This is a genomic window from Rhizorhabdus sp. P4_G5 (genome assembly GCF_056401065.1).
Genome location: NZ_JBFUKB010000005.1, coordinates 113,873 through 224,946 on the forward strand (window position 1 = coordinate 113,873; position 111,074 = coordinate 224,946).

Consider the following 111,074-nt stretch of genomic DNA (forward strand, 5'->3'; position numbering starts at 1 on the left):
TCGCACATCGAGTGCGATCCCGACATCTTCGTGCCGTTCGAAACCTATATTCCGGTGCGGTGGGACCTTGCCGACCTCGATGAGAAGGTCCGCGAGGCGCTGCGCAGGCCTGAGTGGCTGGCGGAGATAGCTGCAGCCGCACGGCAGCGGGTGGTCGAGTATCTCGCCGGCCCCAGCCTCGAACGCTTCGTCGCGGGGCTGTGTGGACGCTAGGTCCAGCCAGCCGCCGCTGCTGCGGCACGAGGATCATGCCCGCACCGCCTATCTGGACGGGTGGCGCGGCGTCTCGATCCTGCTGGTGCTGATCGGCCACTTCACCGGCCTTCCGGCGATCCGCTGGGGCCAGCTCGGCGTCGAGCTGTTCTTCGCGCTGTCGGGACGGCTGATGGCGCAGATCCTGTTCGTCGACGGCTTCCCGCTGCGGCCGTTCTTCGCGCGTCGCTTCTCGCGTGTCTGGCCGGGGCTGCTCGTGCTGGTGCTCGTGCTGATGGCTCTCTCCAGCTACGGCTGGCCGCCGGGCGAGGCGCCGATCGATGGCGGCACCGCGCTGGCGACGCTTGGACTGGCTTGGGAACGACCTCTTGTTGGCTTGAAAACAGCCCGCGCTGCTCACACCGCAGCGTGTCATCCAGCGGGAGATGATAATTGCTAATGCGACGGAGGAGAGTACGCAAAAATCCAGTGCAATCGCATCCGTCGCCCGCGCCGCGAAATTTGGCCTCGTCATTGATTGCATTATGTTAGAAAATGATTTGTCATCCTTCGATGTGAACGAGTAATTATGCAAGAAACCGTCGGTTCTCGATTCGATTCTAAGTCGAACTCCGCTGGATTTGACTATTTACGTATCGGTTTGTCGGCTGCTATATGCATCTGGCATTCGTGGTGGATATTCACGGGAAGACTTGCGTGGGATCTGCCCCTTTGGCGCGGTTGGCTCGCATTCGTACCACAGAGCTTCATTCCGATGTTTTTCGCGCTTTCCGGGTTTCTTGTTGCAGGAAGCCTTGAACGCAATCGGCTCCATCATTTTCTCGCGCTTCGCGTCTTGCGGATTATTCCGGCACTTGCTTTTGAGATCATCATATCCGCTTGTGTGATCGGCGCCCTGTTCACCAGTCTACCGCTCGGACAGTATTTCACTTCCAGAGAGTTTTCGACCTACTTCCTGAATATTGTAGGTTTGGTTCATGTTACGCTGCCTGGGGTGTTCCCAAAAAACCCTTTGTCCAGCCTCTCGAATCCGCAGCTCTGGACCATTCCCTTCGAGCTTGAATGCTACGCCGTTCTGAGCCTACTGTCACTACTCGGCCTCATATGGAGACGCAGCTATCTACTAATATTAACGATTATTTTGATAATTGCACGGACAATCTATATTGCGTTTATCAAAAACGATGACTCCACGGGTTCGATGGTTGCCGGTCATTTTACTGGTCGAATTCTTATACTCATGTTTCTGGCGGGGGTGTTGGTCTATCGTTACCGGAGTCGGATTCCGTACTCCGATCTACTGGGATGGGCCTCACTGGCATTGATTTCTGTTCTACTCAGATATCCGGCTCTATGGTGGTTGGCTGCGATTCCAACAGGTTATTTCATCGCTTGGTTCGGTTTGAAGCAATTGCCGGCCCTACCGTTCGGTGATCTGTCTTACGGCGTATATTTGTTCCACTTCCCCGTCACGCAGATGCTAATGGCCTTGGTGGGTCGCTTCATGGGATGGTGGTGGCCCTTCGCTATCATCAGTCTCTTCGGAAGCGTAGCGTTCGCTGCAGTGTCCTGGAGGCTGGTCGAAAACCCACTGCTGGCTAGAAAACGCATCATTCTCGAAAGGCTAGATGCGATCTGGGAGCATGCGCGACCGACGTGACCTAAGCGTCAATCAGTCAATAGACTAGCTTCACCATCGGCTATCTGCGGGACCTCGTCGTCCCCGGCAGCGCCAGCTTCGACCATCTGGTCGCGCGCGATCGAGGAGCACAAGCTATTGGGTGACGGGCCTTCCAGTCGCTCTATTTGAATCTGTTCAACCGTCTGGCCCAGGGCTGCAACCTGCGCGGCGCCCAGTCGCGGATGAAATGGTCGACCGCCACTTTCGGGTCGCGCCGGTCGCCGCTGCCGGGGCGGCGGCGGAAGCTGGTGGTGCGGCTGCGCAGGCCGTCGGCCTGGGGCGCGGTGTAATAAAGGTGGCGCCCAAGCGCGCAATTCCGATCATCAGGCTTTTGCCCTTACCGCCGCGATTTTTTAACGGCTGGCCGTCACGGTTCAAGCCTGCTCCCTCACCTATTGAGGCAGCGGGATATTCCAGTGATGCTCCGCATCGAGGCCGTAGACATCCCGCAGCCGGACCAGCGATGGTGTCAGGCTCGTGATCAGCGCGGTTTCTTCGTCCGGCGTGAGCCGGAAACGCCCTGGAATTTTGATCGGCCGATGTCCCCTGGCGCGCACGGCAGGCGGCAGCAACGCGCCCAGTGCGCGGTAGATGGCCGGTGCACGCCGTAGCAGGCGCGTGATGCCTATTGGCTCCTTGCGCTCACCCGCCCGGTTTTGAAAGCGGGGCCGCCGCAGCGAGGCAAGTGGCGGCAGGCCGATAAAGTCTAGGGCCCGCTCCACCAGCGCTTCAGGATCGCGCTCAAGCTCTTCGGTCGTAAGCAGCAGCATGTCGCCGCTGTCATACCAGTAGCGAAAACGGTCGATCTGTGCCGCATAGTCGGACGCGGCTAGCGATACCGGGCTCACGCCATGATCGAGGCTATGGTCGGGTCGATCGGACCGAATCTGGTTGACCTCGTCGCGCATCAACTGGGCGTGCCGCGCATGAGATTCGATGCGGCGCAGCGGATGCCGCACCAGATAGATCAATTTATAAGCGCCACCCGAGGCCGCCATCCGCGCTGGCACATCGCCGCAATAGGGATATTTGCTGCAGTCCGTACTGCCGTCGAGAATCCACCGGCGGTCGCCTGCGGTTGGATAGAGACCCTCATACCAACCGAGTCCGCGCGCGAAGCGCTCGTCGGACGAGAAATACTTGGGTTCCTTTTCCGCCGAGGAGGCGATGTCGGGATGTTGCGCCAGATAATCATAAAGCGACGTGGTGCCGCACTTCATGGCGCCGACGATCAAGATACAGGGTTTGAAGGCCACGCGGGATTGATCGCGCCAATCGTGCCTGAAGGCAAGCGCCAGTCAGCGAAAGCGGTTGAAGCGCCGTGCGAAGGGTTGGAGACGTGGCGGAATCCAGTCGCGAACGAAATGATCGACCGCTACCCGCATGTCGCGGCGGTCCGAACTGCCCGGCCGGCGGCGGAAGGAGGTCGTGCGGCTGCGTAGGGCTTCGGTCTGCGGCGCGGTATAATAATAGGTCGCAATCGAGCGGCGGGCGCGTCCGGGCGGGCAGGTGAGCGGCTCGGGATGGCCATGATAGCTGTCGGCATCGGTGTTGAAGATCACCGCACGGCCGAGGATCGGCGCCACCTTTGCGACGCATGCTTTCATGTCTCGATCCCAGAGTTCGAGATCGCCGCCATAATCAGGAAGCCAATCTTCATTGAGGTATATGAGCAGGTTCAGCCGCCGCTCGACGAGCATCGGCTTGTGCAGGTTGAAATCGGCGTGGATTGAAAGATGCCCGCCCGGCCGCGTCTCATGCAGGCCGCCGCCGATATAATAGGGATCCGGGATGAGACCTGCGATCCCGGTGAGTGCTTCGAGGAAACCCAGGAAAGCGGGACCGTTGAGTTCGAGCAACAGATGGCGCAGGCGCGGATCGATGATCTCGTCGGGCGCGAACTGGAATTTGAGCCGCTCCTGATCGCGGTCGAAGAAACTCTTGCCCTCGGCCGACGGGAATTGGGCGGCCATGTCGCGCAGCAGCGCGGGATCAAGCAACTCATCGAGCACGATATGCGGAAAGGGCTGCGCGGCCGCATAGGCCGCTGCGTAGTCGGTGCCGATCTTCCGGCATTGGGCTGCGTCGAAGCCAAGCCAACCCCGGTGATTGGAGAAGGTGAGGATGCTCATGCGGCTTTGATCCACAATCTCACGATCGATGTCATGGGGCAGGCGCTGCGGCCGCGATCGCGACTGGCGGATGGCCGAGCCATGCTTGCGTCAGCCGGCGGCGAGCGGGAATCTCGATCAACCGGAAGGTGAAATGGGAGACCAGCAGCACGATGGCCGTATATCCGATCAGATAGGCCGTCCGCGCGATGGCCGGGTCGAGTGCGATATGGCGCGTCATATAGCTCCAGGGCACGATGAATATTGATCTTATGAACAGATGGTTGAGGTAGATCGAATAGGAACGATCCCCAAGCCATAGCAGCGGCGCGCAGCCGAGCGCGCAGCCGAGCGCGCGGCCGACGGGACCGCAATCGGTCCAGCAGCTTGCCACCAGCAGCGCAAAAGGCAGGATGATCAGCACATCGTTCGAGGAAACCGCGAGGAGCAGGATGCTCGCCACGCCGGCGACTATCTGCAGCGTGGCGAGCATAGTCGGCGGCAAGGCCGCGATGCGTTCGCGGCCATAGAATATCAGCATGCCAACGGAGAAGCCCGCGAGGCAGCGGAACGGTGCTATGCCGGCGATGATGTCGAGCGATCCCGAATCGACGGCGACCAGAGCATAGAAGAGAGTGGCGGCGAACAGCAGCAGGGCCCGGTTCAGCATCGGCATCCGGCAGTTCAGCGAGACGATCGGCGGAAACAGGAGATAAGTGAACATCTCGGCGCTGATCGACCAGCTTGGCGTGTTCCAGCCTCCACCAAAGGGCAGCCAGGCGTTGAGCAATAGCAGCTGTGCCACCAAGTTTAGGATGCTATGCCGGTCCCACGGCACCATCGCCGAACCTACATCCAGCATTTGCGCCATGATTCGGAATGCCAGCAGTGCGACGAGTGTGAACAGCAGCAGCGGATAGATCCGCGCCAGCCGGCGCAACAGGAAGTCGCGGGCTTCCTTCCGGTCATATGCCACGCCGCGATCGGCGCGATTGACATGGCTGATGATGAACCCGCTAAGGATGAAAAACAGGTCCACCATCAGATAGCCGCGCTGGAAAAGGGCGGTCGCTTGCTCGAATGGCAGATGATAATCGGCACCGTACTGAACGTGATAGAAGAGCACCATCAGCGCCGCTATGCCGCGCATTCCGCTATGCGATCTGATTTGTCCCGGCGCCCCCACCGTTCCTCGCTAACGACGCGGACAGGGCTCGGCAAGATTGTCAGGCGCGGCTTTCGGACTATATTTGTTCCATGACCATCCAGATCCGCACCAGCCTCGACGATGTCGATCTCGGCCAGACCTTCATACCCCATCGTCCCGAGCGCCCGGAAAAGACCGAGGGCGGCAAGGCGTTCAAGCTCGTGTCCGACTATGAGCCGTCGGGCGACCAGCCTGCCGCGATCGCCGAGCTGACTGCCCAGGCGGACGCAGGCGAGCGCGATCAGGTGCTGCTCGGCGTCACCGGATCGGGCAAGACCTTCACCATGGCCAAGGTGGTGGAGCAGCTGCAGCGTCCGGCGCTCGTGCTCGCACCGAACAAGATCCTGGCGGCGCAGCTTTACGGCGAATTCAAGCAGTTCTTCCCCGACAATGCGGTCGAGTTTTTCGTCAGCTATTATGATTATTATCAGCCCGAAGCCTATGTGCCCCGCTCGGACACCTACATCGAGAAGGAAAGCTCGGTGAACGAGGCGATCGACCGGATGCGCCATTCGGCGACCCGGTCGCTGCTCGAACGCGACGACGTGCTGATCGTGGCGTCGGTATCGTGCCTCTACGGCATCGGTTCGGTCGAGACCTATTCGGCGATGATCTTCGACCTCAGGAAGGGCGAGACGGTCGACCAGCGCGAGATCATCCGCAAGCTCGTCGCGCTCCAGTACAAGCGCAACGATGCTGCCTTCGCGCGCGGCAATTTCCGGGTGCGCGGCGACAGCCTGGAGATTTTTCCGTCGCATTATGAAGACAGCGCGTGGCGGGTCGCTTTCTTCGGCGACGAGATCGAGGAGATCGTCGAATTCGATCCGCTGACGGGCAAGAAGGCGGCGAACCTCGACTCGGTGCGCGTGTTCGCCAACTCGCACTATGTCACGCCCGGCCCGACGATGAAGCAGGCGATGGAGGCGATCCGTTTCGAACTTGCCGAACGGCTCAAGGAACTGGTCGGCGAAGGCAAGCTGCTCGAGGCGCAGCGTCTGGAGCAGCGCACCAATTTCGACCTGGAGATGATCGCGGCCACCGGCAGCTGCGCCGGCATCGAGAATTATTCGCGCTTCCTGACCGGCCGCATGCCGGGCGAGCCGCCGCCGACGCTGTTCGAATATCTGCCGGAAAACGCACTGCTGTTCGTCGACGAAAGCCATCAGACGATCGGCCAGATCAACGGCATGGCGCGGGGAGATCACCGGCGGAAGATCACGCTCGCGGAATATGGCTTCCGCCTGCCGTCCTGCATCGACAACCGGCCGCTGCGCTTTGCGGAGTGGGAGGTGATGCGGCCCCAGACAGTCTATGTCTCGGCGACGCCGGGTAATTGGGAGATGGACCAGACCGGCGGCGTCTTCACCGAGCAGGTGATCCGCCCGACCGGGCTGATCGATCCGCCCGTCGAGGTGCGCCCGATCGAGAGCCAGGTCGACGACCTCGTCCATGAGGTTCGCGAGACCGCCAAACGGGGCTATCGCTCGCTGGTCACCACGCTGACCAAGAGAATGGCGGAGGACCTGACCGAATATATGCATGAGGCCGGCATCAAGGTCCGCTACATGCATTCGGATGTCGAGACGCTCGAACGCATCGAGCTGATCCGCGACCTGCGGCTCGGCGTCTATGACGTGCTGGTCGGCATCAACCTGCTGCGCGAGGGGCTCGATATTCCCGAATGCGGGCTGGTCGCGATCCTCGATGCCGACAAGGAAGGCTTCCTGCGTTCCGAAACCTCGCTCATCCAGACGATTGGCCGCGCCGCGCGCAATGTCGATGGGCGGGTGATCCTCTATGCCGACAGCATAACCGGATCGATGGAACGTGCGATGGCCGAGACGGCGCGGCGGCGCGAGAAGCAGGCCGCCTATAATCAGGAGCACGGGATCACGCCGGAGACGATCCGGCGCAACATCACCGACATCGTCGGCCATCTCGCGTCGCGCGACCAGGTCACGGTCGACACCGGCATCGACGAGCGCTCGCACATGGTCGGCCATAATCTGCGCGGCTATATCGAGGACCTCGAAGCGCGCATGCGCGCGGCGGCGGCGGATCTCGAGTTCGAAGAGGCCGGACGGCTGCGCGACGAGATCCGCCGGCTGGAGCAGGAGGAGCTCGGCTTGCCGGTCCAGGAGCATCGAGCGCCGGTCAAGGCCCATGCCACCGGCGGCAAACCCGGAACGCGCACCACCAAATATAGCAAGATGCGGGCCGCCAAGCGGCGCTGAGACATTCCGCTACGGAATCTTAACTCGTTACGCGAATTTTCGTGCCGAACTGCGGATAAGTATTTATAGTGGAATCAGGGGAGTAACAGGAGGAAGCATCATGTACGAGACGAGTCGCACGTCCGGAACATCGCGTGCCCGTTCGACGCAGCCCACGTCCGAAGCTTGGCATGAACTCAGCCGCTATGTCCTCGCATCGCGAATAGCGCCCGCCAAGCGAAGTGCGCACCGTGGAGAGCCCGACGGCTCCGCTGACTGAGGCAGGGCGAACCACAACAGCAGCGGGAGGCGGTACGCGCCGCGACGGAAGTGACGATTGACCGGTTCGATCTGCAGCGGTTCGTCTCCGCGCAGGAAAGCATTTACCCCAGTGCATTGGCCGAGATCCGAAACGGGCAGAAGCGCGGTCATTGGATGTGGTTCATCTTCCCGCAGCTCGCCGGGCTCGGCCGCAGCGCGACGGCGCAACATTATGCGATCCGCTCCCTCGACGAAGCGCGCGCCTATCTCCAGCATCCGATCCTCGGCGAACGCCTGCGGGCATGCGTTACCGCGGTACAGGACCTCGACCAGCGTGACGCCGAAGCTGTGTTCGGGGCGGTGGACGCACGCAAGCTGCAATCTTCGTTGACCCTGTTTGGACGCGCGGATGGAGGCTCCCTGTTCGAGGCGGCGCTGAAGCGTTGGTTCGATGGCGAGGTCGATGAGGCCACCATGGCATTGCTCGCCAGCACGGGCTGTTGATCGGGCGCAGCCCGCCGGACTGGCCTTGCCTGACGCTTCACGACATGCTGTGCTCACGCCCCATGCAGATTGCTGTGCTCACCTTCGACGGCTTCAACGAGCTCGATTCCTTCGTCGCGGCGGGCATTCTCAATCGGATGCGCGCAAGGGGCTGGATGGCGCATATCGCCGCCCCCAGCGAGACGGTCGCGTCGATGAACGGCGTCGTCGTGCAGCGCCAGAAGCCGCTCGAGTTTGCTGCGGAGGCCGATGCGGTGGTGATCGGCAGCGGCGTCAGGACGCGTGAGATCGCAGCCGATCCGCGCATGCTGGCACGCATAGGGCTCGATCCGGCGCGCCAGCTGATCGCGGCGCAATGTTCGGGCACGCTGCTGCTCGCCAAGCTCGGGCTGATCGGTAGCCTGCCGGCCTGCACCGACCTGACCACCAAGCCCTGGGTCATGGAAGCCGGGATCGAAGTCATCGATGCGCCGTTCGTGGCGCATGGCAATGTCGCGACCGCGGGTGGATGCCTGGCGTCGACATATTTGACGGCCTGGCTGATCGCCCGGGGCAGTGGCATCGAGGCTGCCGCCGCGGCACTCCATTATGTCGCGCCGGTCGGCGAGAAGCAGGCTTGGGTCGACCGGGCGCTTGCCGTCGTCAGCCCGTTTCTGCCTGTTCCCGTTGCGGTCACCGTGTAGAGGCGCCCGGTGGTAACGGCGAGGCTTATGCTCAGTCGGTGAACGGATCACGGACCAGGATGGTGTCCTCGCGCTCCGGGCTGGTCGAGACGAGTGCGACCGGACACTGGATCAGTTCTTCGACGCGGCGGATATATTTGATCGCCTGGGCGGGAAGTTCGGCCCAGCTGCGCGCGCCGGCGGTGGACTCGCTCCAGCCTTCGATGGTCTCGTAAACCGGCTCGACCCGCGCCTGATCCTGCGGGTGGGGGGGCAGATAGTCATAGGTCTTGCCGTCGAGCGTATAGCCGGTGCAGATTCGGATCTCTTCGAAGCCATCGAGCACGTCGAGCTTGGTGAGGGCGACGCCGGTGATGCCCGATACGGCCGCCGATTGGCGCACCAGCACCGCATCGAACCAGCCGCAGCGGCGCTTGCGCCCGGTGACGGTGCCGAACTCGCGGCCGCGCTCGCCGAGGCGCTGGCCGGTCTCGTTCTCCAGCTCGGACGGGAACGGCCCCGAGCCGACGCGCGTGGTGTAGGCCTTGACGATACCCAGCACGAAGCCGGCGGCGGACGGGCCGAGTCCCGAACCACTGGAGGCGGTGCCGGCGATCGTGTTCGACGAAGTGACGAACGGATAGGTGCCGTGATCGACATCGAGCAGCACGCCCTGCGCCCCTTCGAACAGGATGCGGCGGCCTGCCTTGCGCGCCTCGTTGAGCGTCAGCCAGACCGGCTTGGCGAAGGGCAGGATGAAATCCGCGATCTCGGCCAGATCGGCCTTGAGCCGGTCGCGGTCCACCGGCTGCTCGCCGAAGCCGGCACGCAGCGCGTCGTGATGCGCGCAGATCCGGTCGAGCTGAAGCTCAAGGTCGTCGAGATGGGCGAGGTCGCACACCCGGATCGCGCGGCGGCCGACCTTGTCCTCATAGGCCGGGCCGATGCCGCGCCGCGTGGTGCCGATCTTGCCGGCCCCCGAGGCGTCTTCGCGCAGGCCGTCCAGGTCGCGGTGGATCGGCAGGATCAGTGGGCAGGTTTCGGCCAGCTGGAGGTTGGCCGGGGTGATCGTGACGCCCTGGCCCTGCAGCTTGGCGACCTCTTCGCGGAAATGCCATGGATCGAACACGACGCCATTGCCGATCACCGACAGCGTACCGCGCACGATGCCCGACGGCAGCAGGCTGAGCTTGTAGGTCTGGTTGCCGACGACGAGGGTATGGCCGGCATTGTGCCCGCCCTGGAAACGCACGACGACGTCGGCGCGCTCGGCGAGCCAATCGACGATCTTGCCCTTGCCCTCATCGCCCCACTGGGCGCCGATCACGGTGACGTTGGCCATCAGTCAGTCCTGTTCAACTTCCCGCATCACGGGATTCAAAGGGATTCGGGCACAGAGCCGCGAAGGATATGGGTGCAGCCGAGCGCTGCAGCCTCGTCGGTGTCGGTCAGCGCGGCGATGGTGATCCAGTCTTCGGCGCGCAACCGCGCCGCCAATGCCGGATCGGTGCCGAGCGGCAGGAAGACGCGGCGATGCTCGACGACGCCGAGGCCGACATCGACCAGCGGATCGATATAGAGCGAGAAGCCGATCGCCTTTTCCTCACGCCCGTCCGGGTGGACGATCGTATAGCTTCCACCGCGGCCGATCTCGCCCGACAGGCCCCGGCCGAACAGCGAGAAGCCTATCCAGCTCTGATATTCGAAGCCGTGGCGCTCGGTCGGGTCGAGCGTCAGCGTGACCTGGGCGCCGAGCGCGGCCTCGATCGCCTCGATCGCCTCGATCCGCTTGTCGAGCGCCTTGGCCCCGGCAATGGCGCGGAGCCGGGCGAGGGCCGGGGCAACCGGGCCGGCGGCCTCGATGAAGGGCAGATAGGCGTCGGCGCCAAGGCCCGCCAGCCCGCCGGCATCCTTGGCGTCGAGCATGTCGCGCACGGTGTCGATCTTCTCGGGCGGCAGCGGCATCGCCCCGGCGGCAAGCGTTTCGACGAGATCGGGCAAGGTGAGGTCGACGGTGATGCCGGTGACGCCGGCCACCTCGAGCGCCTCGACGGCGACGCGCAGCACCTCGATCACCGCGGCGAGACTGTCGCTACCGATCAGTTCCGCCCCGGCCTGGGTCAGCTCGCGCTCCGGGCGCAGCTGGGTCGCGCGCAGCTTGAGCACCGGGCCGCCATAAGCGAGCCGCAGCGGGCGCGGGCGGTGGCCCATGCGGGTGGCGGCGATGCGGCCGACCTGTGCGGTGATATCGGGCCGAAGCGCCAGTGTACGCTGCGACAGCGGATCGACGAAGCGCAGCAGATCCTGCGAGCGCGCCGATTTTAGCTGCGCGACCAGCCCTTCCTCGAACTCCGCGAGCGGCGGCGACACGCGCGCATAGCCGTGCCGACCGATCGCGACGATCACCCTGTGCAGCAGGCGCGACCCGGCTTCCGCCTGCGGCGGCAGGCGATCACGCAATCCTTCGGGCAGGAGGCCGGGGGTAATGGTCATCGGCTGAGGCTCATAGCGGCGATTGCACGCGGTTCAACTCGTACCTTCGTCATTCTGCGGACGTGGAAGGTCAATCTGATCGAGATTGCCAATCCCGGCCGGCGCGATCTTTATGACGAGATCATCGCCTAGCCGGGAGAGATATGAGCCCCAGCCTTCGCTGGGGCGACGTGTCACGGCCTAGAAGCTCAGCGTCTTGGCGGACTTCACGCCGGGCAGCTGGGCGATCTTTGCCTTCACCCTGTTATCCACCTTGGTGTCGACCGATAGCAGCAGCACCGCTTCGCCGCCCGCCGTGCGGCGGCCGAGATGGAAGGTGCCGATGTTGATCTCTGCTTCGCCCAGCGTCGAACCCAGCCGGCCGATGAAGCCCGGCGCGTCGACGTTGACGATGTATAGCATGTCGCCGCTGAGATCGGCCTCGACCTTCACCCCATAGATTTCGACAAGGCGCGGCTCGGCATTGGCGAACAGCGTGCCCGCGACCGACTTGGCGCCCTCCGACGTGGTGACGGTGACGCGTACCAGCGTCGAATAGTCGCCCTCGCGGTCGTGGCGGACTTCGCGCACGTCGAGGCCGCGCTCCTTCGCGAGGAAGGGCGCGTTGACCATGTTCACCGTGTCCGAATAGACGCGCATCAGCCCGGCGAGCACAGCGCCGGTGATCGGCTTCTGGTTGAGCTCGGCGGCAGCGCCCTCGACTTCGATCGCGACCGCCTTGATCGCGTCGCCCTCGAGCTGGCCGACCAGCGCGCCGAGATGCTCGGCCAGCGCCATGTAGGGGCGCAGCTTGGGGGCTTCCTCGGCCGACAGCGACGGCATGTTGAGCGCGTTGGTGACGCCGCCGGACAGCAGGAAGTCCGAGATCTGCTCTGCGACCTGGATCGCGACGTTGACCTGGGCTTCGTTGGTCGACGCGCCAAGATGCGGGGTGGCGATGAAGTTGGGCGTGCCGAACAGCGGCGATTCCTTGGCCGGTTCGGTAACGAACACGTCCATCGCCGCGCCGCCGACATGGCCGCTGTCGAGCGCTTCCTTGAGCGCCGCCTCGTCGACCAGGCCGCCGCGCGCGCAATTGACGATGCGCACGCCCTTCTTGGTCTTGGCGAGACTTTCCTTCGACAGGATGTTCCGGGTCGAATCGGTCAGCGGCGTGTGCAGGGTGATGAAGTCGGCGCGCGTAAGCAGTTCGTCGAGCGCAACCTTTTCGACGCCCATCTCGATCGCGCGCTCGGGCGTCAGGAAGGGATCATAGGCGACAACCTTCATCTTGAGGCCCAGAGCGCGATCGGCGACGATCGAGCCGATATTGCCGGCGCCGATCAGGCCGAGGGTCTTGTTGGTCACCTCGACGCCCATGAAGCGGTTCTTTTCCCACTTGCCGGCCTGGGTCGACTTGTCGGCTTCGGGCAGATCGCGGGCGAGCGCGAACATCAGCGCGATCGCGTGCTCGGCAGTGGTGATCGAATTGCCGAACGGCGTGTTCATCACGACCACGCCCTTGGCCGATGCGGTGGGAATGTCGACATTGTCGACGCCGATGCCGGCGCGGCCGACAACCTTCAGCTTGGTGGCGGCTTCGAGAACCTCCTTGGTGACCTTGGTGGCGGAGCGGATCGCCAGGCCGTCATATTGGCCGATGATCGCGATCAGCTCTTCCTTGGTCTTGCCGGTAATCTCGTCGACCTCGATGCCGCGGTTGCGAAAAATCTGCGCGGCGAGAGGGTCCATCTGGTCGGAAATCAGTACCTTGGGCATGGATTTTATCCTTTGATCTCAGGCCGTCATCCCAGCGGAAGCTGGGATCTCACTTCTCTTCGTGAGCGAAGGAAGACAAGGAGATTCCAGCTTTCGCTGGAATGACGTTGCATAGGTGGAGGCCTGTCAGGCCGGGATGCGGGCCTGGTTCCAGGCCCAGTCGAGCCAGGGTCCGAGTGCCTCGACGTCGGCCGTGTCGACCGTGCCGCCACACCAGATCCGCAGACCCGGAGGTGCGTCGCGATAGCCCGCCACATCATAGGCGGCCTCTTCGAGTTCCAGCGCACCGGCTATCTTCTTGACGAGGGCGAGCTGTGCATCCTCATCGAGCCCTTCGACCGCGTGCTCGGCGAATTTGAGGCATACCGAGGTGTTGGACCGCGTCGCCGCATCGGGGGCGAGGTGGTCGATCCAGTCGGTCTTCTGCACCCAGGCGTCAAGCGCCGCGGCATTGGCATCGGCGCGCGCGATCAACTCGGACAGGCCGCCGATCGACTTCGCCCATTCCAGGCTGTGGATATAATCCTCGATCGCCAGCATCGACGGCGTGTTGATCGTCTCGCCCTTGAAGATGCCCTCGATCAGCTTGCCGCCCTTGGTCATGCGGAAGATCTTCGGCAGGGGCCAGGCGGGGGTGTAGCTTTCGAGTCGTTCGACGGCACGCGGGCCAAGCACCAGGATGCCATGCGCGCCTTCGCCGCCGAGCACCTTCTGCCAGGAGAAGGTCACGACATCGAGCTTGTCCCACGGAATATCCTGCGCGAAGCAGGCCGAGGTGGCATCGGCGATGGTCAACCCTTCGCGATCGTCGCGGATCCAGTCGCCATTCGGTACGCGCACGCCCGAAGTGGTGCCGTTCCAGGTGAACACGATGTCGGTCGACTGGTCGAGCGCGGCGAGATCGGGCAGAGCGCCATAGGGTGCCTTGACCACGTCGGCCTCGATCTTGAGCTGCTTGACGACGTCGGTGACCCAACCCTCACCGAAGCTCTCCCAGGCAACCATCGTCGCCTTGCGGGCACCGAGCAGGCTCCACAGCGCCATCTCGACGGCGCCGGTGTCTGATCCGGGCACGATGCCGATGCGGTGCGTGGCGGGAATGCCGAGGATGTCACGGGTCAGATCGACCGCATAATTGATCCGCGCCTTGCCCAGCTTCGAACGATGCGAGCGGCCGAGCGATCCGGTGGCGAGCTTTTCGGGGGCCCAGCCCGGCGGCTTGGCGCAGGGACCGGAAGAGAAATGGGGACGTGCCGGCTTCGAGGCCGGATATTCAAAATCAGTCATTTAAGACTCTCCTCACAGAGAGCACGCGCTGCGTTGGGACAGCGTGGCCCGCCGGCGCTTCTAGAGATGCGTGACTGCAAGTCAATGCGGGATGGCGATCGGGTGACATTTGAATAGATGACGTCAACCCGGCGGATGCCGGGGTCTCGGCCGTCAAGGACGGGTTGAGGTCGCGAACCACTATCGAGATTCCGGCCTCCGCCTGAATGATGCCCAAGAGAAAGGCCCCGGAGCGTCGCTCCGAGGCCTCTTCAAATCGATCGCAGCAGGACTATTTCGCCGGTGCGGCCTCGTTGCCTTCGGCCGGAGCCGCAGCATTGTCGGCTGGGGCGCCGGCAGCCGGGGCCGCTTCGGCGGGAACCGCCGGCATCGGCTTAGGCGCATCGCTCTGCTGGTTGAGATAGGCGATGACGTTGGCGCGATCTTCGGGCTTGGACAGACCGGCGAAGGTCATCTTGGTGCCAGGAGCGAACGCCTTGGGGCTCTTCAGCCATGCGTTCAGGCCGTCCCAATCCCAGGTTCCGCCCTTTGCCTTGAGAGCATCCGAGAAGGCGAACCCATGCGCGCCGGCACCGATCGTCTCGCCCAGTACGCCCCACAGGTTCGGACCAAGCGCGTTCGGGCCGCCCTTTTCCGCATTATGGCAGGCGCCGCACTTCTTGAACACGTCGGCGCCCTTGGCGGGATCGGCGCTCGCCAGATAGAAAGCGATCGGCTTGTCGGCGACAGCGCCGCCGCCCGCGTCACCCTCTGCTTCGACGCCCTCGACGACATAGCCCATCTTCTCGGGCCGCTCAGCTTTGAAATATTCGCCGCTGAGGATCGAAAGGCCCAGTGCGGCAATGCCGCCAGCCAGCGCCCAGCCGGCAATCGTGTTAGCGCGATCGTCCATTTGCCCCACAAGCTCCCTGGTAACGTGGGAGATGGAACCCACGCGAAAATCGCGCTCCCTTTATAATCGGTTGGAGGGCTCCGCAAGCGTCCCGACACCCGAATATGCTGCGCTGCGACTTGCGATCGACCCGAGGTCCGCCTAATCGGCTGCGCAACATGCAGAACTATCCCGCTCCCGCTCAGGTGCTCGTCGCCGAAATGTCCGCTGCCTGTGCCGCCGACCCGGGCCGCGCCGTGGCGTTTCAGGGCGCTCCCGGGGCCAATTCGCATATCGCCGCGCTCGCGGCATTTCCGAACTGCCTGCCGCTGCCATGCTTCAGTTTCGAGGATGCGCTGGACGCCGTGAGCGACTTCCGCGCCGACTGTGCCGTCATTCCGATCGAGAATTCGCTGCACGGCCGTGTCGCCGACATCCACTTCCTGCTCCCCGAATCGGGACTGGTGATCACCGGCGAGCATTTCATGCGGATCAGCCATACGATGATGGCGCTGCCGAACCACGGCAAGATCACCGAGGTAATGAGCCACCCGCAGGCACTTGGGCAGTGCCGCCACTGGCTGCGCGCCAATGGCATCACGCCCATCTCCTATCCCGATACCGCCGGTGCAGCAGCCGCGGTGGCGGAAGCGGGCGACCTTCACGTCGGCGCGCTCGCGCCGGCGCTCGCCGCGCCGATCTACGGTCTGAAGGTGGTGAAGGACGATCTGCAGGACTCGGACGACAACACTACGCGCTTCGTCGTGCTGGCCCGCGCGGCACCGGACGTGCCGCTGGATAGCACGCCAGTGATGACCACCTTCATTTTCGAGGTGAAGAACATCCCGGCAGCGCTCTACAAGGCGATGGGTGGTTTCGCCACGAACGGCGTCAACATGACCAAGCTTGAAAGCTATCAGCGTGGCGCGACCTTCGCGGCAACCGAATTCTACGCCGATATCGAGGGCCATCCCGACCAGCCGCATGTCCGCCGCGCCCTGGAGGAGCTCGCTTTCCACACCAAGTGGGTACGTTTGCTCGGGACGTATCCGCAGGCCCGCGCGCGGGTGCTGGGCTAATCTGGATCGCCATGGCTGTGGGTCGGGCTACGCTCCATTCGACCAGGCGGTGAGCAGCGTATAGGCGATCGCCATCGGGAAGCTCATCTCGAACAGCGCGTCGGGATTGCCGGACAGCGCGGCGCGGACCTCCTCGCGATTCACCCATAGCGCATGGTCGATCTCCTTGGTGTCGAGCTGAAGCACGTCGCTCTCGACCTTGGCAATGCAGCCGATCATCAGCTGGGATTGCATCGGCCAAGGTTGGCTGGCGATGTAGCGGACCTCGGTGACGACGACGCCTGCCTCTTCATGAAGCTCGCGCGCAACGGCGTCCTCGATCGATTCGCCGACTTCGAGAAAGCCGGCGAGTGCCGAATAGAAGCGCGGCGGCATGCGGACATTGTGGCCGACCAGCACCCGATCCCCATATTCCGCGAGCATGATCACCACGGGATCGGTGCGCGGGAAATGCTCGGTGCCGCAGCCTCCATCCTCCTTGCGGCAGAAGCGTGCCCAGCCCGAGCGTCCTACCGTGGTGACATGGCCGCAATTGGCGCACCAGCCGTGGCGGCTGTGCCAGTCGACCAACGCCCGGGCGGCGGCATAGGTGCCGGCGTCGCCAGGTTCGGTCATCGATCCCACGGTCATGATACCGGCGCGCTGGTCGCTCGCCGGATCTATCCTCTTCAAGGAAACGAAGCGCGGCTTCCCGTCGATCAGGCCGAGTAAAGCCAGCGGCGCATCGGGATCCGCTTCGGCCAGCGAACCCCAGCTCAGCCGGCCGTCGGGATCGAGCACCGGACTGAGCCCCCCCAGTCGTAACAGCCGGGCCGAGAGGCTGGCGCGCTGCTCGTCGAAATAGGCCTGGTTATCGCGCTCTATATCGATGCGGACGAGCGGTGATCCAGTGAAGCCGGGGGCGGGAAAGTCGGCCATCATCTCTCCATGGGTCGGCGCGTGGCGATAGCGCAGGCAGCGGCGCGTGCGAAGAGGGTGGGGAGGCCGGCCTCCTCTATCCGCTCGATCGGCCACCATTCGCCGTCGCCGATCTCCTCCCGGCAACTGGCGGCCATCACCCGCAGGTCCAGCGCGAAATGGGTGAAGACGTGGGCAACGGTTCCCGCATCGCGCCATGCGCCGCCCATCGGTGCACCGGCAAGCCCGGGATCGATGTCGATCCAGGGACCGCTGGGCAGCGCGCGCATGCCGCCGAGCAGGCCCTTGGCCGGCCGCCGCACCAGCCAGACATGGTTGCCGCGTTCGATCCAGAATGCGGTGCCGCGGCGCTGCGGCTTGGTGCGCTTTGCGGCCTTGACCGGATAGGCCTCCGGATTGCCAGCCGACCGGGCAGCACAGCCCCCGCTCAACGGGCAAAGCAGGCATTGCGGCGCGCGGGCGGTGCAGATGCCCGACCCCAGATCCATCATCGCCTGCGCGAAATCGCCGGCCCGCGCGTCCGGTGTGATCCGGTCGACCGCGGTTCGCAGCGCGGCGCGCGCCTGCGGCAGGGGCTGGCCGAACGCGAAAAACCGGCTGCAGACACGCTCGACATTGGCGTCGATCACCACCGCGCGCTGTCCAAAGGCGATCGCCGCGATCGCGGCAGCGCTATAGTCGCCGATGCCCGGCAGGGTGCGCAGCCCGGCCTCGCTGTCGGGAAAACGGCCGCGATGGTCGCGTGCCACCGCACGGGCGCAGGCGATCAGGTTGCGGGCGCGGGCGTAATAGCCGAGGCCTGCCCAGGCGGTCATCACCTCGGACTCGTCGGCGGCGGCGAGATCGTTCACCGTCGGCCAGCGGGTGGTGAAGCGTTCGAAATAGGGCTTCACCGCTGCCACCGTGGTCTGCTGCAGCATCACTTCGGACAGCCACACCCGATAGGGATCGGGTGCTGCCGCTTCGGCTTCGGCACGCCACGGCAGCCGGCGACGATGGACGTCATACCAGGCCAGCAAATTTTCAGCTACGGCATCGACGCGCATGGGGCGCCTATGGCATGAAGCGGGTATGAGCGAAACCGGCAAGACAGTGAAAACGGCGCGGCCCAAGGCGGCGAAAGCAGCGAAGCCGATCGAGCCCCGACCGCGCGGCGGCCAGGCCCGTTCGGTCGCGGATATGCTGCCCGATGTCGGCCGCGCTGCCTTTCGCCGCTTCGGCTTCGTGCAGAGTTCGGTGGTCAGCCGCTGGGCGGAGATCGTCGGCGAGCGCTACGCCAGGGTCTCGGTTCCCGAATCGATTCGCTTCCCCCAGGGCCGTCGCTCGGAAGGCGTTCTGGCGCTGCTGGTCGACGGCGCGCATGGCACGATGCTCCAGCATGTCGCGCCCACGATCATCGAGCGGGTCAACCGCTTCTTCGGCTATCCCGCGGTGGCGCGCATCGCGATCAAGCAGGGTTCCTGTGCCGCGCCGCCCGCGCCGGCGCCGCGAGTCGCTCCGCCCTCGCTCAAGATGCTGCCGGTCGATCTCGGCGACAGTCTGCGGACAGTTGGCGATCCCGAACTTCGTGCCTGCCTGGAATCGCTGGCGGGGGCCCTTGCCGCCACGAGCGGGCCGCCGGTCATCACGCCCGGAGACGCCGACCAGTGAAGATACTACCGGTTGCAGCGGCTGCGCTGCTCGCCCTGTCGCTGTCATCCGGCGTGTACGCTGCAAAACCGTTGGCAAAGGCAGCTCCTGCCGCTCGGAACTGGCTGCTGACGACCAGCCGCACCGCCGAAGGCGCGATCGTCGTCGGCAACCCTGCGGCCAAGGTGAAGCTCGTCGAATATCTGTCGCTCACCTGCCCGCACTGCGCCGCATTGGCACGAGACGCGATGTCTCCGCTCAAGCGGGACTATCTCGCTAGGGGGATTGCGAGCCTCGAAGTGCGGCATGCCGTGCGCGACGGCTACGACTTCGTCGCATCTCTGCTGCTGCGCTGTGAACCGCGCGCGCTCTATCTCGATTCGATCGAAGCGCTGTTCGCCACCCAGCAGGACTGGATGACGAAGGGCGCGAGTGCTGCGAGTGCGCCAGACTTCGAAAGCAGGTCGGACGACGAAAAGATGGCGCTTGTCGCCAAGGCGGCCGGCTTCGATGCCTTCTTCATGAAGCGCGGCATGACACCGAAGGTCTATGCCAGCTGCATGGCCGATGCGGCCGGCAAGGACCAGCTCACGAAAATGGCCGGGAACAGCTGGCAACGCGACGCAATTCCCGGAACGCCGCTGATCCTGGTCAATGGGAAACGGCAGGAGAATGTCCACGAATGGGCGGATCTGGAACCCTTGATCAAGGCTGCCTTGCGCTAGAGTATGCTCGTTTGAGGTGGAAGCGCGTTGCGCTTCCGCCGAAAGCGTGAATCATGCTCTGTCAAAGGTTTAGACCCTGATTCACGGATCAGGCTGATTGTGCCTGATCCGATCAAGGTCTAGGCAAGCGGCCTTCCTTCCTGTCCCGCTAACCAATTCGCTTATCCTGATTTCAAGGCTGCTGCCTGCTTGTGTTGCCGTCCTCGCGTGCTGGATGGACGGATTGGCGCCTGATGTTCGACAAGCTTATCGATCTGATCCGCAATGAAGCGGGCAACGCCCTGTTCCTGGTCGCATTGTCGTTTCCCGTCCTGATCGGGACCGGCGGGCTTGCTACCGACACGGTCCAGTGGACGGTGTGGAAAAGAGAGATCCAGCGCCAGGCAGACTCGGCCGCGCTTGCCGGTGCATATGCCAAGGCTCAGGGGGGCGACCCGATGGCGAGCGCCACGACCGATATCAACCGGCACAGCTTCGTGGCATTGCTGGGATCGCCCACGATCGAAAGCGCGCCGACGGCCGGCAGCTTTGCCGGAAACGCCAATGCTGTGCGGGTGGTGCTCAAGATGCAGAAGGCGCTGCCCTTCTCGAGCCTGTTCCTGAGTTCGGCACCGGTGCTGACCGCCGATGCAACCGCCGCCGTCATCAGCAACGGCAATTACTGCGTGATCTCGCTGGAGCCGACGAGCGCCACCGGGGTGACGATGCAGGGCAATGCGAGCGTGACGATGGGTTGCGGCATCGCCACCAATTCGATCGCCAGCAATGCCGTGACCGCTGGCGGAAGCAGCAGCATCTTCGCGACGCCGGTTGCGGCGGTCGGAGGGCTGCAGGCGAGCGCGAATTATGCGGCGGGCACCACGCTGCAGCCCTATTCGATAGCCCAGCCAGACCCTTTCGCCGGGTTGCCGACGCCATCGGTAACGACGTGCAGTGGAAAGCTTTCGGTGGCGCCGAATGCAACCCAGCACGTGACCAATGCCTCGGGCGTGTCCTGCTACCGCGGCATGGACCTGAAGGGCACGGTTAGCTTCGATCCCGGCGTGTATCTGATCGACGGCAGCTCGTTCAGCGCGGGATCGCAGACGGTGATCACCGGTACCGGGGTGACCTTCATCCTCACCAGCAGCAACGCCACGTCCAATCCGAGCACGATCGCGACGGTGGACATCAACGGAGGCGCCAGCCTGCAGCTCACCGCGCCGACCAGCGGGACCTACAAGGGGGTGCTGTTCTACCAGGATCGCCGCGCCCAGGATTCGGGAAGCAACACGGTCAACGGCAATGCCGGTTCGAAGCTGCAGGGGGCAATCTACATGGCGTCGCAGGCCGTGAGCTTCTCGGGAGATTCGGGCATGACAACCGAATGCATCCAGATCGTGAGCCGGCGCGTCACCTTCACCGGCAACACCATGATCGCGAATAATTGCCCGAGCGGTTCGGGCGCGTCGTCCTTCACCGGCGCGCGCGTCCAGCTGGTGAGCTGACGATGGGCTTGCGACGGCTTCGGGACCTGCCATCCGACGATCGCGGCATCAGCGTGATCGAGACTGCGATCGTGATTCCGGCCCTGGCGATGCTGATTGCCGGGATGTCGGATCTCGCGATGGGTTTCGCCGCGAAGCTGAGGGTGCAGCAGGCGGCAGCGCGCAGCGTCGAGATGGCGACCGCGGGCGGCTTGAACAGTGCAGCCTTCCAGGCCTTGCAGGCCGAGGCCGCCGATGCGGCGTCGGTGCCCGCGGAGCAGGTCACGCTCGACAAATGGCTCGAATGTGCGGGCGTAAGGCAGGTCTCGTTCGACGGCAGCTGCTTTACCGGCCAGCAGGTCGGACGCTTCGTGTCGATCTCGATCAGCGCAAGCTATCGGCCCATGTTCCCGATGTTGCAGCTGTCCGCCAGCGGCGACATCCCGGTGGCGGGCTATGCCTCGGTGCGGGTGCAGTGAGCGCGCAGCGCGGCAATGTCGTTGACGATGAGCGCGGCGCGTCCGCGGTCGAGTTCGCGCTTGTGATACCGGTCTTGCTGACCATGATCATCGGCATCATGCAGATCGGGATCATGTTCTACGCGGATGCAGGACTGCAGCAGGCGGTCGAAACCGGCGCGCGCTACGCGACCATTTATCCGAACCCGTCCGACGCCCAGATCCTTGCAAAGGTGGGCAGCAGCAAGTTCGGGCTCGACAACAGCCGGATCACCGGCCCTTCGGTGAGCCATGGAACCGCGAAGGGCGTCAAATTCGTCGAAGTGACCATGGCCTACTCGGTTCCGATGAACTTCATCTTCTTCCAGGCGGATGCGGTCAGCCTGAGTCATACGAGGCGCGCCTACCAACCGTAGCGGCGATTGCGCTCTTGCCAGTTCTGCACCCCGAGCCTGTGCAGCCGAGCTGCTGTGGTTCCGCTCCACGCACTATCAACGCAGTTTAAGCTTGTCGGGCTGTGGTTTGACGACCGGAGCGATCGGCACCGCATCCTCTGGCGGCACCGGTCTTTTCGGGTTCAACCGTTCGGCGACGAACATGACGAGGATCGCGGCGCTGACCGCCACGATCGCGACGATCATCATGCGCCACACCGCTCTCCACATCGCGACCTCTGCGCGTCCACAGGTGGAGGATGCCGAGGGAGCGGGGCCCGCTCCCTCGACGTCGCCATCCGATCAGAACGAAGTGTCGCGATCGGTCCTGCCGCTGCCCGGCAGACCGTCGCGGTCGCGATCGCGGTCGCGGCCCCGGTCGCGGTCCCGGTCAACGCCATGGCTGACCATCCCGCGATCGCCCTCATCGACCTCGACTTCGGTTCGGCGCACGGTATCGTCGATGTCCTCGACCCGTTCCTCGGCGGTCTTGCGGACGACGATCTCCTCGCGGACGACGGCTTCCTTTGCCACCACGGCTTCTTCCGCCGTCTCGGTCATCTCGATATCGCGATCGCGCAGCAGGTCGGCGTCGCCGACATCTCCCGCGCGGGTGGTTTGCTCCGCCGGGCGCCGCTCGACGCTGACATGTTCCTCGCGCAGGGTAACCTGCTCATGGACCGGTTCCTCGACGATATAGGAACGGACGCGCGCACCGCCGCGCTCGATCTCGCGCTTGCCGACGCGAAGCTGCTCCTCGATCACCGGGATGCGCTCCTCGTCGACCACGGAACCCGATCGATCGGAGACGCCGGGCTCGCGCGCCCTGTCGCCCCGCAAGGTGTCGGTCGCGGACATGCCGGTGCTGCCACTGGCGACGCCCCCGGTCCAGCCGCTGCTGCGCCAATCCTGCGTGCGGCGGTCGAGATCCACGCTGCTCGCTTCCTCGAGTATGCGGATCGCTTCGTCGGCTTCGTCTTCGTCGACCTGCGCACTGACCACCACACCGCCGCGCCGAACGCCTTCTTCATAGGTGTAGCGATCCTCGTCGGGCAGGAACATCTCCTTGATCGAGGCCCAAATGCCGCGATCCTCGCGGTTCGAATAGCGATCGGCGCTGAAGCCCTGGCTGTGCTGGTCCATGATCCTGATCCGGTCGGCATCGATTCTCGACTGCCGCAGCCGGTCAGCCGCAGCCTCGGCTTCCTGGCGGTTGTCGAAAAGGGCGGTGACTGTTCGCGACATTATCCTACTCCTTGCTTGGTGGTGATGCGGCCCCGTCCGCGCGGTGCCGCTCGATGATGGCCTGCTGCGACTTGAGGGGGATCGACTTTTCAAAGCGTTCCACCGTCTGGCGTCGTCGAATGTGGATCTCTTCCTTCAGCACGAGCCGCTTTTCCACGACCAGAATTTCCTCGACGACGGGTATGATCAGCGCACCGTCTTCCTCTCGGATATCGGGCACGCTTTCGACTGGCCGGTCTATTGAAACATGTCGGATGTCTACTTCGTCTTGCTGGAGATCTTCGGTAACACGCGCCATTGTTTCAGTGGTGAAAGTCCTCACCCGAACCGTTCCGGTTTCGAAGCGTTCCTTGGAAGTAGAGATATGCTCTTCCACCAGCGGAATGACTTCTACTCGATCGTTATTTGTCATGTTGATATTTTCCAGAAGTGTTCCATGCCGTTCAGGCTGGAACTTTTGATAAACAAATAGATGGAAGACCTGTTCCTGTTGAGGGTCATGGATCTCAATAGTTTTGACAGGAGCATGCAAAAGCGCGGTGAGCTGGGCCGAGGTGCCTGGTCGTCGCGCCCGCTATTCGGACAAGCTTGATTTCGGAGGTGGTTCGCGGCGAATATCCAGCGGGGCAAATCGATCGGGGGATATCATGGCCGAACATCCGCGGGCGCGTCTGGCGAGGCTTTTCGACCTGAGGATCGCCTATGACCCACGTGGGTTGAACCGCGTGCAGTTCCTGGCGCCCGGCATGGAGCCGAAGATCGAAGGACCGTGGCGGATCTATGGTTTCAGGGGCAGTGCGAATGAGCCGCCGGAGACGTCCGGCGTGAAATAGCGCCGCCGGGACGGATGACGGGCTGGGATGCGAGGCCTCGGATGCTATGGCGCAAGCTTCTCTTGCGCCATCCGCCGTCGCGGCTATCACTGTGCACCACAGCCCCCATGCGCTGCTCGGAGACTATGAGAATATGACGAAGACGCTGGCCCTCGCGGCGATCGGTTTGGCGCTGGTGCTGACCGGCTGCGGCAAGAAGGATGCGAACGAAGGCGCTGCCGCCAATGTTGCGACCGCTGCGCCCCAGGCACCCTATACCGGACAGGACTGGACCGAGACGGTCGTCAAGACGCCCGAGGGCGGCTTCCGGATGGGCAATCCCGACGCGCCGGTGAAACTGGTTGAATATGCCTCGATCACCTGCCCGCATTGCCGCGACTTCACCAAGGCCGGTGCCGAGCCGCTTAAGAATGATTATGTCAGAACCGGCAAGGTGAGCTGGGAATATCGTAATTTCGTGCTCAATCCGCTCGACGTCGCGGCAACGCTGGTCGCGCGCTGCCAGGGGGCGGACACCTTCTTCCCGTTCGTCGAGCAGCTCTATGCAACGCAGGCCGATTGGGTCGGCAAGTTCAACTCGATCGACGAGAAGAGGCTCCAGTCGCTCGGCGCGCTGCCGCAGCAGGAGCAGTTCGCCCAGCTGGTGCAGCTGTCGGGGCTCGAAGATTTCTTCAAGGCTCATGGTGTGCCGGGCGATCGCATCCAGGCCTGCCTTTCCGACAAGGGCGCGCTGGCGGAACTGCTCAAGATCCGCGACCACGGCGCCAACGAGGACAAGGTCGACGGCACGCCCAACTTCTTCCTGAATGGCGAACGCCAGGAAGGCGTCTATGACTGGCCCGGCCTCGAAGCCAAGCTGCGCGAACGCGCCCGCTGAGATGAGCTTCAGGGGCGCATCGGCGGGGACCGGCTGAGCCGCCGATGCGCATCCGCAAGCTGCGCCTCTCCGGGTTCAAGAGCTTCGTCGAGCCGGCCGAGCTGATGATCGAGCGCGGCCTGACGGGGATTGTCGGTCCCAATGGCTGCGGCAAATCCAACCTGCTCGAAGCGATCCGCTGGGTGATGGGCGAATCCAGCGCCAAGTCGATGCGCGGCGGCGGCATGGAGGACGTCATCTTCGCGGGCACGACCACCCGGCCAGCCCGCGACTTCGCCGAGGTCACCCTGTTCACCGAACGGCCCGATGCGGAGGGCGATCAGGACCGGGAGGTCGAGGTCACCCGCCGGATCGAGCGGGGCGCCGGTTCCGCCTACCGGATGAACGGCCGCGACGTTCGCCAGAAGGACGTCGGCCTGATGTTCGCCGACGCCGCCACGGGCGCGCACTCGCCGGCGCTGGTCAGCCAAGGTCGTATTGCCGCCGTGATCGCCGCCAAGCCCGCCGAGCGGCGCCAGATGCTCGAAGAGGCAGCGGGAATCGCCGGCCTGCATGTCCGCCGCAAGGATGCCGAGCAGAAGCTGCGGGCAACCGAGACGAACCTCGCACGGCTCGACGACCTTATCGCCGACATGGAAGCGCGCACAGGATCGCTGCGGCGGCAGGCGCGCACCGCCGAACGCTACAAGGCGCTCAGCGAGCAGATCAGGATCGCGGAGGCGCGGCTGATCTTCTCGCGCTGGCGCGACGCGGCCAATGCTGCCGACGCGGCGCAGAAGGAAGCGGCCCTGGCCGACGCCACGGTCAACCAGGCCGCCGATATCCAGCGCGCCCTGGTGGCGCGGCAAGCGGAAATTACCCGCAAGGTTGGCGATGCACGCGCCACTGCACAGAGCTCGCGCGAGCGGTCGACCGGGCTGGCCCATCGCCTGGCGACTTTGAACGCCGACCTGGAAGGCGTCCGGCGCCGCCTCGCCGACATCGGGCAGGCGCGCGATACGCTGAGCCGCGACCGCGCGCGGGAGGATCGGCTGGCGATCGACGCGGCGGCAGCGCTAGCGGCGCTCGGCCAGGAGGAAAAGGAACTCGGCCGCCGGATCGACGAGGCGACGATACGACAGTCGGCGATCGACTCGCAGGTGCGGGACGCGGAGAATGAAGCGCGTGAGGCCGAACTGGCCGTGGCCAAGGCACAGGCGGCCTATGCCGCGGAGCAGGCCGACATGCGGGTCGCGCAAGCCAATGTCACGGCCGCGCGCCAACGGCTGGAGCGGGCGCAGGCCGAGGCTCAGCGGATCGCGCGCGAGCTGGCAGCACTTGGCGACGAGGCGCCGCTGGTCGCGCGCAGGACGGCGGCGATAGCCGCGCGCGAACTGGCCGAGCGCGGCATAGCGGACGCGATGGCGTCGATCGGCGCGGCCGAGGAGGCCCGCACGTCCGCCGCCGCGCGGCGCGAGGAGGCGGAGACCGCGAGCGGCGCGGCGCGCGCGGCACTGGCCGCGCTCGAGTCCGAAGCGCGCTCGCTGGCGAAGACGGCCGGCGCGGCAGGGCAGGGCAATCGCGCGATCGACCGGATCCAGGCGACGCCCGGCTATGAACGGGCGTTGGCGGCAGCCTTGGGCGACGACCTCGATGCCGCCGTCGGCGGTGACGGGCCGCTGCGCTGGTCGGGCGCGGACAAGGCCGACGACCCGCGGCTTCCCGCCGGAGTGGAGAATCTTGCCGATCATGTCGGCGCCCCTGCGGAACTGGCTCGGCGACTGGCCCAGGTCGGCGTTGTCGATGGCGATGACGGCTCGATCCCGCTGGGCGTCGGGCAGCGGCTCGTCACGCGTGATGGTCGGATGCGGCGCTGGGATGGTTTCGTCGCCGCCAATGTCGGTGCGGCCGCGGCGGAACGGCTGGTGCGCGCAAATCGCCTCGCGGAGCTCAACGCAGCTTTGCCGAAGGCACGCTCCGATGTGGATGCGGCCCAGTCTTCGCTGGCCGATGCCAATGGGGCCGTGCAGGCGGCCAAGGCAGCGATCGATGCGGCGCGCGGCGAACTCGGCCGGGCCGAGGTCGCGCAGCGGGGTGCGATCCGCGACGAGGATCAGGCCACCACCGCGATCGAGCGGTTGGCCGGCCAGCGCGGTGCGATGTCCGAGCGGCAGCAGCGCGCCGCCGGCGAAGCGGACGAGGCCGGTGAGGCGGTGCAAGCCCAACTGGCGGTGATGCTGGCCCTGCCCGACGGAGAGGCGACCCGCAGCGAAGTCGAGCGGCTGCGCAAGGCCAGCGAGATGGTGCGCGCGCGGCTGTTCGAGGCGCGGGGGCAAGCGATGACCCTTGCGCAGGCAGCTTCGGCTGACGCGCAGCGCCAGCAAGCGGCACGCGCCGAGGCGAAGAGCTGGCGAAGTCGGGCAGGCGATGCCGCAAGCCGCATTGCCGAGATGGATTCGCGCGCGCGCGCCATCGAAACCGAGACCAAGGCTCTCGAAGGCCGTCCCGAGGAATTGCAGGCGTTGATCGAAACAGTGGGCGCCGATGCGCGCGCGGCCGATCAGGCTGCCGATGCCGCGCGCGAAGCGGAGCGCCTGGCGGAGGCGGAGTTGCGTGCGATCGAGACCGATGTCGCGCAGGCCGGCGAGGCGTTAGCCGCTGCCCGCGAGGCGCGCGCAGGCGCGCAGGCACGGCATGAGAACCAGGAACAGCGCCGCGTCGAGATGAGCCGCCTGTCGGGCGAGCGTTTCGAATGCCCGGCGCCGGTGTTGCCCGAAAAGATCGGCTTCGCGAGCAGCGAAGTCGCCGACGGTGCGGCCGAGTCCGCCCGGCTCGAACGGCTGACCGTCGACCGCGAGCGGCTCGGGCCGGTCAATCTGGTCGCCGAGAGCGAACTGGCCGAGATCGAGAGCCAGCACGGCACCAGCATCGCCGAGCGGGACGAACTCTATCAGGCGATCAACCGGCTGCGCGGCTCGATCGGCAGCCTCAATCGCGAAGGGCGGGCGCGGCTGCTCGCGGCGTTCCAGGCGGTGGACGGGCATTTCCGACGGCTGTTCACGACGCTCTTTGCGGGCGGCGAGGCGCATCTCGCGCTGATCGACAGCGATGATCCGCTGGAGGCGGGGCTCGAGATCATGGCTCAGCCGCCGGGCAAGAACCTCAGCTCGCTCACCCTTTTGTCGGGCGGCGAGCAAGCGCTGACCGCGGTGGCGCTGATCTTCGCGCTGTTTCTCACCAACCCCGCGCCGATCTGCGTGTTGGACGAGGTAGATGCCCCGCTCGACGACGCCAATATCGAGCGCTTCTGCGACCTGCTCGTGGCGATGACCAACGAAACCGACACGCGCTACCTGATCGTCACGCACAATGCCGTCACGATGAGTCGCATGCACCGCCTGTTCGGCGTCACGATGATCGAGCGGGGCGTCAGCCGGCTCGTCTCGGTCGATCTGGGCGCGGCGGAGCAACTCCTCGCCGCGGAGTAACCGCAATCGGGAGTTAATCTGCTCCAATCTACCAACAGGTGCGACACGTCGGAGACCTCACGCCAGATGAATCGAATGCTCAATCGACTGCTCGCGCTGCTCCTCGCGCCTGTCATGCCTGCCATGCCCGCATGGGCCGCCGAGCTGGTCCCCGCCGCGGCCGGGGACCAGCTCGCGCCGGCGCCGGCTGCGAACGCATCGCTGCGCTTTGCGCCTGAGATCGCGGCATTTCAGCGCCACGACAAGGATCTCGGGATCGTCAATGGCGGCACGCTTTTCGTGGGCAGCTCCAGCATCAGGCGCTGGGACGTCGCGGCCGGCTTTCCCGCATTCGCTCCGGTCAACCACGGCTTCGGCGGCTCGGAAACGCCTGATGTGCTATATTATTATCCGCAGATATTGTCGGTCTATCGGCCCGCCGCCGTGGTCGTCTATATCGGGGAGAACGATATCGCGCATGGCGCGGCGCCTGAGCGCGTGATCGCCGACGTGCTGACCCTGCTCACTCGCCTGCGATCCGATCTGCCCCAGGCGCGCATCGTCTTCCTCTCGCTCAAGCCCGGCAACGCCCGGTGGGGATTATGGGCGAAGATGCAACAGGTGAACGCGGCGGTGAAGGCGCAGGCCGAGGCGGCAGGCGATTTCGATTATCTCGATGTCGGCACAGCTTTGCTGGCCGCGGACGGCCGGCCCGACGACCGCTATTTCCTGGAGGATCGGATCCACCTGAATGCGGACGGCTATGCGGTGTGGAACCTGCTCGTCGATGCCTATCTGGAGATGATGCCGCCGGTGCCGCCCCAGATTGCGGGCGGCGAGCGGGTGGCGCATTAGCGCCTGCTCAGAGTATCTCGCGCACCCTCTCCGGCGGCCGGCCCAATCTTGCGCCCTTGGCGGTTTCCACCAGCGGGCGTTCTATCAGGATGGGATCGGCAGCCATCGCATCAAGGATCGCGTCGTCACTGGCGCCCTTCAGCGCCTTGGCGCCGTCCTCGGCCTTGCGGAGGCCTTCCGACGGCGTCATGCCCGCCCTGGCGTAGATCGCGGCGATGGCCTCGCGGCTCGGCGGCTGCTTCAGATAGTCCAGGACCTCGATCTCGACGCCTGGAGCCGCCTGCAGGATAGCGAGCGCCTCGCGCGATTTGGAGCAGCGCGGATTGTGCCAGATCGTCGCCTTCATTCGGCGGGATCCTGCTGTGTCGCCAGCCACTCCTCGAGCCACTTGATTGTGTAATTGCCGCTCTGGAAATCCGGCTCGTCGAGCAAGGCGCGGTGCATCGGGATCGTCGTCTTGACGCCATCGACGACGAACTCCTCGAGCGCGCGGCGCAGCCGACGGATGCAGCCGGCACGATCGCGGCCGTAGACGATCAGCTTGGCGATCATCGAATCATAATAAGGCGGAATGCGATAGCCGGCATAAATGCCGCTATCGACGCGAACGTGCATGCCGCCCGGCGCATGGAAGGCCTTCACCGTGCCGGGGCTCGGCGCGAAGCTCTTCCAGTCTTCGGCGTTGATCCGGCATTCGATCGCATGGCCGCGGAACTCCAGGTCCTCCTGCGTCACCGACAGCGGCTTGCCCTCGGCGATGCGGATCTGCTCGCGGACCAGATCGAGGCCGGTGATCGCCTCGGTCACCGGATGCTCGACCTGCAGGCGGGTGTTCATCTCGATGAAGTAGAACTCGCCATTCTCGTAGAGGAACTCGATCGTGCCGGCGCCGCGATAGCCCATGTCCGCCATGGCGCGGGCGACGATCGCGCCCATCTCGTTGCGCTGGGCATGGGTGATGACCGGGGAGGGGGCCTCTTCGAGCACCTTCTGATGGCGGCGCTGGAGCGAACAGTCGCGCTCGCCGACATGGATCGCATTACCCTTGCCGTCGCCGAACACCTGGAACTCGATGTGGCGCGGATCGCCGAGATATTTCTCCATGTAGACGGTCGCATCGCCAAATGCCGACTTCGCCTCGGAACCGGCCTGCGCCATCAGGGTCTCGAGCTGGCTCTCTTCGGTGACGACCTTCATGCCGCGTCCGCCGCCGCCCGAAGCCGCCTTGATCAGCACCGGATAGCCGATCTTGGCCGCGATCTCCCGCGCCTCATGGATCGAGGTCAGCGGGCCGGGCGATCCGGGGACCAGCGGCAGGCCGAGCTTGGCGGCGGTGGTCTTGGCTTCGATCTTGTCGCCCATCGTCCGGATATGCTCGGGCTTGGGGCCGATCCAGATCAGGTTATGCGATTCGACGATCTCGGCGAACATCGCGTTCTCGGAGAGGAAGCCGTAGCCGGGATGGACCGCGTCGGCGCCCGAGATCTCTGCGGCGGCGATGATGCTCGGGATGTTAAGATAGCTTTCCGACGCCGGGGCCGGCCCGATGCAGACCGACTGGTCGGCAAGGCGGACGTGCATCGCGTCGGCGTCGGCGGTCGAGTGGACCGCCACCGTCTGAATGCCCATCTCGTGGCAGGCACGGTGGATGCGGAGCGCGATCTCGCCCCGGTTCGCGATCAGGACCTTGCTGATGGCCATCGTCGTTTACTCGACGACGATAAGAGGCTGGTCGTACTCCACGGGCTGGCCGTTCTCGACCAGCACCGCCTTGACCGTGCCGGCGCGCGGCGCGGCAATCGAGTTCATCACCTTCATCGCCTCGACAATGACGAGGGTCTGGCCCGCGCTCACCTTGTCGCCCACAGAGGCGAACTGCTTGGCGCCGGGTTCGGCGGCCAGATAGACCGTGCCGACCATCGGCGACTTCACAGTACCGGGATGATCCGCGGCAGCGGCCTCTGGAGCAGGCGCTGCGGCCGGTGCTGCGACTGGCGCCGCGGCCGGCGCCGCATAGGTCGGTGCTGCGCTCACTGTTATGTTGCGAGCGACCCTGATCCGCCGCTCCCCGTCCTGGATCTCGATCTCGGTCAGGTTGGTGTCGTCCAGGAGCACCGCGAGCTGGCGCACCAGTTCCGGGTCGACCTGCATTGCTTTCCCCTGAGATTGATCGGCCATCAGTTGCTCTTCGGTAGTTGATCCGTGGCGGACGCCATTGTCAGATGCGGGCGGCGGCGTCCAGCGCAAGCATGTAGGATTGCACGCCGAACCCCATGATCGAGCCTTTCGCCGCCTGGCCGACATAGCTGACATGGCGAAATGCCTCGCGGGCATGCGGGTTCGACAGATGCACCTCAATAACCGGAACGGAAACGCCCTTGATCGCGTCGTGCAGTGCGATCGACGTATGGGTATAGGCGCCCGGGTTGATCAGCACCGCCTTCGCGCCGCTGGCATTGGCTTCCTGTATCCAGTCGACCAGATGTCCTTCATGGTTCGACTGGCGCATGTCGATCGACAGGCCGAGTTCGAGCGCGCGATCCTCGAGCATCCCGGCGATGTCGTCGAGCGTATCCGATCCGTAGATTTCAGGCTCGCGCGTACCCAGCATGTTGAGATTGGGCCCGTTGAGGACGAAGATGACCGGGCGATCCGCCACGCGGCAAGCCTTTCCGTTGCGATGGTGCGACGCGCACCCCTATATGGCGCGCAGACGCAAAGCGAAAGCGCATTGGAGGCGACATGAATCCCGACGGCACCATTTCGGTCCGCATCAATGGCGAGCATCGCCGCATCCTCGCCGGCATGACCATCGCCGAACTGGCGAACGAACTCGGGCTTGAACCGGCCAAGGTCGCGGTCGAGCGCAACCTCGAGGTTGTGCCGCGCTCGACGCTGGGGCAAGTGCAGGTCGAGGATGGCGACGATCTCGAGATCGTTCATTTTGTTGGCGGCGGAGATCATGGCGTGACGGTGGACGACGACAGCTGGACGGTGGCGGGCCGGACTTTCCGCTCGCGGCTGATCGTGGGTACCGGCAAGTACAAGGATTTCGCGCAGAACGCCGCCGCGGTAGAGGCGTCGGGCGCCGAGATCGTCACGGTCGCCGTGCGCCGCGTCAACATCGCCGACCCCAAGGCGCCGATGCTGACCGACTTCATCGACCCGAAGAAGATCACCTACCTGCCCAACACGGCCGGCTGCTTCACCGGCGAGGACGCAATCCGCACATTGCGGCTGGCGCGCGAGGCGGGGGGATGGGATCTCGTCAAGCTCGAGGTGCTGGGCGAGGCCAAGACGCTCTATCCCGACATGGTCGAGACGCTGCGTGCAACCGAGATCCTGGCGAAGGAAGGCTTCAAGCCGATGGTCTATTGCGTCGACGATCCGATCGCGGCGAAGCGGCTGGAGGATGCGGGCGCGGTGGCGATCATGCCGCTGGGTGCGCCAATCGGATCCGGGCTCGGCATCCAGAACAAGGTGACGATCCGCCTGATCGTTGAGGGCACCAAGCTGCCGGTGCTGGTGGACGCCGGCGTCGGCACCGCGTCCGAAGCGGCGGCGGCGATGGAACTCGGCTGCGCGGGCGTGCTGATGAACACCGCGATCGCCGAGGCGAAGAATCCGGTGATGATGGCGACGGCGATGAAGCTGGGGGTGGAGTCGGGGCGGCTGGCCTATCGCGCCGGGCGGATGGGTCGGCGCATGTACGCCGACCCGTCGAGCCCGCTGGCGGGGCTGATCTAAGGCAGCTCCCGCCTGCTCCAGGCGCCAGTCTGCACCGTCAGGGTTGATCCAGCTCACCAATAGGCGTCGAACTTCCAATAGTCGTACATCGGCCGTTCGCTCTCGGTCGGCCGGTCGCTCTTGTCCAGTTCCAGGCTGGGCGCGTCTTCGAGCATCTCGCGCGTGACATCGACCACATAGCCGTGGCGCGCGGGGTCGTAGGTGAGCATCTGCCATGGAATCGGGTGGACATGAGAGCCGAGGCCGAAAAATCCGCCGAAGGCAAGCAGGGCGTAGGCGATCTGGCCGGTGGTCTTGTGGATCATCACCGAATGTACGGTGCCCAGCTTCTCGCCCTGCTTGTTGTAGATCGGGGTACCCTCGACCCGGGCGGACGAGATGAGTTGATGAGATCGGTCGGTGAGCTCATCGAGATTGGCTTCGACAAGCATGAAAGCCTCCTTTTCCGAGTCCCCCGTCATCTGGAAAATACTCTCCTGTAGGAGCAATTTCCAGGGATATTAGACTCTTGGCGCTGCAGAAGTGCCTGTCAGGGCGGCGGTGCCACTCGGTCTGTCGCCGCAGCAGGATGGCCGAAGCTGCCAGGCCGGCGAAGGTGAAGACGGCGAGAGGGTCGAAGATCAGGAAATGCGCCGGTTGGAAGAAGAACGGCACATGGCCGCGCCGAACCATCGCCACCGTCACCATGCATCCCAGCATTACCATCGGAGCGATCCAGACAGCGCCGATCCAGCCGAGCCGACGGTGGAGCGTCATGCTGCCGGTCGTCGCGAAGATGTTCTGCAGCAGGTAGAGGGCGACCCAGCCCATGAAGACCACCGCGTGAGCATGGACCAGTAGTGGCGAGGAAAAGCTGGATCGTCCCATCGCCAGCTGAACCGAGAATCCAGCGACGATGACGATCGCGATTGCGGCAGGCAGGAAGAAGCGGGCGGCTCGGGCGGGCTCCGTATGCGGAAGATCAGCGAAACTGGCCACGGGATTCCCGCTTGAGATACGGATGAAATTGTACCTCATAGGCGGTGCGCGAGCAACGACGCCGGGAACATCGCGAAGCCGTGCGTGGTTGAGCATGGGTGTCCACTATTCCCGATGCCACCCGCGCCGAGGAGGCGAAGGCCTGCTCCGTCTCACCGGGCTCCGTTACGCGACTGACCGACACTCTCGACGTGCTGGCATCGGGTTGTGCCGGGGAGCGTATTTCGCTCGACGACCTCAGCTCGACCCTTGGCGAGAAATGTTTTGCCGGCCTGATCTTCCTGCTGGCCGCGCCGAACATGCTGCCCTTGCCCCCGGGTTGCGATATCGCCTTGTCGGTGCCGCTGGCGATCCTGTCTGCGCAACTCGTCCTCGGCGTCCGCAGACCCTGGCTGCCAGCCTGGATCCGCAGCCGTGAGATAACGACCGAAAGATTCGCCAAGCTGGTCGAGCGGCTCAGCCCAATGACGCGACGAATGGAGATATTGCTGAGCCGCCGGCTCGACGCGCTCACCGGGCTGGCGGGCCGCCGGCTGCTCGGCCTGCTCTGTCTCGCGCTTGCGGTGCTGCTGGGATTGCCGGTTCCGCTCGGCAATGCGGTACCTGCCGCGGCGATCTCCCTGTTCGCGCTCGGGTTGCTGGCTCGCGACGGGATTGCCGTGCTGGCGGGTGTCGTGGCGACGATTGCGAGCGGCGCGATCGTGGGAGGATTGGGTTACGTCGCCGTGGAGGCTTGGGGCTGGTTCGTGGGGAAGGTGCTGGGCTAGGAAGATGATCTATTCGAAAAGGGAGCTGAGACTCTAACCCAGGACCATCGCCTCGACTATTTCATCGTTCTCGTTCCGCCCCTCGACGATAACGATCAAATGCTCCACCCGGGGCGGCTGGAGGAAGTAAGGACCGCATAGCCGCCGCCAGGCGGTGAACGCATCGGAGTTCCGGAATTCGATCATGTGATCCTCGATAGTCTCCCACTCGACGAACATCCTGTAGCGGCTGGGTTGCTCCATCGATCGATAGAGCCGGAAGGCAAGGCAGCCCTTGGATGCGAGGAACAGGTCCCTGGCGTGAGCTGCGGCGGCCTCGAAAGCGTCTTCATGGCCGGGCTTGATGTCGATTTCCGCCAGTTCCTTGATCATCGTCGCCTCCTGCACCTTTGTGATGATCAAACAGCCTGCCGCGGTCAACGCCTGACTGCGTGTTTGTGGCGCAGTTCCGCTGAAATATTGACGCGCAGAGCAGAATCTTTGTTGCGATGCGCCACGGCCTGGCTGAAACAGGCGATATTCCATATCGCCGCGTTGACCGTGCTTTCCCGCCGGGGCAGAGCAGCGGCGATGATCCGGAGACGTTCATGACCAAGATTTATGCATCTGCCGAAGCTGCGCTGGAAGGATTGTTGTTCGACGGGATGACGATCTGCGCAGGGGGGTTCGGTCTATGCGGCATTCCCGAACGATTGATCGATGCGATCGTCGCGTCGGGCGTGAAGGATCTGACCGTGGCAGGGAACAATGCCGGTATCGATGGCGAAGGTCTGGGCAAGCTGCTGCGCACCCGCCAGATCCGGAAAATGATCGCGTCCTATGTCGGCGAGAACAAGGAGTTCGAGCGGCAATTTCTGGCGGGTGAACTGGAGGTCGAGTTCTGCCCGCAAGGTACGCTGGCCGAACGGATGCGCGCTGGCGGTGCGGGTATTCCCGGCTTCTATACCAAGACAGGGGTGGGCACGCTTGTTGCCGAAGGCAAGGAAATCAAGGAGTTCGACGGCGACACCTATGTGCTCGAACGCGGCATCCGTGCCGATCTGTCGATCATCAAGGGTTGGAAAGCGGATGAAAGCGGCAACCTGATGTTCCGCAAGACCGCGCGCAACTTCAACCAGCCGGCGGCGACCGCGGGCAAGATCTGCGTCGCCGAGGTGGAGGAAATCGTGCCTGTCGGCAGCATCGATCCCGACCATGTCCATCTACCGAGCATCTATGTGAAACGGCTCGTTCTCGGCGCGCCATATGACAAGAAGATCGAGTTCCGCACCGTGCGGCAGAGGGAGACGGCATGATGGCCACGGCAGTAAGGGGCTGGGACCGCAACCAGATGGCAGCGCGTGCCGCGCGCGAGCTTCAGGACGGTTATTACGTCAACCTCGGCATCGGCATCCCGACGCTGGTGGCGAACAATATCCCGGCCGGAATGACGGTGACCTTGCAGTCCGAGAACGGAATGCTCGGCATCGGGCCCTTTCCCTATGAGGAGGAGGTCGACGCCGACCTGATCAATGCCGGCAAGCAGACGATCAGCCAATTGCCCTCGTCGAGCTTCTTCTCCAGCTCCGACAGCTTTGCGATGATCCGCGGCGGCCATATCGACCTGACGGTGCTCGGCGCGATGGAGGTCTCCGAAGGCGGCGACATCGCCAACTGGATGATCCCGGGCAAGATGGTGAAAGGCATGGGCGGCGCGATGGACCTCGTCGCCGGCGTCAAGAGGATCATCGTGGTGATGGAGCATAGTTCCAAGAACGGCGACCCGAAGTTTATTCCGGCCTGCACGCTGCCACTCACCGGCAAGAATGTGGTCGATATGATCGTGACCGACCTCGCCGTATTCCAGCGGCCCGACCACCAGTCGCCGTTCAGGCTGATCGAGCTGGCGCCTGGCGTGACCGCGGAGGAGGTCGCCTCGAAAACCACTGCCAAATATCTCAGCTGACGGCCTTTCGATGCCGCGTCGGATGGTGCATGTGGTGGGTTGAGCGGCAGTCGGCCGGGCGGGCGTTCGTCTCCCGACCTGCTATGCCTGCTGTCCCTCCTGCCTGCTGGGTCCATCCTCGCGCTCATGTCCGATAAAGATATCAAGGTCGATCAGCCGGCTCCGCCAGAAGACGATGTGCCGGCTGTTGTTCAGATCGAGCGCGGCCTGGTGGTGGCCGGCGCGGTCCTCATCGCGCTCCTGATCGCCTTTCTCGCGGCGGGCGGGATCTATCTGCGCAGGACGCAGGAAAGCGCGAAGCCGCCCCTCGCGCGGCTGTCGATCGATCTCAGCCGCATTGGCATCAGCAAGAACGGACCCACGCGGATCGACTACCGCCGACTCGATCAGCGGATGCGCCAGCTTGCCGCCGAACGCTCGGTGGTGGGTGTCGCGATCGTCACCATCGAAAATGGCGAGATCAGTTTCGCAAAGGGCTATGGCGTCACCACCGACGGAGCCGAGGGCAAGCCTGTCGATGCGCATACCGTATTCCGCTGGGCCTCGGTTTCGAAGGGGGTGGCGGCGACCCTGCTCGCCAAGATGGCGGCAGAGAAGAAATTGTCGCTGAACGATCCGGTGTCGCGCTGGGCGCCATCGCTAAAGCTGCCAAAGAATGCGCAGAATGTCGCGACCATCGACAACCTGCTGTCGCAGAGCCTGGGCATCTGGAAGAACGCCTATGATCGTGATCTGGAGGACGGCAAGGATCCGAAGGAGATCCGCAGCCGGCTGAATCAGATCCCGCTGCTGTGCCCGCCGGGCAAATGCTACAGCTATCAGAATATCGCCTATGATGCTGCGAGCGAAGCAGCCGAGCATGCCGGCCGCAAGAGCTATTCCCAGCTGGTTCAGGAAGAGATATTCGGCCCGCTGGGCATGCAGTCGGCGACCACGACCCGCGAGGGCCTGGAGTCGTCGCCAAGCTGGGCGCGCCCCCACGAGGGCCGGCGCGAACTGAAGGTGGCGGACGCCTATTACCGGACGCCGGCAGCGGGGGGGGTGAACTCCTCGATCATCGACCTGGGCATCTGGATGCGCGCCCAGATGGGCGAGGCGCCGCGCGTGCTGTCGCCGAAGGTCCTGCGCCAGCTGCATTCACCGCGGATTCGCACCTTCTCCATTCACCGCCAGCGCGAACTCGATCAGGTGCTCAAGGATGCGTCCTACGGGCTAGGCTGGAGGATCTGGCATTATGCCGGCCGCGAGGTGATCGGCCACCGCGGCGCGGTCGACGGATATCGTTCGCTGATCCTGTTCGATCCGGTTCTCAAGGCCGGCGTGGGCATGCTGTGGAACTCGAACGCGGTCGAACCGACCGGGATGCAGCTCGAAGTGTTCGACATGCTCTATCACCAGCCCACCAAGGACTGGCTCGAGCTCGAGAAGTAGGGCTCCTGTATCATCGCTTGCCTCCGGCCCTTGATGGCCGGCATTCACCATCGGGGCGCGCGGTGAAAGCAGGCGTGTCGATCAAGGCTTTAAGGACAGGAACCGCCCGTGCCCTTTGACGAGCAGCGCCCAGGGATCCAGGAGAAGGACGGGAAGCTGCTGTACGGCTGCGTGGAGGCGGGGGGTACCAAGTTCCTGTGCGCGGTGGGCAGGCCCGGCCAGCCCTGGCTCGACCGGATCCGGATAGCCACCGGGGCCCCTGACCCAACCATGGATGCCACGATAGCCTTCTTCAAGGCGGCACAGGCGCGCCACGGGCCGATGGCCGCAATCGGCATTGCCAGCTTCGGTCCGCTGCAACTGGATCCCGGCGCACCGGATTGGGGCGCGCTTCAGAGGACACCGAAAAAGGGATGGAGCGGCGTGTCGCCGGCGGCCATCCTTCGAGCGATATTCGCCATTCCAGTCGGACTGGACACCGACGTCAACGCCGCGGCCATGGCCGAAGCCGCCGAGATGGAAAAGGGCGATCACTCCACGCTCGTCTACATCACCGTCGGGACCGGCATCGGAGGGGGCGCCGTCATCAACGGGCTGCCCTTGCATGGTTTTCGCCACCCGGAAATGGGGCACATCATCCCACCCCGTCATCCGCTCGACCAGGATTTTCCCGGCGTCTGTCCCCATCATGGCGCCTGCACGGAAGGCCTGGCCAGTGGTCCGGCAATCCTGGCGCGGTGGGGGCAAAAGCTTTCGGGCCTGGCAGCGGACCACCCGGCACATGGGATTGTCGCCTGGTATCTTGCCCATCTCGCGGTTGCGGTGATCGGCATGCTTTCACCGAAATGGATCGTCCTTGGCGGCGGCGTTATGAACACGCCCGGGCTTCTGCCGCGGGTCAGAGCCCAGGCGGCGCGGTTCAACGCCGGCTATTTCGCAGAGAATGCCGACGTCGCCGAGATCATTCAAGGATCCGCGCTGGGCCAGGAAGCGGGCCTGATCGGGGCGCTGCTACTGGCCCGGCGAGCCGCCGGGCAGGCGCGCTGAACCCTTGTTCAACGCATGCGTACCGCCGGGAGGAACGGCAGAAAGCAACGATGCCTTTCAGTTGGCCAGAATAGTACCCAGATCGTGAATCACAGGCGATCCACATGAACCGCGCTTGGATTCGTACATCATTCGATCAGCAGCACTCAGTATGACGTCGAGCTCGGTAGTATCTGCGGGATCGATGACAACCGCGCCAACGCTGACTCCAATGCCCCACCGTTGTTGCCTGCTGAGCTTTTCGATGCCGCTCCGAAGATCGTGAATCAATCGGACGGCCTCCGCGCGATCGGTTCGTGGCATCAATATCACGAACTCGTCACCCGCCATCCGGCATACTGTGTCGCCATCTCGCAGAAAAAACTGGAGCCAGGCGGCCGTTGCGATCAGGCATCGGTCGCCTTCGGCATGGCCAAGTTGGTCGTTTACCGCCTTGAACCCGTCGAGATCGATATAAGCCAGGACAGTCGGCAGGGCCGATCCGTTGAGAATTTCCCGATTGAAATTGTCAGCAAGCCAAAGCCGGTTGGGCAAGCCGGTAAGAACGTCGTGGTAAGCACGGTGCAGGGCGGATTTCCGATCGGAAATATCTTCGACAACTGCGACAAAAAAGTCCGGCGTCCCGTCTTGTTGCCGAACGAGCGATACCGTGAGATTGACCCAGACAAGAGCCATGTCGGCGCGAATATAGCGCTTCTCCATGGCATAATAGGGGATTTCCCCCGCCACCAGGCGCCGCGAATTTTCGACATCAACATCGAGGTCTGCGGGATGGGTAATCTGCTGGAAGCCTTGGTGAAGCAGGGTTTCTCTATCATGTCCGGCAATCGTGCAAAATCGCTCGTTCACCAGCAGGAAGTCGCCGTTCATCGCGACGTGCGCGATTCCCACCGCAGCCTGGTCGAACGTAGCTTGAAAGCGTTGAGACATCAGATCGCGGGCACGATAAGCCTCGTCGCGCGCCAAACGTGTCAGCCCGGATGAAATGACCCCGGCCAGCAACTGTGCGATGAGAAGATCGGCCTCACCGAGCGCGCCCGGCTGCTTGGAAAAGGCCTTGAAGACGCCCGACACCGCTCCTTGCAGCATGATCGGTGCCAGAATAATTGCCTTGATGCCACCCTCGCGACAGGCGGTCAGATTAACGGACGGATCATTCTCGACATCGGTGCAGAGATGCGCTTGGCGAGAAATCACGCATTGTTCGAAAAGGCTGCCGCTAATTCTCCTCCTGGTGCCCAGATGCGGGGCAGCGATACCACCTGCCGCGCGGCATACGCGCTCATTTGCATCCCGCAGTTCGATGTGAACCCCATCGGCTCCGGGGATAATGCGCAACGTGCCTTCCGCAACACCTCTCATCAGCCGGTCGATGTCCAGACCTGAGCTGAGCACATGTTCTTGAATCGCAAGCATTTCACGGGAAACTTCCTCAACGGTTAGCTTATAACCCAACGCTCCGACCTCCCCCGACATGAAGGCATGATAGGAGAGGGTTCATGAATGAGAAATGCCGCTCGACGCGATTAGTCTCGTTTTCGCTCAAGCCGCCGCGAAATGTAGGAGAAATGCAGTCTGAAAAGACGCCAGCTTCAACTCGCCTCTTCATCGATGCTTCGTGCGCCGGATCCGGGTCACGCCTCTAAACACTGCTCGATCAGGTCGGTCAGCGCGCTCAGTCGATAAGGCTTGGAGAGAAAGCTCGATCCCCGCGGGAGGCGCCGTGCCTTGGGATCGAAGTTTCCAGATCCGACGATAATCTTAACGGCAGGCCATCTCGTTTCGATTAGGAACGCGAGATGGGCTCCGTCCATAGTGCCTGGCATCCTGACGTCGGTGAAAACCAGATCTATGGGATGTTCGTCCAAAACTTTGATTGCCTCGATGGCATTTGCGGCTTCCAATATCGAATAGCCGGCGGATGTCAGACCTTCCGTGACCATGAAGCGGATGGGCTCTTCATCTTCGACCACGAGTATTAGCGCGGGTTTTGCCGGCACTCCTGATGATTCACCCGCCAAAGCTAATTCCCGAACACATCGCTCGATCGTGCGACTTGGCTCTCATAAACCGAAAATGATGGATTGCTAGAGTGGCTCGCCGAATTGGTTAGAGGTCGGGACCGGCAGAATTGTTGTGATTTCCTGCGAGGACTTCCCGAGCAAGCCGAGCAGCGCGCCAGACCGCAAGCATGATTGTCGCCGCGGCACCAGGAGCCTCGATGAGGCCGCGTCGCTCGCGCCGCTATCGAGAGCCTGGCAGAAGCTTTGCGACAGAATGCGATGCCAAAGATCTTCTCGTTGATGTGCGGGCTTGCCTGTGCCTCCGGCTCATCGCAGGAGGAGTCGCATGGCTGCTGTGATGCTGCAGGGAACCGGCTCCGATGTCGGCAAGTCGGTGCTCGTCGCCGGCATTTGCCGCGCGCTTGCCAATCGCGGCCTGCGGGTGCGTCCATTCAAGCCGCAAAACATGTCGAACAACGCAGCCGTCACCGTCGATGGCGGCGAGATCGGCCGGGCGCAGGCGCTCCAGGCGATCGCCGCGCGGGTCGAACCGCACAGCGACATGAACCCGGTCCTGCTCAAGCCGCAGGCCGACCGGACCTCGCAACTCATCGTCAATGGCAAGGTCAGCGGCACGCTCGGCAGCAGCAATTTCCGCGAGGCGCGCGGCGCGCTGCTCGGCGAGGTGATGGCCAGCTATCGGCGGCTGCAGGCGCAGTGCGATATCGTCGTCGTCGAGGGGGCAGGCTCGCCGGCCGAGATCAACCTGCGCGCGGGCGACATCGCCAATATGGGTTTCGCCCGCGCGGCCGATGTGCCCGTGCTGCTCGTCGGCGACATCGACAGGGGCGGGGTCATCGCCGCCATCGCCGGCACCAGGGCGGTCATGGAGCCCGCCGACGTGGCGATGATCCGCGGCTTCATCATCAACAAATTCCGCGGCGATCCGACGTTGTTCGAGGACGGATATCACCAGATCGAAGCGATATCCGGCTGGCGGGGCTTCGGCGTGGTGCCCTGGCTGACAGCGACCGCGCGCCTGCCCAGCGAGGATGCCGTCATCCTGGAGAAGCCGATGGCTGGCGGCGAGGGGCGGAAGCTGATCGCCTGTCCGATCCTGCCGCGCATCTCTAACTTCGACGATCTCGATCCGCTCAAGCTCGAGCCGGATGTCGAACTTCGCATGATACCGCCTGGCCGCCCGATACCCGCGGACACAGCGCTGGTCATCTTGGCCGGTTCGAAGGCGACGCTTGCCGACATGACCGCGATGCGCGTCGAGGGTTGGGATATCGACATTATGGCGCACCATCGTCGTGGCGGCATGATTCTCGGCCTGTGCGGTGGCTATCAGATGCTGGGCCGGCGGATCCACGATCCGGATGGCCTTGAAGGGGCGCCCGCGGAGGTCGCTGGGCTTGGCTTGCTCGACGTTGAGACCGTCCTCACGCCGGTCAAGGCGCTCCGGGCGGTCAAGGGCGAGGCACTGGGCGCTCGCTTCGACGGATATGAGATGCATATGGGCGAGACGAGCGGCCCGGGCACCGCCCGGCCGCTTGCCACCTTCGACGACGGCCGCAGCGATGGGGCGATCAGTGCGGATGGCGCCGTGCTGGGCAGCTATGTGCACGGCCTGTTATCCGATCCCCACCAGCGCCGGGCGCTTCTTTCCCACCTCGGGATAGACGGTGGAGGGCGCGATTATCGCACCTCGGTCGATCGGGCGCTCGACGAGATTGCAGCGAAGCTGGAGGAGCATGTCGACATCGATGGGCTCATCGCCCTTGCAAGCCGGGCGGCATGATGAGTGCGGCGTGGCCCGGGATCGAAATCCCGGGCCAGCCTGTCATGCGGCCTGCGAATTGATCGGGATGCGGCGGAGATTTTCGTTCGCCGCCTCGGATTTCGGAAGGGTGATGGTGAGCACGCCATTTTTGAAGGTCGCACTCGCCTGTTCCCGCTCGATCCCGCGGGGGAGGCCGATCCGCCGCTCGAACCGCCCGTAGCTGCGCTCGGTATAGCCACGGGCCTTGTCTTCGACCTCCGACTTCTTCTCGCCGCGCAAGGTGAGCGCGCCCTCTTCGAGCGTGATGTCGACATCCTTCTCCTCAAGGCCCGGCAGTTCGGCGGTGATGCGGAGATCCGTATCGGTTTCGCCGAATTCGAGGTTTGGCCATGCCATGCTGCGTTCGGCGCCTCCGAGGGAGGGCAGGCCGAACCCGCGGAACACATCGTCGAACAGCCGGTTCACCTCGCGGTGGAGAGACAGCAGCGGATTATCGCCACGGTCGCGCTCGGCACCAAAGGGTGCGGAGAGCCGGTTCTCCTGCCGGCTCCAGGGGATCAGATCACGAATTGCCATGATGTCGTCTCCTCTAGTGGCTAGAGAATGATGGGGCCCGCCGCCCAGCGGACGGCGGGCCGGTGGTTCGATCAGGCGGCGTGGCGGCCCTCGTCCTTGGGCGCTTCGAGGCGGTCATTGGCGGAAGCATTGCTGCCGCCGATCTCGATCTTGCGAGGTTTCATCGCGTCAGGGACAACCCGCTGAAGGTCGATCCTCAACAGGCCATTGTCGAAGCTGGCCGCGCGAACCTCCACGAAGTCCGCAAGTTCAAATCGCCGCTCGAAGGGGCGCGTGGCGATGCCGCGGTGCAGATACTGGCCGTCAGCCTTGTCCTCGGCTTGCCGGGCTGTGACTGTGAGCTGGTTCTGCTGCGCCACGATCTCGATGTCGTCGGGGCGGAAGCCGGCAACCGCGAGCGTGATGCGGTAGCTGTCCTCACCCTGCCGCTCGATGTCGAACGGCGGATAGCCGTCGGCACCGTCGCTGCGCATGCCGGTTTCGAGCAGATCGAACAGACGATCGAAGCCGACCGTCGAACGCCTGAAGGGCGCAAAGTCGAAAGTGGTTCTCATTTCCAAATCCTCCACATTGAGCAATTTGGGCATGAGAAGCGCCGGAGAGAGCCGACGCTCTCATATGTCCCAACCGGACCCGGTTCGCAGCGTCCGGTGGAGGAAAATTTAGGATGCGATTGGGCTCGTTCAAGAGTTTTTTTCATCTGCATGTCACATCTCCGCCCGCTGCCTCGTCAGGTTCGTGAAACAGCTGGCAAGAGGACTTCGAACATGACTGGCCGTACCAATCCCTATGCAGCGGCGCCTGAATTGCTGAAGGCGTGGTTTAACTTTTCCAATCAGGTCGCCGCGAGCGGCCTCGAGAAACCGCTGCTCGAACTGGTGAAGATCCGGGCGTCGCAGATCAACGGCTGCGCCAACTGCCTCAACATGCACAGCTATGAAGCGCGCCAGGCCGGCGAGACCGAGCAGCGCATCGCGGTTCTCGCCGCATGGCACGACGCTCCGTTCTATAGCGATCGTGAGCGCGCCGCGCTGGCCTGGACCGAGCATCTGACGCTGGTTGCCGACAAGCGCGCGCCGCTTCATGTCTATGAAGCATTGAACAGCCAGTTCAGCAAGGAGGAGCAGGTGCAGCTGACCATGATGATCAACGTCATCAACGGCTGGAACCGGCTGGCGGTGGGCTTCGACCTGTTTGCGCCTGAGCTGGGCTGGAAATAATGAGCGATGCCGCGGCCTTCGACGCGCTGAGGCCCCGGCTGCTGCGCGTCGCCTATCGGATGCTCGGATCGATGGCAGATGCCGAGGACGTCGTGCAGGACGCCTGGCTGCGCTGGGGCGCGGTCGATCGGGACAGGGTACGAGTCCCGGAGGCGTTCCTGCGGCGAATCGTCACCAGATTATGCCTGGACCAGCTCAGGTCGGCGCGGGTGCTGCGCGAGGAATATATCGGTCCTTGGCTGCCGGATCCGGTGATCGAACCCGAAGCGGTCGAAGATGTCACACTTCCCCTGATGTTGGCACTGGAACGGCTCTCTCCGCTCGAACGTGCAGCTTTCCTGCTTCACGACGTCTTCGGCGAGAGCTTCGATGACATCGCCGAGAGCATTGGGCGCGATTCCGCGGCCTGCCGGCAGCTTGCCAGCCGCGCCCGTGAGCATGTCCAGGCCGAGAAACCGCGCTTCCCGGTCGAGCGCGCGCACGGGCTGGAGATCGCGCAGGCCTTCTTCGCCGCATCCCGCGGGGGTGAGATCGGGCGGTTGAGCGAGATGCTGGCCGAGGATGTCAGTCTCTATTCCGACGGGGGCGGCAAGAGGCCCGCGGCCGCGCGCGTCATGCGTGGCGCGAGCGAAGTGAGGCGAACCTTCGCCGCGATTGCGCGGCTGGCGATGGGACGGACAGGGGAGCTGATCCGCTATGCCTATGTCAACGGCCTTCCCGGCTTCCTCACGCGCGAGGCGGACGGAATGCTTCAGACCACCGCGCTCCTGATCGAGCGCGGCAGCATCAAGGCGATCTATGTCATGCGTAACCCGGACAAGCTCCGCCATCTGGAAAAGCGGCTGAACTAGCGGGCGGGCGTCATGACCCGCGCGCTCGCTGGATGAGCTGCCTCACGGGACTGAATATTCCATGATTGTGATGGGATTGCGCCGCCCTTGCCAGCCGCCGACTGCGGCGGCATCGCGGGCTGCCACCGTTCGAGCCAGAGGTACAAGCAAGTCGTCGATGCCTTAGTTGCAGGCAATGCGCGCCGGAGAGGGTGAGGAACCCTCATGGAAAAAGAGCGGGCTGGCTGCTGGGTCGGCGGTGCGCTGGCCGCGTGAAAGGGAGATGCCGATGCGCGAGGTGATCAGCTCCTGCAGGATGTGCGCGGGACAATGCGGTTTGCGCCTGTCGCTCGACGATGCCGGCCGCCTGGTCTCGATCCGTGGCGATCACGCCAATCCCGTGACGCGCGGCTATGCGTGCATCAAGGGGCTGACGTTGGACGAGGCGCATGCCAGCCCCGATCGCATCCTTCACCCGCTGAAGCGGATGGAAGACGGCACGTTTCAGCGTATCCCGCTCGAACAGGCGCTCGACGAGATCGCTGAGCGGATGCGTGCGATTATCGAGCGGCTCGGACCGCATGCCGTGGCGGGGTTTCGCGGCACGATGAACTACACCAACTTCCTGGCCAATGCCTTGCTGCCGGAATTCCTGCGCGCGCTGGGCTCGCGCTCTTTCTTTTCGACGATGACGATCGACCAGTCCGCCAAGTGGATCAACGTCGAGCGGTTGGGGGCCTGGGCCGGAGGACGCACGCCCGTGCGCGAGTCCGATGTCCTCATGGCTGTCGGCACCAACCCGCTGATTTCGCTCTCGACCTTCAACTTCACGCTCCAGAACCCGATGAAAGGGCTCAAGGAGGCGCGCGCGCGCGGATTGAAGTTGATCGTCATCGATCCCCGCGAGACGGAAACGGCACGGTTCGCCGATCTGCACCTGCGCCCCTTGCCCGGCGAGGATGCCACGCTGATGGCGGGCCTGCTGCATGTCGTGCTGGCCTGCGGCTGGCAGGACAAGGTGTTCTGCGCGCGCTTTGTCGATGGCATAGACATGTTGCGCCTGGCCCTGGAGCCCTTCACGCCCGCGGCTGTGGCGGCGCGGACCGGCGTGACCGCGGCGGAGATCGAAGCCGCCGCGGCGATGTTTGCCGAGCCGTTGCCCGACCGCGCCAAGCGGGGGACCGCCGCCTCGGGGACCGGCCCGAACATGGGGCCGCATTCGAACCTGGCGGAGCATCTTCTCGAATGCCTCAACATCGTCTGCGGGCGCTATCCGCGAGCCGGCGACGCCGTGCCAAATCCAGGAGTGGTCGGCACCAGGACGCTACGGCTCGAGCAGGTTATCCCGCCGCAGCGCAGCTGGGAGAGCGGATGGCGCGATGGCCATGGCTTCGGCATGATCTTCGGCCAGCGAATGACCGCGACCCTGCCCGATATGATCCAAGCGCGGGGTGAGGATCGTATCGCTGCGCTGATCGTCGACGGGGGGAACCCGGTGAATGCCATTCCGGGCAGTGACGCCGCCGCCGCCTTCGCGCAGCTGGAGTTGCTGGTGTCGATCGACCCCTTCCTGACGGAGACGGGACGGCTGGCCCATTATATCCTGCCGCCGCCAATGATGCTGGAACGCCACGACATCTCGGGCGGGGATTATGAAGCGTTCATCCTGCAGGAGCCTTATGCTCAATATGTGCAGCCTGTGATCGCTCCGCCCTCTGGTGCTGAACTCGTCGATGACTGGCTGGTGTTCTGGGAGCTTGGCCGGCGCCTGCAGCTCGAACTGAGCGTCGCTGGTCATGTGCTCGACTATGGCGCGCGACCGGACAGCGAGTCATTGATCGCCATGATGCTCGAGGGGAGCGCTGTGCCATTCGAGACTATCAGGGCAGCCGAGGGTGGCAGGGTGTTCGACGTGGCGCCGATGGAGGTCCAGCCTGGCTCGTCGGATGCGCGCTTTGCCGTGGCACCCGTCGATGTGTTGCAGGAAATGGGCGAGCTGGCCGCTGAAGGCGGTGGCGATGACACACTCTGGAGGTTCCGTTTTTCGGTGCGCAGGATGCGCGAGGTTCAGAATACGCAATACCATGCCCTCGCTTCGATCCGGAAGCGGGTGCCTCGCAATCCTGCCTGGATGCACCCCGCCGACCTGGCGGAGTTGGGGATCGCTGACGGCGATGTCGCGGAGATCCGATCGGCGCATGGCGTGCTGGAGACGCCGATTGCAGCCGATCCGACGATGCGCCGCGGGGTCGTGGCGATGACCCATGGCTGGGGCGGCGGCATCGGTGTCAACGTGAACCGGCTGACCCACCGTCTCCTCGGGCGCGATCCCATCAATGCCATGCCCGTGATGACCGGCTTTGGCGTCAACGTCAGGGGGAAGGGGGCCGAAGAAGTGCCCGCACACTGATCCATGGCGGTCGATGCGCGAGGGTGTCGGCTACATCGATCTGGAGCAGCGCACCTTGCAACACCCGGCAACCCGTTCGGCTCGAGCTTGTTGCCCATGTCTTAGGTACAACCTGTCACCCATGTCTCCGGTATGCACAAGGGTGGTGCTGGTGCCGGCTGCAGGATTCGAACCCGCGGCCCCCTGATTACAAATCAGGTGCTCTACCAACTGAGCTAAGCCGGCACACGCTGTCCCTATTGCGTCAGGGAATGCCGAACGTCCAGCCCTCGACTGCGGCAATGTCGGCTGTAAGCAGGGGCGGGTGCCAAAGTTCGTCGCGCGGCGCGGCCTGGGCGAGCCAGGCGGCAGCGAGGATCGCGTCGGTGCTGTGGTCGTCATAGCTGGCCAGCACCGGCACCCGATGGATGCCATAACCCGCGAGGCCCGCTTGCAGGCGGTCGGCGTCCCGCATCTTGCTGCCGCCGCGCAGGCCCGCCTGTCGCGCGGCGATCGTGGTGTAGAGCTCGACGATCACCGGCCCCCGCGCGGGGATCGGATCGAACGGCCAGACCGGCACGCGCCCGTCGAGCCGGTGGAGTAGGCGCATGCCGGTCAGGCTCGATTTGCCGACCTGCGCCGCGCCGACCAGATTGAAGCTGCTCGTCGCGGGCGCGTGGCGTTGATCGCGACAGATCCGTTCGACTAGCCGGTGCCGGCCATTTCCCGGCCCGAACAAGTCACCCTGCCGGCCGCCATGACGGCGGAAGTGGCGGCTGGCCTCGGGATGATCGACCAGTGTTCCCGCCCCCATATGCGGTTCGGCCCGGCACGTCTCGTCGACCAGCCGCCACAGCGCGCGCGCGTCGGCGGGGCTTTCCGTCCAGCCGGGAAAATAGGCGCTGGCATCGAGAAAGGGCAAGGCAGCTGAGAAGTCGATGCCGACCAGAAGGTCGGTCTTGCGGGTGGCATGGTCGAGCAGCCATTCGAGGACGGCCTCCCGCGACCAGGGCCGCTCGATGAGGCGCGGCGTCCGTCCGGGCCCGTCGCTGATCGCTACCGCAATCCCCTTCTGCCGCTCACCCTTGGCGCCAGACCAGTCGATGCAGGCGAAGCGCCTGAAGCGGCGGTGCATTATGTCTTCTTCGGCCGCTTCTTGGCGAGCGCCTGCTGGTGGGCGCGCTCGATCATCGCATGTACGCGCTCGGGATCAGGGCTGTCGAAGCGGACCAGCACCGACGGCCAACCTTCATAATGCCGCGTCTGCCAATAGGTCTCGGGGTCGGTTTCCTTAAGCATGTCGACCGTGTCGCGGTCGATCATGAGGCAGAAGCTGCCGTCTTCGCGCCCCGGGGCAATGAAGGCGTTGCCATTGGCTTTGACGGCGGGCCCGCCATAATAGGTCGAGCGCTCGGCACCGGGCAGGCTGGCGGCAAAGGCGGTGACGCCTTCCCAGTCGAGGGCCCTGGCGCGGTCGGGGCTCATCCTTCCCGCCGCTCCTGGCGCAGCTTTTCCCAATAAGCGAGGCGCTCGGCGATCTTGGCCTCGAAGCCCCGCGGGGAGGGCATGTAAAAGGTCTGGGCGCCCATTTCCTCGGGCCAGTAATCGTCGCCCGAGAAAGCGTCCTCGGCATCATGGTCATAGGCGTAGCCCTTGCCGTAGCCGATGTCCTTCATCAGCTTGGTGGGGGCGTTGAGGATCGTCTTGGGCGGGCTCAGCGAGCCGGTGTCCCGCGCCGAGCGGAACGCCGCCTTCTGTGCCGCATAGGCTGCGTTGGATTTGGGCGCCGTAGCGAGATAGAGGCAGGCCTGCACGATCGCCAGCTCGCCTTCGGGCGAGCCCAGGAAATCATAGGCATCCTTGGCGGCAAGGCACTGCACCAGCGCCTGCGGATCGGCGAGGCCGACATCCTCGCTGGCAAAGCGGACCAGCCGGCGCAGGACGTAGAGCGGCTCCTCGCCCGCGGTCAGCATCCGCGCGAGATAATAGAGCGAAGCCTGCGGGTCCGAGCCGCGCAATGATTTGTGAAGCGCGGAGATGAGGTTGTAGTGGCCCTCGCGGTCCTTGTCATAGACCGGCATGCGGCGGTGGAGCAGCGCCGCCAGCTCGCCGGGCTCGAGGGGGTGATCGATCGCGATCGAGAACAGCGTCTCGACCTGGTTGAGCAGGAAGCGGCCATCGCCATCCGCCGAGGCCACCAGCGCTGCGCGAGCATTGTCGGTGAGCGGCAGTTCGCGGCCTTCGATATCCTCCGCGCGAGCGATCAGCCGGCCCAGCGCCGCGGCGTCGAGCCGGTTGAGGATCAGCACCTGCGCACGGCTGAGCAGGGCGGCATTGAGTTCGAAGGACGGGTTTTCGGTGGTGGCGCCGACCAGGACGACGGTGCCGTCCTCGACATAGGGCAGGAAGCTGTCCTGCTGGGCACGATTGAAACGGTGGATCTCGTCGACGAACAACAATGTTCGGGTGCCCAGCCGGGCGTGCTCGCGCGCCTCGGCAAAGATCTTCTTGAGATCGGCGACGCCGGAGAACACCGCCGACACCGGCGCGAAGCGCAGGCCAACGGCGTCGGCGAGCAGCCGCGCGATCGTCGTCTTGCCGGTGCCGGGCGGCCCCCACAGCACCAGTGACGACAGCCGGCCTGCGGCCACCATCCGGCCGATCGCGCCATCCGGGCCGGTTAGATGTTCCTGGCCGATCACCTCGTCGAGGCTGCGGGGTCGCAGCCGTTCGGCCAGCGGCGCGGCATCGACGGGCAAGGCGGCAGAGGGTTCGGGCGCAAAGAGATCGGCCATCGCAGTGGATATAGGCGCGCGATCGGCACGCGCACAGGGGGCAGAAGAAGGGTCTTGCAAAAATCCACTCAAGATATATCTTAGACATATCGAAAGTGACTCCGTTTGACGAGTAGGGAGTAATGATGTTCGGTTTTCACAGACAGCATCGCGCCGCTGGCCACGGCACCAGACATGCGATGCGCGGCCGCCATGGCGGTTTCTTCGGCGGTGGATTCGGCGAAGCCTTTGGTGAGGGTTTCGGCGAAGGCCGAAGCGGCAGGGGCGGTGGGCGGCGTCGCGTCTTCGATGGCGCCGAGCTTCGGCTGATCCTGCTTAGCCTGATCGGCGCGCAGCCGCGCCACGGCTATGACCTGATCAAGGCGATCGAAGAACGATCGGGCGGCGCCTATGCACCCAGCCCCGGCGTCGTCTATCCTACGCTCACCTTGCTCGAGGACATGGGCCACATCGCCGAGCAGGCGGCCGAAGGCTCGAAGCGGCTATTTGCGATCACCGATGCGGGCAAGCTCGAGGTCGGCCAGCAGGCCGAGATGATCGAGGCGCTGTTCGCGCGGCTCGAAGCGCTTGGCGAGCAGCGCAGCGACGACGATCGCTCGCCGGTCAAGCGCGCGATGGTCAACCTCGCGATGGCGCTGCGGACCCGGATGCGGCACGGCGACCGCTCGCCCGACCTCGCCCATGACATAGCCGCCCTGCTCGACGAGACGGCGCGCAAGATTGAGAGGCTGTGATGGTGGTCGCGATCGCGATAGTGCCGACGACGAGCGGCAGCAAATATCTACAGCAGCTTTGCAAGCATTGGTCGCATAATCTGGCGGTTGAGTTCACGCCCACCCATGGCAACGCGGTGCTACCAAAGGACGCGCGCGGCGCGAATCACCCGGGCGACGCGCTGGTGACATTCGATGCGGACCCGGAGTCGCTGGCGGTGCGGATCGACGCGACCTGCGACGCCCAACTCGAAGGACTGAAGGGTGCCGTCGCGCGCCACCTCGACCGTTTCGCCTTTCGGGAAGCGCCGCTGGCGTTCGACTGGCGGAATGCGTGAGCCTTAAGGCACCGGGCTTTGCCGCGCCAGCCGCACGCCTGCGCCATGCTGGCGGATGATGCGCAGATAGGCGTCGACCAACTCCTGGTTGACCTTGTCCCAGCCATAGCGCTCGCTCGATTTGAGGCCGGCCTCGCCGACGGTGCGGCGCAGCGCTTCGTCCTCGCAAAAATGCTGGAGCGCATCGGCAAAGGCCTGGGTGCGGCCCGCCTGGATCAGCCGGCCCGTGACCCCATCCTCGATGAGGCTCTCGCTGCCGGTCGCGCGTGCGGCGACCACCGGTAGCCGGGCCGCCATGGCTTCAAGCGTGACATTGCCGAAGGTCTCGGTGACCGACGGATTGAACAGCATGTCCATCGAGGCGACCGCGCGGCCGAGCTCCTCGCCCTTCTGGAAGCCGACGAAGATCGCTCCGGGCAGCCGTTTCTCGAACCAGTCGCGGGCCGGTCCCTCGCCTACGACCAGCACCTTGTGCTTTACCTGTCGCCGCATCAGCTGGTCGATCGCGTCGGCGAAGACGTCCAGGCCCTTCTCCATGACCAGGCGGCCGACGAAGCCGATCGCCACGTCGTCCGGGGCGATCCCCAGCGACTGCCGCCAATCCTGGCAACGCCGTCCAGGCTGGAATATCGTCCGATCGATGCCGCGCGACCAGATGCCGACATCATAGCTCATCCGCTGTTCGCGCAGCAGCTGCGCCATCGATTCCGACGGCGCAAAGATCGCGTCGCAGCGGCGGTAGAACCGGCGCAGCAGGGCTTCGACCACGGGTTCGAGGAAAGCGAGGCCATAATAGCGGAAATATGTCTCGAAGCGGGTGTGGACCGACGCCACCACCGGTAATTTGCGGCGCAGCGCGAGGCTCACCGCGCGGTGTCCGAGGATCTCGGGGCTCGCGACGTGCAGGATGTTGGGATCGAAGCGCTTGATGTCGCGCTTGATGCTGGGAGGGATCATCAACGGGAAGCGATATTCCGCGCGACCCGGCACCGGCAGCGACGGGATGCTGACGAGGTCTCCGGTCGGGGGGAAGGCGGGCTGCTTCACCGTCGGCGAATAGATGCGGACCGCCGCGCCCTGGCCGAGCAGATAGCCGACAAGCCGGTTCAGCGCCTGGTTGGCGCCGTCGCGAACATAGTTGTAATTGCCGGTGAACAGGGCAACGCGAAGCTGGGAAGCGTCCATCGGCACGCCTCTAGCGCGTCGGGCATCAAAGGCAACCGGAACAGCGCCCCTTATCATGAGTTAATCCGGCGAAAGAGTCCCGCAATGGCGAACAGCTTTCGCAAAGGCCAAAAGATCCTCTGGAAGCGGGGAGGCATGAGGTGCAGGGCGAGATCACCGAGCGTTTCGAGCGCCGCGTCCAGCGCACCATCGAGCGCACACGGTCGCCCGCGCGGCACGCCCGGCAATCCGGCCTATCTGGTCCGCTCCGACGACGGTAAGGTCGCGCTGAAATGCGGCTCGGAACTCACCGCGGGGAATGAAGGACTTCATGCAATGGATCGCTGGTTTACCCATATCGCCGGCAAACTGGCTTCCGCCGTCGGCCAGCCGCTCGCCTTTGTAGTAGCGCTGACGGCGATCATCCTGTGGGCGGCGAGTGGACCGATCTTCGGTTTTTCCGATACGTGGCAGCTGATCGTCAACACGACCACCACGATCATCACCTTCCTCATGGTGTTTCTGATCCAGAATGCCCAGAACCGTGACGCCGCGTCGATGCAGTCGAAGCTGGACGAACTGATCCGGTCGCACAGGGAGGCGCGCAACGAATATATCGGGATCGAGCACCTCACCGAGAAGGAACTGGAGAAGATCCGCACCGACCTGGAGCAGGAGTGCGACCAGGGCCAGGACATCCGTACCGGCCAGGCCGCCAGCCTCAATCACCTCATCAGGCGGCGATAGCCTCCTGGCTCGACATGATCCAAGCCTTCATGTCTTCGAGGGCGCGCTCGGCGTACATGGCCTTGCGATCGGCCTTGCGCTTGCGGCCGCCGCGGGCGCCTTCGACGGGAGGAAATAGCCCGAAATTGATGTTCATCGGCTGGTAGCTGTCGGCGTCGGCGCCGCCGGTGATGTGGCCAAGCAGCGCGCCGAGCGCGGTGGTCAGCGGCGGCGGCGCGATGGCCTTGCCCAGCAGTTCCGCCGCGGCGAAGCGGCCCGCCAGCAGCCCGATTGCCGCAGACTCGACATAGCCTTCGCAGCCGGTGATCTGACCGGCGAAGCGGATATGCGGCCGCGCCCTGAGCCGGAGCCGCTCGTCGAGCAGTTTCGGGCTCTGGATGAAGGTGTTGCGGTGCAGCCCGCCAAGCCTTGCGAACTCGGCATTTTCCAGGCCGGGAATGGTCCGGAACAGTCGCACCTGTTCGCCATGCTTGAGCTTGGTCTGGAAGCCGACGATGTTCCACAAGGTGCCGAGCGCGTTGTCCTGGCGCAGCTGGACCACGGCATAGGGCCAGCGGCCTGTGCGGGGATTGTCGAGCCCCACCGGCTTCATCGGTCCATAGCGCATCGTGTCGACGCCGCGCTCCGCCATCACCTCGATCGGCATGCAGCCATCGAAATAGGGCGTGTCCTTCTCCCAGTCCTTGAACTCGGTCTTCTCGCCGTCGAGCAGCGCCTGATGGAAGGCGAGATATTGCTCCCTGTCCATCGGACAGTTGATATAGTCCTTCGTCTCGCCCTTGTCCCAGCGCGACGCCATCCAGGCGATGTCCATGTCGATCGAGTCCCTGTGGACGATCGGCGCGATGGCATCGAAGAACGCCAGCGAATCGGCGCCGGTCGCATCTCCGATCGATCCGGCCAGCGCGGCGGCGGTGAGTGGCCCGGTGGCGACGATGACCGGCCCGTCCATCGGCAGGGTGTCGATCCGTTCGCGCAGAAGCTGGATGTTGGGGTGGCTGCTGATCGCCTGCGTCACGGCCTCGGCATAGCCCTCGCGATCGACAGCGAGCGCGGAGCCGGCCGGCACGCGATGCGCGTCGGCGGTTCTCAGGATCACCGATCCAAGCGCGCGCATCTCCGCGTGGAGCAGGCCGACGGCGTTGTTCGGATCGTCCGACCGGAAGCTGTTCGAGCAGACCAGCTCCGCCAGGCTGTCGGTCTGATGGGCAGGGGTGGCTTCGATGCCGCGCATTTCCGACAGGCGGACGCGGATACCCGCCTCCGCCAGCTGCCACGCCGCTTCCGATCCGGCGAGCCCGCCGCCGATCACATGCACCTGATGATCCATGCGGGGGCTCTAGGACGCGGGTGCGATTACTGCAATGTTGGTATGGCGAGGTCTTGCCGCCGCCAGCGTTAGTGTGGACGTGCCCATCGCTGATCTCATGAGATGAGCGTTTTCGGTGGACGATGGGGCATTGAGCTGCCGACATCATCTCCGATGAACGAGGCCCATACGCCACCGGGCTGCCACACCGTGTCCATCAACGCCCGCGCTTCTGCGTCGTCGAGCCCGCAGACCTCTTTCTGCCAGCGGTAAAGAAAGGCTGATACCCTCATATTGGCTATACAATGAACGTGCACACTCTTGTCGCCTATCTCGCTCATTGCTTCGCAAAATTTGACGAAGTCTTCTTCGGTCGGCCGCTCGAACTCCACAGGAATGTGCTTATAGACAAGGCCAAGCCTTGCGAGGCTGGCTGCCTCATCAGGTAAAGCCTTTTCATGCGTATGCAGGCCCAGATTTATGACGTGCTCGATCCCGAGCATTGGCAGTTCGCCAAGCTGCTCCTCGGTGGGTTGGCCTGAGGTGGTGACGCGGCTGTCGAGGCGTCGCCAGTTATAGATATCGGTGGGATCGGACATATCAGCACCTTTATTTACAGGGTGCCCAGGCGAGCGGCGGCTTCATTCGCGCTCCACGGTGGTGCTCCACCTTTCTCGCCAGTCACGCGAACGAGCCTCGTATAGCGCATTACCGCTATACCACCAAATCTTCTGACCAGGTGGGCGGCCGCTTCGAAGCGCCGGGTGCCGTTCTTAGCGACGGCCGGTAAGGCGCAAGCGGGCATGAAGGTCCGCACGGTGACCTCAGCTAAGGATGGTGGTCCGTCTCCGTTTCGGCGACTGTGCCCCAGCCGTCATAACCCACGCCATAGGTAGCCTCGATGCGTAGCGCATCTTCGGTCAGGCCGCACAGCGCGCTATCCGTGGTCGTCTGGTCGCGCTGCAGCCACAGCGTCGCCTGGCCGTCGTCTTCCTCGGTAATGTCGACGACGCGCCAGCCGAGTTGCTCCGCATCGTCCTCGATCTGCGAAATGGCTTCGGCGTCACCCTCGAAATGCACGTCGACGGGTCGCACCTTCTCCGCGACATCGCCATTTTCGCGCAGGGCACGGACGACATCCTCATCGGCGGCCAGTTCCTCGGCCAGCCTGGCGGGATCAATGGAGATGTTTGTCATAGCGGCACCGGCGGGAAGGAGGGAATATCGGTGCTCTAAACGTCGGACCTTCGTAATTGAAGAGACGCTGCGCGTTTTCACCCGCTGTCGGAAGATTATCGCCTTTCCACGCGCTCAGCTTACGACCGACCGGCCGAGGGGGCGACATGGCGACAGCACCGGCCGGCTTTCCTATCGGCTCAGTCGCGCTGGCGACGTTCATAGGCGGCGAAGTTGACCGCTTGCTCCAGCCTGCGTTGCAGCGGCGAGACATGGACGAGGCCCGGCATCGTCGCCAGGTCGGCCAGCTTGACCACCCGGAAATCGCGGACGGCCGTCGCGGTGTCGAAATCCTTCGGCGTGCGCTGCCAGCGCAGGATCGCGTAGCCGTCGTGCAGGCCGGCCGTGTCGACCCAGTTGGCGACGCCGGGGTCGGTCGGGCTGATGAGATAGGTGTAGGTGCCGTCGTCATTCGATCGCGACTGCGAAGGGTTCAGGCTGATCTGGTAACGCCGTGAATCGGCCGTGATCTCCCACGGATCGCTGACGTGGACCGAGAAATACTTCGCGCCACCCGAGGCCAGGGTGAGCAGGATCGCCTCGTCCTTGCCCAGCTGGAAGCGCAGCTTGCCGGCGTAGCCGAAACCTCCGGCGCGGGCGACGGGCGCCCTGTAGCTGTTGGGCTCGAGGCCGCCCATGTTGATGTTGTGCCAGTTGCTCCAGAAGCGGACATAGGCGGGCAGGCCCGTCATCACGCGGCGCTTGAGCTCGTCATAGGACAGGGCGGCGGGCGCGGCGCCGGCGATGCGGCGGACATGCAGTTCTGCGGGCCGCTGGTTCCAGTCGGTGAGCGTCTCGCGGACCATGAGCGTCACATCGCCGGGCGCGCTGTCCATGTGGTCGCCCGCGCCGGCCGACCCGCCCAATGTGATCCGGAAGCTGCCGTCCGGCGCGATCGTCATCTGCTCGTCGGTGATCGAGCTGACATGATTGCCCATGTCCGCCTTCTTGATCTGATCGTTGAGCGGGACCGGCCCAATCCGGCCGCGCATCAATTCGAAGATCATCATCGACGGTCGGCTCGACATGTCGAACCGGCCAGTGATCTCATATTGTCCGCTGCCGTCGACCGGGACCCGCCGGTAGATATTGTCGGGAAGGTCGCTGCCGATGCCGGTGCCCCACAGCGTGTGACCGCCCAGCGTATGCGGCGCATCCTCCCACCAGAAGAATCCGGGCACGGGCTGCAGCGCGGTGATCTCGCCCGCGATGAACGACGACGTCCACTGCCACACGGCGCGATCGAGCATCGCCGCGCCGTCGATCGTCCGGCCGGTCGCGGTCTCTTCCAGCTCGGCCGCGAGCTTGCGACGGATCGTGCTGATCTGCGGCTCGCCGAGCAGGCGGATGAGCAGCGTTTCGGTTTCGATCTGCTGGGGCGTACCGAGCACCGGCCGTTTGATCGGGGCGCTTCGCAGGCTGTCGTCGGGGTGCGCGACGCCTTGGGCGAGCGCCCCTGTTGAGGCCATCAAAGCGATCGCGATGATCGCTCCGCCGAGACCGGCAGCAGCCTTGTTCATAATCGCTCCTCCATCCGGCGGGACCGACGGCCGCACCGGTTCAAAGCGATTCCAGGCCGGGGCTCAGGTGCCGGCCCGGAAATCGCAGCAAGGCAGACGGAGCCGGTGATCCGACGCGATCGGATCCCGAGCCCGTCCTAGAACTTCACCGTACCCGTCACGCCATAGGTGCGCGGATCGCCCCATTTGCAGGTGGCATAGCCGATGCTGTTGAGGTTGTTCGAGCAGAACAGCTTGTAGTGCTTGTCCGCCAGGTTCGAGCCCCAGATGGCCAACGAAACGTCTGACCCAAACAGATTGTCGAACGAGATCCGGCCGCCGATCGTGCTGAAGCTGGGCGTCTGGTAGATGCCCTGCACGGCCAGGCCCTTGGTGCTATCGCGATAGAAATAGTTCGCGCTCAGCCGGGTCTTGGCGAAGCTTTCGGGCACGAAATCGAGATCCAGGGTGGCCGAGGCGGTGAGCGTGGTACGGGGCACGCCCGCGAACTCGGAGCCCTGCAGATTGACGCCGCCGGCGAAGTTGATCGGGTTGGAATTGGCGATCGGCAGCGCCGGATTGGTAGGCTGCGGCACGATCGAACCCGCGCCATAACGGCCGACCTGGTAGGAATAGCCGGCGTTCAGCTCCAGCTGCGGGATCGGCTTGATCGACGCGTCGATCTCGACGCCCTTGATCGTCGCCTTGCCGAGATTGAGAATGATCGCGTCGGTAAAGGTGCCGCAGGCCGGGCCATTGGCCGGATCAGCTGCCTGGTTGGCGCAGAATTGCAGGATGTCGGTCGTCTGTATCTGCTTGTACTTGCCGATGAAGCCCGCGACGTTCAGGCGATAGGGGACCGTTCCCAGCCGGCCCTGATGCTTGAGGCCGAGCTCGAAGTCGGTGATCCGCTCTGGCCCGAACAGATTATACTGCAGCAGCCGGGTCGTGGGGTTCGGGCCGCCCGCCTTGAACCCGCGGCGATTGGCGAAATAAAGCAGCGTATCGGGCGTCGCCTGATATTCCACCGAGGCGGTCCACGTCAGCGCTTTGTAGGTGCGCTGGCCGCTGATCTGGCATTGGGCGCCATTGTTGACGGCGACCACGTTGCCAAGCGTCGTATTGAGCTCGTTGCAGGCCGCTTGCGGCCGGCTGGCGTCCCAGCTCTGCAACTGATCGACGGTGCTCGTGAAGAAATTCTCGTTGACGTTCTTCTTTTTGTCATTGGTGTAGCGCAGGCCTGCCGTCACCCGCACTCCGTCGAGGCCCGCGCCGCTGAAATCATAGGTGGCCTGTGCGAAAAGCGCCTTGGAATCGGTGGAGTCGTTCATCTGCGAATGACGGGTAGGGCGCGGGCCGTAGAAGGAGGCCGGCCCGACCACGAAAGACGAGTTCACCGCGTAGAGATGCTTGGTGTGCGCGTAGAAGCCGCCCGCGATGAACCGAAGATTGTCCATCGTTCCAATGATCTGAAATTCGTTGGAGAAGGTTTTGTAATTATTACGATAATATGTGTCGTTGTTGGTTGCGTAGCCCGACACGGGGCTACCCAGCACGCCCGCGAAATTGAGGATCATGCCCGAAATGCCCGAGGGATCCTGATGGTCTATCGCCTTCTCATGGCGGTAGCCGAGGATGTTCTTGAGGGTGATCGTGTCGTTCAGCTCGTAGGTCGTGGCGTTCGACAGTCCATAGACCTCCGAACGCGCGCCGAAGGTGCTGATGACCTGTGGCGATCCATTGGTCTGCACGCCGTTGACGAAGTAGAAGCCCGGCAGCGTGTTGCCGACTCCGGTGAAGGCGGTCGAGCGGAACGGATTGCCGCTGCGGACGAGCAGTCCCCTGGCGGTGTCTATCACGGCGGTGCCGCCGCCCAGGGCGCTCTGCTGCATTACGGCCTGTTGGGTGACGCTCCGGAAGAAATTGCCGTTCAGCGGCGCGGCGTCGATCACCGCCGGCGTTGGGATCTCGTTGCGATGGATATAGTCGACCGTGGTCAGATTCTCGAAGCGGTCGTCGGGCTTGATGAGCAGGCTGACGCGGCCGCTCTCATTGTGGCGGTTGTTAAGATCCTTCTGCCCCGGATTGACGTTCCGGAAGAAGCCGTCCTGCCGCTCGATCTGGCCGGCGGCGCGGAGGGCCACCTTGTCCGTGACGAGCGGGATGTTCAGCATGCCGTTGACCAGCCTGCGGTCGTAATTGCCATATTCGGCGGAAATCTGGCCCTCGGTGTCGAACACCGGGCGTTTGGTGGTGACGACGAGCGCACCGCCCATGGAGTTCTTGCCGAACAGCGTTCCCTGCGGCCCCTTCAGCGCCTGGACGCTGTCCAGATCATAGAGGGTCAGGCCGCGCGTGCCCTGCGGGACGCCGTTGACGTAGGTCACGACATTCTCGTCCGTCTGGTTCACCTGGCGCTGGCCGCGCAGGATGATCTCGGGACGCGAAGGATTGATGCTGCTCGGCCTGATCTGCAGGTTGGGCACGCTGAACTGGATGTCGTTGACCGTCGTGACGTTTCGACGTTCGAGCGTCGCGGCCGTCAGCGTGGTGACCGCCACCGGTACCTTCTGCTGGTTCTCCTCGATGCGGCGCGCCGTGACGATGATCTCTTCCAGGCCGTTATCCGCCGGAACGGCTTCTTGCGCGACGGCGGGCGTGACGATGCAGAGGGCGATGGTGGCGCAGCCAAGGCGCAACGATGACTTCAGCATGATGTTTCCTCCCCAACATTATATCGGCCGGCTTCGTCGAGCCGTTTGGCGGCGAATATGCATAGGGCTGGAATCGAAATCCACTCGCCGGGCAAAAATCCACATACACGGATTTTTCTGTTCAAAGTTTGATCCGGCGCTGTCGTCTTGGCGCCATCGCGCCAAGCGCATCCAATGGTTGGGCTCGAGTGGCGGAACGCCGCGACGACATGGGGGCGATCGATGTCTGAAGGCGGACTACTGGGAAATTCGCATTTCGCCCGGCTCTTCGAGTCAAGCTACGGGCAATTTCGAGAAGATTTCCTGGTGGCGGCTCAGCAAGGACGTCACATCGATATCCATGGCGGATGTCGGAGTCCCCAGCAGAATCGCCAGCGGGCTACCTCCCCGTCGATGCAGGGGAATGGCCAGCACCCAACCCCGCTGGTCCAGCTTGACCGCATGGCCCTGCTGCCGGATGGCTTCGATATCGGCCTTCAGCCTATCCAGCTGGACGGGCTCGGCCTGATGATCGGGCGCGGCGTTGTGGCGACGGACGAGGTTCGCGATCTCGCAATCGGGCACCAATGTGAGCAGGGCGATGCCGACCGGCGAACGCAGCAGGCTGACGGAGCGCCCGACCAGCGCGATCGTCTCGCGCGGGTGATCGCCGATCTCGACATGGATGAACTCGGCCATCATCCCGTTCGGGGTGGCGAGCGACACATAATGGCCCGTGGCATCGTGCAGCTCGCGCATCGCCCGCAGGATGGGGCCGTCCGCGATCAGCATCGGATCGACCCAATTGCCCAGCAGTCCGACCCGCGGGCTCAGCCGGTATGTCCGATCCTCCATCGAGTAATGCACGTGGCCGGTCTCGACCAATGTCTTCAGGATATAGTCCACGCTGGAGTTGGGGGAGTGCATCAGCTTCGAGATGTCGCGGAGCCGCAGACCGATCCGCGTGCTGTGCAATATCTCCAATATCTGGATGCAGCGCAGGGCGGATTTCACGGCCCTGCCGGCGATCTGCGAGCCATCGTCGTTGAAACCGGCCAGATCGACAATGTTTCTGTTCATCGCGCCCCCCGATGGTCGACGTCCGCGCCGGTACAGGATGCGCCGGGCCAGCGTCCCGGCCGCATGCCCAGATGATAGACATAGGCGTGCCGGCACTCGTCGTCCGATCGGATGGCGGTCGGGCCGGATCGGTTTATACTCGGCACCATCAGAGGCCGGGACTAAACATCTAGGCCGAGCCATTCGGACATCGTCGATAATTCTTCCGACAGTTCGATCATGGTCTCCGCTGGCGCATCGGGTTCGAGATGAACCGACTGGACCCGCAGACGCGACGCCTGGCGGTCGGCCTTGAGATCGATCCGCGCGACCAGCCGGTCGCCGAGCAGGAAGGGCAGGACATAATAGCCGTGCTGGCGACGATCGGCGGGCGTGTAGATCTCTATGCGATAGCGGAAGCCGAACAGCCGCTCCGTCCGCGCACGCTCCCAGATCAGCGGATCGAACGGCGCCAGCAGAGCGCGGGCGGTGATCCGGCGCGGGCGCCTTGCGTCGCGATGCAGCCACGCCGGCTGCCGCCACCCCAAGACGCGGACCGGCACCAGCAGCCCTTCGTCCGCGAGGCCGATGATCGCCTCCCTGGTGTCCGCGACGCCCGTCCTGAAATAGTCCCGCAGATCGGCCTCTGTCGCGATGCCGAGTGCGCGGCTGGCGCGTTCGAGCAGGGCGCGGTGCGCCGCAGGCTTGTCCGGCGTTGGCAAGGCCAGGATGTCGGCCGGGATGACCCGTTCGGTAAGATCATAGACCCGCTCGAAGCTGTTACGGCGGGTGGCGGTGGTGATGTGCCCCGCCCAGAACAGCCATTCGAGCTTGCGCTTGCTGTCGCCCCATTCCCACCAGCCGCTGCGGCTCTTGCCCTCGTCGAAATCGGATGCGGCAAGCGGTCCTTCCGCGCGGATGCGAGCGAGCACGGCATCGATCTCGGGCCGGCGTTCGGTTGCGAAGACCCGCAGCGATGACCAGCCGCGTTCGCCGCGATCGGCCTCCGCCATGCGCCAGCGCAACAGCGGATGGAGGTCCAGTGGCAGCAGGGAGGCTTCATGCGCCCAATATTCGAACATCCGGCGCGAACGCCTTGGCCCCCATGCGGCGCGATCGAGCAGTTCGCGGTCGTAGACGCCGAGCCGCGAATAGGCGGGCATATAATGTGCGCGGACGAGAACATTGACGCTGTCGATCTGGTGAAGCGCGAGCCGGTCGATCGTGCGCCGAAGCTGCGCCTGACCCACGATGCTGGGGCGTGCGGTGCCGAAGCCTTGCGCGGCAAGCGCGATCCGGCGGGCGAGGGGGAGCGCGATGGTCTCCGTCAACGCCGCCCTATGCGCGTCGCGGCCCAGGCATAGTCCTCGGCGGCCTTGCGGTCGGTCTCGTTCTTGAAGGCGATCGATGGATCGGGCGCGGCGCCGAGCGCGTGGAGTACGATCCACAGCGCGAAGCGCCGGCCCGTGTCGCGCTCGGTGCCGAAGGCGATGGCAACGCGCTCCCGGCCGGCGTCAATCGCCTGGTCGTCGAGCGTATCGAGATCGTCGGTTCCGAAATAATGGTGCAGCAGCGCGTCGAGGTCCATGGCGTCATCGTTGGCGGCGCTTCTTCTCCGGCGCAAGCTCGATCCACACAGGGGCATGGTCGCTGGTCTTTTCCCAGCCTCGAACATGGCTGTCCACCGCCGCCGCCGCCAGCCGCCCGGCCACTGCGGGGCTGAGCAGGATATGATCGATGCGCAGGCCGGCATCGCGGGCGAAGGCGTTCCGGAAATAGTCCCAGAAGGTGTAGATAGTCTCGTGCGGATGCATCGTCCGCAGCGCGTCGGTCCAGCCTTGCTCGACCAGCCGGAAATAGGCCGCACGCACTTCGGGCGCAAACAGCGCGTCGTCCAGCCAGCGCTCCGGCTTATAGACATCGAGATCGGTCGGCATCACGTTGAAATCGCCGGCGAGAATGGCCGGAACGCCACTCTCAATCAGGCCGGCCCCATGCTCGATGAGGCGTTCGAACCAGCCGAGCTTATAATCGAACTTGGGCCCTGGCCGCGGATTGCCATTCGGCAGATAGAGGCCGCCGATGAGTATGCCGTTCACCGCCGCCTCGATATAGCGGCTGTGAAAATCGTCGGGATCGCCGGGCAGGCCGCGCCGCGTCTCGACCGGCGCGCCGCAGCGGCTCAGGATCGCCACGCCGTTCCAGCTTTTCTGGCCATGCCAGATCGCCCGATAGCCGGCGGCCTCGATCGCGGCGGCGGGAAATTTCTCCTGCGGCGCCTTCAGCTCCTGCAGGCAGACGATATCCGGCTTCGCTTCGTCCAGCCAGCGCAGCAGCACCGGCAGGCGGCCATTGACCCCATTCACATTATAGGTCGCGATCTTCATCGCCGTGCAAATGAGCGGCGATGCGTAGCGTTCCTTGAGCGGACATTTATCCCTGCTAAAACATTGTCATCTCGCGAAGGAGGCAAGGCGATGCTCGAACATCTTCCCGGCTGGATAGGCGGCATGCTGCGGAACTTCCGCGCTGGACATTCAAAGCTCGTCATAGCCCAGCCCGAGCTCGTCCTGGGCGAAAGCGTTATCGACCTGACCAGCCCCGCCTTCGCCAATGGCGCACGCCTGCCGATGCGCTTCACCGCTGATGGCGACGGCGTGTCGCCGCCGTTGCTGTGGAACAACGTGCCCGCCGGAACATCGAGCCTGGCGCTGATCGTCGAGGACCCCGATGCCCCTGCGTTGCACCCCCTGGTCCACGCGCTGGTGTGGAACCTGCCGGCCGACGAACGGCGCCTCGCCGAGGGCGCGATCGTCCGCGACGTTGGCGGGACGACGGACGGCCGCGACGTCGGCCGCAACAGCTATTTCGCCGAGGGGTGGCTACCGCCGGACCCGCCGACCGGGCATGGCTCGCACGACTATGTGTTCCAGCTGTTCGCGCTGAGCGAGACGCTGGACATCGGTGCCAATCCGGGCAGGTCGGGCCTCGTCCGCGCGCTCACCGGCCGGGTGCTCGCCGCCGGCATGTTGGTCGGCACCTATTCGCGCGGCGAGGATGCGCCGATCGCGACCAAGCCGATCCCGGGCGTCGCCCCCGCCTGAGCCATGGTCGACGATCTGTTCGGTGCGCCGCTGCTGCCGGGGCTGGGCTATCGCGAGAAGATCGTCAGCCGGGCCGAGGAAGACGCGTTGATTGCGGCCATCGATCGAGTCAAGCTGTCGCCCTTTCGCTTTCACGGCTGGCTTGGCAAGCGGCTGACAGCCTCGTTCGGCTGGCGCTATGATTTCGACGATGCGAGCTTCGCGCCGACCGAACCGATCCCGGCATGGCTGCTACCACTGCGCCAGCGCGCGGCTGCGTTCGCCGGGCTTGCCGCCGACCAGCTCGCCCACGTCCTGCTGATCCGCTATGATCCCGGGGCCGGTATCGGCTGGCATCGCGATCGCTCCGTGTTCGAGCATGTGCTGGGTATTTCGCTCGGCCAGCCCGCGAAGCTCCGCTTCCGCTGGCGCCGGGAATGGGGCTTCGACCGGGCATCGATCGATCTGGCGCCGCGCTCGATCTATCATCTCAGCGGCGAGGCGCGCCACCAATGGGAGCATGGCATTGCCGCGATGGCGGCGACGCGCTGGTCCGTCACTTTCCGCAGTCTTTCCGATAAAGCGCGAGGCCAGGCCTAGGCAGCTTTTGGCGGCGGATCCCGGTGGAGATGGACGCGCTCGCGGGTTGCGTAATAGAGGCTCAGCTTGTCCCATGCCTGCTCGGCCGTTTCCACGAAGCGGAACAGGTTGAGGTCGCTTTCGCTGATCACGCCTTCGTCGACCAGCCCCTCGAAGTTGACGACCTTGCGCCAGAACTCCTCGCCGAACAGGAAGATCGGCAGCTGCGCCATCTTGCCGGTCTGCACGAGGGTCAGCAGCTCGAACAGTTCGTCGAAGGTACCGAACCCGCCGGGGAAGGCTGCGACCGCGCGCGCGCGCAGCAGGAAATGCATCTTGCGCAGCGCGAAATAATGGAACTGGAAGCTCAGCTTCGGGCTGACATAGGCGTTCGGGGTCTGCTCGAACGGTAACACGATATTGAGTCCGATCGACTCCGCCCCGACATCGTCGGCGCCGCGATTGGCCGCTTCCATGATGGAGGGACCTCCGCCCGAGCAGACCACGAACTGGCGCTTGCCGTCGGCATCGACCGGGCACTGGCTGGCGATCTGCGCGAGCTTGCGGGCCTCGTCATAATATTTGCTCTTCGCACGGAGCCGCTCGGCGATAAGCCGCTGGCGGTCGGTGGCCGCCGCCTGCACCAGCGCGTCCGCCCTGTCCGGGGCGGGGATGCGGGCGGAACCGTACATCACCAGCGTCGATCCGATATTGGCCTCGTCGAGCAGCAGCTCGGGCTTGAGCAGCTCGAGCTGGAAGCGGACCGGCCGCAGATCGTCGCGCAGCAGGAAATCACTGTCCTGGAAAGCGAGCTTGTAGCTGTTGTTGGTGGTCTGCGGCGTTTCCGTTGCGGTTTCGGCAACGGCGGCGTCTTCCTTGGCGCGGGCGAACACCCGCTGGGGTACTTTTCTGTTTGCCATCATCTCACTGGTATATTTGTGTTGGTTTGGATTCGGTTACAGCGGGCGAAAGACGCCAACCTTTCTATCGGCAATAGGGTCCGCTGCCCATGTCGAAATGGAAATGGTCGTGGTGCAGCGCATTGGCCTCCGGTCCCAGTACGACCGAGAAACGGGCGCAGGCCGCCTTGTGCAGAGCGCGAAGAAAGCCGCGCACCTGCGGATCGGCGCTGTTCCAGCCGTCCTGGACGGTGATCCGACGGCCATCGTCCAGCTGGAACGCCGCGATGTCGATCGCGTTGGCGCGGGCATGTTCGGACAGGCCGTTGCCTGCCTGATTGTTGATCGGACGGCAGGCGAACGAGCCGAAGCTCTCGATCTTGGTGACATAGCCGCCGAGCCAGCGCGTGGCGAGCTGCGGCACGTCTTGCCGGACCCAGCGCGCGAAAGGCGCGGCCAGTGTGCATTTGACCGCACCGAGATTGGTTACCGGGATGCCGATCGCGACCAGCTTCACCGAAGATGTGGCCGAGCACCCGCTGGCGAACGTCCGGTCGGGCAGGGGCTGCACCTTAGCGCCTTCCGCGCGCATCATCGCGACGCACTGCCGGAGGCGCTCCGGAGTCTCGGCGGGCGGTGGCCGCCGGCCGCCGTGCGGGGCCTGCACAGACGGAATACAGCCTGTCAGCGCCAACGCCAGCGCCGCCACACCGCCGATCGATGCCCAGGTGCGCGATCTCAGCAGCGTTCATATTTCCAGTTGAGCCGCTTGCCCTCCTCCAGCTGGGCGATCGTCGTTTCGATGCGCTTCTTGCGGGTTTCCGAGCGCTTCGCCCCGGTGATCCACTCGATATATTCGCGGCGTTGGCCGGGTGGGAAGCTGTTGAAGGTGGCGGCAGCCTTCGGCGCTGCGGCAAGCGCCGCGGCGAGGTCTTCGGGTGTGTCGGCCGGCGGCTTGGCATGCTTGAGCGGCCGCAGTGTCGGGATGTGGCTGTCGATCAGCGCCATCGCCTTTGCCACCATGGCCGCCAGCGATGCATCGCCAGGCAGATCGGCCAGGCTGGTGAGGCGGCCGAACTGGCCCATCGCTGTCGCCTCGCGCTCGCCCGTGGCCTGGCCGGTCACCAGCTTGCCCTGCCAGAAGCCGAACGTCGCATGGGCCTTGAAGGCCGCCATGTTGCACAGGATCTTGCCGCGATAGACGACGGTGGGCAGGCCCCATTTGAGGGTTTCCTCGCCTTCGGGACAGGCTTGGGCGACGATCGCCCGCACATGGCCGAGGATCGGTTGGGCGAAAGGGGCAGCCCGCGCGATATAGGCATCGATACGAGGATCCGGCTCCATCGTCGGATGCTGGCGCGCGGTGGCATCAAGTCAAGCCCAAACGGCGCGGGATCGTGGCAGAATTTACCTTTCACCCCTTTCCTGGCGCATGCTTATCGAGCAGAGTGCCGAAGGGGGACGCCGACAGGCGTCTGGACGGGGTTGGGAAACATGGCTGGATATCTGGGCAGGCTGGGCAGAGGGCTCGGCGCGGCCGTCATCATGTCGTCGAGCGTCTTGCCGTGGGCCGCCCACGCCGCCGATCCTCCATCGCGCGCGGCGGCGATCGCGGCGGCCGATGCCGCAGCGGGCCTGCCGGCGGCGACCGAGCCGGGTGTTCCGGTGTGTATCGACCCACCGCCCTCCGGCGAAAAGCTGGCGGGCGATATGGAGCTTGCCGCGGAAGGCCACAGCATCCAGATCGACAATGGCGGTGGCGGTGACGCGCTGGTCAAGATCCGTCACGCCGATACCGGCAAGCTCGCGGCGAGCTTCTTCCTGCGCAAAATGGAGACGATGACGATAGAGGGCGTGCCCGACGGGACCTACCGTATCCAATATGCCTTCGGTCCCCAGCTCGCGCCGGACTGCAAGTCGTTCACCCGCATCATCAAGGCCAATCAGCTTCCCGAAACCGACGACCTGCGCACGCAGACCATCGATGACGACGAACATACCGAAGTGAAGCGAACCAGCGTCTCCTACCAGCTTTCCGTATCGGAGAGCGCCAATGTGAAGCCCGTTGCCATCGATGCGGCGGCCTTCAACGCCGAGTGATATGGAAACGCCCGCAGGCTATCCTCCGCCGACCCTGATCCGGCGGCGCCAGCGGTTCAGCCGGCTGCCGACCATCGCCGCGCTGCTGCTCCTCGCGCTGGTGCTGGGCACGTGCACGCTTGGCCGGTCGATCGAGCGCGAGCCGCTTCGTGCCGCGGCGCCAGATCTGGGCAGGAAACAGCCCAGCGCCGCTCACCAAATAGCTGCACCCGCTATGACCGTCGAAGCCCCGGCCGAAGCCATTGTCGCGGCGCAGCCGTCGATCGACGCGCGGAAGCCCAACCGGTGGTATTATGTCAACAGGCTCGGCGACGGTCCGGGGGCGATCTACAGCCGCGATGGCGGGCAATGGAACTTCGCCTTCGCCTGCGATGCCCGGAGGCGGATGATCGAGTTCATTGCGGTTGGCACGGGTTCGCCCGGAGACTTCGACCAGCAGGCGCTCAGTGTCGGCAAGATCAAGCTGTTGATGGACGCGACATATGCCAGGGACAGTGGCGGGACGATCAGCATGAAGCTGCCGGCTGCGCATCCCTTCCTCAACGCTCTCGATGGGCGCATGCCGATGGAAGTCCAACTGCTGCCGACGCGCAAGACGATCGTTCCGGTCGATCCCGACGTCGTTCGTCTCGTCAGGGCCTGTCGCGGTCGCGCCTGAGGAATGCCGGGGGTTCCCATCGCCAAAACGATCCGCCATGGATCGCTGATGGCATCCCGATCGATCGACATCCGGCAGTTGACCCTGTTGCTGCTGCCGCTGGCCCTGAGCGCGTGCGTCCAGGCCCCGCCACCGCCGCCCGCGCCGGTTCCCCCGCCTGTGCCGCTACCCGCTCCACCGCCTCATAGCGGTGACTGGCGCGACTGGCCGCTGACGGCAGGTAGCTGGCGTTATGTTCCTGGCAGCCCGACCTCCTCCGCTGTCTATGGCGAGCGGGCGGCGCCCCAGTTCATCGTCCGGTGCGATGCGTCAGTACGGCGCGTAACGATCATGAGGGCGGGCGTGTCGACCGAACTCGTCATCACCACCTCGGGCGGCGCCGCGCGCTTTCCTGCGGGGCACCTGGAAGAGGCTGGCTTGCCGATGACAGGCATCATCCTGGCCGCGACAGACGCATTTCTGGATCAGATGGTGTTCAGCCGCGGCAGGATCGCGGTGGCTTCGCCGGGTCTGCCGAGCCTTGCCATTCCGGCATGGGCGGAGCCGGCGCGAGCGATCGAAGATTGCCGAAAATAAAATGTAAAACAAGCCTTGTTCGCATGGCGCCGATGGCTGATGCTGCACGTCTCGTTAACATTGCGAAAGGAGGTGATCCGATGTCTCATGGTTCAGCATGGAGGTCGGTTCTGTCCGTTCGGGGAACGCGCGACTAACGCGCCACGGGTTCTCCGGGCCGGCACTCCGGCCGCTGACCATGTTCAGGGTTGCCGAGGTTCAGGCCTCGGCAACTCTTTTCATTTGAGGGGCGAACTACTCCCGGGACTGGCGCTCCACCCGTGCCTGCCACAGCATCAGCAGCGGCACGACGATCAGTTCCATGGCGAGCCCCAGCCGATGGCCCAAGCCGGGCGTGCCGACGATGGCCCAACTCAGCGCGCGTGCGAGACCGCCCATGATCACCATCGTTCCGAGCAGCCGGAAGCGTGGCCCCTTGGCCTCGATCATCGGAATGGTCGAGGCGAAGGCGAAGCCGAGCATCAGGAAGATGCCGGACAGATAGCGGAAATGGCTGTCCAGATCGGGTGGAACCGTGGCGAGCTCGAACATCGCCGCGCCACGAAGCACGCCGTCCAGCCCCGTCAGGATCGGAACGAGGCAGGCTATGCCAACCGCCGCCTGGAGGAGGCTGCGCTCAGGCTTCATTCGCGCTCGAGCAATTCGTCCTGGATGCGGGTGGCGTGAACCGACAGCCGGACCTCTTGGAGAAAATGGCCGAGACCGATCATCAGCAGCAGCATCGCCACGATGAAAGCCATCGCCATCGCCTGCCCGAGCGCCAGATTGAACAGGGCGGCGCTGAAAAGCCCGGCGATCACGATACAGATCAGCACCGCACTGACCGTGCAGAGGATGAGCGCCCTGTTCGCGTAGCGCATGCGTTGATCGATCAACCGCAATTGCTGAACATGCCAATCATGGCGCGGATCGCCCTTGGGGGCATAGTTCTGCTCGATCCAGCGCGAGCGATCGACCACGCGACCAAGCCGCCCCGACAATAGTGCAAGGATAGCGCCAATGGCGGTCAGCAGAAAGGAGGGCGCCAGCGCCAGCTGTATGCTGTGAGCGATCCCGTCCGGCGCAAAGGGCATGGCCGACATCATATTCAGATCCCCCGGATGATTGCCTATGGCCGTTCAGATGGGAGGCGCAGCGCGCCTCCCATCAAAATCAGCTGGCCGTCTGGGAGCCGACGTTGACGCCCATCGACTGGAGGTAGCGTTTGACGTTGCGGGCAGCCTGGCGGATGCGCTGCTCGTTTTCGACCATCGCGATGCGGACGAAGCCTTCGCCATCCTCGCCATAGCCGACGCCGGGCGCGACCGCGACGCCGGCATGGGTCAGCAACTGCTTGGAGAATTCCAGGCTGCCGAGATGCGCGACTGCCGGTGGCAGCGGCGCCCAGCAGAACATCGATGCTCGCGAGGGCGGAACATCCCATCCGGCGCGGGCGAAGCTCTCGACCAGCACGTCACGGCGCCGTTTGTAGAGTTCGCGGTTTTTCTCGACGATGTCCTGCGGACCGTTGATCGCCGCTACCGCAGCCGCCTGGATCGGCGTGAAGGCGCCGTAATCGAGATAGGACTTTACCCGGGTCAGTGCCTCGATCAGCCGCTTGTTGCCGACCGCGAAGCCCATGCGCCAGCCGGCCATGCTGTAGGTCTTCGACATCGAGGTGAATTCGACGGCGACATCCTTGCCGCCCGGCACCTGCAGGATCGAGGGCGTCGGCTGGCCATCATAATAGAGTTCCGAATAGGCAAGGTCGGACAGAACCCAGATTTTGTGCTCCTTCGCCCAAGTGACAAGCCGTTCATAGAAGGCGAGATCCACGACCTCGGCGGTTGGATTCGACGGATAGCCGACCACCAGCACCGATGGTTTGGGCACGGTGAACTTTACCGCGCGGTCGAGCGCTTCCCAATAATGTTCGTCGGGCGTCGTCGGTACAGACCGGATCGTCGCGCCGGCGATGATGAAGCCGAAGGTGTGGATCGGATAGCTGGGATTGGGCGCCAGCACGACGTCGCCCGGCGCGGTGATCGCCTGCGCCAGGTTCGCGAGACCTTCCTTCGAGCCCAGGGTGACCACGACCTCGCTGTCGGGATCGAGATCGACGCCGAAGCGGCGCGCATAATAGCCGGCCTGTGCCTTGCGCAGCCCGGCGATGCCCTTCGATGCAGAATAGCCATGCGCATCGGGCTTGCGCGCGACCTCGCAGAGCTTGTCGATGACATGCTGAGGCGGCGGCAGATCGGGATTGCCCATGCCCAGATCGATGATGTCCTCGCCCCGCGCTCGCGCCGCTGCCCGCATCGCGTTCACTTCGGCGATGACATAGGGAGGCAGGCGTTTGATGCGGTAGAATTCCTCGGACATTGTGATTCCTTTGGGTTTCGGACTTGGCGGACGGGCTTCAATCGCCCATGATCGCCATCGCCACCTATACAGATTCTGTGCCCCCTTTGCAGGGCGCTTGGTGAAAAAAGCTTGGTCGGGAAATGGACATGGCTGAGATTGGCGACACAGCGCAGGCATCATCGGATGATCGGGGCCTTGCGATGCCCTCGCTGGAGGACGTCCAGCATTGGACCGGCCTGATCGGCCAGGCGCAGCAGATGATGATGGAGCATGTTGCCGAAACGATGGCAAACGGCTCCGCCGAGATGACGCTGCCGCCGCTGACCGTGCCGATGTTCGCGGATCCGGAGAAGCTCGCCGACCAGCAGAGCGAGCTGATCAAATCGAGCCTGGGCCTTTTCGGCAAGATGATCGAGGGTCAGCCGGGAGCCAGTGCGGCGCAGGATCGTCGCTTCAAGGCGGCGCAATGGCGCGAGACGCCGATCTTCGGACTCATAGCGGATGCTTATCTGCTGATGTGCGACGCCTGGCTCTCGGGTGTCGACGCGCTGGAGGGATTGGATCCGCGTCAGCGCGAGCAGCTGAGGTTCGCGATGCGAACCTTCTCGGACGCGATGTCGCCGTCGAACTTCCCGCTGACCAATCCACTGGTGCTCGAACGCACTTTCGAGACGCGAGGCGAGAATCTGCTGCGCGGCCTTGAGCATATGCTTGCCGATCTCGGCAAGGGCCAACTTACCCATAGCAACACCGAAGCCTTTGAGGTCGGCGTCAACATCGCGGCCACGCCTGGGAAGGTCATCCACGAAACGCCGCTCTATCAGCTCATCCATTATACGCCGACCACCGACAAGCTGCTCGAGACACCGCTCCTTATCTTTCCGCCCTGGATCAATCGCTTCTACATTCTCGATCTGAATCCTCGGAACAGCTTTATCCGCTGGGCGGTCGAGCAGGGGTTGTCGGTGTTCGTCGTTTCCTGGAAGTCGGCCGACGAGACGATGGTCGACGTGACGATGGACGACTATGTCGTGCGCGGGCAGGTCGATGCGATCGACACGGTGCGCAACCTGCTCGGTGTCGATCAGGTCCACACCATCGGCTATTGCGTTGCGGGAACGGCCTTGTCGATGACTCTCGCCTATCTGGCGGCCAGGGGCGAGGCGTCAAAAGTGAGGAGCGCGACCTTCTTCACCGCGCAGGTCGATTTTGCCGAGGCGGGCGACCTGAATCTCTTCGTCGATGATGAGCAACTCAAGCTGATCGACACGCTGACCCAGGGATCGGGCGTGCTTGATGGCCGCTACATGGCGCTGACCTTCAACCTGTTGCGCGGGCGGGACCTGATCTGGAATTACGTCGTGCAGAACTATCTGCTGGGCGAGGATTATCCCGCTTTCGATCTGCTGCACTGGAATGGCGATACAACCAATCTTCCGGCGAAATGGCATCACGCCTATCTGGAAAATTTCTACCGCGACAACCTGCTGGTGCAGCCGAACGCGATCTCGGTCGACGGCGTGCCCATCGATCTGCGCAGGATCGAGACGCCGGCCTATGTTCAGGCCGGCCGGGAGGACCATATCGCGCCATGCCGGAGCGTGTGGAAGCTGACCGAACAGCTTTCCGGTCCTGTCCGCTTCGTGCTGGCGGGGTCGGGGCATATCGCCGGTGTGGTCAATCCGCCCGACGCCAACAAATATCAATATTGGACGAGCGATACGCCGGCGCCGGACCTTTCGGCGTTCGAGGCTGCGGCCGTCGAGACGAAGGGCAGCTGGTGGCCGGACTGGCGACGCTGGATCGAGGCGTTCGGCGCGGATCAGATTGCCGCCGAGGGCGCACGTATTCCCGGGCAGGGTGCGCTGCCAGCGATCGAGGACGCACCGGGGCGCTATGTCCGTACCCGCTAGATTGCCTGATTGAGTGCAAGCGCAAAACAATTTGTCCTACGGAACTTTCCTTACCGCTGCGGGTTGGCCCGAGATAGTAAGAAAGCGCGGATATCTGCCGTAAATCTTCGCCTCACTAATCTATGTTGCACTGCAACATAGATGTTGCATCTGCTTTGCAAATCCAGTATTTGTGCGTCGCAACATCCTAGCTGGAAGCGAGTCGATGACTGACAAGAGACCAACGAAGGGCAGGCCCGTGCGCACGCCGAATGTTGCTCGTGCGGCAACGGTGGGTGCGAAAGCGGTTTCGAACAAGGCTTCCGATGCAAAGGCCGCGGTTGAGCCCAAGGCCGCCGTTGAGTCCAAGCCTGCAGCCGTGGCCACGCCTCCGGTCTCCAGCAAGCCCGCTCCAACTGCTGCAGTGGAGAAGGCGCCGGCCGAGGTCGTAAAGGCCGAAGCAGTCGCGCCGAAGCCGATTCCTGCGGTTGCTCAAGCTGAGCCGCGCCCGACAACCGTTGAGGCGAAGCCGCTTCCGGTGGCGGAGACGTCGAAGCCCATTCCGGCCGCGGCCGCTCCTGCCCCGGCGACCCCCGCCGCTGCTCCTGCTCCGATAGCGGCGGCTCCCGCCCCGCAAACCAGTTCGTCGCCGGTCGCCAAGGTTTCGGCACCGCCGGTTGAAGCCGCCCCGGCAGCGTTACCGCCGGAAACGAAGGAAATGACCGTCATGGCCACCACCATTCCCCCTAAGCCGAAGGCTGCTGCTGAAAAGGTTACAATGATGATTGCTGATTTCAACGATCGCGCGAAGGCTGCTCTCGAAAAGACCACCAAGGCCGGCGAAGAGTTCTCCGAGTTCACCAAGGGCAACATGGAGGCATTCGCCGCCTCGGCCAAGACCGCCGCCAAGGGCGCTGAAACGCTCGGCCAGGAAATGGCTGAATATGGAAAGAAGAGCTTCGAGACCGCTTCGGCGACGATGAAGAGCCTCGCCGGTGTGAAGACTCCGACCGAGCTGTTCCAGATCCAGAGCGACTATGCGAAGTCGGCCTTCGACAGCGCGGTGGCCGAGGCCTCCAAGCTCAGCGAAGCATGGCTGAAGCTGGCCGGAGATGTCTTCCAGCCGATTTCGAGCCGCTATGCGCTCGCGGCCGAGAAGATCAAGACCGCGTCGCTCTGATCGCCGTCGCGATTTAACATTCGAACATCGACCGGCCGTCCCTCGCGGGGCGGCCGGTTTGTTTTTCCGGGAACCCCTGCGCGATATGACTCACCGAAGGCCTTGCCGAAGGCCTCAGCGGTGCCATATTCTGTGGCATGCCCCGCCCATGTGTGAGTCCTGTCGCGACGATGAGTCATTTTAGCACCTCTACGGCCCCGATCAGCATGGCGATCCGCAAGGATAGCGACGAGAATGGCACCGGCCTCGGCCTCGCCACCCGGACGCGCACGCGCACGAAGAAGCCTTCGCCCTACAAGGTCCTGATGCTGAACGACGACTATACGCCGATGGAGTTCGTCGTGCTGTGCCTGCAGCGCTTCTTCCGGATGAACATCGAGGACGCCACCCGCGTCATGCTGCACGTTCACCAGAAGGGCGTCGGGGTGTGCGGGGTGTTCAGCTATGAAGTGGCCGAGACCAAGGTGAGCCAGGTGGTCGACTTCGCCCGCCAGAATCAGCACCCGCTCCAATGTACGCTTGAAAAGGCATAACCCTTCGAGCTTGTCCGATTGCCCTCTAACGCCCGGCGATCGACATTCGCTGATCCCGGCGTCGCGCCAATAGCATGCGAGAGTTGGGCCTGTGCGCTGCACCCGTGGTCCGGCGCGCCAACAAACAATTGCGCCTTTCTTGCGAAACGATAAACGCAGGCAATGGATCGCATCACAATAAGGGGCGGCAATCGCCTCCACGGCCGCCTGCCGATATCGGGCGCCAAGAACGCCGCACTCACGCTGCTGCCCTGCTCGCTGCTCAGCGACGAGCCGCTGACGCTCACGAATCTGCCGCGTCTGGCCGATGTCGACAGTTTCGGCCATCTGCTCAATGAACTCGGTGTGTCGACGACCGTCAGCCGCAGCAATGGCGACACCATCGGCCGCCGGATGCGGATGTCCGCAAAGGCAATCGCATCGACGGTCGCCCCCTATGACATCGTCCGGAAGATGCGTGCGTCAATTCTCGTGCTGGGGCCGCTGCTCGCCCGCGCCGGAGAGGCGAAAGTGTCGCTGCCGGGCGGCTGCGCCATCGGCAATCGGCCGATCGATCTGCACCTGAAGGCGCTCGAGGCGCTCGGCGCGGAAATCGAGTTGGCTGCGGGCTATGTCAAGGCGACGGCGCCTTCCGGCGGGTTGAGCGGCGGCCGGATCAGATTTCCAGTGGTATCGGTGGGCGCGACCGAAAATGCGCTGATGGCCGCGGTGCTCGCGCGTGGCGAGACGGTGATGGAAAATGCCGCGCGCGAACCGGAAATTGTCGACCTAGCCCGCTGTCTCGTCGCGATGGGCGCCGAGATCGACGGTATCGGCACCGACCGGCTGACGATCCAGGGCAAGACCAGCCTGCACGGCGCAGACTATGAAGTGATGCCAGACCGGATCGAAGCGGGAAGCTATGCCTGTGCGGCTGCGATCACCGGAGGCGACCTGCTGCTTGCCGGCGCGCGTGCCGAGGACATGGAAGCGATCCTCGCCGGCCTGCGCAGCGCCGGCGTCGGCATCGAAGAGGTACCCGGCGGCATCCATGTCCGCGGCGATGGAAAGATGGAGGCGCTGACATTGTCGACGGCACCGTTCCCGGCATTCCCCACCGATATGCAGGCGCAGTTCATGGCGATGCTCGCGCTGGCCGGCGGCGCTAGCGTCCTTACCGAAACGATCTTCGAAAATCGCTATATGCACGTACCGGAACTCGCGCGGATGGGAGCCGACATACAGGTGCACGGCCGCACTGCGGTGGTGAAGGGCGTCGACCGGCTGATTGGTGCCGAAGTGATGGCAACCGATCTGCGGGCGTCGATGAGCCTGATCCTCGCCGGTCTCGCTGCCGATGGCGAAACACAGGTTCATCGCGTGTATCACCTCGATCGCGGCTATGAACGGCTCGAGGAAAAACTCTCGGCCGTTGGAGCCGATATCGAGCGTCAGAGCGACGGCTGACGTCGATGGCCTTCGTTGCAACCGATGCGATCCGGGGCCGCTTCTCCGCGGCGATGTCGGAGATGTATCGGGCCGAAGTCCCTCAATATGGCACTTTGCTGAAGCTCGTCGCGGACGGCAATTCGGCAGTGCTGGCGCGCGATCCGGCACTGGCCGACACGTTGCGCCGCAACGGCGAGGTGGAGCGACTCGCCGGCGAGCGCCATGGCGCGATCCGGCTCGGCACGGACGCCGAGCTCGCGCTCATCCGTCGGGCCTTCGCCGTGATGGGGATGCACCCGGTCGGCTATTATGATCTCGCCGCAGCTGGCGTGCCGGTTCACTCGACAGCCTTCCGGCCGATCGAGCAGGCTGCGCTGACCGCCAACCCCTTCCGCATATTTACCTCGTTGCTGCGGCTCGAACTGATCGAAGACGCGCGCCTGCGCGCCGAGGCCGCTGCTATCCTCGACGCGCGGCGCATCCTTACGCCGGGCGCGCTCGAACTGATCGAGCGTGCCGAACGGGAAGGCGGACTCGATGTCGCGGCTGCCATCGACTTCGTGGATGAGCTTCTGGAGACTTTTCGCTGGCACGATACCGCCACGGTCAGCGCCGAGAGCTATGACCGCCTGCTCGACGCGCACCGCCTGATCGCCGATGTCGTGAGCTTCCGCGGTCCGCACATCAATCACCTGACACCGCGCACGCTCGACATCGACGCAGTGCAGGCGGCGATGCCCGCGCATGGCATCACGCCCAAGGACAAAATCGAGGGGCCGCCGCGCCGCGCCTGTCCGGTCCTGCTGCGCCAGACCAGCTTCAAGGCCCTCGACGAACGGATCGTCTTCCTCTCCCTCTCCGGCCACTCCGTGCCCGGCCGCCACAGCGCGCGCTTTGGCGAGGTCGAGCAGCGCGGCGTCGCGCTCACGCGGAAGGGCAGGGCGCTCTACGACGAGATCCTGGCCGCGCAGCCGGAACGGGATCGATTTGCCGAGTTGCCCGACGACTGGACGGATCTTCGCCGTCAGGGCCTCGCCTTCTTCCGCTACAGCGGCAGGGCTGTGCGTCGGGCCGACCTCGAAGCGGCCATAGACTCAGGCGACATCGTCGCCGATCCGATCCTGTATGAAGACTTCCTGCCGGTCAGCGCGGCCGGTATCTTCCAGTCCAATCTCGGCGATGCGGCGCGCGGCGCCTATGCTGCCAGGTCGAGCCGCGAGGAATTCGAAGCTGCACTCGGCACCCCGTTATTCGACGAATTCGCCCTGTATGAAGCTGCCGAGGCGCGATCGCTGGCGGCCGTCACCCTATAGCCGGCGTCGACCGCATCATGCCCGGGCGACCTCGTCCGGCTGCGCTTCGCAGGTCTTGCCGGTCTCCCCGGTCGCTGCGATCTCGTCATAAAGCTGCGCCTGCCGCGCCCTCAGCCGCTCGCCCAGGGCGTTCAGATCGATCCTGCGATCGACATGCGCCGCCTTGCCGTCTTCGAACAGATCCTCATCCTCTTCGTCGACATGGTGGATGGTTTCTTCGCCCAGCACATGGACCTTGGCGCCGAAAAGCTCCTCGCTGCCGTCGAGCTGTTCGAGCTCGGCGATTATTCGCTTGCCCGACTGATGTTCGACGATGCCTTCGTTGATCTCGTCATCGCCGAGGATCGGCTTGAGCGCCGGATAGAGGATTTCCTCCTCGATCGCCATGTGGACGGTCAGCCGCATGCACAGTTCGCGGGCGATCGCGGCAAGCCGCTGTTCGTCTGCCTCTTCGGCTTCGTCGAACAACGTGCGGAATAGATGATGTTCCTGCTTGAGCAGGCTGATTGCCAACGGATCATCCTCGGCGATCACATGATGACCCTCATCGTTGCGCGCACCATATTTCCCTGACATCAGCAGTCCTTCCGAAAAGCGTGGGCCTCAAAGCGCGGGTTCGAGCCTGAACAAGTGCGTGCAGCCGATGTTCCCGATCTGGGACTTGATCCATAACGGACCAAATATCGGCTGACATGCCGGACCGGTGCGCTAGTTTTCGTGTCAGGCATCGCACGCGGGGGCGGAGCATGTTGTGGGACGTGCTGGAGGTGGCTGATGTCGGAATGGAGCGAGGCTCCGGTTGTGCTGGTGTTCGGGGATACCGACGTGGGTATCGCCATGGCATCGGCAAGCGTGGCGGAGACTGGCGGGCGGCTTGCTGCGGCATTGCCGATCGGAGAGGCCAGGCAGAGGCTCGACAGCCAGATCGGCGTTGATCTCGTCATTGTTGATGTCAGCCGGGACCACGGTCCTGTGCTCGATGAATTGTGTAGGATCGTCGATGATGGCGCCGCTGCCGGCGGGTTTGCGAGCGTGGTGGTGGTGACCCCGGCATTGCTGGACATCGTCGCGGCACGGATCGGGCATGAGGACGTCGACGTGCTTGTGGGCCGGGATCCGGAGGCCCTCGCCAAGGCGATGCAAGAACGGCTGTTCAAGGCACCTTTGGAACTGCGCGAGACCAATGATGCGGCCGATCCCATCGGATCGGGGCTTCGCGGCAAGGAGAATGCGCGGATCGGGCGCGTCCTGTCATCGCTGGCGGCGGAAGCCGCCAGTGCGCGCAGCGCAATGCCCGAGCAGGCGAGCGATGGCGATACATGCGCCGCGGGAGCAATCCGTGAGATGATAAGGGCGCGGCGCCTGCGTGACGATCTCTTCGGTGCCGGGCTCTTCGCCGACCCTGCGTGGGATATTCTGCTGGACCTGAGCGCGGCGAAGATCGAAGGCCGGTCCGTCGCAGTGTCCAGCCTCTGCATCGCCGCGGCAGTTCCGGCGACCACCGCCCTGCGCTGGATCAAGCAACTCACCGAGGCCGGATTGCTACGGCGCGTTGCCGATCCGGTCGACGGTCGTCGCGTGTTCATCGAACTGACCGGCGCGGCTGCCGCCGGAATGATGTCCTATTTCGCCGCTACGTCGAACGGAATGCGCGGCTGAGCTTCGTTCCGACACTGCTCCACCGGCGGGCCAGGCGTGCCCGGCCGGTGGAGCAGCCGGTCAGCCAATCGCCTTCAGCGCCTGGCCGAAATCTGCGATCAGGTCATCGGGATCCTCGATCCCGATCGAGATGCGGACGAGATTGTCGCCAATGTCGAGCGCCTTCTTGCGCTCGTCCGACACCGACAAATGGGTCATTCCCGCCGGATGGCTCGCCAGCGTTTCGGTGCCGCCCAGGCTGACAGCGAGCTTGGCGACCTTGAGGGCGTCGAGAAATGCAAAGGCCTGGCTTTCACCGCCCTTCAGGTAGAGTGAGAAGGTCGATCCGGCGCCGTCGCAGTGGCGGTCGAAAATGTCGGCCTGTCGCGAGCCGGGATCGAGGAAGCCGAGATAGCCGACTCGCTCGACCTGCGGCTGGTGGCGAAGCCATTCGCACACCTTGGCGGCATTTTCGCCTGCGCGGCTCATCCTGAGTTCCAGCGTCTCCAGTGAGCGCAGCAGCATCCATGCGGTATTCGGATCGGTGATCGTGCCGATCGTGTTGCGCATCGCGCGCACCGGATCGAGCAGCGCCTTGGCGCCGACCACGCCGCCGGCGACCAGATCGCTATGCCCGCCTGCATATTTGGTGAGCGAATAGACCACCAGGTCCGCGCCATGCTTGAGCGGTTTCGACCAGATCGGCCCCAGAAAAGTATTGTCGATGACGATCGGCGGCCGTTCGCCGTCATCCGTGAACAGTGCATCTCGAGCGTCCCGGACACCCTCCACATCCACAAGCGCGTTGGTGGGGTTCGCCGGACTTTCGAGATAGACGAACGCGACCCGCCCCTTGGCCTTGGCTGCTGCGAGCACAGCCCCGATTTCCTCGACGGCGGCGCCGGCCGGGAAATCGAGCCAGGACACCCCGAAGCGTCCGAGTATCCGCGCGATCAGCGTTTCGGTCGCAGCGTAGAGCGGCGACGAGTGGACGATCACGTCGCCGGGTCGGACCAGCGCCAGCATCAGCGTTGCGATCGCCGACATGCCGCTGGAGAAGCTGAGCGCATCTTCGGCATCTTCCCAGATGCCCAGGCGATCCTCCAATATTTCCTGGTCGGGCCCGTTGAATCGCGAGTAGACGAGGCCCTCCGCGCCGCCGGGCCGCTTGCCCGTGACACCTTCGAAATGGCGCTTGCCGGCCGCGGCGCTCTCGAACACGAAGGTGGAGGTGAGGAAGATCGGCGGCTTCAGAGCGCCCTCGGACAGCGCCGGATCATAGCCATGTCCCATCATGAGCGTGGATGGTTTCAGGCGGCGGCCGCCGACCTCAAGAATCTCCGGCTTCGGGCGACGGCGCGGCGTGGTGCCGCTGAGGTCTGCTTCGGTGGTTTTGGACATGATGATCCCGCGAAAATTATGGAATGGCAGGATGATGCGCCCGCTTGCGGATGCTGGCAATCATGTAAGCCGGCCCGCTTCGATCGCGGATGACCGCGAATAACTGGCAATTCGGCGGGGCGCGGGCTATCCGCCGGCGCGGAGGTGCGCGCGCATGGCGAAGATCGGTTGGGGCAAGATACTGGCGGGCGTGGCGACGGCCGCCGCCGCCGGTGCGGCCTATATCTATCTCAGGCAACGGGCCGCCAAATCGCCGCCTTACGAACGCGTGCTGACCGACGGCGCTTTTGAGATCCGCCGATATCCGGCGCTTCCGGTAATCGAAACCGTGCAGCAAGGCTCGCGCGACCGGGCACTCGGCAACGGTTTCGGCCTGCTGGCCAGCTACATGTTCGGCGAAGGGCGTGAAGGCGAAGAGATCCCGATCACGATGCCAGTGCTGGCGCTGCCGATCGAAGGCGGCGCCTGGCGCATCCGCTTCCTGTTGCCGGAGGGCCGGGATTGCGCCGAGATGGAACCGCCCGGTTCGGACATTCTGCTCGATGAACTCCCGCCGCGCGAAATGGCCGTGATTGCGGTCCCCGGCAAGCCCACCGATCGCTTGTTCGCCGCGAAAACGGCGGAGCTCCAGCGCTGGATCAAGGCACAACGCAGATCAGCGGCCGGGGTGGCGGAGCACGCTTATTATAATTCGCCTCTCGAACCGGGGACGATGCACCCCAACGAAATTCTTGTTCCCCTTGCGAAATAATGATGCGTAAACTGTTGCATATGTGCAACATACACCAACGGTCGTGATATTTTTCAAGCGTCAGGCAACCCTTTGCCGAAACGGTCGTTTAGCGGCTGTCTGGGTAATCCGATGCACTACCGGAATGGAATTCCAATGCACATCGGTACGCACCAGAAACGGAGCCGCTTGCGCGCCTCCGGAAGAATGGGTTAGTTAAACACACGTTCCGTATCGGAACTTGTTGGAAAGGGGAATGATATGCGCAAGCTAGCCATCCTGGCAGCGCTCGCTTCGACCGCGCTCGCAGCGCCGGCCTTTGCTCGTGATAATGCCTGGTACATCGGTGTTGAAGGCGGCGGAATGATCCTTGAGGATCTGAAGTTCGACGTCGGACCATCGACCCTGTCGCCTGGCGGCCAGGCCACGGTCGACAGCAAGACCGGCTGGGACGTAGACGGCATCGTCGGCTATGACTTCGGCATGTTCCGTCTGGAAGGCGAAGTCGGCTACAAGCGCAGTCGCGTTAGCAGCATCTCGACGACGTCTTCGCGTACGCCTGCCGATATCGGCGGCGTCGGTGCACCTCCCGGGGTTTATCCGGAAGCGTCGGGCAAGAACACCGCACTCAGCTTCATGGCCAACGGCCTGCTCGACTTCGGTGGCGAGGAAGGCTTCTCGGGTTATGTCGGCGGCGGTGCCGGTATCGCTCGCGTCAAGTTCTCGGGCTACAACGTCTCGGGCAACGACTTCCTGAACGACAGCGACTCCAAGTTCGCCTGGCAGGCGATCGCCGGTGTCCGTTATCCGGTTACGACCAATATCGATGTCGGCCTGAAGTATCGCTTCTTCAACGTCAACAACGTCAAGACCTTTGACCGCGTCGGCGCGGAATATGAGGGCAGGTGGCGTTCGCACAGCCTGCTGCTGAGCCTCGTCTACAACCTGCGCGAACCGGCTGCACCGCCGCCCCCGCCGCCCCCGCCGCCCCCGCCGCCGCCTCCGCCCCCTCCGCCTCCTCCGCCCCCGCCGGTGGCTGAAGCTCCGGGTCCGTTCATCGTGTTCTTCGACTGGGATAAGTCGGACATCACGGCGGAAGCAGCGTCGATCCTCGACAATGCAGCCAATGCCTATGCCACGACCGGCCAGGCGCGGGTCCAGCTTGCTGGTCACGCCGACAAGTCGGGCAGCGACCAGTACAATGTCGGCCTCTCGCAGCGTCGTGCTGACGCGGTGAAGGCTTACCTGGCTGGCAAGGGTGTTCCGGACAGCGCGATTGCGACCGAAGCCTTCGGCGAGAGCCGTCCGCTGGTCGACACCGCCGATGGTGTCCGCGAGCCGCAGAACCGCCGCGTCGAAATCACTTTCGGCACCGGCATGTAAGCCGCTCGGTCATCGATCTTTCGATGACTGGCAGAATGGGGGCCGGCCTTCGGGTCGGCCCCTTTTCTTTGTGCTCGAGCCTTTATTCGCATCCGGTGATGCGGCATGATTGCGTCGGCCGAATAGCCTGAGAGGAGATGAAAATGTCTCGGACGAAATCCACCTTTTGCGCGTCCCTGATCGCAGCCGGAGCCGTGTTGTTCGCTGCCGCCAACGCATATGCTGCCGTCGGACACGCCATGGCGGACATCGTCGATGCCCAGGGCCAGACGCGGGGCCAAGCCATGTTGATGCAGGCCAAGGACGGCGTTCATGTGCAGGTGAGGGGTGTCGGCCTGCCGTCCGGCGTCCATGCCGTCCATGTCCACACCACCGGCACCTGCACCGGTCCGGACTTCACCAGCGCTGGCGGCCACTGGAACCCGGGGAAGAAGCAGCACGGCCATGACAATCCGGCAGGGGCCCATATGGGTGACATGCCGAACATGACGGTCGGCGCGGATGGCACCGGCATGCTCGACACCGTGATCAAGGGCGCGACGCTGGAAGGCGGCAGCGAGCCGCTGTTCGATACCGACGGAGCGGCGATCGTCATCCATTCCGGCCAGGACGACTACAAGACGGATCCGACCGGCAATGCAGGCGGGCGCCTGGCCTGTGGTATCGTCAAGGCGCCCTGATTTCGGCTGAGTGACCGGCAAGAAGGCTGCGCGCAGCGGGCGGCTCAGCCTAGCGGGTAGCGCGCTATGGCCGAATAGGTCGCACCAGCGGCGCCCAGTTCGCTTTCGTACAGCACGAAATGGTCGAACCGCGCTTCCACCGGCGCAGGCCATAGGTCGTCCATCGGCAGCGGCAGTGGCGGTTCCGAACCGCGCGAGAAGCGCGCGATGGTGATGTGAGGGATATAGGCCCGGTTTTCCGGCGCTACGCCGGCGCGGATCAGCGCACCTGTCACCGCGACGTTGAGCGAGCGGAACGGATCCCGCGGCGTCATGCCAGCCCAGATCGTATCGATACGCCCGCGCCGATCGAAGCAGCCTATGCCGTCCAGCCGGGCGGTGATCGCAGGATGGGCAACCGAGCCGAGCACTGCGGCTATATCCTCGGCAACATGGCGATCGACATCGCCGATGAAACGCAGCGTCAGGTGGAGCTGGTCGTCGCTCTGCCAGCGAGCGCCCGGAATTCCGCCCATTGCGGCAAGCAGCGCATCACGGATCGACCGCGGCGGGCGCAGGGCAACGAAAAGCCGATGCATCGCCTCTTGTCGCCCCAGGTGAGACGGTAACGCAAGGGCCTTCGCCGCTGTTTAACGTGTGATCCGCTTGAAAAAGCTTTGGGTTGGGCCGATATTGTTCCGTGAGCGGCATCCCGCCGCTTTCAGTGGAGAGTTTTACATCATGGCAAACTGGTCTGACCCCCGAGCGACTGCCGCGCCCGCCGCGACAAGGGCCGGTGTGGCCGAGGCGGCTTTCGATGCTGGGCTGCGGTCCTACATGCTCTCGATCTACAATTATATGGCATCGGGCGTGCTGCTGACCGGCGTGGTTGCGCTGCTCTTCGCCAGTTCCGGACTGGCTCTACAGATCCTCGGCGGCCCGGGGCTGCTGAAATATGTCGTCATGCTGGCACCGCTCGGCTTCGTGCTGGTGCTCAACTTCGGCATCAACCGGCTGTCGACCTTCGCTACGCAGGCGCTGTTTTGGGGCTTCGCGGTCGCTATGGGCCTGTCGATGGCGTCGATCTTCCTGGTCTATACCGGAACGTCGATTGCCCAGACCTTCTTCGCATCGGCAGCGGCCTTCGCCGGTCTGAGCCTGTTCGGCTACACGACCAAGAAGGATCTGTCGGCATTCGGCACGTTCCTGATCATGGGCGTTGTCGGCCTGCTCGTCGCAATGCTGATCAACCTATTCCTGCGCTCGCCGATCATGGATCTGGTCATCAGCGGCGTCGGCGTTCTGCTGTTCGCGGGTCTTACCGCCTACGACACGCAGAAAATCAAGAGCATGTACAACTATGTGTCGGGAACCGACTTCGTCGGCAAGTCGGTGGTGATGGGCGCGCTGACGCTATATCTCGACTTCATCAACATGTTCATGTTCCTGCTGCGCTTCATGGGTGATCGCCGCTGAGCGAAGCCTGATCGCAACCTTTCGGGGCCCGGTGGAAACGCCGGGCCTTTTTCTTTGCCCGGTGTCCGCTAAGGTGATCGGGGTGGGGTGCGCATGGACTATCTGGGCCTGAGCTTCGAACAGCTCGACGAAGCGGCGGTGGTGGAATTGCTGCGCGAACGTACCGCTGCCGATGGCTTCGCCTACCTCGTCACCCCCAATGTCGATCATGTGGTGCGGCTTTCCAAGCTCGGCCGCGACAGCGAGGAGCGGCGTGCATATCGCCACGCGGCGTGGCGGCTATGCGACAGCAGGGTGCTGTCGCTGCTAGCTTCGCTCCAGGGCATAAGGCTGTCGGTTGTGCCAGGTAGCGACCTGACCCGGCGACTGTTCGCCGATGTCGCAGCGCCCGGCGACCGGGTCTGCGTGATCGGAGGCCATCCCGGCGACGCCGAAACATTGGCGGCGCTCAGGCGGGGTGTCGAGGTCGTGCAGCATGTGCCTCCGATGGGCTTGCGCAGCGATGCGGCCGCCCGCGATGCTGCGGCGCGCATCGCGGTCGACAGCGGTGCCCGCTTCATCCTGATCGCCGTCGGCTCGCCCCAGCAGGAACTGATCGCCGCCGCTATCAAGGCATTGCCGGACGCACGCGGCACCGCATTGTGCATCGGCGCCGCAATCGACTTCCTGACCGGGCGGACAACACGCGCGCCGCGCTGGATGCAACGGCTGTCGCTCGAATGGCTGCACCGGCTGCTCGGCAATCCAAGGCGGCTTTGGCGCCGCTACCTGATCGACGGGCCGCGCATCTTCCGGCTCGCCTGGAAATTCAGGCGCTGATCGTCCGCTGATAGGCGGGGCGAGCCTTGGCACGCTCGATATAGCCGGTCAGCTTGGGACGCTCGGCGATGCCGGGCGCGCCGAAGGAGGCCGCCCAGGCCAGTTCGGCCCCCACATAGACGTCGGCGGCGCTGAACCTTTCGCCGAGGATCCACGGCCCCGGCTCCAGCATCGTTTCGAGCGCCCCCAGCACATCGTCATAGCTGCCATAGCCTACGCTAGCCCGTTGTGCCTCCGGCCGTTTCATCATGGTGTCGAGCAGCGCCGGCTCGAACGCGCTGGCACCGAACACCAGCCAGCGGAACCAGGTGCCCCTCGCCGGATCGTCGAGCGCCGGTGCGAGCCCCGCGGCTGGAAAGGCATCGGCAAGATAGCCAATGATCGCCGCTGTTTCGGTGACGGTGACGCCACGGTGGACGATCGTCGGCAGCTTGCCCATCGGGTTGATCGCCAGGAACTCGGGGGTGCGGTTCTCACCCTTCTCGAAATCGATCGGGACGATGCGATAGGGCGCGCCGACCTCCTCCAGCATCCAGTGCGCCATCTGTGCCCGTGAGCGGCGGTTGTGATAAAAGATGACCTCGTCGCTCATGTCAGCTTCTCCTTGAAAAATGCGATCGTCCGGTCCCAGGAGAGGTTCGCCGCCTGGGCATCATAGCGTGCGGCGGAGCTGTCATTGTGAAAGGCGTGCTGGGTACCCGGATAGTCGAACCGACGGACATCGACCTGCGCCGCCCTGAGGGCATCGACCCACGGGCCTGCGCCAGCATTCACCCGGTCGTCGGTGCCCGCATAATGCAGCAGCATGGCCGCCTTCACCCTGGCAGCGTCGGCCGGCGGAGGGGGAGGGCCGTAGAAGGCGCAGGCCGCCGTCAGCGCCGTGCCCGCATTCACGGCGAGCCGGTCCGCCATTGCGCCGCCCCAGCAGAAGCCGACCACGCCGACCTTGCCGCTCAGCAGCTTTTGCGTCGACAGCCAATCGAGCGTGGCGACGCCATCGGCGGTGGCTGCGCCGAGGTCCAGCGCGCCGATCATCTGGCGGGCCTTGTCCTCGTCGGCGGGTGTGCCGCCATGCGGCGCAAGGAAGTCGATCGCCAGGCCGACGAATCCAGCAATCGCCAAGCGCCGTGCGACATCCCGCGTATAAGGCTGCAGCCCGCGGTTTTCGTGGATTACCAGCACCGCCGCCGGCTTCTTCGCGTGCTTCCTCGGAATGGCCATATAGCCGAACAGCTGGTGCCCGTTTGCGCCCTTCCAGTGCACCATCCTGGCGGTCACCCGCTTGTCGTCTTCCGCGATCATCGTAGCGGCGGCCGGATCGGCGGCAATCGAGGCGGCAAGCAGCTGTGCCGCCGCGGCGCTCCCCGCCAGCCTCGTCATATCGGCCATGAAGCTGCGGCGATCCTGCGTTCCATGGGTGAAACGATCGTGGAGCGCGATCGCGCGGGCCTTCAGATCGTCGTCATCCATGATGCTCGGCCTTTTCTCGTCGGATCAGTCGCCCGCAGCAGGTGCGGCCGGTGGCGGCGCAGGTGGCGTTACCAGAGGTGCGGCCGTCGTGGGTGCGGGGGCCGCGATGATCGGCGCGGCTGCGGCTCCAACGGATGATTGCGCTTCCGGTTTCGGCATGACGATGACTGGGCCACCATCTTTGGGCATTCCCGCCGCATCACCGGTCGCGGCATCGATCGCGGTTATCTCTGCCGAACGGTCCACCGGCAAGGCGTAATCGTCGATGCTAGTGGCGATCTGCGGACCGCCGCTCACGTCCTGCTCGGCCGGCTTCGGCTCCGGCTTGCTGCAAGCGGCCAGTGCCAGCAGCGCAATGCCCGGGATCAGCCACCGACGCGTCCTATCCGATCCCACGGCGCTAAATCCCATGATAGCCACGGAACCAGCTGACAAAGCGCGGGACGCCTTCGGCTATGCTCGTCGTGGGGTGGAAGCCAAGGTCGCGTTCGATCGCGCTGATATCCGCGAAGGTCTCGCGCACGTCGCCCGGCTGCATCGGCTTCATCTGCTTGACCGCGGTTTTGCCGCAAGCTTCCTCGATCAGCGCGATTAGCTGGGTCAGCTCCTCGGAGCGATGATTGCCGATGTTATAGACCGCATGCGGCGAGCGGCTGCCGCCTGCCTTTTCACGGCCGTCATCGGCGGGCGGATGATCGAGCGCGGCGATCACGCCGCTGACGATGTCGTCGATATAGGTGAAGTCGCGCCGCATCTCGCCGCCATTGAACACGGCGATCGGCCGATCCCGCAAGATCGCGTCGGTGAACAGCCACAACGCCATGTCCGGTCGGCCCCACGGCCCATAGACGGTGAAGAAGCGCAGGCCAGTCTGCGGCAGGCGATAAAGATGGGCATAGGTCTCGCTCATCAGCTCGTCCGCCTTCTTCGTGGCGGCATAGAGCGATAGTGGATGATCGACCCGGTCTTCGACCCGGAAGGGCAGGCTGTCATTGCCGCCATAGACCGACGAGGAGGATGCATAGACGAGATGGGCCAGCCCGCGGCTGCGCGCCAGTTCGAGCATGTTGAGATGGCCGACGAGATTGCTCTGCGCATAGGCACGCGGATTTTCGAGCGAATAGCGCACCCCGGCCTGCGCGCCGAGATGGATGATTCGGTCGAACGCCACGCCGTCCAGCGCTGCCTCCAGCGCCTCATGATCGGCGAAATCGCAGCGTATGAACCGATAGTCGCCACCCGCTGCCTCGGCCTGGGCGATCCGGTCCCGCTTGAGCTGGACCGGATAATAATCATTGAGATTATCGATGCCGACCACCGCCTCGCCGCGCGCGAGCAGGCGGAGGGTGCAGTGCATGCCGATGAAGCCGGCAGCGCCGGTGACCAGGATCGTCATGGTCCTACCTTAGAGGGTAAGCAGCCTTTGGAAAACCGATCTTCGAGGCTTCCCATCCCCGCCGCGATCCCTATAAGAGCGCCCTCACCGCGATGCTGGGGCGTCGCCAAGTGGTAAGGCAGCGGCTTTTGGTGCCGCCATCCGCAGGTTCGAATCCTGCCGCCCCAGCCAACTTCTGCTTAAGCAGCTGAAGCGCTTTGCTTTTTCTGACGTGACCCAAACCTTGGTGGGGCATTGCTACAATGACCTGCTACAAAACGGGGCGTTGTACACATGGGATCGGTACCGAATACGGTACGCCGGAGTGGCACCTATCACTTTCGGCTGGGTATCCCGGCTGCGCTACGAACCCTCTTCAAACGCGCGGAGATTACGTGCAGTTTGCGGACGAGCGATCCGGCCGTGGCGCGCATGCTCTCGCGCCTTTGCTACGTCTGCTCGGGGGAACTGTTCGATCGCATCATGTCCATGCCCGTCCTGACCGATCGCGACATCAAAACGATGATCCGGGACTTCTATCAGACCCTACTCACGGGGGATGATGTCGTCCGGCTGTATCGCGATGTCCCGGTTACGGAAGCCGATCGAAGCTCGAGCATCGCGCTTTATCGCGACCTATCGAGCAGGAGCCGCATGGCGCTGGCCACCAACAACTTCAGCCATATTCACATGACCTCCGCAGCTCTGATCGAGGAGCATCTCGGCCGCGGCGCAACACTGGGCAAGGTGGATCAGCGGAAACTCCAACAGGCACTGCTCCGCGCGTCCATCGAGGTTGCGGAGACGTTCGTCGCTCGCCTGGAAGGCGACTTCAACTATGAGCCAGCCGACAAACTGTTGGTAGCTGCCCTCGAAGACGCCTGTTCAAGTGAGGCGGAGGCCCAAACGACCAGGCCAATCCAGTCGTTCGCTGCTGCGTCGCCGTCTCCGGCCGGGCCTCTGTTCAACGCCTATGCGGCTGAGTTTCGGACCGCGCAGACACGACGGGGAAAATGGGAAGAGCAAACTAGTCTTCAGGCCCGCAAAACGTTCGCGTTGTTTTCAGCACACGCTGGTGATCGCCCATTGGGCGGCTACCTGCGCACGGATGCCCATCAATTCAAGGCGTTGCTGCAGGACTTGCCCGCTGATTATGGCAAGGCCGCCAAATTTCGAGGAATGTCTGCCGCCGATATTGTTGCCGCCACCAAGGAGGCGGATCTGCCGCGGCTTTCCGCTCGCACGGTGCAACGACATTTCCACGCGCTCGCTACCCTTTGGGACCAGGCGGTGGGGGAGGGGCTCGCGACCGACAACATCTTTCACAACTGGAAATTCGGTTCGGCCAAGCGCGCGCGCGATCAGCGTGCGATGTGGGAGCGCGCGGAGCTTGAGAAGCTGTTCGAAAGCCCTGTCTGGACTGGATCCAAATCGGAAGCGAGGCGGTCAACTCGAGGCGAGCGGATCATTCGTGATGAGCGCTTCTGGCTCCCCCTGATCGCAGTCTTTTCGGGCATGCGGCAGGAGGAAATATGCCAACTTCGACCTGCCGATGTCCGCGAGGTGGAGGGGGTATGGGTATTCGATGTCAATGACCGCGATGGCCAGCAACTGAAAAACAACAATGCCGTTCGGCTGGTGCCGGTCCACCCGGAGCTGATCAAGCTCGGCTGGTTGGAATATGTGGAGACGCAGCGAAAGGCAGGTCAGCTGAACGTGTTCCCCAATCTCAGACCGGGAGGCGCTGACGATCGGCTCGGACACAATTATTCGAAATGGTTCACCCGCTATCGCCGTGATGTCGGTGTTTACGCGCCTGGGCGGGATTTCCATTCCCTCAGGCACAGTGCCACGACCTTCCTAAAACGCGGAGGAGTGGCTGACTCCGTGATCGATGAACTAACCGGCCATGCAACGGTCGGCGAGACAGCGCGGTACAGCAAGGGGCTGACCGTTGCCAATTTGAAGGAGGCGATCGATCGCCTGGACATCGGCGTCGACCTGTCGGTCTTATATGCTAGTCCTTCCTGACCTGCCGCGCAAAATGCGATCAAACGCTGGGGGAGTTGTGGCTCAATGGCCTTGCACAGGGGCGGCTCGGAGATTATGAATTTCTGGCGCTCCAGCGCTACCTCTACCTTACTACTTCTACCTTATCTCTTACCTATCTCTCTCCATAACCTTCTCTATACATACACACTTTCTCTTATCTAACTATCTCTCCTTCTATCTACCTCTTCACCCGGAGGGGATTTTTGATGGAGAAACAGAGTGAGATTTGAAAAGCTTCCGGAAGCGGAGATCAGACCTGGCGATAGTGCCGCAATGCGGGCTGCCATCAACGTGCTGACGACCGAAGGTGCGGATGTTCGTCGTCCAGCCGGAAACGAATTCCAGCTTAAGGTAGCTCCTCGCATCAGCTACTACCCCACCACCCGCACGATCCTGATCGATGGTGAAATGGCAGGGAGGACCGTTGAAGATTTGCCGGAGCTTATCGTCATCCTCCGATCGCACGGGGTGATCGACGGTTGATGCGCTACGCGGGGTCATCACCACCGAGGCACGTGTTTTCGGCCTTCGAAATCAGGCCGCTCTATATAGCCACTCACCTGCTAGGCTCGGCTTGGTAAGATATTGAGTTTACATATCTAATTCTGCCTTTCCGTCAATGCATCTGCCACGTTAAGAGTTTGGCAGATCGGTTGACGGTTCCTGAGTGCGCCCATCGCTGCAAGAGGCGCCATCGTGGCCTCCGCAAGCCTTTGAAAACAGAGCTCTCGAAGCATCCTCTAATGAGCTCAGGTGGACTTCGGGTCTGGCGCCGACCTCCACCTCGAGCGTCTGTCAGAGCAATCTCATGCAGTGCAGGTGCGCCAGGTTCGTACGTTTCTCGAGCCCCTTGGTGAATTCTCAACGACCCGCATTGGGGCGGGCGTTCATCGAGGTTCATCCATGGCTTCCTTACGCAAACAGGCCCCCGGCCATCTGCCCATCGTCCCCGTCGAGGTGCTCAAGCAGCACCATGTTTACGAGAAGTTCGACAACCGTTTCCGTTCGTGTGCGCGCCTGCTGCAGTCGCTCTGGCGCGAAGATCAAGGCCTGCCGATCGGTACCTTCACCGACCGTGCCGGGAGAAAACGGAAGATCGGTTCGCTCATCAACCCGGCCGCCGCCGATGCAGGCCGCAACTTCATGTCGCCCGGCATCGCCTATGTGGCGCGGCGCGAAACCGCCTATCAGGAGCCTGGCGCGCTGATCGATCAGGCCCGGCTCTACGGCAACCTGCTCAGCAGCATGCCGCTCGCCTTCAACCTGTTCGGGTTAATGCGGTTCGATCTGAAGTTCGCGGCCAAGGTCGTGCGTGCGCTCATCCCCGGCATCGACCTCAAGGCTGTGCGCCATATCCTCTTCGAGCACTCGCCAGGCCGACGCGAGGGCGCACTGACCGGCGACCGCTCGGCGTTCGATGCGGCCATGCTGTACGATCGCCGCGACGGCAAAACAGGGTTCATCGGTTTCGAGGTCAAATATTCCGAGACGCTTACCGAGCAGATGCCGGCCGAGATGAACACGCGCTATGACGAGTTGGCACCCGCGTCAGGCCTCTATCACGAGCCGATGCACGCCTTTCTCCGGGTGAACCCGTTGCAGCAGCTCTTCCGCGAGCATCTGTTGGCCCAGGCCGCATTGATGCGCGGCGATTGGGCCGAGGCCCATTTCGTCGTCATCGCACCGCGCGGCAACCATCTCGTTCAGCAGGGCTGCACCCGCTATGCCTCCTTCCTGGCTACACCCGGCGAGGGGCAGGTGCCGTTCCGCGCCATCGAGCTCGAACAGTTCATCGAGGCGCTCGGCTGGGCCGGCGCGCGGGACGAAGCCGTGGCCCTTCATCAGCGCTATTGCGACTGGACGCGGATCGATGCCGTCGTCGAGGAAGCACTGCGCGCCAAAGGGTGCGACTGGATGATCGCTCCGGCCCAGTCCAGCCAGCCGGTCGCCCTCATCGCGCAGGCGGCATAGCCGTGGGTCGCCCGAGTTTTCTCACCGAGGAGCAGTTCATGCAACTGCTCCTCAACGGGCATGCCACGGCGGGGGGCGTGAGCATCGATCCCGCGCCCGTCGTCAAGCTGTTCACCCCCGACGCTGGTGCCACCTGGCTGCTCACCGAAATAGACCCCGACGACGAGGATCGCGCGTTTGGACTGTGCGACCTCGGCCTCGGCTATCCGGAGCTCGGCTATGTCAGCTTGTCCGAGCTCGAAGCATTGCGAGGGAAGCTTCGTCTGCCCATCGAGCGTGACGAGTGGTTCGTTGCGCAGAGCGACCTATCCTCTTACGCCGCCAGCGCGCGGATTGCCGGGAGGATCGTCACATGAGCCATGTCGGCATCTTCTGGTTCGTACCCTCCGACGAACCTGGCACGTCCACCTTGGTCGCCGATATGACGCCAATCGCTGAGGCGCCTGATTATGCGGGGTTCAAAACCCACGACCGCGGACATTCCGAATACTGGTCCCGGCTAGCTCGCCAAGGGGCTGCGAGATTGCGTCAACAGCGCCTGCCACAGCTGATCGCGACGGTCGAATATGAAATCTACCCTCGCGGCCGGATCGTATTCGACCCCGCCCGGCAGCACTACACGATCTACGCCGATCGCCGTCTCCACAAGCGGGCCTTCATCGTGGCCATTCTTCAACGCTTCGGCATCGGGAAGGGCAGCTACACTGTGCTCGGCGACCTGCACTATTCACGAAGCCGGCCGGTGCACTCGCCCAAACCCGCGACTTGAGGCGATAGGAATCTCGCGTAAAAGCGGGTCGGCGGCGAGCCTGCAGGCTCAGCCGCCCATGATTGCTCTTTCTTCGCCGCTGATGCGGAGGCTGAGAAGGGGGCCTATATCGGCGGCTAGTACCGTCACGCTCGATGCTCCCGCTTCCTTGTTCTGCCAGCCGTGGTTGCAGAGACACTGTCGATCTCGCATCAGACATGGTTAGCGCAGTCCGGAAGCGGACATCGTGTGTCATCAAACGATGCGAATGTCAGGTTCGCCGTTGGATTTACAGGCTTGTTGTGCATCGCTGTGATCGGCTGTTCGCATCACAGCTCCTACCTTCGTCGCTACCTCGGCCAAAGTCGCGGCTAGACGGTTAATTTGAGAGAGTGTTGATGTGAGCTCTGGGCCATACCGCGTAATCAGATACTCGCGATTCGCTGTCATTGCTCGCAAGTGGGCCGCGGTCCGTTGGCGCAAAATCAATCCGCTCGCGAGGCATAGGTCTGTCCGCGCTGCCATGTCGTGCTGAAATCCACGAATGCGGCTTGGTTCGTGCCCCACGTGGAGCAGGTGCGCGTTTAGATAAAGTTCTACAGAGTGGATAGCGGTCAGCCGGTACGGTGCTCTGGAGACTGAGTCACCACGACGCCCGAGGCCAGCCATGACAAGGGCGGCTTGACGGTACTCGTTGGCAAGCCGAAGGACCTCAGATGGCGTGGCAAAAGTTCCCGGATAGGCTGTGTTGCCCTTGGTCGCGTCCATGTACCGCCCTCATCATTCCGGTATTTTGCGCACGCTATTTATGCTGTGCGCCTCCGCTGACCGTCAACGGGATTAAAGAGGGAGGCTAGGACCATTTTGGTGCAATCACGCGAGGCTGCGACAACTTCATCTCTTATCCGCGCTTGCACCGTGGCGTTGACATCTGCCGCCCGTCATCCAGCTGCCGTTGGACCTCTGCCCAGAATTCGTGAACGGCGCGCCCATCATGGAGCCTCCCGAGGCATTCGCCGATCCGGGGCGTATCGTTGAAACCGAGCCGGTCGATGAAGGTGCTCATCGCGCGACCGAGATCTAACAGCCGCATATAAGCCGTTCTTCAAGAAGCTCGTAAGGTATAGGTTCGTTCACTGCGCGGCGCCTGCGCGCCCTATCGCAGCATATGCAAAACCAATGCTTGCCATCCTGGCGTCGTCTCGAATCCATATGTGAGGCTCCGTAGATTCCGACCCGAAAGGGTTCGAAATGACGACGGGTACACAGTCAGGTCTCACTCTGGTGCAGGCTGATCCTGCAGAAGGTCGGCGAAGCCCGTCCGGGCACGTATTCCCGGAAAAGTTGTCCCGCGATCAGTCCGACGCGGGGGACGCGGCGCGAGATCGCGGTCGGCGACCAAACGATCAACCCAGGGAAAGCCTTGTCGGAGATCTGATTATCCGGGGTCTCGGACTTCTCGGCATCGGCCTATCCGCAGGCGCCTGCCTGGGGCTGTATCGCCTTCTTCACTCCGGTACGCCGTCCGCCCCGTCACTCGGCCAATATGCTTTGGCCACAGTCACCTTCCTGGGCGCTAGCATCGGATCGGGGCTACTGATCCTTGGCGGGCATATTCATGACCGCATCGAAATCGCGGAGCGCTACCGCCGTCGCCAATAGCGGCAAACATATACCAAACATATGCGAATCGGCTCGCCCCCATCTCGTAATCATATGCCATTGACGCTCAAGCGGACGGCTCGCGCTTCAGCGCACCGCGTTCGAGGATTTGCGTATCCATGGCCATTTCAAAAGCAGGCGATGCCGGTGGCCATCATGGTCCCAACGACTCGTTCGGCGCCCTGTCCCTCGGTGCGATCGGCGTCGTGTTCGGCGATATCGGCACTTCGCCGCTCTACGCGCTCAAGGAGAGCTTCATCGGCCATCACCCGCTGGTGGTCGACCCGCCTCACATCTACGGGGTGCTCAGCCTGATCTTCTGGACGATGATGCTGGTCGTCACAGTCAAATATGTCTTCATCGTGCTGCGCGCCGACAATCGCGGAGAAGGCGGAAGCCTCGCGCTGCTCGCCCTTATTTCGCGGAGGACCGATGGCACGCGCTGGGGTTCGGCGCTAATCGCGATGGGCGTGATCGCAACCGCTTTGTTCTACGGAGATGCGATCATCACGCCCGCGATCTCGGTATTGTCGGCGGTCGAGGGTCTCACCATCGTCAATGACGGCTTCACCAAGTTCGTCCTGCCAATCGCGATCGCGATCCTGATCGGGCTATTCGCAATCCAGTCGCACGGCACGACCCGGGTCGGCATCATCTTCGGCCCGATCATGCTGCTCTACTTCGCGGTGATCGCCGGCATCGGCGGATTGTCGCTGGTGCAGAATCCGCAGATACTCGCTGCGCTCAACCCCTGGTGGGCGCTCAATTTCTTCACACTCGATCCCCAGCTCGCCTTCCTCGCACTCGGATCGGTGGTGTTGGCGGTGACGGGTGCCGAAGCGCTTTATGCCGACATGGGGCATTTCGGGCGAAAGCCGATATCCGCTTCCTGGCTCTATCTCGTCTTCCCCTGCCTGATGCTCAACTATCTCGGCCAGGGCGCGCTGCTGCTCGATCGGCCCTCCGCGGTCGAGAACCCCTTCTTCATGCTCGTCGCTGAAAGCTGGCGTTTGCCGCTGGTCGTGCTGGCGACCATGGCGACGATCATCGCCAGCCAGGCGGTGATCTCCGGAGCCTATTCTGTCACCCAGCAGGCGGTCCAGCTGGGTTTCCTGCCGCGCGTGAAGATCAGTCACACCAGCGCGAAAGCCGCGGGCCAGATCTATGTACCCATCGTCAACTGGATCCTGCTCGTGCTTGTCGTGTTGCTGACGCTCGGTTTCCGCAGCTCAAGCAACCTCGCGGCCGCCTATGGCATCGCGGTGACTGGCACGATGTTCATCACCGCCTGCATGATCGGCGTCCTCGCCTTCTCCGTGTGGCGCTGGAACAAGTGGCTCGCCGGCGGCCTGACCGGCACTTTCCTGCTGATCGACGGCGCCTACTTCGCCTCGAACATGACCAAGATTCCCGACGGTGGCTGGTTCCCGCTGGTGGTCGCTGCCATCGCCTTCACCCTGCTGACAACCTGGGCCACCGGACGCCGGCTGATGCGGGCGCGTCTGCAGGAAGGGGCGATGCCGGTCAATATCTTCATCAAGTCCACCCACGCGCTGCAGCGAGTCAGCGGCACGGCAGTCTTCATGTCGGCCTCGGCCGAGGGCGTGCCGCCCGCCCTGCTGCACAATGTGAAACACAACCGCGTGCTGCACGAACGCAACATGCTGTTGACGATAGCAATCGCCGACGTGCCGCATGTCGACGCGACCGATCGGGTCGAAGTTGCTGAACTTGGCCCTTCCTTCTATCGCCTGACGCTTCATTACGGCTTCATGCAGGAGGCCGACGTGCCGCGCGACCTGGCCGAGATCACGGTCTGCGGCCAACCGTTCCACGGCATGGACACCAGCTTCTTCCTGGGACGCCAGACCCTCATTGCCACCAAGCATCCCGGCATGGCGATCTGGCGCGAGAAGCTGTTCGCCTGGATGATGCGCAATTCGCAGAGCGCGATGGAGTTTTTCAAGCTACCGACGAACCGCGTCGTCGAACTTGGCAGCCAGGTCGAAATTTAGATGTCGGCCCCCATCAGACGGTAACCCACCCCCAACTCGTTGACGACGATCGCGGGCCGGCTGACGTCATCCTCGATCTTCTGGCGCAGATTGCGGATGACGACCCGCAGATATTCGACATGCCGCTCATATTCGTTCGCCCAGACGCTCTTCAGCAGATGGTCATGGGTGATGACGCGACCGGGAAAGCGGGCAAGCTCGGCCAGCACCCCATATTCCTTCGGCGTCAGGTGAACTTCGGTCGCATTCTTGTGGATGCGCCGATTGACGAGATCGATCTCCAGGTCGGCGACCTTGACCGCCAGTTGGGCGCCGCCGGCACTCATCCGGTTGCGCAGCGCTGCGCGCATCCGCGCGAGCAGCTCCTCGGTGTCGAACGGTTTGGTGACATAGTCGTCGGCGCCGAGATCGAGCGCGGTCACCTTCTGGTCGGTAGCATCGCGCGCCGAGACCACCAGCAAGGTCGCCTTCGAGTTCTTGCGGATTAGCGGCACGAGCTCCATCCCGTCGCGATCGGGCAAGCCCAGGTCGAGCAGAACGATATCGGGGGCATCGGAAAGCGCAGCCAGTGCCTCACGCCCATTGGCCGCCTCGACGATCTCGTAATTGTTGCGCTCGAGCGTCGAGCGCAGGAGCCTGCGGATATGCGGCTCGTCATCAACGACGAGCACTTTGGCGCGGATCAAAGGATCTTCTCCTGGTCGAACTCCCGGACAAGGCTGTCCTCAGGGAAACGGATGCTGAAACATGCCCCAGCCGCATCGGCGCGGTTGGCGGCAGTCACGCCGAGGCCCATCGCGTCGGCGAAGCCCTTGACGATGGCGAGGCCGAGGCCGGTCCCCCCCTTCGACCGATCGGAACCTTCGAACCGGGCGAAGGTCTGGAATACCTCCTCCTCGCGCCCCGGTGGCAGGCCGGGGCCGGAGTCGAGCAGCGACAGGACGAGCTCACCCGGCTGGCGGACCGCCTCTATGCGGATCGACGTTCCCGGATCGGCATAGCGACCGGCATTGTCGAGCAGGTTGATCAGGATGTGATGGAACAGCTGCGCGTCGACCCGGACCAAGGGCAGGCCGGGCGAAACGCTCAGCTCGATCTCATGCCCGGCCAGCACCCCTCGCGTATCATGCACCGCGCTGGCGATGGCGTCCGTCAGATCGGCCGGCTCAATATTGAGCCGCATGACGCCCGCCTCGACCCGCGCCATATCGAGGAGGTTGGCGACGAAGCGTTTCAGGCGTTGAGCCTCAACCTCTACCGTGTCGATCAAGCTCTCGGAATTACCGCGGCGCATCTCACTGGCTGCCGCGATGATCGCCGTGAGCGGCGTGCGCAGGTCGTGGCCCACCGAAGACAGCAGCGCAGCGCGTAGCCGGTCGCGTTCCTTGAGTTCGGCGACGTCGCGCATTTCGTCGGCCAATTGCATGCGTTCGAGCACCAGTGCTGCCTGATCGGTCAGGCTTACGAGCAATGAAACCTTGTCCGACGGCACCGGATCGGAGCCATCGTCGCGTGCGAGTCCGATGACGCCCCTTACGCCGCGGGCCGTCTTCATCGGATAGAACAGCCAGTCCGAGCCGGTGAGCGTATCCGAGCCTCGCCCCGTGGGCGTGCTCTTGTCGATCGCCCATTGGGCAGCTGCCCGCTCCATATGGGCGAGCTTGTCTTCTGGCGGCCAAGCGGCGCGTAGCTGTGGACCGTCGTCCGATGGCGTCAGCACGCAAGCCCGCGCATCGAACAGGCGTGCCAGTTCGGCGCAGATAGCCTGCATCAACTCTTCGTCGCTGGCGATCATCGTCAGCTGCCGGGAGAAGCCTGCGAGCGCCGCGTTGAGCCGGGCGCTCGATGTGGCAAGATCCGCCTGCGCGCGGATGCGGGCGGCGAACTGGCTGGTCACCAGTGCGACCGATAGCAGCACGACGATGGTGATCACATTCTCGGGGTTGTTGATCGTGAGAGTGCCCGTTGGCGGCAGGAAGAAGAAATTATAGGCGAGCGAAGATGCAAAACTGGCGAACAGCCCGGCGCGCAGCCCATAGAGGCTCGCTGCCATCATCACCGGCAGCAGATAGAGGAGCGCGATATTCGCGATATCGAGGACCGCGCCAAGCGCGAGGCCGATCGCCGTCACTCCGGCCACCATCAGCAGCGAAAGCGCATAATCGCCGGGCTTGGTGCGGTGTCCTTTCGCGTGTGCTCGGGTGCGCGGCGCTGGCGTGCCCTCCCGATCGGCGGGGAGGACATGGACCGCGACATCGGTGAGCTCGCGAACGAGCTGATCGACCACTGAGCCGTGGCGGATCTCGAACCACCAGGGCCGCGACGATTTGCCGACGACGATCTGGGTCGCGCGTGCTTCGCGCGCAAATGCCGATAGGCCTTCGACCACGTTCTGCGCCGGGATCGTGGCGGTCGCGGCGCCGAGTTGCGCCGCGAGCGCTATCGACTGATTGAGCCGCTGACGGTCGGTGTCGGCGAGCCCGCTGGTGCGGGGGGTTTCGACATGGAGTGCGGTCCAGGGCGCCCGCAAGGCATCGGCGAGGCGTTTGGCGGCCCGGATCAGCCCAGGTGCGTCAGGTAGCTCGCTGACCGCGACGATCACGCGTTCGCCCGCGGCGAAACTGCCGGCCAGCGCATGTGCGCGGACATAGTCGAGCATCTGCGCATCGACCGATTGGGCCGCGCGGCGCAAGGCCAGTTCGCGCAGCGCCGACAGGTTGGACTTGGAGAAGAAATGGTTGAGTGCCCGGCTCGCCTCGTCGGGGATGTAGACCTTGCCCTCTTTGAGGCGCTCGATCAGCTCGTCGGGGGGTATGTCGACGACCTCGATCTCGGCCATTTCAAGCACCCGGTCGGGCACGGTCTCGCGAACGCGGACCTTGGTGAAGGAGGCGACAACGTCGTTGAGGCTCTCGATATGCTGGATGTTGATCGTCGAATAGACGTCGATGCCGGCGACGAGCAGTTCCTCGACATCCTGGTAGCGCTTGGGGTGCCGTGATCCCGGCGCGTTGCTGTGCGCCAGTTCATCGACAAGCACGAGGCCGGGATGGCGCGCGAGAATCGCGTCGATATCCATCTCAGCCAGCGTCCGGCCCTGATTTTCGACGTCACGCCGCGGGATGATCTCGTGCCCGCGGGTCAGCGCCTCGGTTTCGATGCGGCCATGGGTCTCGACCACCCCGACCACGACGTCGATGCCGGCGCGCTTGCGCTGCATGCCGTCAGTCAGCATCTCATAGGTCTTGCCGACACCGGGGGCCGCCCCGAGGAACACCTTCAGACGGCCACGGCCTTCCTGCGCCGCCTGACGCAGGAAGGCCTCTGGCTTGGGCCGGTCGCTATCGGGCGATCGTTCGTTCACCGCGCCGGTTTAGCGCCGATGGCATCGAGCTGTCGATTGAGCGCGAAGACGTTGACATGCTCCTCGCCCAACACCCCGAGGATTGGCCGTTCGATCGCCCTTTCAACCAGTGCGCGAACCTTGGGCTCAGGCAGCTTCCGTACCTTTGCGACGCGCGACACCTGTACGAGAGCGGCGGCCGGCGACAGATCGGGGTCGAGCCCGGAACCCGACGCGGTGACCAGATCGGCGGGAATCGCGCCGCCCACGCCGGCGGCGCGCGCCTTGTCGACATCGCCTTTCACGCGATCGATGAGCGCCTGGCTCGTCGGACCATAGTTGGAGCCCGAGGAGGCCAGGCCGTCATAGCCCTTGCCCGCCGCCGAGGGGCGGGTCTGGAAATAACGCTCGCTGGTGAAAGCCTGCCCGATCACGGTCGAGCCGATAACCTTGTCGCCCTCGCGCACGAGGCTGCCGTTGGCCTGGCTCGGGAAGACCGTCTGGCCGACACCGAGGATCAGCAGCGGATAGGCGAAGCCGAGGAGCAGTGCGAACAGGATCGTGAGAACGATCGCCGGGCGCAGGGCGGATGTGAAATCGGAACCCATGATAGATACTCCTAGGCCAGACCGAGGCCGTTGACGGCGATGTCGATCAGCTTGATGCCGATGAACGGCGCGACCAGACCGCCAAGACCGTAGACGGCCAGATTGCGCGCCAGCAGCGGTCCGGCGCCGATCGGCCTATATTTGACGCCCTTGAGCGCCAGCGGAACGAGCAGCGGGATGATCAGCGCGTTGAAGATGATCGCCGAAAGGATCGCCGATTGCGGCGTTGCCAGCCCCATCACGTTAAGAATGCCCAGGCCCGGATAGAGCACGATGAACATCGCGGGGATAATCGCGAAATATTTGGCGACGTCATTGGCGACCGAGAAGGTGGTCAGCGCGCCGCGCGTCATGAGCAGTTGCTTGCCCAGACCGACGACCTCGATCAGCTTGGTCGGATCGCTATCGAGATCGACCATGTTGCCGGCCTCGCGCGCGGCTTGGGTGCCGGTATTCATCGCCACGCCGACATCGGCCTGGGCCAGCGCCGGCGCATCATTGGTGCCGTCGCCACACATCGCGACGAGACGCCCGCCCTGCTGTTCCTTGCGGATCAGCTCGAGTTTGTCTTCCGGGGTCGCCTGGGCGAGGAAATCGTCCACCCCCGCTTCGGCGGCGATCGCGGCTGCGGTCAGCGGATTGTCGCCGGTGATCATCACCGTGCGGATGCCCATCTTCCTCAGTTCACCGAAGCGTTCGCGGATACCGGCTTTGACAATATCCTTGAGCGCCACGGCACCAAGGATGCGGCCATCCTTGGCGACCGCGAGCGGAGTCATTCCCGCGCGCGAAATTTCATCGGTCACCCGGCGCAATTCGGCCGCCGCAACGCCTTCGCCCGATCCAGGATTGGCCTTGAAGACCGAATCCACAGCGCCCTTCTGGATTACGGAGCCTTCCATTTTCACCCCGGAGATCCGGGTCTGTGCAGTAAACGGGATGACCTCGGCATCGCCGGGGAGAGCGGTCAGCTCTACCCCGAACAACTGATTGGCGAGCGCGACGATCGAGCGGCCTTCTGGCGTCTCGTCGGCAAGGCTGGCGAGCAGCGCTGCTTCGGCGAGTTCGCCAACCCTCGTGCCGGCAACGGGCTTGAATTCGGTTGCCTGACGATCGCCGATCGTGATCGTCCCAGTCTTGTCTAGCAGCAGCACGTCGATGTCGCCGGCAGCCTCGACCGCGCGACCCGACTTGGCGAGCACATTGAACCGGACGAGGCGGTCCATGCCGGCTATGCCGATCGCCGACAGTAACGCCGCGATCGTCGTCGGGATGAGCGTGATCAGCAAAGCCGCGAGGATCGCAACCGGGATCGAGCCGCCGGCATAGGAGGCGAAGCCCGGGATCGTGCCGACGGCAATCAGGAAGATGATTGTTAGACCTACGAGCAGGATCGTCAGCGCAATCTCGTTCGGCGTCTTCTGACGCTCGGCGCCCTCGACCAAAGCGATCATCCGATCGAGGAATCCCTGGCCGGGATCGGCGGTCACTTTGACCTTGATATGGTCGGATATGACCCGTGTTCCCGCAGTGACGGCGGAGCGGTCGCCGCCGGCTTCGCGAATGACTGGGGCGCTTTCGCCGGTGATGGCGGCCTCGTTGACCGACGCAACGCCCTCGACGACTTCGCCGTCGGCCGGGATTAGCTCGCCCGTCTGGACAAGCACCAGGTCGCCCGACTTGAGCTGGCTCGCGGAAACCTTCTCGCCGGTGGCGCGTGTCGCGGTGAGTTCGGCCTTCGTGGCACGCAATGAAGCGGCCTGCGCCTTGCCACGCCCCTCTGCGAGCGCCTCGGCGAAGGTGCCGAAAAGCACGGTCAGCCACAGCCAGATGACGAGTTGCAGCTTGAAGCCCGTGGTGAGACCGTCATGGCCGACGAACATCAGGACGGTCAGCAGCATCGCCACGACCGCGGTCGTGAACATGACGGGGTTGCGGATGAGGTCGCGCGGATCGAGCTTGCGGAAGGCGTCGCCAACCGCCGGGCCGATCAGCTCGGTCGTGAACAGGGATTTGGTTGCGGTGCGGCTCATATCAACAGCCTCGATCAGAACAGGGTGCCGCCGGTCATCATCAGATGATCGGCGATGGGACCGAGCGCGAGGCTCGGCAGGAAGGTTAGGCCGCCCAGGACCAGGATAATCCCGACGAGCAGGCCAACCCAGAGGCCACCGGTCGTCGGAAAGGATCCCGTCGATTCCGGAATATGCTTCTTCGCGGCGAGCGAACCGGCGATCGCCAGCATCGGCACGATGATGAAAAAGCGGCCGATCCACATCGCGACGCCCAGCATCGCGTTATAATAGGGCGTGTTGGCGGTAAGACCGCCGAAGGCCGAACCATTGTTCCCGACCGCGCTGGTGAAGGCGTAGAGGATCTCCGAGAAGCCATGCGGTCCCTTGTTGAGCGGCCCCGCCAGACCCGCCGGCAACACCGAGCTGATCGCGGTGAAACCGAGGATGATCAGCGGCAGAACCGCGATGGCGAGCACTGCGAGCTTGACCTCCCGCCCCTCGATCTTCTTGCCGACATATTCGGGGGTCCGCCCGACCATCAGCCCGGCGACAAACACCGCGAGGATCGCGAACAGCAGGAAGCCGTAGATACCCGCACCCACGCCGCCGACGACGATCTCGCCGAGCTGGATGTTGAATAGCGGGATCATGCCGCCGAGCGCTGTGAAGCTGTCATGCATCGCATTGACGGCACCGCATGAGGCTGCCGTGGTGATCACCGAAAAGAGTGACGAGGCGGCGATGCCGAAGCGGACTTCCTTGCCCTCCATATTGCCGCCGGGAATGCCGAGACCATGGAGCACGGGATTGCCGGCCGCTTCCTGCCAGTAGACGATCGTCGTGCCAGCGAGGAACAGGATCAGCATCGCTGACAAGATCGCCCAGCCGTGGCGGGTATTGCCCACCGCCTTGCCGAAGCACCAGGTCAGGCCGAAGCCGATGGTGAAGATCGACAGCATCTGGAGCAGGTTGGTGAAGGCGTTGGGGTTCTCGAATGGATGCGCCGAATTGGCGTTGAAGAAGCCGCCACCATTGGTGCCGAGCATCTTGATCGCTTCCTGAGAGGCAACCGGCCCGAGTGCGAGCGTCTGCTTGACGCCTTCGAGTGTCGAGACGTCGACCGAACCGGCAAGCGTCTGCGGCACGCCGTTGGCGATGAGGACGAGCGCATAGACGATGCAGATCGGCAGCAGCATATAGAGGGTGATGCGGGTGGCATCTGCCCAGAAGTTGCCGATACTGTTGGCCTGGCGCCGCGCGAAACCGCGGAATAGTGCGAAGGCGAGCGCGATGCCGGTCGCCGCGCTCATGAAATTATGGATCGTCAGGCCGAGCATCTGACTGAGGTTCGACATCGTCGATTCCCCGCCGTAGCTCTGCCAGTTGGTGTTGGTGGTGAAGCTCACCGCCGTGTTGAAGGCGAGATGGCCGCTATTGCCAGCATAGCCGAGCGGGTTGAGCGGCAGCACGCCCTGCAGCCGCAGGATCACATAGGTGAACAGCATCAGCACTGCATTGAAGATGAGCATATGGACCGCGTAACGGCGCCAGCTTTGCTCGGCGTTGGGATCGATGCCGGCAAGTTTGTAGAAGCCCGTCTCGACCGGTCCCAGCACGACGTGAAGCGGCGTACGGCGGCCTTCGTAGAGGGCGAACAACCACATCCCGACCGGCTTGGCGAGCGCGACGAGAATGGCGACGAAGGCGATGATGAGGATCCAGCCCTGGATGGTCATGGCGTTGGTCCGATCAGAAGCGTTCGGGCCGGACGAGCACGGCCACGAGGTAAAGGAGAAGCCCGCCAGCAGTGATCGCGGCAAGCCAGAGGTCGATGGTCATGGCCGGGCCCTCACGCGTATTCGCAGAGGCGGACATAAGCGAACGTTGCGGCGAGCAGCCCGAGCATCGCGGCGATCCAGACAAGGTCCTCCATCAACGCCTCCCTGCAATTGGGTCGGCGGGCGGGACGCTCGCCGAATGGCGGTGAACAACGAAGTTCAGCATGATGATCCTTTCGACGACGTGGGTGGCCGCAACCGAAAGGCGCGACAATCGCACGAGAGGATGGGCAAGTAGGCCGTACCGGCGTTGAAATGCGAGACGCATTGCCGTCGGATCTCGTATGTTTTGTATATAAATAGGACGGTGCCGGCATCTTGGCCGTTCGCCGAACTGAGTAGCAGATTGTTTGTGCTACCGGGATTGCTCTCTATGCCGCGCGGGCAGCCGTTTAACGTTGTGAATGATCGAGATGGCCGAATGACCGATCTCGGGATCGCCGGAATTAGGTCGTAACGGCAGCAACGAAGCGCGCGGCCGCCGCTACTTTCACGCGCAACATCGCCGCTGATCTCCGATGGTTTGCTGAGGTGATCGACAACTTGCGCTCGTCCGCCATATCCATCTAAGGTCTCCCTGCTCCCGCGACACTCGGGAGCGGGGCTTCGAAACCTCTCGCAAAGCAACTCGGTCGATTTCATCGGCCGGGTGGCATGCGCGCATGTCCAGCCGGCAACGGTAAAGGCGCATGCGCTCTGTGCTTTGCCAGAGTTTCGAACATCCGGCTTTGGCCGTTGCCCCTAAGGACATGGGGGGCAACGATGGCGGGTTGGGATACAGCAATAGGCCGTGGCGCGGCTTCGGCCGCTGAGATACTATCGGCGAGTGCAGACGCTCGCTCGCGCAGTGTAAACAACATCAGCGCTATCCGCCTCGCCCTTGCGAGCCTAGTGATCGTCAGCCACGCCTCTAGCTTCGTGTACGGCGACGGACGCATGGACCCATTGCGGGTCTTCCGCACCGTTACCGCCGGATCAGCGGCAGTCGATATGTTCTTCCTGCTCTCCGGCTGGTTGATTACTGAATCATGGCTCAGCTCGGAATCCAACAGAGCCTACGTGACCAAGCGGCTGCTCCGTATCGCTCCCGCCTTCGTGATCGCCTGGATGCTGTCGGCCATGGTTGGCGGCGCGCTCGGCGAGATGTCGACGGATACGCCGGTCTGGGGATTGTTCTTCTTCGCCACGCCACCCCACATGGCGGATGGAACGGCAACCAACGGCTCGATGTGGACCATTGCCTACGAGTTTCGCTGCTATCTGCTGGTCATGCTGCTCACCTTCGTTCCGGCGCGTTTGGCAGGGCGCTTGATCCTGGCGGTCGCGCTCATAGCCATTGCCGGCTTCAGCATGATTGTGGCGCTGACCTGGCGGGGCCAGCTGCCGGTGGTAGAGCTTCCATTCAAGTCGAACATCATTCTCGGGCACCCTTGGCAATCGGTCCGGTTCCTCGCCTGTTTCAGTATAGGCGCTCTCGCGTTCCTCAATCGCAACATGCTCGAAGAGCGGGTTACCGGCTGTGCCGCCCTGGCCTGCGTGATGATCAGCCTTGCGTGTCTCACCTTCCAGCCCTTGGCGGAGCCGGCCCTGATCACGTTCGGCGGGATCGGCCTCTACTGGCTCGCCTTCAAGGCCGACATCGGCACCTTCCAGAGGATCAACGCGCGTGCCGACATCAGCTACGGGACATACCTCTACGGTTACCCGGTCCAGCTGGTTATCTCGACAACACATCCCCACTATAGCTGGCTGGCGCAGGTCAGCCTTGCCCTTCTGATGAGCTGGGCGCTGGGTTGGGTCAGTTGGAAATCGATCGAGGAACCGGCTCTGCAATGGAAGCGGGCTGCGATCGGCCGCCGCGCGAAACAGCACCCGTGCGCAGGTTACAGCGGCACATGCTGAAAAATCTCCTCCATCCGCTCCAGGCACGGCGAGACCGCAAACGGCGATTGACCGCGACGGATGGGCGGCCATGCGCAGCGGGCAAGCACGAGAGAGATGCCGGTGCCGCTCGTCACATGGGGTCGACCGTCGAGGCGCCGTGCCGGTTCTGTGGCTACATGCTTGTCCGCAAAACTCACGGCTGGATCCTCATTCAGCCACCACGCAAATGACCGCTGCCAATCGCCAGCTGGCCGGTCGAGCCTATCGAGGTCGTTCAGCCCCTGGTTCGCATACGCTCCCTGTTGCGATCGACGGGCGCCACCTCATCCCTGCTTCGTGCGAGCGGTCACGGGGGCGTTGGCAACGATCAGGCTGGTTGGGCGACGGTGACAACATCCGCGACCGTCGGCTGAATCAATCGAGGCTGATCGGCTGTGACGGAAAACCTGGGCGGGCAAGAACGGCTCCTTCGCCCCGTCTTGTCAAACGTCCGCATGGGGGTCGGGACCGGCAGCGGGGCGTGCCGGGCCAGATAAGCTTTCAATTTCAATCCGGGGGACAATTATGACTGACCAGACGGCCGCGACGCGCTTTCGCCGCTATTTCCGATGGTTCTGCGCTATCCAGTTCGTGGCCATTATCGGTGTGGCCGTCTACTTCCTCGGCCGCGTCAACGGCTATGACGATCAGCGCACGCAAGCAGACGCCATCGCCGAAGATGGCAACATGGTGGCGCCGGCAGGGTATGTTTCTCAGATCGCGATCCAGCCGCCCCAAGATTACCTGAATCTCTGCATCGTTGGCTATCAAGCGAAGCTTTTTCGGCTGCCTGACACGCTCGAAGCGGCTGGCAAGCAGGTGAGCTGGACGCGCAACGGGGAGGGTTGGGTGCTGGATGCTGCTTGGTACGACAACCTGACCAAGGCGGACCGTACGTTAAGCATTGCGTTTGATCGTACCGAAATGCCGGCGCAACTGTGCGTAGGCAGTCGCGGGTACGTTGCGATAGATCGAGTTGCAATCGATGGCCTCGAGGTTCCTCCGCAGCAGGCCGTCTACGCTCTCAACGAGTGGATCGGAGATATAGGCGACAAGGATATCATTCCCATACCTACCCGCCGCGCGCCAATTCCCAGTGCCCCGATAGGCCAATCTCCTGCCGCCCCGGCGACCATGAATGGTGGCGACACCTATGGCCGTGGAGCCGAGGAGGGTGCTGCTAACATTGATGGCACCCCCAGGAGTGGCGGCGACTAGCGGCGCTCGAGGCGGGTCAGTGAAGTTAGCTGCCCGACGGCTCCGCGCGATATGCCGTTCAAGGTGCGACCGAAAATCGCGACTCCATAGCAGCTTTCCTGATCGCCTATGTCTCATAAGATTCTGTAAAATATGATTAATTTTCGACGATCTTGAGCCGCTCCTGCCATGCCTCGAGCATGGCAGGCCGGTCTATCTACTTCCAATGCGTCTTCTCCGCGCCCCGTATTCGGTCCGTTCAGAGGCGAGCTGTGAGCGCCTGAAAGCTGCCACGCGTGTTTGTCCGTGCGACTTATTACATCCTAGTATCGATTGTGGACACTCTTCAGCTGCTTATGCCAAATCGAGCGGTAAATTCCGACCACTCCCGCGCCGAGATATTGCGCGGTCGGGTCAAAATGGTGCCCTCCAACGCCTGACGCACGATATCCACCTCAGCCGCAGAAAGGGAGACCGCGTTCATTCGATAATCCTCAAATGCTTCGCAACTCACTGGCACCCACCGCCGCACGACGTCCCGTATGAGCTCGGCATAGGCGCGGATCTCAAACTGGGCATGTAGGTCCGCGCGCAACCTCAAAAATCCGAAGAGATTGTGAAGGTCGGTCTTCCAATACCATTGGGTGTAGGTCGACAGGCTGAGGCCAATACGGGCGAGTTCGCGCGTCAGCCCCGTCCGGTCGGTTCGATAATCGGGGTCGTCGGGATCATTGAGCAGCTGGCGATAGGCGGCATAGGAGCGTTCGGCATCGTCCCGCAGCAAATGGAGCACGTGAGCCGCTTCATTCTCGTTGAGTGCAGTGTCACGTCCCTGGCGGTTCGTCGTCGTCTGCGCCGCCAGCTGTTCGCGCGAAGGGGTATAAAATTCGCGGTCGAGGATCGAATAGCGCGCCGAATATTCGTTGATGTTGGCCGTGCGGTGCCGGACCCATTGTCGCGCGACGAAAATCGGCAATTTCACATGCAGCTTGATCTCGCACATCTCGAATGGCGTCGAGTGCCAATGGCGCATGAGATAGCGGATCAGTGCCCGGTCCTCGTTCACCTTTTTCGTGCCGCGCCCGTAGGAGACCCTGGCAGCCTGCACGATGGCGGCGTCGTCTCCCATATAATCGATCACCCGCACGAAGCCATGATCGAGGACCGGGTGCTCGATGTGGAGGATATCCTCGAGCGCGGCAACCGTCGGGCGCCGCGTTTCGCCCATGATCGCCCGCGCTGCCGATATCTCCGCTCCGGCCGTTCCGCTGGTCATTGGGGATCCTTCAAACGATGCTTTAGCGCATGACCTCCTATGAGAAGCAGGGGCAGAGCGCGCCAATGGTTAGAACATAACGGAAACGTATGGGTTCATGCAACGCGATATAAATCGCGACCGGCTAGACGCAGGCAATAGCCCACGGCATCGGGCTTGTCGCCGCGCATCGACGCGTCAGACGTATAATCCAGCGCATAGCGGAGCGGTTGAGCATAATAGACGGGAACCGCCGGCCTCCCCGCCGCCTCCGCCGCGAGTGCGAACAGGCACATGGCCAGGGATACGGTCTTCGGGCCATAGGGCGCGATCGCCGAACTGATCCTCCCCCCGTCGGTCATCTCGCACAATGCATCGAATATCTGGGGGCAATCATACATGTGGATGTGAACCCGGTCCGGCGGAACGATCTGGTTCTTGGAGGTGAGCTCCTCGATATGCTTCACGAACATCCAGTTCAGCTGATGTCCGGGAGGACCGGGCGGGAAGGGGAAGATGAGGCGGATAGCATCGGACTGCTGATCGGCGAGCAAGGCATCGAGCCCGGTCGGTTCGAATCCTATGCCGATGATCAGCGATCCATGCCGGTTGCGCGCGGCTTCGCCGGCGAAGCTCGGCAGAACGCGAAGGGGCGAGATATTCTCCGACAAGGTCGTCGCATAGCCGACCCCCGCTGTATAACAGGTGATGACATCCTCGATGGCCGTCTCGGCGAGCGCCGCGCGGATCAGCGGAAAAAACCAATGTTTCGGCATAGACGTCAAGTCTATGAGCAGGCTCGTACTGCCAGCCGCGACGAGGCTCGTGACGATACCCGTGATCGTGTCTAGGTCGGCGACGAGCGGGCATGCGACGATCTCGTCCGCGGCATAGCCGGCTGCGGTCAGCAAGGCTCGATTTTCGGCCAGCCGCTGCTCGACCGCGGCAGCGTCGAGGGGCTGAGGATCGCGGATCTCGACCATCCTGACATGATGGAGGGTAGCCCGCCCTAAATGTCTAGCAAGGCAGATGCTGCGCTTTTCCGTGCCGCAACAGCCAATCATCGACCAGGCTTTGCCGTCGAGCCGGCCAAGCAGCCAATCGATTTGTCCCCAGGGTCGAAAGGGCTGCATCACTCGGTCTCGAACAGCGGCAGCGGGAGCGGCAGCGGGTCGCTGCTCGATCTGCTCCGTCGAACGTCGTCAGGCACCGGCAGTTTCGCATCGGCCATCCAGCCGGCCACCTCGGCGACATGGACGTAGATCGGTTCTTTCAACCTCTTATAATGGATGCGGAAATGAGGGCAGAGCACGGGGTTCAAATAAAATTTCGTCCGCTGTTGCCGGTCCTTCTCCTTGGTGGTGTGGCTTGAGGCCACCAAGGTCCCATAGTCCACCATCTCCAGCAACAGGTC

At 63.8% G+C, this 111,074-nt stretch carries 114 protein-coding genes, 2 tRNA genes and 1 riboswitch (2 of these 117 running past the window's edge); of the genes, 55 read left to right on the top strand and 61 right to left on the bottom strand.

Annotated elements, in window-relative coordinates:
* From AC1DQK_RS10330 to AC1DQK_RS10345, 4 genes are all read left to right on the top strand, one after another.
* On the top strand, window positions 1-213 hold the 3' end of the coding sequence (locus AC1DQK_RS10330) for a glycosyltransferase (protein WP_477870098.1). The gene continues 915 nt to the left of window position 1, outside the view; 213 of the gene's 1,128 nt are visible here — the last part of the coding sequence; its start codon lies off the left edge, out of view; it ends in the stop codon at window positions 211-213.
* A complete protein-coding gene (locus AC1DQK_RS10335; RefSeq protein ID WP_477870100.1) occupies window positions 203-652 on the top strand; it encodes an acyltransferase family protein in 450 nt (149 codons plus the stop codon). The genes AC1DQK_RS10330 and AC1DQK_RS10335 overlap by 11 nt, the downstream gene beginning before the upstream one ends.
* Before the next feature lie 129 nt (window positions 653-781).
* Window positions 782-1,873 (top strand): acyltransferase family protein, encoded by a 1,092-nt coding sequence (locus AC1DQK_RS10340; RefSeq protein WP_477870102.1) that lies wholly within the window; start codon window positions 782-784, stop codon window positions 1,871-1,873.
* Between the two features lie 146 nt (window positions 1,874-2,019).
* Window positions 2,020-2,184, top strand: coding sequence for a hypothetical protein (locus AC1DQK_RS10345; RefSeq protein WP_477870103.1), 165 nt, complete (start codon window positions 2,020-2,022; stop codon window positions 2,182-2,184).
* 102 nt (window positions 2,185-2,286) lie between these two features.
* Here the strand turns inward: AC1DQK_RS10345 and AC1DQK_RS10350 are convergent, their stop codons facing one another.
* Genes AC1DQK_RS10350 through AC1DQK_RS10360 form a run of 3 tightly spaced genes read right to left on the bottom strand, consistent with a single transcriptional unit; the run spans window position 2,287 to window position 5,155 of the window.
* Window positions 2,287-3,150 (bottom strand): sulfotransferase family protein, encoded by an 864-nt coding sequence (locus tag AC1DQK_RS10350; protein ID WP_477870105.1) that lies wholly within the window; start codon window positions 3,148-3,150, stop codon window positions 2,287-2,289.
* Between the two features lie 42 nt (window positions 3,151-3,192).
* The gene (locus AC1DQK_RS10355) at window positions 3,193-4,026 is read right to left on the bottom strand and encodes a 2OG-Fe(II) oxygenase (RefSeq protein WP_477870107.1); all 834 of its coding nucleotides are present in this window, start codon (window positions 4,024-4,026) and stop codon (window positions 3,193-3,195) included.
* A gap of 31 nt (window positions 4,027-4,057) precedes the next feature.
* Window positions 4,058-5,155 carry an acyltransferase family protein gene (locus AC1DQK_RS10360; RefSeq protein WP_477870109.1) on the bottom strand — a complete coding sequence of 366 codons (1,098 nt, stop codon included), beginning with the start codon at window positions 5,153-5,155 and terminating at the stop codon, window positions 4,058-4,060.
* Between the two features lie 107 nt (window positions 5,156-5,262).
* Here AC1DQK_RS10360 and uvrB point away from each other — a divergent pair, with 107 nt between their 5' ends.
* From uvrB to AC1DQK_RS10375, 3 genes are all read left to right on the top strand, one after another.
* Window positions 5,263-7,446 (top strand): excinuclease ABC subunit UvrB, encoded by a 2,184-nt coding sequence (uvrB, locus tag AC1DQK_RS10365; protein ID WP_477870111.1) that lies wholly within the window; start codon window positions 5,263-5,265, stop codon window positions 7,444-7,446.
* Between the two features lie 309 nt (window positions 7,447-7,755).
* Window positions 7,756-8,190, top strand: a complete 435-nt coding sequence (locus AC1DQK_RS10370) for a DUF1810 domain-containing protein (RefSeq protein WP_477870113.1) — start codon at window positions 7,756-7,758, stop codon at window positions 8,188-8,190.
* Window positions 8,191-8,252: 62 nt separating this feature from the next.
* Window positions 8,253-8,873, top strand: a complete 621-nt coding sequence (locus AC1DQK_RS10375; protein WP_477870115.1) for a DJ-1/PfpI family protein — start codon at window positions 8,253-8,255, stop codon at window positions 8,871-8,873.
* Between the two features lie 31 nt (window positions 8,874-8,904).
* Here the strand turns inward: AC1DQK_RS10375 and AC1DQK_RS10380 are convergent, their stop codons facing one another.
* The 5 genes from AC1DQK_RS10380 to AC1DQK_RS10400 form a co-directional block, all read right to left on the bottom strand.
* Window positions 8,905-10,194 carry an adenylosuccinate synthase gene (locus AC1DQK_RS10380; protein ID WP_477870117.1) on the bottom strand — a complete coding sequence of 430 codons (1,290 nt, stop codon included), beginning with the start codon at window positions 10,192-10,194 and terminating at the stop codon, window positions 8,905-8,907.
* 35 nt (window positions 10,195-10,229) lie between these two features.
* On the bottom strand, window positions 10,230-11,345 hold the full coding sequence (locus AC1DQK_RS10385) for an ATP phosphoribosyltransferase regulatory subunit (RefSeq protein ID WP_477870119.1): 1,116 nt from the start codon (window positions 11,343-11,345) through the stop codon (window positions 10,230-10,232).
* A gap of 180 nt (window positions 11,346-11,525) precedes the next feature.
* A complete protein-coding gene (serA, locus tag AC1DQK_RS10390) occupies window positions 11,526-13,103 on the bottom strand; it encodes a phosphoglycerate dehydrogenase (RefSeq protein WP_477870121.1) in 1,578 nt (525 codons plus the stop codon).
* Window positions 13,104-13,229: 126 nt separating this feature from the next.
* A complete protein-coding gene (locus tag AC1DQK_RS10395) occupies window positions 13,230-14,390 on the bottom strand; it encodes a phosphoserine transaminase (RefSeq protein ID WP_477870123.1) in 1,161 nt (386 codons plus the stop codon).
* A gap of 271 nt (window positions 14,391-14,661) precedes the next feature.
* Window positions 14,662-15,282 carry a c-type cytochrome gene (locus tag AC1DQK_RS10400; protein ID WP_477870125.1) on the bottom strand — a complete coding sequence of 207 codons (621 nt, stop codon included), beginning with the start codon at window positions 15,280-15,282 and terminating at the stop codon, window positions 14,662-14,664.
* A 158-nt stretch (window positions 15,283-15,440) separates the two neighbouring features.
* Between AC1DQK_RS10400 and AC1DQK_RS10405 the strand changes: the two genes are divergently transcribed.
* Window positions 15,441-16,340, top strand: coding sequence for a prephenate dehydratase (locus tag AC1DQK_RS10405; protein WP_477870127.1), 900 nt, complete (start codon window positions 15,441-15,443; stop codon window positions 16,338-16,340).
* A 27-nt stretch (window positions 16,341-16,367) separates the two neighbouring features.
* Here the strand turns inward: AC1DQK_RS10405 and nudC are convergent, their stop codons facing one another.
* Both nudC and mutY read right to left on the bottom strand, forming a co-directional pair.
* Window positions 16,368-17,258 (bottom strand): NAD(+) diphosphatase, encoded by an 891-nt coding sequence (gene nudC / locus AC1DQK_RS10410; RefSeq protein ID WP_477870129.1) that lies wholly within the window; start codon window positions 17,256-17,258, stop codon window positions 16,368-16,370.
* Window positions 17,258-18,304 (bottom strand): A/G-specific adenine glycosylase, encoded by a 1,047-nt coding sequence (gene mutY / locus AC1DQK_RS10415; RefSeq protein WP_477870131.1) that lies wholly within the window; start codon window positions 18,302-18,304, stop codon window positions 17,258-17,260. The genes nudC and mutY overlap by 1 nt, the downstream gene beginning before the upstream one ends.
* A gap of 25 nt (window positions 18,305-18,329) precedes the next feature.
* Here mutY and AC1DQK_RS10420 point away from each other — a divergent pair, with 25 nt between their 5' ends.
* From AC1DQK_RS10420 to AC1DQK_RS10440, 5 genes are all read left to right on the top strand, one after another.
* Window positions 18,330-18,908: a DUF721 domain-containing protein gene (locus AC1DQK_RS10420; protein ID WP_477870133.1), complete on the top strand. Its 579-nt coding sequence runs from the start codon at window positions 18,330-18,332 to the stop codon at window positions 18,906-18,908.
* Window positions 18,905-19,612, top strand: a complete 708-nt coding sequence (locus AC1DQK_RS10425; protein WP_477870135.1) for a thioredoxin domain-containing protein — start codon at window positions 18,905-18,907, stop codon at window positions 19,610-19,612. Before AC1DQK_RS10420 ends, AC1DQK_RS10425 begins: the two co-directional genes overlap by 4 nt.
* A 233-nt stretch (window positions 19,613-19,845) precedes the next feature.
* Window positions 19,846-21,099: a pilus assembly protein TadG-related protein gene (locus AC1DQK_RS10430; protein ID WP_477870137.1), complete on the top strand. Its 1,254-nt coding sequence runs from the start codon at window positions 19,846-19,848 to the stop codon at window positions 21,097-21,099.
* A gap of 2 nt (window positions 21,100-21,101) precedes the next feature.
* The gene (locus tag AC1DQK_RS10435) at window positions 21,102-21,557 is read left to right on the top strand and encodes a TadE/TadG family type IV pilus assembly protein (RefSeq protein WP_477870139.1); all 456 of its coding nucleotides are present in this window, start codon (window positions 21,102-21,104) and stop codon (window positions 21,555-21,557) included.
* Window positions 21,554-21,952 carry a TadE/TadG family type IV pilus assembly protein gene (locus AC1DQK_RS10440; protein ID WP_477870141.1) on the top strand — a complete coding sequence of 133 codons (399 nt, stop codon included), beginning with the start codon at window positions 21,554-21,556 and terminating at the stop codon, window positions 21,950-21,952. Before AC1DQK_RS10435 ends, AC1DQK_RS10440 begins: the two co-directional genes overlap by 4 nt.
* Before the next feature lie 75 nt (window positions 21,953-22,027).
* On the opposite strand, the gene AC1DQK_RS10445 is transcribed toward AC1DQK_RS10440, so the two are convergent.
* From AC1DQK_RS10445 to AC1DQK_RS10455, 3 genes are all read right to left on the bottom strand, one after another.
* Window positions 22,028-22,180: a hypothetical protein gene (locus tag AC1DQK_RS10445; RefSeq protein WP_477870143.1), complete on the bottom strand. Its 153-nt coding sequence runs from the start codon at window positions 22,178-22,180 to the stop codon at window positions 22,028-22,030.
* A gap of 93 nt (window positions 22,181-22,273) precedes the next feature.
* The gene (locus tag AC1DQK_RS10450; protein ID WP_477870145.1) at window positions 22,274-23,215 is read right to left on the bottom strand and encodes a YsnF/AvaK domain-containing protein; all 942 of its coding nucleotides are present in this window, start codon (window positions 23,213-23,215) and stop codon (window positions 22,274-22,276) included.
* A gap of 4 nt (window positions 23,216-23,219) precedes the next feature.
* On the bottom strand, window positions 23,220-23,747 hold the full coding sequence (locus AC1DQK_RS10455) for a YsnF/AvaK domain-containing protein (RefSeq protein WP_477870147.1): 528 nt from the start codon (window positions 23,745-23,747) through the stop codon (window positions 23,220-23,222).
* A gap of 115 nt (window positions 23,748-23,862) precedes the next feature.
* On the opposite strand from AC1DQK_RS10455, the gene AC1DQK_RS10460 reads away from it, so the two are divergent.
* The 4 genes from AC1DQK_RS10460 to AC1DQK_RS10475 all read left to right on the top strand — a co-directional run bounded on the left by AC1DQK_RS10460 (window position 23,863) and on the right by AC1DQK_RS10475 (window position 29,226).
* On the top strand, window positions 23,863-24,048 hold the full coding sequence (locus AC1DQK_RS10460) for a hypothetical protein (protein WP_477870149.1): 186 nt from the start codon (window positions 23,863-23,865) through the stop codon (window positions 24,046-24,048).
* 133 nt (window positions 24,049-24,181) lie between these two features.
* The gene (locus tag AC1DQK_RS10465) at window positions 24,182-24,925 is read left to right on the top strand and encodes a thioredoxin domain-containing protein (protein WP_477870151.1); all 744 of its coding nucleotides are present in this window, start codon (window positions 24,182-24,184) and stop codon (window positions 24,923-24,925) included.
* Window positions 24,926-24,969: 44 nt separating this feature from the next.
* A complete protein-coding gene (locus tag AC1DQK_RS10470) occupies window positions 24,970-28,392 on the top strand; it encodes a chromosome segregation SMC family protein (RefSeq protein WP_477870153.1) in 3,423 nt (1,140 codons plus the stop codon).
* Window positions 28,393-28,458: 66 nt separating this feature from the next.
* Entirely contained in the window at window positions 28,459-29,226 is a 768-nt protein-coding gene (locus AC1DQK_RS10475) for a GDSL-type esterase/lipase family protein (protein ID WP_477870155.1), read from the top strand.
* Window positions 29,227-29,233: 7 nt separating this feature from the next.
* On the opposite strand, the gene AC1DQK_RS10480 is transcribed toward AC1DQK_RS10475, so the two are convergent.
* From AC1DQK_RS10480 to aroQ, 4 genes are read right to left on the bottom strand one after another with little or no spacing between them, the layout of a single operon-like run.
* On the bottom strand, window positions 29,234-29,572 hold the full coding sequence (locus AC1DQK_RS10480) for an arsenate reductase family protein (protein WP_477870157.1): 339 nt from the start codon (window positions 29,570-29,572) through the stop codon (window positions 29,234-29,236).
* The gene (gene accC, locus AC1DQK_RS10485; protein WP_477870159.1) at window positions 29,569-30,927 is read right to left on the bottom strand and encodes an acetyl-CoA carboxylase biotin carboxylase subunit; all 1,359 of its coding nucleotides are present in this window, start codon (window positions 30,925-30,927) and stop codon (window positions 29,569-29,571) included. Before accC ends, AC1DQK_RS10480 begins: the two co-directional genes overlap by 4 nt.
* 6 nt (window positions 30,928-30,933) lie before the next feature.
* Window positions 30,934-31,404 (bottom strand): acetyl-CoA carboxylase biotin carboxyl carrier protein, encoded by a 471-nt coding sequence (accB, locus tag AC1DQK_RS10490; RefSeq protein ID WP_477870161.1) that lies wholly within the window; start codon window positions 31,402-31,404, stop codon window positions 30,934-30,936.
* A 40-nt stretch (window positions 31,405-31,444) separates the two neighbouring features.
* Window positions 31,445-31,885, bottom strand: a complete 441-nt coding sequence (gene aroQ / locus AC1DQK_RS10495) for a type II 3-dehydroquinate dehydratase (RefSeq protein ID WP_477870163.1) — start codon at window positions 31,883-31,885, stop codon at window positions 31,445-31,447.
* 83 nt (window positions 31,886-31,968) lie between these two features.
* Here aroQ and thiS point away from each other — a divergent pair, with 83 nt between their 5' ends.
* Complete coding sequence (gene thiS / locus AC1DQK_RS10500; protein ID WP_477870165.1) at window positions 31,969-32,973, top strand: sulfur carrier protein ThiS; 1,005 nt, start codon at window positions 31,969-31,971, stop codon at window positions 32,971-32,973.
* A gap of 53 nt (window positions 32,974-33,026) precedes the next feature.
* Here the strand turns inward: thiS and AC1DQK_RS10505 are convergent, their stop codons facing one another.
* Together AC1DQK_RS10505 and AC1DQK_RS10510 are read right to left on the bottom strand one after the other, a co-directional pair.
* A complete protein-coding gene (locus AC1DQK_RS10505; protein WP_477870167.1) occupies window positions 33,027-33,404 on the bottom strand; it encodes a PRC-barrel domain-containing protein in 378 nt (125 codons plus the stop codon).
* Window positions 33,379-33,951 carry a hypothetical protein gene (locus tag AC1DQK_RS10510; protein WP_477870169.1) on the bottom strand — a complete coding sequence of 191 codons (573 nt, stop codon included), beginning with the start codon at window positions 33,949-33,951 and terminating at the stop codon, window positions 33,379-33,381. The genes AC1DQK_RS10505 and AC1DQK_RS10510 overlap by 26 nt, the downstream gene beginning before the upstream one ends.
* Window positions 33,952-34,049: 98 nt before the next feature.
* Between AC1DQK_RS10510 and AC1DQK_RS10515 the strand changes: the two genes are divergently transcribed.
* Entirely contained in the window at window positions 34,050-34,718 is a 669-nt protein-coding gene (locus AC1DQK_RS10515) for an exopolysaccharide biosynthesis protein (protein WP_477870171.1), read from the top strand.
* Window positions 34,719-34,751: 33 nt separating this feature from the next.
* Here AC1DQK_RS10515 and AC1DQK_RS10520 read toward each other — a convergent pair whose 3' ends face one another.
* Window positions 34,752-35,243, bottom strand: a complete 492-nt coding sequence (locus AC1DQK_RS10520; RefSeq protein WP_477870173.1) for an antibiotic biosynthesis monooxygenase family protein — start codon at window positions 35,241-35,243, stop codon at window positions 34,752-34,754.
* A 62-nt stretch (window positions 35,244-35,305) separates the two neighbouring features.
* Here AC1DQK_RS10520 and AC1DQK_RS10525 point away from each other — a divergent pair, with 62 nt between their 5' ends.
* From AC1DQK_RS10525 to AC1DQK_RS10540, 4 genes are all read left to right on the top strand, one after another.
* Window positions 35,306-36,013: a CoA transferase subunit A gene (locus AC1DQK_RS10525; RefSeq protein ID WP_477870175.1), complete on the top strand. Its 708-nt coding sequence runs from the start codon at window positions 35,306-35,308 to the stop codon at window positions 36,011-36,013.
* Window positions 36,013-36,663 (top strand): 3-oxoacid CoA-transferase subunit B, encoded by a 651-nt coding sequence (locus tag AC1DQK_RS10530; protein WP_477870844.1) that lies wholly within the window; start codon window positions 36,013-36,015, stop codon window positions 36,661-36,663. The genes AC1DQK_RS10525 and AC1DQK_RS10530 overlap by 1 nt, the downstream gene beginning before the upstream one ends.
* 126 nt (window positions 36,664-36,789) lie before the next feature.
* On the top strand, window positions 36,790-38,094 hold the full coding sequence (locus tag AC1DQK_RS10535) for a serine hydrolase domain-containing protein (protein WP_477870177.1): 1,305 nt from the start codon (window positions 36,790-36,792) through the stop codon (window positions 38,092-38,094).
* Window positions 38,095-38,202: 108 nt separating this feature from the next.
* The gene (locus AC1DQK_RS10540; RefSeq protein ID WP_477870179.1) at window positions 38,203-39,141 is read left to right on the top strand and encodes an ROK family protein; all 939 of its coding nucleotides are present in this window, start codon (window positions 38,203-38,205) and stop codon (window positions 39,139-39,141) included.
* 57 nt (window positions 39,142-39,198) lie between these two features.
* On the opposite strand, the gene AC1DQK_RS10545 is transcribed toward AC1DQK_RS10540, so the two are convergent.
* Both AC1DQK_RS10545 and AC1DQK_RS10550 read right to left on the bottom strand, forming a co-directional pair.
* Window positions 39,199-40,596, bottom strand: coding sequence for a sensor domain-containing diguanylate cyclase (locus AC1DQK_RS10545; protein WP_477870181.1), 1,398 nt, complete (start codon window positions 40,594-40,596; stop codon window positions 39,199-39,201).
* Window positions 40,597-40,775: 179 nt separating this feature from the next.
* Window positions 40,776-41,162: a response regulator gene (locus AC1DQK_RS10550; RefSeq protein WP_477870183.1), complete on the bottom strand. Its 387-nt coding sequence runs from the start codon at window positions 41,160-41,162 to the stop codon at window positions 40,776-40,778.
* 328 nt (window positions 41,163-41,490) lie between these two features.
* On the opposite strand from AC1DQK_RS10550, the gene AC1DQK_RS10555 reads away from it, so the two are divergent.
* On the top strand, window positions 41,491-42,948 hold the full coding sequence (locus AC1DQK_RS10555) for a cobyric acid synthase (protein WP_477870185.1): 1,458 nt from the start codon (window positions 41,491-41,493) through the stop codon (window positions 42,946-42,948).
* A gap of 42 nt (window positions 42,949-42,990) precedes the next feature.
* Here AC1DQK_RS10555 and AC1DQK_RS10560 read toward each other — a convergent pair whose 3' ends face one another.
* Window positions 42,991-43,506: an Hsp20/alpha crystallin family protein gene (locus AC1DQK_RS10560; RefSeq protein WP_477870187.1), complete on the bottom strand. Its 516-nt coding sequence runs from the start codon at window positions 43,504-43,506 to the stop codon at window positions 42,991-42,993.
* 71 nt (window positions 43,507-43,577) lie between these two features.
* Entirely contained in the window at window positions 43,578-44,060 is a 483-nt protein-coding gene (locus AC1DQK_RS10565; RefSeq protein WP_477870189.1) for an Hsp20 family protein, read from the bottom strand.
* A 213-nt stretch (window positions 44,061-44,273) separates the two neighbouring features.
* Here AC1DQK_RS10565 and AC1DQK_RS10570 point away from each other — a divergent pair, with 213 nt between their 5' ends.
* The 3 genes from AC1DQK_RS10570 (at window position 44,274) to AC1DQK_RS10580 (ending at window position 47,966) form a co-directional block, all read left to right on the top strand.
* Window positions 44,274-44,726, top strand: coding sequence for a carboxymuconolactone decarboxylase family protein (locus AC1DQK_RS10570; protein ID WP_477870191.1), 453 nt, complete (start codon window positions 44,274-44,276; stop codon window positions 44,724-44,726).
* Window positions 44,726-45,577 (top strand): sigma-70 family RNA polymerase sigma factor, encoded by an 852-nt coding sequence (locus AC1DQK_RS10575; protein ID WP_477870193.1) that lies wholly within the window; start codon window positions 44,726-44,728, stop codon window positions 45,575-45,577. The genes AC1DQK_RS10570 and AC1DQK_RS10575 overlap by 1 nt, the downstream gene beginning before the upstream one ends.
* Before the next feature lie 268 nt (window positions 45,578-45,845).
* The gene (locus tag AC1DQK_RS10580) at window positions 45,846-47,966 is read left to right on the top strand and encodes a molybdopterin-containing oxidoreductase family protein (protein WP_477870195.1); all 2,121 of its coding nucleotides are present in this window, start codon (window positions 45,846-45,848) and stop codon (window positions 47,964-47,966) included.
* A 149-nt stretch (window positions 47,967-48,115) separates the two neighbouring features.
* Here AC1DQK_RS10580 and AC1DQK_RS10585 read toward each other — a convergent pair.
* The 4 genes from AC1DQK_RS10585 to AC1DQK_RS10600 form a co-directional block, all read right to left on the bottom strand.
* Window positions 48,116-48,191 (bottom strand) — tRNA-Thr (locus AC1DQK_RS10585).
* Between the two features lie 19 nt (window positions 48,192-48,210).
* A complete protein-coding gene (locus tag AC1DQK_RS10590; protein ID WP_477870197.1) occupies window positions 48,211-49,080 on the bottom strand; it encodes a hypothetical protein in 870 nt (289 codons plus the stop codon).
* Window positions 49,080-49,430: an MmcQ/YjbR family DNA-binding protein gene (locus AC1DQK_RS10595; RefSeq protein WP_477870199.1), complete on the bottom strand. Its 351-nt coding sequence runs from the start codon at window positions 49,428-49,430 to the stop codon at window positions 49,080-49,082. Before AC1DQK_RS10595 ends, AC1DQK_RS10590 begins: the two co-directional genes overlap by 1 nt.
* A complete protein-coding gene (locus tag AC1DQK_RS10600) occupies window positions 49,427-50,740 on the bottom strand; it encodes a replication-associated recombination protein A (protein ID WP_477870201.1) in 1,314 nt (437 codons plus the stop codon). The genes AC1DQK_RS10595 and AC1DQK_RS10600 overlap by 4 nt, the downstream gene beginning before the upstream one ends.
* A gap of 125 nt (window positions 50,741-50,865) precedes the next feature.
* Between AC1DQK_RS10600 and AC1DQK_RS10605 the strand changes: the two genes are divergently transcribed.
* Entirely contained in the window at window positions 50,866-51,474 is a 609-nt protein-coding gene (locus AC1DQK_RS10605) for a PadR family transcriptional regulator (RefSeq protein WP_477870845.1), read from the top strand.
* Window positions 51,474-51,791, top strand: a complete 318-nt coding sequence (locus AC1DQK_RS10610) for a DUF2218 domain-containing protein (protein WP_477870203.1) — start codon at window positions 51,474-51,476, stop codon at window positions 51,789-51,791. Before AC1DQK_RS10605 ends, AC1DQK_RS10610 begins: the two co-directional genes overlap by 1 nt.
* Window positions 51,792-51,794: 3 nt before the next feature.
* On the opposite strand, the gene AC1DQK_RS10615 is transcribed toward AC1DQK_RS10610, so the two are convergent.
* Entirely contained in the window at window positions 51,795-52,976 is a 1,182-nt protein-coding gene (locus AC1DQK_RS10615) for a glycosyltransferase family 4 protein (protein WP_477870205.1), read from the bottom strand.
* A gap of 315 nt (window positions 52,977-53,291) precedes the next feature.
* On the opposite strand from AC1DQK_RS10615, the gene AC1DQK_RS10620 reads away from it, so the two are divergent.
* The gene (locus AC1DQK_RS10620) at window positions 53,292-53,702 is read left to right on the top strand and encodes a low affinity iron permease family protein (protein ID WP_477870207.1); all 411 of its coding nucleotides are present in this window, start codon (window positions 53,292-53,294) and stop codon (window positions 53,700-53,702) included.
* On the opposite strand, the gene trmFO is transcribed toward AC1DQK_RS10620, so the two are convergent.
* The 9 genes from trmFO to xth all read right to left on the bottom strand — a co-directional run bounded on the left by trmFO (window position 53,689) and on the right by xth (window position 63,885).
* On the bottom strand, window positions 53,689-55,032 hold the full coding sequence (gene trmFO / locus AC1DQK_RS10625; RefSeq protein ID WP_477870209.1) for a methylenetetrahydrofolate--tRNA-(uracil(54)-C(5))-methyltransferase (FADH(2)-oxidizing) TrmFO: 1,344 nt from the start codon (window positions 55,030-55,032) through the stop codon (window positions 53,689-53,691). The two genes, AC1DQK_RS10620 and trmFO, sit on opposite strands and share 14 nt — an antisense overlap.
* Before the next feature lie 95 nt (window positions 55,033-55,127).
* Window positions 55,128-55,610, bottom strand: coding sequence for a protein tyrosine phosphatase family protein (locus AC1DQK_RS10630; RefSeq protein ID WP_477870211.1), 483 nt, complete (start codon window positions 55,608-55,610; stop codon window positions 55,128-55,130).
* A gap of 16 nt (window positions 55,611-55,626) precedes the next feature.
* Window positions 55,627-55,706, bottom strand: a riboswitch (ZMP/ZTP riboswitch).
* A 133-nt stretch (window positions 55,707-55,839) separates the two neighbouring features.
* On the bottom strand, window positions 55,840-56,208 hold the full coding sequence (locus tag AC1DQK_RS10635) for a ribonuclease E inhibitor RraB (protein WP_477870213.1): 369 nt from the start codon (window positions 56,206-56,208) through the stop codon (window positions 55,840-55,842).
* A 179-nt stretch (window positions 56,209-56,387) separates the two neighbouring features.
* Complete coding sequence (locus AC1DQK_RS10640; RefSeq protein WP_477870215.1) at window positions 56,388-57,767, bottom strand: hypothetical protein; 1,380 nt, start codon at window positions 57,765-57,767, stop codon at window positions 56,388-56,390.
* A 137-nt stretch (window positions 57,768-57,904) separates the two neighbouring features.
* Window positions 57,905-60,460: a TonB-dependent receptor gene (locus tag AC1DQK_RS10645; protein WP_477870217.1), complete on the bottom strand. Its 2,556-nt coding sequence runs from the start codon at window positions 60,458-60,460 to the stop codon at window positions 57,905-57,907.
* A 273-nt stretch (window positions 60,461-60,733) separates the two neighbouring features.
* Complete coding sequence (locus AC1DQK_RS10650; RefSeq protein WP_477870219.1) at window positions 60,734-61,519, bottom strand: IclR family transcriptional regulator; 786 nt, start codon at window positions 61,517-61,519, stop codon at window positions 60,734-60,736.
* 161 nt (window positions 61,520-61,680) lie between these two features.
* A complete protein-coding gene (locus AC1DQK_RS10655) occupies window positions 61,681-62,829 on the bottom strand; it encodes a winged helix-turn-helix domain-containing protein (protein ID WP_477870221.1) in 1,149 nt (382 codons plus the stop codon).
* Entirely contained in the window at window positions 62,826-63,086 is a 261-nt protein-coding gene (locus AC1DQK_RS10660; protein WP_477870223.1) for a hypothetical protein, read from the bottom strand. The genes AC1DQK_RS10655 and AC1DQK_RS10660 overlap by 4 nt, the downstream gene beginning before the upstream one ends.
* Before the next feature lie 4 nt (window positions 63,087-63,090).
* On the bottom strand, window positions 63,091-63,885 hold the full coding sequence (xth, locus tag AC1DQK_RS10665) for an exodeoxyribonuclease III (RefSeq protein WP_477870225.1): 795 nt from the start codon (window positions 63,883-63,885) through the stop codon (window positions 63,091-63,093).
* 90 nt (window positions 63,886-63,975) lie between these two features.
* Between xth and AC1DQK_RS10670 the strand changes: the two genes are divergently transcribed.
* Together AC1DQK_RS10670 and AC1DQK_RS10675 are read left to right on the top strand one after the other, a co-directional pair.
* Window positions 63,976-64,602 (top strand): YbhB/YbcL family Raf kinase inhibitor-like protein, encoded by a 627-nt coding sequence (locus AC1DQK_RS10670; protein WP_477870227.1) that lies wholly within the window; start codon window positions 63,976-63,978, stop codon window positions 64,600-64,602.
* Between the two features lie 3 nt (window positions 64,603-64,605).
* Window positions 64,606-65,181 (top strand): alpha-ketoglutarate-dependent dioxygenase AlkB, encoded by a 576-nt coding sequence (locus tag AC1DQK_RS10675; protein WP_477870229.1) that lies wholly within the window; start codon window positions 64,606-64,608, stop codon window positions 65,179-65,181.
* Here the strand turns inward: AC1DQK_RS10675 and AC1DQK_RS10680 are convergent.
* From AC1DQK_RS10680 to AC1DQK_RS10690, 3 genes are all read right to left on the bottom strand, one after another.
* Window positions 65,178-66,080, bottom strand: coding sequence for an LOG family protein (locus AC1DQK_RS10680; protein WP_477870231.1), 903 nt, complete (start codon window positions 66,078-66,080; stop codon window positions 65,178-65,180). The two genes, AC1DQK_RS10675 and AC1DQK_RS10680, sit on opposite strands and share 4 nt — an antisense overlap.
* Window positions 66,081-66,144: 64 nt before the next feature.
* On the bottom strand, window positions 66,145-66,654 hold the full coding sequence (locus AC1DQK_RS10685) for an extensin family protein (RefSeq protein WP_477870233.1): 510 nt from the start codon (window positions 66,652-66,654) through the stop codon (window positions 66,145-66,147).
* Between the two features lie 143 nt (window positions 66,655-66,797).
* Complete coding sequence (locus AC1DQK_RS10690; protein ID WP_477870235.1) at window positions 66,798-67,403, bottom strand: YdeI/OmpD-associated family protein; 606 nt, start codon at window positions 67,401-67,403, stop codon at window positions 66,798-66,800.
* A gap of 150 nt (window positions 67,404-67,553) precedes the next feature.
* On the opposite strand from AC1DQK_RS10690, the gene AC1DQK_RS10695 reads away from it, so the two are divergent.
* Genes AC1DQK_RS10695 through AC1DQK_RS10705 form a run of 3 tightly spaced genes read left to right on the top strand, consistent with a single transcriptional unit; the run spans window position 67,554 to window position 69,393 of the window.
* The gene (locus AC1DQK_RS10695; RefSeq protein WP_477870237.1) at window positions 67,554-68,159 is read left to right on the top strand and encodes a hypothetical protein; all 606 of its coding nucleotides are present in this window, start codon (window positions 67,554-67,556) and stop codon (window positions 68,157-68,159) included.
* A gap of 1 nt (window position 68,160) precedes the next feature.
* The gene (locus AC1DQK_RS10700) at window positions 68,161-68,817 is read left to right on the top strand and encodes a hypothetical protein (RefSeq protein ID WP_477870239.1); all 657 of its coding nucleotides are present in this window, start codon (window positions 68,161-68,163) and stop codon (window positions 68,815-68,817) included.
* Window positions 68,818-68,865: 48 nt separating this feature from the next.
* Window positions 68,866-69,393: a hypothetical protein gene (locus AC1DQK_RS10705; RefSeq protein ID WP_477870241.1), complete on the top strand. Its 528-nt coding sequence runs from the start codon at window positions 68,866-68,868 to the stop codon at window positions 69,391-69,393.
* A 234-nt stretch (window positions 69,394-69,627) separates the two neighbouring features.
* Here the strand turns inward: AC1DQK_RS10705 and AC1DQK_RS10710 are convergent, their stop codons facing one another.
* From AC1DQK_RS10710 to AC1DQK_RS10720, 3 genes are all read right to left on the bottom strand, one after another.
* A complete protein-coding gene (locus AC1DQK_RS10710; protein ID WP_477870243.1) occupies window positions 69,628-70,020 on the bottom strand; it encodes a DUF4345 domain-containing protein in 393 nt (130 codons plus the stop codon).
* Window positions 70,017-70,478 carry a DUF2721 domain-containing protein gene (locus AC1DQK_RS10715; protein WP_477870245.1) on the bottom strand — a complete coding sequence of 154 codons (462 nt, stop codon included), beginning with the start codon at window positions 70,476-70,478 and terminating at the stop codon, window positions 70,017-70,019. Before AC1DQK_RS10715 ends, AC1DQK_RS10710 begins: the two co-directional genes overlap by 4 nt.
* Window positions 70,479-70,545: 67 nt before the next feature.
* Entirely contained in the window at window positions 70,546-71,754 is a 1,209-nt protein-coding gene (locus AC1DQK_RS10720) for an LL-diaminopimelate aminotransferase (RefSeq protein WP_477870247.1), read from the bottom strand.
* A 128-nt stretch (window positions 71,755-71,882) separates the two neighbouring features.
* Between AC1DQK_RS10720 and AC1DQK_RS10725 the strand changes: the two genes are divergently transcribed.
* Complete coding sequence (locus AC1DQK_RS10725) at window positions 71,883-73,649, top strand: PHA/PHB synthase family protein (RefSeq protein WP_477870249.1); 1,767 nt, start codon at window positions 71,883-71,885, stop codon at window positions 73,647-73,649.
* A 471-nt stretch (window positions 73,650-74,120) separates the two neighbouring features.
* Here AC1DQK_RS10725 and AC1DQK_RS10730 read toward each other — a convergent pair whose 3' ends face one another.
* Entirely contained in the window at window positions 74,121-74,357 is a 237-nt protein-coding gene (locus AC1DQK_RS10730; RefSeq protein ID WP_477870251.1) for a hypothetical protein, read from the bottom strand.
* Here AC1DQK_RS10730 and AC1DQK_RS10735 point away from each other — a divergent pair.
* From AC1DQK_RS10735 to hglS, 4 genes are all read left to right on the top strand, one after another.
* A complete protein-coding gene (locus AC1DQK_RS10735; RefSeq protein WP_477870253.1) occupies window positions 74,356-74,808 on the top strand; it encodes a phasin family protein in 453 nt (150 codons plus the stop codon). The genes AC1DQK_RS10730 and AC1DQK_RS10735 overlap by 2 nt on opposite strands.
* A gap of 206 nt (window positions 74,809-75,014) precedes the next feature.
* Window positions 75,015-75,341 (top strand): ATP-dependent Clp protease adapter ClpS, encoded by a 327-nt coding sequence (clpS, locus tag AC1DQK_RS10740; RefSeq protein WP_477870846.1) that lies wholly within the window; start codon window positions 75,015-75,017, stop codon window positions 75,339-75,341.
* Window positions 75,342-75,503: 162 nt separating this feature from the next.
* Complete coding sequence (gene murA, locus AC1DQK_RS10745) at window positions 75,504-76,787, top strand: UDP-N-acetylglucosamine 1-carboxyvinyltransferase (RefSeq protein ID WP_477870255.1); 1,284 nt, start codon at window positions 75,504-75,506, stop codon at window positions 76,785-76,787.
* Between the two features lie 5 nt (window positions 76,788-76,792).
* On the top strand, window positions 76,793-78,082 hold the full coding sequence (hglS, locus tag AC1DQK_RS10750; protein WP_477870257.1) for a 2-oxoadipate dioxygenase/decarboxylase HglS: 1,290 nt from the start codon (window positions 76,793-76,795) through the stop codon (window positions 78,080-78,082).
* A 15-nt stretch (window positions 78,083-78,097) separates the two neighbouring features.
* On the opposite strand, the gene AC1DQK_RS10755 is transcribed toward hglS, so the two are convergent.
* Window positions 78,098-78,658, bottom strand: coding sequence for a hemerythrin domain-containing protein (locus tag AC1DQK_RS10755; RefSeq protein ID WP_477870259.1), 561 nt, complete (start codon window positions 78,656-78,658; stop codon window positions 78,098-78,100).
* A 198-nt stretch (window positions 78,659-78,856) separates the two neighbouring features.
* Between AC1DQK_RS10755 and AC1DQK_RS10760 the strand changes: the two genes are divergently transcribed.
* Complete coding sequence (locus AC1DQK_RS10760) at window positions 78,857-79,741, top strand: winged helix DNA-binding protein (protein WP_477870261.1); 885 nt, start codon at window positions 78,857-78,859, stop codon at window positions 79,739-79,741.
* A 60-nt stretch (window positions 79,742-79,801) separates the two neighbouring features.
* Here AC1DQK_RS10760 and AC1DQK_RS10765 read toward each other — a convergent pair whose 3' ends face one another.
* A complete protein-coding gene (locus AC1DQK_RS10765; RefSeq protein WP_477870263.1) occupies window positions 79,802-81,121 on the bottom strand; it encodes a cystathionine gamma-synthase family protein in 1,320 nt (439 codons plus the stop codon).
* A gap of 154 nt (window positions 81,122-81,275) precedes the next feature.
* Between AC1DQK_RS10765 and AC1DQK_RS10770 the strand changes: the two genes are divergently transcribed.
* From AC1DQK_RS10770 to AC1DQK_RS10780, 3 genes are all read left to right on the top strand, one after another.
* Window positions 81,276-81,872: an SOUL family heme-binding protein gene (locus AC1DQK_RS10770; protein WP_477870265.1), complete on the top strand. Its 597-nt coding sequence runs from the start codon at window positions 81,276-81,278 to the stop codon at window positions 81,870-81,872.
* Window positions 81,873-82,112: 240 nt separating this feature from the next.
* Entirely contained in the window at window positions 82,113-83,234 is a 1,122-nt protein-coding gene (locus AC1DQK_RS10775; RefSeq protein ID WP_477870267.1) for an OmpA family protein, read from the top strand.
* Between the two features lie 143 nt (window positions 83,235-83,377).
* Window positions 83,378-83,914, top strand: a complete 537-nt coding sequence (locus AC1DQK_RS10780) for a superoxide dismutase family protein (protein ID WP_477870269.1) — start codon at window positions 83,378-83,380, stop codon at window positions 83,912-83,914.
* A 44-nt stretch (window positions 83,915-83,958) separates the two neighbouring features.
* Here the strand turns inward: AC1DQK_RS10780 and thpR are convergent, their stop codons facing one another.
* Complete coding sequence (gene thpR / locus AC1DQK_RS10785) at window positions 83,959-84,492, bottom strand: RNA 2',3'-cyclic phosphodiesterase (RefSeq protein WP_477870271.1); 534 nt, start codon at window positions 84,490-84,492, stop codon at window positions 83,959-83,961.
* A gap of 142 nt (window positions 84,493-84,634) precedes the next feature.
* On the opposite strand from thpR, the gene AC1DQK_RS10790 reads away from it, so the two are divergent.
* Both AC1DQK_RS10790 and AC1DQK_RS10795 read left to right on the top strand, forming a co-directional pair.
* Window positions 84,635-85,369, top strand: coding sequence for a Bax inhibitor-1/YccA family protein (locus AC1DQK_RS10790; protein WP_477870273.1), 735 nt, complete (start codon window positions 84,635-84,637; stop codon window positions 85,367-85,369).
* Window positions 85,370-85,462: 93 nt separating this feature from the next.
* A complete protein-coding gene (locus AC1DQK_RS10795) occupies window positions 85,463-86,188 on the top strand; it encodes a WecB/TagA/CpsF family glycosyltransferase (protein WP_477870275.1) in 726 nt (241 codons plus the stop codon).
* Here the strand turns inward: AC1DQK_RS10795 and AC1DQK_RS10800 are convergent.
* Genes AC1DQK_RS10800 through AC1DQK_RS10815 form a run of 4 tightly spaced genes read right to left on the bottom strand, consistent with a single transcriptional unit; the run spans window position 86,178 to window position 89,054 of the window.
* The gene (locus AC1DQK_RS10800; protein WP_477870277.1) at window positions 86,178-86,780 is read right to left on the bottom strand and encodes a glutathione S-transferase family protein; all 603 of its coding nucleotides are present in this window, start codon (window positions 86,778-86,780) and stop codon (window positions 86,178-86,180) included. The two genes, AC1DQK_RS10795 and AC1DQK_RS10800, sit on opposite strands and share 11 nt — an antisense overlap.
* The gene (locus AC1DQK_RS10805; protein ID WP_477870279.1) at window positions 86,777-87,658 is read right to left on the bottom strand and encodes a dienelactone hydrolase family protein; all 882 of its coding nucleotides are present in this window, start codon (window positions 87,656-87,658) and stop codon (window positions 86,777-86,779) included. The genes AC1DQK_RS10800 and AC1DQK_RS10805 overlap by 4 nt, the downstream gene beginning before the upstream one ends.
* A 24-nt stretch (window positions 87,659-87,682) precedes the next feature.
* Window positions 87,683-88,054 (bottom strand): hypothetical protein, encoded by a 372-nt coding sequence (locus tag AC1DQK_RS10810; RefSeq protein ID WP_477870281.1) that lies wholly within the window; start codon window positions 88,052-88,054, stop codon window positions 87,683-87,685.
* Between the two features lie 4 nt (window positions 88,055-88,058).
* Window positions 88,059-89,054 carry a GDP-mannose 4,6-dehydratase gene (locus AC1DQK_RS10815; RefSeq protein ID WP_477870283.1) on the bottom strand — a complete coding sequence of 332 codons (996 nt, stop codon included), beginning with the start codon at window positions 89,052-89,054 and terminating at the stop codon, window positions 88,059-88,061.
* 96 nt (window positions 89,055-89,150) lie between these two features.
* Here AC1DQK_RS10815 and AC1DQK_RS10820 point away from each other — a divergent pair.
* The 7 genes from AC1DQK_RS10820 (at window position 89,151) to AC1DQK_RS10850 (ending at window position 97,481) form a co-directional block, all read left to right on the top strand.
* A tRNA-Gln gene (locus tag AC1DQK_RS10820) sits at window positions 89,151-89,225 on the top strand.
* 102 nt (window positions 89,226-89,327) lie between these two features.
* Window positions 89,328-91,064, top strand: coding sequence for a DUF6538 domain-containing protein (locus AC1DQK_RS10825; protein ID WP_477870285.1), 1,737 nt, complete (start codon window positions 89,328-89,330; stop codon window positions 91,062-91,064).
* A 240-nt stretch (window positions 91,065-91,304) separates the two neighbouring features.
* Window positions 91,305-91,568, top strand: coding sequence for a hypothetical protein (locus tag AC1DQK_RS10830; protein ID WP_477870287.1), 264 nt, complete (start codon window positions 91,305-91,307; stop codon window positions 91,566-91,568).
* Window positions 91,569-91,988: 420 nt separating this feature from the next.
* Window positions 91,989-93,056 carry a PGN_0703 family putative restriction endonuclease gene (locus AC1DQK_RS10835; RefSeq protein ID WP_477870289.1) on the top strand — a complete coding sequence of 356 codons (1,068 nt, stop codon included), beginning with the start codon at window positions 91,989-91,991 and terminating at the stop codon, window positions 93,054-93,056.
* Window positions 93,057-93,058: 2 nt separating this feature from the next.
* Window positions 93,059-93,412 (top strand): DUF2958 domain-containing protein, encoded by a 354-nt coding sequence (locus AC1DQK_RS10840; protein WP_477870291.1) that lies wholly within the window; start codon window positions 93,059-93,061, stop codon window positions 93,410-93,412.
* Window positions 93,409-93,825, top strand: coding sequence for a hypothetical protein (locus AC1DQK_RS10845; protein ID WP_477870293.1), 417 nt, complete (start codon window positions 93,409-93,411; stop codon window positions 93,823-93,825). The genes AC1DQK_RS10840 and AC1DQK_RS10845 overlap by 4 nt, the downstream gene beginning before the upstream one ends.
* Before the next feature lie 1,760 nt (window positions 93,826-95,585).
* Entirely contained in the window at window positions 95,586-97,481 is a 1,896-nt protein-coding gene (locus tag AC1DQK_RS10850) for a potassium transporter Kup (protein WP_477870295.1), read from the top strand.
* On the opposite strand, the gene AC1DQK_RS10855 is transcribed toward AC1DQK_RS10850, so the two are convergent.
* Genes AC1DQK_RS10855 through AC1DQK_RS10880 form a run of 6 tightly spaced genes read right to left on the bottom strand, consistent with a single transcriptional unit; the run spans window position 97,478 to window position 105,286 of the window.
* On the bottom strand, window positions 97,478-98,167 hold the full coding sequence (locus AC1DQK_RS10855) for a response regulator (protein ID WP_477870297.1): 690 nt from the start codon (window positions 98,165-98,167) through the stop codon (window positions 97,478-97,480). The genes AC1DQK_RS10850 and AC1DQK_RS10855 overlap by 4 nt on opposite strands.
* Complete coding sequence (locus AC1DQK_RS10860) at window positions 98,164-100,845, bottom strand: DUF4118 domain-containing protein (RefSeq protein WP_477870299.1); 2,682 nt, start codon at window positions 100,843-100,845, stop codon at window positions 98,164-98,166. Before AC1DQK_RS10860 ends, AC1DQK_RS10855 begins: the two co-directional genes overlap by 4 nt.
* Window positions 100,842-101,432, bottom strand: coding sequence for a potassium-transporting ATPase subunit KdpC (kdpC, locus tag AC1DQK_RS10865; RefSeq protein WP_477870301.1), 591 nt, complete (start codon window positions 101,430-101,432; stop codon window positions 100,842-100,844). The genes AC1DQK_RS10860 and kdpC overlap by 4 nt, the downstream gene beginning before the upstream one ends.
* Window positions 101,433-101,443: 11 nt before the next feature.
* A complete protein-coding gene (kdpB, locus tag AC1DQK_RS10870) occupies window positions 101,444-103,465 on the bottom strand; it encodes a potassium-transporting ATPase subunit KdpB (protein ID WP_477870303.1) in 2,022 nt (673 codons plus the stop codon).
* Between the two features lie 14 nt (window positions 103,466-103,479).
* Window positions 103,480-105,183: a potassium-transporting ATPase subunit KdpA gene (kdpA, locus tag AC1DQK_RS10875; RefSeq protein ID WP_477870305.1), complete on the bottom strand. Its 1,704-nt coding sequence runs from the start codon at window positions 105,181-105,183 to the stop codon at window positions 103,480-103,482.
* 13 nt (window positions 105,184-105,196) lie between these two features.
* Window positions 105,197-105,286, bottom strand: a complete 90-nt coding sequence (locus AC1DQK_RS10880; RefSeq protein ID WP_056377342.1) for a potassium-transporting ATPase subunit F — start codon at window positions 105,284-105,286, stop codon at window positions 105,197-105,199.
* Between the two features lie 761 nt (window positions 105,287-106,047).
* Between AC1DQK_RS10880 and AC1DQK_RS10885 the strand changes: the two genes are divergently transcribed.
* Window positions 106,048-107,187, top strand: coding sequence for an acyltransferase family protein (locus AC1DQK_RS10885; RefSeq protein ID WP_477870308.1), 1,140 nt, complete (start codon window positions 106,048-106,050; stop codon window positions 107,185-107,187).
* Between the two features lie 546 nt (window positions 107,188-107,733).
* Complete coding sequence (locus tag AC1DQK_RS10890; RefSeq protein WP_477870310.1) at window positions 107,734-108,426, top strand: hypothetical protein; 693 nt, start codon at window positions 107,734-107,736, stop codon at window positions 108,424-108,426.
* 325 nt (window positions 108,427-108,751) lie between these two features.
* Here AC1DQK_RS10890 and thyX read toward each other — a convergent pair whose 3' ends face one another.
* The 3 genes from thyX to AC1DQK_RS10905 form a co-directional block, all read right to left on the bottom strand.
* A complete protein-coding gene (gene thyX / locus AC1DQK_RS10895) occupies window positions 108,752-109,681 on the bottom strand; it encodes an FAD-dependent thymidylate synthase (protein WP_477870312.1) in 930 nt (309 codons plus the stop codon).
* 95 nt (window positions 109,682-109,776) lie between these two features.
* Entirely contained in the window at window positions 109,777-110,643 is an 867-nt protein-coding gene (locus tag AC1DQK_RS10900) for a hypothetical protein (protein ID WP_477870314.1), read from the bottom strand.
* Window positions 110,644-110,792: 149 nt separating this feature from the next.
* Window positions 110,793-111,074, bottom strand: the end of a protein-coding gene (locus AC1DQK_RS10905; RefSeq protein ID WP_477870316.1) for an ORC-CDC6 family AAA ATPase. The gene runs 1,746 nt beyond the window's last position; only the last 282 of its 2,028 coding nucleotides appear in the window; the start codon falls outside the window, past its right edge; the stop codon is at window positions 110,793-110,795.

Coding starts and splice junctions, on each gene's coding strand:
- accC (WP_477870159.1), bottom strand. CDS start 30,927: ATGGCCATCAGCAAGGTCCTGATCGCGAACCGGGGCGAGATCGCGCTC.
- AC1DQK_RS10570 (WP_477870191.1), top strand. CDS start 44,274: ATGACTGGCCGTACCAATCCCTATGCAGCGGCGCCTGAATTGCTGAAG.
- AC1DQK_RS10845 (WP_477870293.1), top strand. CDS start 93,409: ATGAGCCATGTCGGCATCTTCTGGTTCGTACCCTCCGACGAACCTGGC.
- AC1DQK_RS10890 (WP_477870310.1), top strand. CDS start 107,734: ATGACTGACCAGACGGCCGCGACGCGCTTTCGCCGCTATTTCCGATGG.
- hglS (WP_477870257.1), top strand. CDS start 76,793: ATGGCCTTCGTTGCAACCGATGCGATCCGGGGCCGCTTCTCCGCGGCG.
- AC1DQK_RS10480 (WP_477870157.1), bottom strand. CDS start 29,572: ATGAAGGCGACGATCTGGCACAATCCGCGCTGCTCCAAATCGCGCGAG.
- AC1DQK_RS10630 (WP_477870211.1), bottom strand. CDS start 55,610: ATGTCCGATCCCACCGATATCTATAACTGGCGACGCCTCGACAGCCGC.
- AC1DQK_RS10555 (WP_477870185.1), top strand. CDS start 41,491: ATGGCTGCTGTGATGCTGCAGGGAACCGGCTCCGATGTCGGCAAGTCG.
- AC1DQK_RS10420 (WP_477870133.1), top strand. CDS start 18,330: ATGAGCGAAACCGGCAAGACAGTGAAAACGGCGCGGCCCAAGGCGGCG.
- kdpB (WP_477870303.1), bottom strand. CDS start 103,465: ATGAGCCGCACCGCAACCAAATCCCTGTTCACGACCGAGCTGATCGGC.
- AC1DQK_RS10720 (WP_477870247.1), bottom strand. CDS start 71,754: ATGTCCGAGGAATTCTACCGCATCAAACGCCTGCCTCCCTATGTCATC.
- AC1DQK_RS10690 (WP_477870235.1), bottom strand. CDS start 67,403: ATGGAGCCGGATCCTCGTATCGATGCCTATATCGCGCGGGCTGCCCCT.
- thpR (WP_477870271.1), bottom strand. CDS start 84,492: ATGCATCGGCTTTTCGTTGCCCTGCGCCCGCCGCGGTCGATCCGTGAT.
- AC1DQK_RS10340 (WP_477870102.1), top strand. CDS start 782: ATGCAAGAAACCGTCGGTTCTCGATTCGATTCTAAGTCGAACTCCGCT.
- AC1DQK_RS10560 (WP_477870187.1), bottom strand. CDS start 43,506: ATGGCAATTCGTGATCTGATCCCCTGGAGCCGGCAGGAGAACCGGCTC.
- AC1DQK_RS10465 (WP_477870151.1), top strand. CDS start 24,182: ATGACGAAGACGCTGGCCCTCGCGGCGATCGGTTTGGCGCTGGTGCTG.
- AC1DQK_RS10795 (WP_477870275.1), top strand. CDS start 85,463: ATGGACTATCTGGGCCTGAGCTTCGAACAGCTCGACGAAGCGGCGGTG.
- AC1DQK_RS10800 (WP_477870277.1), bottom strand. CDS start 86,780: ATGAGCGACGAGGTCATCTTTTATCACAACCGCCGCTCACGGGCACAG.
- kdpA (WP_477870305.1), bottom strand. CDS start 105,183: ATGACCATCCAGGGCTGGATCCTCATCATCGCCTTCGTCGCCATTCTC.
- AC1DQK_RS10475 (WP_477870155.1), top strand. CDS start 28,459: ATGAATCGAATGCTCAATCGACTGCTCGCGCTGCTCCTCGCGCCTGTC.
- AC1DQK_RS10645 (WP_477870217.1), bottom strand. CDS start 60,460: ATGCTGAAGTCATCGTTGCGCCTTGGCTGCGCCACCATCGCCCTCTGC.
- AC1DQK_RS10400 (WP_477870125.1), bottom strand. CDS start 15,282: ATGGACGATCGCGCTAACACGATTGCCGGCTGGGCGCTGGCTGGCGGC.
- AC1DQK_RS10575 (WP_477870193.1), top strand. CDS start 44,726: ATGAGCGATGCCGCGGCCTTCGACGCGCTGAGGCCCCGGCTGCTGCGC.
- AC1DQK_RS10815 (WP_477870283.1), bottom strand. CDS start 89,054: ATGACGATCCTGGTCACCGGCGCTGCCGGCTTCATCGGCATGCACTGC.
- AC1DQK_RS10780 (WP_477870269.1), top strand. CDS start 83,378: ATGTCTCGGACGAAATCCACCTTTTGCGCGTCCCTGATCGCAGCCGGA.
- AC1DQK_RS10360 (WP_477870109.1), bottom strand. CDS start 5,155: ATGCGCGGCATAGCGGCGCTGATGGTGCTCTTCTATCACGTTCAGTAC.
- AC1DQK_RS10460 (WP_477870149.1), top strand. CDS start 23,863: ATGGCCGAACATCCGCGGGCGCGTCTGGCGAGGCTTTTCGACCTGAGG.
- AC1DQK_RS10535 (WP_477870177.1), top strand. CDS start 36,790: ATGTCCGATAAAGATATCAAGGTCGATCAGCCGGCTCCGCCAGAAGAC.
- AC1DQK_RS10565 (WP_477870189.1), bottom strand. CDS start 44,060: ATGAGAACCACTTTCGACTTTGCGCCCTTCAGGCGTTCGACGGTCGGC.
- uvrB (WP_477870111.1), top strand. CDS start 5,263: ATGACCATCCAGATCCGCACCAGCCTCGACGATGTCGATCTCGGCCAG.
- thyX (WP_477870312.1), bottom strand. CDS start 109,681: ATGACCAGCGGAACGGCCGGAGCGGAGATATCGGCAGCGCGGGCGATC.
- AC1DQK_RS10695 (WP_477870237.1), top strand. CDS start 67,554: ATGGCTGGATATCTGGGCAGGCTGGGCAGAGGGCTCGGCGCGGCCGTC.
- AC1DQK_RS10825 (WP_477870285.1), top strand. CDS start 89,328: ATGGGATCGGTACCGAATACGGTACGCCGGAGTGGCACCTATCACTTT.
- AC1DQK_RS10675 (WP_477870229.1), top strand. CDS start 64,606: ATGGTCGACGATCTGTTCGGTGCGCCGCTGCTGCCGGGGCTGGGCTAT.
- AC1DQK_RS10620 (WP_477870207.1), top strand. CDS start 53,292: ATGGATCGCTGGTTTACCCATATCGCCGGCAAACTGGCTTCCGCCGTC.
- AC1DQK_RS10700 (WP_477870239.1), top strand. CDS start 68,161: ATGGAAACGCCCGCAGGCTATCCTCCGCCGACCCTGATCCGGCGGCGC.
- AC1DQK_RS10635 (WP_477870213.1), bottom strand. CDS start 56,208: ATGACAAACATCTCCATTGATCCCGCCAGGCTGGCCGAGGAACTGGCC.
- AC1DQK_RS10765 (WP_477870263.1), bottom strand. CDS start 81,121: ATGTCCAAAACCACCGAAGCAGACCTCAGCGGCACCACGCCGCGCCGT.
- AC1DQK_RS10520 (WP_477870173.1), bottom strand. CDS start 35,243: ATGGAATATCGCCTGTTTCAGCCAGGCCGTGGCGCATCGCAACAAAGA.
- AC1DQK_RS10735 (WP_477870253.1), top strand. CDS start 74,356: ATGGCCACCACCATTCCCCCTAAGCCGAAGGCTGCTGCTGAAAAGGTT.
- AC1DQK_RS10850 (WP_477870295.1), top strand. CDS start 95,586: ATGGCCATTTCAAAAGCAGGCGATGCCGGTGGCCATCATGGTCCCAAC.
- AC1DQK_RS10640 (WP_477870215.1), bottom strand. CDS start 57,767: ATGAACAAGGCTGCTGCCGGTCTCGGCGGAGCGATCATCGCGATCGCT.
- accB (WP_477870161.1), bottom strand. CDS start 31,404: ATGGCCGATCAATCTCAGGGGAAAGCAATGCAGGTCGACCCGGAACTG.
- AC1DQK_RS10595 (WP_477870199.1), bottom strand. CDS start 49,430: ATGAGCCCCGACCGCGCCAGGGCCCTCGACTGGGAAGGCGTCACCGCC.
- AC1DQK_RS10730 (WP_477870251.1), bottom strand. CDS start 74,357: ATGACGGTCATTTCCTTCGTTTCCGGCGGTAACGCTGCCGGGGCGGCT.
- AC1DQK_RS10900 (WP_477870314.1), bottom strand. CDS start 110,643: ATGGTCGAGATCCGCGATCCTCAGCCCCTCGACGCTGCCGCGGTCGAG.
- nudC (WP_477870129.1), bottom strand. CDS start 17,258: ATGGCCGACTTTCCCGCCCCCGGCTTCACTGGATCACCGCTCGTCCGC.
- AC1DQK_RS10355 (WP_477870107.1), bottom strand. CDS start 4,026: ATGAGCATCCTCACCTTCTCCAATCACCGGGGTTGGCTTGGCTTCGAC.
- AC1DQK_RS10790 (WP_477870273.1), top strand. CDS start 84,635: ATGGCAAACTGGTCTGACCCCCGAGCGACTGCCGCGCCCGCCGCGACA.
- clpS (WP_477870846.1), top strand. CDS start 75,015: ATGGCGATCCGCAAGGATAGCGACGAGAATGGCACCGGCCTCGGCCTC.
- thiS (WP_477870165.1), top strand. CDS start 31,969: ATGAATCCCGACGGCACCATTTCGGTCCGCATCAATGGCGAGCATCGC.
- mutY (WP_477870131.1), bottom strand. CDS start 18,304: ATGCGCGTCGATGCCGTAGCTGAAAATTTGCTGGCCTGGTATGACGTC.
- AC1DQK_RS10405 (WP_477870127.1), top strand. CDS start 15,441: ATGCAGAACTATCCCGCTCCCGCTCAGGTGCTCGTCGCCGAAATGTCC.
- AC1DQK_RS10590 (WP_477870197.1), bottom strand. CDS start 49,080: ATGCACCGCCGCTTCAGGCGCTTCGCCTGCATCGACTGGTCTGGCGCC.
- AC1DQK_RS10615 (WP_477870205.1), bottom strand. CDS start 52,976: ATGGACGCTTCCCAGCTTCGCGTTGCCCTGTTCACCGGCAATTACAAC.
- AC1DQK_RS10705 (WP_477870241.1), top strand. CDS start 68,866: ATGGCATCCCGATCGATCGACATCCGGCAGTTGACCCTGTTGCTGCTG.
- AC1DQK_RS10680 (WP_477870231.1), bottom strand. CDS start 66,080: ATGGCAAACAGAAAAGTACCCCAGCGGGTGTTCGCCCGCGCCAAGGAA.
- AC1DQK_RS10725 (WP_477870249.1), top strand. CDS start 71,883: ATGGCTGAGATTGGCGACACAGCGCAGGCATCATCGGATGATCGGGGC.
- AC1DQK_RS10670 (WP_477870227.1), top strand. CDS start 63,976: ATGCTCGAACATCTTCCCGGCTGGATAGGCGGCATGCTGCGGAACTTC.
- AC1DQK_RS10885 (WP_477870308.1), top strand. CDS start 106,048: ATGGCGGGTTGGGATACAGCAATAGGCCGTGGCGCGGCTTCGGCCGCT.
- AC1DQK_RS10755 (WP_477870259.1), bottom strand. CDS start 78,658: ATGTCAGGGAAATATGGTGCGCGCAACGATGAGGGTCATCATGTGATC.
- AC1DQK_RS10880 (WP_056377342.1), bottom strand. CDS start 105,286: ATGACCATCGACCTCTGGCTTGCCGCGATCACTGCTGGCGGGCTTCTC.
- AC1DQK_RS10710 (WP_477870243.1), bottom strand. CDS start 70,020: ATGAAGCCTGAGCGCAGCCTCCTCCAGGCGGCGGTTGGCATAGCCTGC.
- AC1DQK_RS10650 (WP_477870219.1), bottom strand. CDS start 61,519: ATGAACAGAAACATTGTCGATCTGGCCGGTTTCAACGACGATGGCTCG.
- kdpC (WP_477870301.1), bottom strand. CDS start 101,432: ATGGGTTCCGATTTCACATCCGCCCTGCGCCCGGCGATCGTTCTCACG.
- AC1DQK_RS10470 (WP_477870153.1), top strand. CDS start 24,970: ATGCGCATCCGCAAGCTGCGCCTCTCCGGGTTCAAGAGCTTCGTCGAG.
- AC1DQK_RS10660 (WP_477870223.1), bottom strand. CDS start 63,086: ATGGACCTCGACGCGCTGCTGCACCATTATTTCGGAACCGACGATCTC.
- AC1DQK_RS10395 (WP_477870123.1), bottom strand. CDS start 14,390: ATGACTGATTTTGAATATCCGGCCTCGAAGCCGGCACGTCCCCATTTC.
- trmFO (WP_477870209.1), bottom strand. CDS start 55,032: ATGGATCATCAGGTGCATGTGATCGGCGGCGGGCTCGCCGGATCGGAA.
- AC1DQK_RS10430 (WP_477870137.1), top strand. CDS start 19,846: ATGTTCGACAAGCTTATCGATCTGATCCGCAATGAAGCGGGCAACGCC.
- murA (WP_477870255.1), top strand. CDS start 75,504: ATGGATCGCATCACAATAAGGGGCGGCAATCGCCTCCACGGCCGCCTG.
- AC1DQK_RS10505 (WP_477870167.1), bottom strand. CDS start 33,404: ATGCTTGTCGAAGCCAATCTCGATGAGCTCACCGACCGATCTCATCAA.
- AC1DQK_RS10435 (WP_477870139.1), top strand. CDS start 21,102: ATGGGCTTGCGACGGCTTCGGGACCTGCCATCCGACGATCGCGGCATC.
- AC1DQK_RS10380 (WP_477870117.1), bottom strand. CDS start 10,194: ATGGCCAACGTCACCGTGATCGGCGCCCAGTGGGGCGATGAGGGCAAG.
- AC1DQK_RS10770 (WP_477870265.1), top strand. CDS start 81,276: ATGGCGAAGATCGGTTGGGGCAAGATACTGGCGGGCGTGGCGACGGCC.
- AC1DQK_RS10385 (WP_477870119.1), bottom strand. CDS start 11,345: ATGACCATTACCCCCGGCCTCCTGCCCGAAGGATTGCGTGATCGCCTG.
- AC1DQK_RS10775 (WP_477870267.1), top strand. CDS start 82,113: ATGCGCAAGCTAGCCATCCTGGCAGCGCTCGCTTCGACCGCGCTCGCA.
- AC1DQK_RS10610 (WP_477870203.1), top strand. CDS start 51,474: ATGGTGGTCGCGATCGCGATAGTGCCGACGACGAGCGGCAGCAAATAT.
- xth (WP_477870225.1), bottom strand. CDS start 63,885: ATGAAGATCGCGACCTATAATGTGAATGGGGTCAATGGCCGCCTGCCG.
- AC1DQK_RS10605 (WP_477870845.1), top strand. CDS start 50,866: ATGTTCGGTTTTCACAGACAGCATCGCGCCGCTGGCCACGGCACCAGA.
- AC1DQK_RS10715 (WP_477870245.1), bottom strand. CDS start 70,478: ATGATGTCGGCCATGCCCTTTGCGCCGGACGGGATCGCTCACAGCATA.
- AC1DQK_RS10530 (WP_477870844.1), top strand. CDS start 36,013: ATGGCCACGGCAGTAAGGGGCTGGGACCGCAACCAGATGGCAGCGCGT.
- AC1DQK_RS10760 (WP_477870261.1), top strand. CDS start 78,857: ATGTCGGAATGGAGCGAGGCTCCGGTTGTGCTGGTGTTCGGGGATACC.
- AC1DQK_RS10685 (WP_477870233.1), bottom strand. CDS start 66,654: ATGATGCGCGCGGAAGGCGCTAAGGTGCAGCCCCTGCCCGACCGGACG.
- serA (WP_477870121.1), bottom strand. CDS start 13,103: ATGCCCAAGGTACTGATTTCCGACCAGATGGACCCTCTCGCCGCGCAG.
- AC1DQK_RS10835 (WP_477870289.1), top strand. CDS start 91,989: ATGGCTTCCTTACGCAAACAGGCCCCCGGCCATCTGCCCATCGTCCCC.
- AC1DQK_RS10580 (WP_477870195.1), top strand. CDS start 45,846: ATGCGCGAGGTGATCAGCTCCTGCAGGATGTGCGCGGGACAATGCGGT.
- AC1DQK_RS10525 (WP_477870175.1), top strand. CDS start 35,306: ATGACCAAGATTTATGCATCTGCCGAAGCTGCGCTGGAAGGATTGTTG.
- AC1DQK_RS10805 (WP_477870279.1), bottom strand. CDS start 87,658: ATGGATGACGACGATCTGAAGGCCCGCGCGATCGCGCTCCACGATCGT.
- AC1DQK_RS10375 (WP_477870115.1), top strand. CDS start 8,253: ATGCAGATTGCTGTGCTCACCTTCGACGGCTTCAACGAGCTCGATTCC.
- AC1DQK_RS10600 (WP_477870201.1), bottom strand. CDS start 50,740: ATGGCCGATCTCTTTGCGCCCGAACCCTCTGCCGCCTTGCCCGTCGAT.
- AC1DQK_RS10450 (WP_477870145.1), bottom strand. CDS start 23,215: ATGTCGCGAACAGTCACCGCCCTTTTCGACAACCGCCAGGAAGCCGAG.
- AC1DQK_RS10445 (WP_477870143.1), bottom strand. CDS start 22,180: ATGATGATCGTCGCGATCGTGGCGGTCAGCGCCGCGATCCTCGTCATG.